Source organism: Lysobacter enzymogenes, from assembly GCF_900106525.1.
Classification (GTDB): Bacteria; Pseudomonadota; Gammaproteobacteria; order Xanthomonadales; family Xanthomonadaceae; genus Lysobacter; species Lysobacter enzymogenes.
In genome coordinates this window covers 572,128-685,085 of sequence record NZ_FNOG01000001.1, presented here as the reverse complement: position 1 = coordinate 685,085, position 112,958 = coordinate 572,128, and the positions used below count along the sequence as shown (strand labels likewise).

The 112,958-nt window shown below is 69.7% G+C and carries 101 protein-coding genes, 1 other RNA gene, 1 pseudogene and 1 riboswitch; of the genes and pseudogenes, 30 read left to right on the top strand and 73 right to left on the bottom strand.

Annotated elements, in window-relative coordinates:
* Positions 1–45: 45 nt before the first annotated feature.
* Together sucD and sucC are read right to left on the bottom strand one after the other, a co-directional pair.
* Positions 46–921 carry a succinate--CoA ligase subunit alpha gene (gene sucD / locus BLU84_RS02985; protein WP_074862720.1) on the bottom strand — a complete coding sequence of 292 codons (876 nt, stop codon included), beginning with the start codon at positions 919–921 and terminating at the stop codon, positions 46–48.
* 12 nt (positions 922–933) lie between these two features.
* Positions 934–2,100: an ADP-forming succinate--CoA ligase subunit beta gene (gene sucC / locus BLU84_RS02980; RefSeq protein ID WP_074862717.1), complete on the bottom strand. Its 1,167-nt coding sequence runs from the start codon at positions 2,098–2,100 to the stop codon at positions 934–936.
* A gap of 390 nt (positions 2,101–2,490) precedes the next feature.
* Here sucC and BLU84_RS02975 point away from each other — a divergent pair, with 390 nt between their 5' ends.
* The 7 genes from BLU84_RS02975 to BLU84_RS02945 all read left to right on the top strand — a co-directional run bounded on the left by BLU84_RS02975 (position 2,491) and on the right by BLU84_RS02945 (position 12,523).
* Positions 2,491–4,116 carry a sensor histidine kinase gene (locus BLU84_RS02975; protein WP_074862713.1) on the top strand — a complete coding sequence of 542 codons (1,626 nt, stop codon included), beginning with the start codon at positions 2,491–2,493 and terminating at the stop codon, positions 4,114–4,116.
* A 97-nt stretch (positions 4,117–4,213) separates the two neighbouring features.
* Positions 4,214–5,623 (top strand): sigma-54-dependent transcriptional regulator, encoded by a 1,410-nt coding sequence (locus BLU84_RS02970; protein ID WP_074862710.1) that lies wholly within the window; start codon positions 4,214–4,216, stop codon positions 5,621–5,623.
* 637 nt (positions 5,624–6,260) lie between these two features.
* A complete protein-coding gene (locus BLU84_RS02965) occupies positions 6,261–6,683 on the top strand; it encodes a pilin (protein ID WP_074862707.1) in 423 nt (140 codons plus the stop codon).
* 847 nt (positions 6,684–7,530) lie between these two features.
* Positions 7,531–7,950 carry a pilin gene (locus BLU84_RS27670; protein WP_074862704.1) on the top strand — a complete coding sequence of 140 codons (420 nt, stop codon included), beginning with the start codon at positions 7,531–7,533 and terminating at the stop codon, positions 7,948–7,950.
* Between the two features lie 177 nt (positions 7,951–8,127).
* On the top strand, positions 8,128–8,544 hold the full coding sequence (locus tag BLU84_RS02955) for a pilin (RefSeq protein ID WP_074862702.1): 417 nt from the start codon (positions 8,128–8,130) through the stop codon (positions 8,542–8,544).
* A 104-nt stretch (positions 8,545–8,648) separates the two neighbouring features.
* On the top strand, positions 8,649–10,559 hold the full coding sequence (locus BLU84_RS02950) for a hypothetical protein (protein WP_074862700.1): 1,911 nt from the start codon (positions 8,649–8,651) through the stop codon (positions 10,557–10,559).
* Complete coding sequence (locus BLU84_RS02945; protein ID WP_074862697.1) at positions 10,556–12,523, top strand: hypothetical protein; 1,968 nt, start codon at positions 10,556–10,558, stop codon at positions 12,521–12,523. Before BLU84_RS02950 ends, BLU84_RS02945 begins: the two co-directional genes overlap by 4 nt.
* A gap of 22 nt (positions 12,524–12,545) precedes the next feature.
* Here the strand turns inward: BLU84_RS02945 and BLU84_RS02940 are convergent, their stop codons facing one another.
* From BLU84_RS02940 to BLU84_RS02895, 10 genes are all read right to left on the bottom strand, one after another.
* A complete protein-coding gene (locus tag BLU84_RS02940) occupies positions 12,546–12,950 on the bottom strand; it encodes a GtrA family protein (RefSeq protein WP_074862694.1) in 405 nt (134 codons plus the stop codon).
* Positions 12,951–12,960: 10 nt separating this feature from the next.
* Positions 12,961–14,265: an NAD(P)/FAD-dependent oxidoreductase gene (locus BLU84_RS02935; RefSeq protein ID WP_074862692.1), complete on the bottom strand. Its 1,305-nt coding sequence runs from the start codon at positions 14,263–14,265 to the stop codon at positions 12,961–12,963.
* Between the two features lie 39 nt (positions 14,266–14,304).
* Positions 14,305–15,258 carry an NAD-dependent epimerase/dehydratase family protein gene (locus tag BLU84_RS02930; RefSeq protein WP_074862689.1) on the bottom strand — a complete coding sequence of 318 codons (954 nt, stop codon included), beginning with the start codon at positions 15,256–15,258 and terminating at the stop codon, positions 14,305–14,307.
* A 10-nt stretch (positions 15,259–15,268) separates the two neighbouring features.
* Positions 15,269–16,000: an SDR family oxidoreductase gene (locus BLU84_RS02925; RefSeq protein WP_074862687.1), complete on the bottom strand. Its 732-nt coding sequence runs from the start codon at positions 15,998–16,000 to the stop codon at positions 15,269–15,271.
* On the bottom strand, positions 15,997–17,334 hold the full coding sequence (locus BLU84_RS02920; RefSeq protein ID WP_074862686.1) for an FAD-binding oxidoreductase: 1,338 nt from the start codon (positions 17,332–17,334) through the stop codon (positions 15,997–15,999). Before BLU84_RS02920 ends, BLU84_RS02925 begins: the two co-directional genes overlap by 4 nt.
* Positions 17,331–18,773: a UbiA family prenyltransferase gene (locus BLU84_RS02915; RefSeq protein WP_074862682.1), complete on the bottom strand. Its 1,443-nt coding sequence runs from the start codon at positions 18,771–18,773 to the stop codon at positions 17,331–17,333. Before BLU84_RS02915 ends, BLU84_RS02920 begins: the two co-directional genes overlap by 4 nt.
* A 220-nt stretch (positions 18,774–18,993) precedes the next feature.
* Positions 18,994–20,166 (bottom strand): glycosyltransferase, encoded by a 1,173-nt coding sequence (locus tag BLU84_RS02910; RefSeq protein ID WP_074862678.1) that lies wholly within the window; start codon positions 20,164–20,166, stop codon positions 18,994–18,996.
* Positions 20,163–21,023: a hypothetical protein gene (locus BLU84_RS02905; RefSeq protein ID WP_074862675.1), complete on the bottom strand. Its 861-nt coding sequence runs from the start codon at positions 21,021–21,023 to the stop codon at positions 20,163–20,165. Before BLU84_RS02905 ends, BLU84_RS02910 begins: the two co-directional genes overlap by 4 nt.
* A complete protein-coding gene (locus BLU84_RS02900) occupies positions 21,013–21,714 on the bottom strand; it encodes a class I SAM-dependent methyltransferase (RefSeq protein WP_083382269.1) in 702 nt (233 codons plus the stop codon). Before BLU84_RS02900 ends, BLU84_RS02905 begins: the two co-directional genes overlap by 11 nt.
* Entirely contained in the window at positions 21,705–22,673 is a 969-nt protein-coding gene (locus BLU84_RS02895; protein ID WP_083382268.1) for a glycosyltransferase family 2 protein, read from the bottom strand. Before BLU84_RS02895 ends, BLU84_RS02900 begins: the two co-directional genes overlap by 10 nt.
* 134 nt (positions 22,674–22,807) lie before the next feature.
* Here BLU84_RS02895 and pilB point away from each other — a divergent pair, with 134 nt between their 5' ends.
* Genes pilB through coaE form a run of 4 tightly spaced genes read left to right on the top strand, consistent with a single transcriptional unit; the run spans position 22,808 to position 27,328 of the window.
* A complete protein-coding gene (pilB, locus tag BLU84_RS02890; RefSeq protein ID WP_074862669.1) occupies positions 22,808–24,535 on the top strand; it encodes a type IV-A pilus assembly ATPase PilB in 1,728 nt (575 codons plus the stop codon).
* Positions 24,536–24,538: 3 nt separating this feature from the next.
* The gene (locus BLU84_RS02885) at positions 24,539–25,807 is read left to right on the top strand and encodes a type II secretion system F family protein (RefSeq protein ID WP_074862666.1); all 1,269 of its coding nucleotides are present in this window, start codon (positions 24,539–24,541) and stop codon (positions 25,805–25,807) included.
* 19 nt (positions 25,808–25,826) lie between these two features.
* Positions 25,827–26,714, top strand: coding sequence for a prepilin peptidase (locus BLU84_RS02880; RefSeq protein WP_074862663.1), 888 nt, complete (start codon positions 25,827–25,829; stop codon positions 26,712–26,714).
* The gene (coaE, locus tag BLU84_RS02875; protein WP_074862660.1) at positions 26,714–27,328 is read left to right on the top strand and encodes a dephospho-CoA kinase; all 615 of its coding nucleotides are present in this window, start codon (positions 26,714–26,716) and stop codon (positions 27,326–27,328) included. Before BLU84_RS02880 ends, coaE begins: the two co-directional genes overlap by 1 nt.
* 179 nt (positions 27,329–27,507) lie before the next feature.
* On the opposite strand, the gene BLU84_RS02870 is transcribed toward coaE, so the two are convergent.
* From BLU84_RS02870 to BLU84_RS02860, 3 genes are all read right to left on the bottom strand, one after another.
* Positions 27,508–28,470 carry a Nudix family hydrolase gene (locus BLU84_RS02870; protein WP_074863302.1) on the bottom strand — a complete coding sequence of 321 codons (963 nt, stop codon included), beginning with the start codon at positions 28,468–28,470 and terminating at the stop codon, positions 27,508–27,510.
* Positions 28,471–28,558: 88 nt separating this feature from the next.
* Positions 28,559–31,282 carry a preprotein translocase subunit SecA gene (secA, locus tag BLU84_RS02865; protein ID WP_074862658.1) on the bottom strand — a complete coding sequence of 908 codons (2,724 nt, stop codon included), beginning with the start codon at positions 31,280–31,282 and terminating at the stop codon, positions 28,559–28,561.
* 370 nt (positions 31,283–31,652) lie between these two features.
* Entirely contained in the window at positions 31,653–32,564 is a 912-nt protein-coding gene (locus BLU84_RS02860) for a M23 family metallopeptidase (RefSeq protein WP_074862655.1), read from the bottom strand.
* On the opposite strand from BLU84_RS02860, the gene BLU84_RS02855 reads away from it, so the two are divergent.
* A complete protein-coding gene (locus BLU84_RS02855; RefSeq protein ID WP_074862652.1) occupies positions 32,563–33,024 on the top strand; it encodes a DciA family protein in 462 nt (153 codons plus the stop codon). The two genes, BLU84_RS02860 and BLU84_RS02855, sit on opposite strands and share 2 nt — an antisense overlap.
* A 323-nt stretch (positions 33,025–33,347) precedes the next feature.
* On the opposite strand, the gene lpxC is transcribed toward BLU84_RS02855, so the two are convergent.
* From lpxC to mraZ, 16 genes and pseudogenes are all read right to left on the bottom strand, one after another.
* Positions 33,348–34,259, bottom strand: a complete 912-nt coding sequence (gene lpxC, locus BLU84_RS02850; RefSeq protein WP_074862649.1) for a UDP-3-O-acyl-N-acetylglucosamine deacetylase — start codon at positions 34,257–34,259, stop codon at positions 33,348–33,350.
* A gap of 420 nt (positions 34,260–34,679) precedes the next feature.
* Entirely contained in the window at positions 34,680–35,906 is a 1,227-nt protein-coding gene (gene ftsZ / locus BLU84_RS02845; RefSeq protein ID WP_074862646.1) for a cell division protein FtsZ, read from the bottom strand.
* 199 nt (positions 35,907–36,105) lie between these two features.
* Positions 36,106–37,341, bottom strand: a complete 1,236-nt coding sequence (ftsA, locus tag BLU84_RS02840; RefSeq protein WP_074862643.1) for a cell division protein FtsA — start codon at positions 37,339–37,341, stop codon at positions 36,106–36,108.
* A gap of 8 nt (positions 37,342–37,349) precedes the next feature.
* Positions 37,350–38,081: pseudogene (locus tag BLU84_RS02835) on the bottom strand (cell division protein FtsQ/DivIB); the annotation flags it as partial.
* Positions 38,078–39,058 (bottom strand): D-alanine--D-alanine ligase, encoded by a 981-nt coding sequence (locus tag BLU84_RS02830; RefSeq protein WP_074862636.1) that lies wholly within the window; start codon positions 39,056–39,058, stop codon positions 38,078–38,080. The gene BLU84_RS02830 and the pseudogene BLU84_RS02835, both read right to left, overlap by 4 nt.
* A complete protein-coding gene (murC, locus tag BLU84_RS02825) occupies positions 39,055–40,488 on the bottom strand; it encodes a UDP-N-acetylmuramate--L-alanine ligase (protein WP_074863300.1) in 1,434 nt (477 codons plus the stop codon). The genes BLU84_RS02830 and murC overlap by 4 nt, the downstream gene beginning before the upstream one ends.
* 8 nt (positions 40,489–40,496) lie before the next feature.
* Positions 40,497–40,679, bottom strand: coding sequence for a hypothetical protein (locus tag BLU84_RS26085; RefSeq protein ID WP_139174576.1), 183 nt, complete (start codon positions 40,677–40,679; stop codon positions 40,497–40,499).
* Positions 40,676–41,755, bottom strand: coding sequence for an undecaprenyldiphospho-muramoylpentapeptide beta-N-acetylglucosaminyltransferase (gene murG / locus BLU84_RS02820; protein WP_074862633.1), 1,080 nt, complete (start codon positions 41,753–41,755; stop codon positions 40,676–40,678). Before murG ends, BLU84_RS26085 begins: the two co-directional genes overlap by 4 nt.
* Positions 41,752–43,041, bottom strand: a complete 1,290-nt coding sequence (gene ftsW / locus BLU84_RS02815) for a putative lipid II flippase FtsW (RefSeq protein WP_074862629.1) — start codon at positions 43,039–43,041, stop codon at positions 41,752–41,754. Before ftsW ends, murG begins: the two co-directional genes overlap by 4 nt.
* Positions 43,041–44,126, bottom strand: coding sequence for a phospho-N-acetylmuramoyl-pentapeptide-transferase (mraY, locus tag BLU84_RS02810; RefSeq protein ID WP_074862625.1), 1,086 nt, complete (start codon positions 44,124–44,126; stop codon positions 43,041–43,043). The genes ftsW and mraY overlap by 1 nt, the downstream gene beginning before the upstream one ends.
* Positions 44,116–45,501, bottom strand: a complete 1,386-nt coding sequence (locus tag BLU84_RS02805) for a UDP-N-acetylmuramoyl-tripeptide--D-alanyl-D-alanine ligase (RefSeq protein ID WP_074862622.1) — start codon at positions 45,499–45,501, stop codon at positions 44,116–44,118. Before BLU84_RS02805 ends, mraY begins: the two co-directional genes overlap by 11 nt.
* Positions 45,498–46,958, bottom strand: a complete 1,461-nt coding sequence (locus tag BLU84_RS02800; protein WP_170849083.1) for a UDP-N-acetylmuramoyl-L-alanyl-D-glutamate--2,6-diaminopimelate ligase — start codon at positions 46,956–46,958, stop codon at positions 45,498–45,500. Before BLU84_RS02800 ends, BLU84_RS02805 begins: the two co-directional genes overlap by 4 nt.
* 8 nt (positions 46,959–46,966) lie before the next feature.
* Complete coding sequence (locus tag BLU84_RS02795; RefSeq protein WP_074863298.1) at positions 46,967–48,907, bottom strand: peptidoglycan D,D-transpeptidase FtsI family protein; 1,941 nt, start codon at positions 48,905–48,907, stop codon at positions 46,967–46,969.
* Positions 48,908–48,999: 92 nt separating this feature from the next.
* Entirely contained in the window at positions 49,000–49,263 is a 264-nt protein-coding gene (gene ftsL, locus BLU84_RS02790; RefSeq protein WP_074862616.1) for a cell division protein FtsL, read from the bottom strand.
* A complete protein-coding gene (gene rsmH / locus BLU84_RS02785; protein WP_232518417.1) occupies positions 49,260–50,201 on the bottom strand; it encodes a 16S rRNA (cytosine(1402)-N(4))-methyltransferase RsmH in 942 nt (313 codons plus the stop codon). Before rsmH ends, ftsL begins: the two co-directional genes overlap by 4 nt.
* 11 nt (positions 50,202–50,212) lie before the next feature.
* A complete protein-coding gene (gene mraZ / locus BLU84_RS02780) occupies positions 50,213–50,659 on the bottom strand; it encodes a division/cell wall cluster transcriptional repressor MraZ (protein WP_074862608.1) in 447 nt (148 codons plus the stop codon).
* Between the two features lie 479 nt (positions 50,660–51,138).
* Between mraZ and BLU84_RS02775 the strand changes: the two genes are divergently transcribed.
* Complete coding sequence (locus tag BLU84_RS02775; RefSeq protein ID WP_074862605.1) at positions 51,139–51,723, top strand: ester cyclase; 585 nt, start codon at positions 51,139–51,141, stop codon at positions 51,721–51,723.
* Positions 51,724–52,012: 289 nt separating this feature from the next.
* Here BLU84_RS02775 and rnpB read toward each other — a convergent pair.
* An RNA gene (gene rnpB / locus BLU84_RS02770) (RNase P RNA component class A) lies at positions 52,013–52,374 on the bottom strand.
* Between the two features lie 74 nt (positions 52,375–52,448).
* Here rnpB and BLU84_RS02765 point away from each other — a divergent pair.
* Entirely contained in the window at positions 52,449–52,787 is a 339-nt protein-coding gene (locus BLU84_RS02765) for a hypothetical protein (protein ID WP_074862600.1), read from the top strand.
* A gap of 5 nt (positions 52,788–52,792) precedes the next feature.
* Here BLU84_RS02765 and rsmI read toward each other — a convergent pair whose 3' ends face one another.
* Positions 52,793–53,620 (bottom strand): 16S rRNA (cytidine(1402)-2'-O)-methyltransferase, encoded by an 828-nt coding sequence (gene rsmI, locus BLU84_RS02760; RefSeq protein WP_074862597.1) that lies wholly within the window; start codon positions 53,618–53,620, stop codon positions 52,793–52,795.
* Between the two features lie 264 nt (positions 53,621–53,884).
* On the opposite strand from rsmI, the gene BLU84_RS02755 reads away from it, so the two are divergent.
* From BLU84_RS02755 to BLU84_RS02740, 4 genes are read left to right on the top strand one after another with little or no spacing between them, the layout of a single operon-like run.
* Positions 53,885–55,225 carry a penicillin-binding protein activator gene (locus BLU84_RS02755; RefSeq protein WP_233431046.1) on the top strand — a complete coding sequence of 447 codons (1,341 nt, stop codon included), beginning with the start codon at positions 53,885–53,887 and terminating at the stop codon, positions 55,223–55,225.
* Positions 55,209–55,592, top strand: coding sequence for a YraN family protein (locus BLU84_RS02750; protein ID WP_074862594.1), 384 nt, complete (start codon positions 55,209–55,211; stop codon positions 55,590–55,592). The genes BLU84_RS02755 and BLU84_RS02750 overlap by 17 nt, the downstream gene beginning before the upstream one ends.
* A 58-nt stretch (positions 55,593–55,650) precedes the next feature.
* Positions 55,651–56,199 carry a metal-dependent hydrolase gene (locus tag BLU84_RS02745; RefSeq protein WP_074862592.1) on the top strand — a complete coding sequence of 183 codons (549 nt, stop codon included), beginning with the start codon at positions 55,651–55,653 and terminating at the stop codon, positions 56,197–56,199.
* Positions 56,196–57,584 (top strand): FAD-binding oxidoreductase, encoded by a 1,389-nt coding sequence (locus tag BLU84_RS02740; protein WP_074862589.1) that lies wholly within the window; start codon positions 56,196–56,198, stop codon positions 57,582–57,584. Before BLU84_RS02745 ends, BLU84_RS02740 begins: the two co-directional genes overlap by 4 nt.
* A gap of 22 nt (positions 57,585–57,606) precedes the next feature.
* Here the strand turns inward: BLU84_RS02740 and BLU84_RS02735 are convergent, their stop codons facing one another.
* The 7 genes from BLU84_RS02735 to BLU84_RS02705 all read right to left on the bottom strand — a co-directional run bounded on the left by BLU84_RS02735 (position 57,607) and on the right by BLU84_RS02705 (position 64,954).
* Positions 57,607–58,845 (bottom strand): hypothetical protein, encoded by a 1,239-nt coding sequence (locus BLU84_RS02735; RefSeq protein WP_139174574.1) that lies wholly within the window; start codon positions 58,843–58,845, stop codon positions 57,607–57,609.
* 292 nt (positions 58,846–59,137) lie between these two features.
* A complete protein-coding gene (locus tag BLU84_RS27015; RefSeq protein ID WP_074862583.1) occupies positions 59,138–60,373 on the bottom strand; it encodes a hypothetical protein in 1,236 nt (411 codons plus the stop codon).
* A 171-nt stretch (positions 60,374–60,544) separates the two neighbouring features.
* Positions 60,545–61,570 (bottom strand): thiamine-phosphate kinase, encoded by a 1,026-nt coding sequence (thiL, locus tag BLU84_RS02725; protein WP_074862580.1) that lies wholly within the window; start codon positions 61,568–61,570, stop codon positions 60,545–60,547.
* 123 nt (positions 61,571–61,693) lie between these two features.
* Entirely contained in the window at positions 61,694–62,164 is a 471-nt protein-coding gene (gene nusB, locus BLU84_RS02720) for a transcription antitermination factor NusB (protein WP_074862577.1), read from the bottom strand.
* Positions 62,161–62,628 (bottom strand): 6,7-dimethyl-8-ribityllumazine synthase, encoded by a 468-nt coding sequence (ribH, locus tag BLU84_RS02715; RefSeq protein ID WP_074862575.1) that lies wholly within the window; start codon positions 62,626–62,628, stop codon positions 62,161–62,163. The genes nusB and ribH overlap by 4 nt, the downstream gene beginning before the upstream one ends.
* Positions 62,629–63,185: 557 nt before the next feature.
* Positions 63,186–64,340: a 3,4-dihydroxy-2-butanone-4-phosphate synthase gene (gene ribB, locus BLU84_RS02710; protein WP_074862572.1), complete on the bottom strand. Its 1,155-nt coding sequence runs from the start codon at positions 64,338–64,340 to the stop codon at positions 63,186–63,188.
* Complete coding sequence (locus tag BLU84_RS02705) at positions 64,337–64,954, bottom strand: riboflavin synthase (protein WP_074862569.1); 618 nt, start codon at positions 64,952–64,954, stop codon at positions 64,337–64,339. Before BLU84_RS02705 ends, ribB begins: the two co-directional genes overlap by 4 nt.
* Before the next feature lie 187 nt (positions 64,955–65,141).
* Positions 65,142–65,327: riboswitch (FMN riboswitch) on the bottom strand.
* Positions 65,328–65,495: 168 nt separating this feature from the next.
* Between BLU84_RS02705 and BLU84_RS28175 the strand changes: the two genes are divergently transcribed.
* Positions 65,496–65,546: a DUF6053 domain-containing protein gene (locus BLU84_RS28175; RefSeq protein WP_354520321.1), complete on the top strand. Its 51-nt coding sequence runs from the start codon at positions 65,496–65,498 to the stop codon at positions 65,544–65,546.
* Here BLU84_RS28175 and BLU84_RS28170 read toward each other — a convergent pair.
* The 10 genes from BLU84_RS28170 to glyA all read right to left on the bottom strand — a co-directional run bounded on the left by BLU84_RS28170 (position 65,528) and on the right by glyA (position 73,736).
* Positions 65,528–65,578, bottom strand: coding sequence for a DUF6053 domain-containing protein (locus BLU84_RS28170; protein ID WP_354520322.1), 51 nt, complete (start codon positions 65,576–65,578; stop codon positions 65,528–65,530). The two genes, BLU84_RS28175 and BLU84_RS28170, sit on opposite strands and share 19 nt — an antisense overlap.
* 48 nt (positions 65,579–65,626) lie before the next feature.
* Positions 65,627–66,403, bottom strand: a complete 777-nt coding sequence (locus BLU84_RS02700) for a class I SAM-dependent methyltransferase (protein ID WP_074862566.1) — start codon at positions 66,401–66,403, stop codon at positions 65,627–65,629.
* A 191-nt stretch (positions 66,404–66,594) separates the two neighbouring features.
* Positions 66,595–67,038, bottom strand: coding sequence for a hypothetical protein (locus BLU84_RS02695; protein WP_074862563.1), 444 nt, complete (start codon positions 67,036–67,038; stop codon positions 66,595–66,597).
* Between the two features lie 16 nt (positions 67,039–67,054).
* Positions 67,055–68,158: a bifunctional diaminohydroxyphosphoribosylaminopyrimidine deaminase/5-amino-6-(5-phosphoribosylamino)uracil reductase RibD gene (gene ribD, locus BLU84_RS02690; protein WP_074862561.1), complete on the bottom strand. Its 1,104-nt coding sequence runs from the start codon at positions 68,156–68,158 to the stop codon at positions 67,055–67,057.
* Positions 68,159–68,168: 10 nt separating this feature from the next.
* Complete coding sequence (locus tag BLU84_RS02685) at positions 68,169–69,002, bottom strand: hypothetical protein (protein WP_074862558.1); 834 nt, start codon at positions 69,000–69,002, stop codon at positions 68,169–68,171.
* Positions 69,003–69,043: 41 nt separating this feature from the next.
* Positions 69,044–69,898, bottom strand: a complete 855-nt coding sequence (locus BLU84_RS02680; RefSeq protein WP_074862555.1) for a hypothetical protein — start codon at positions 69,896–69,898, stop codon at positions 69,044–69,046.
* A gap of 76 nt (positions 69,899–69,974) precedes the next feature.
* Positions 69,975–71,120 carry a hypothetical protein gene (locus BLU84_RS02675; protein ID WP_074862552.1) on the bottom strand — a complete coding sequence of 382 codons (1,146 nt, stop codon included), beginning with the start codon at positions 71,118–71,120 and terminating at the stop codon, positions 69,975–69,977.
* Between the two features lie 100 nt (positions 71,121–71,220).
* The gene (gene nrdR / locus BLU84_RS02670) at positions 71,221–71,739 is read right to left on the bottom strand and encodes a transcriptional regulator NrdR (RefSeq protein WP_074862551.1); all 519 of its coding nucleotides are present in this window, start codon (positions 71,737–71,739) and stop codon (positions 71,221–71,223) included.
* Between the two features lie 52 nt (positions 71,740–71,791).
* Positions 71,792–72,400 carry an energy transducer TonB family protein gene (locus BLU84_RS02665; RefSeq protein ID WP_074862548.1) on the bottom strand — a complete coding sequence of 203 codons (609 nt, stop codon included), beginning with the start codon at positions 72,398–72,400 and terminating at the stop codon, positions 71,792–71,794.
* Positions 72,401–72,446: 46 nt separating this feature from the next.
* Positions 72,447–73,736 (bottom strand): serine hydroxymethyltransferase, encoded by a 1,290-nt coding sequence (gene glyA, locus BLU84_RS02660; protein WP_074862546.1) that lies wholly within the window; start codon positions 73,734–73,736, stop codon positions 72,447–72,449.
* Between the two features lie 321 nt (positions 73,737–74,057).
* Here glyA and lpxO point away from each other — a divergent pair, with 321 nt between their 5' ends.
* Both lpxO and ettA read left to right on the top strand, forming a co-directional pair.
* Positions 74,058–74,960: a lipid A hydroxylase LpxO gene (gene lpxO / locus BLU84_RS02655; protein ID WP_074863295.1), complete on the top strand. Its 903-nt coding sequence runs from the start codon at positions 74,058–74,060 to the stop codon at positions 74,958–74,960.
* A 300-nt stretch (positions 74,961–75,260) separates the two neighbouring features.
* Positions 75,261–76,922 (top strand): energy-dependent translational throttle protein EttA, encoded by a 1,662-nt coding sequence (ettA, locus tag BLU84_RS02650; RefSeq protein WP_074862543.1) that lies wholly within the window; start codon positions 75,261–75,263, stop codon positions 76,920–76,922.
* Here the strand turns inward: ettA and BLU84_RS28165 are convergent.
* Entirely contained in the window at positions 76,906–77,136 is a 231-nt protein-coding gene (locus BLU84_RS28165; protein WP_425479318.1) for a DUF6053 domain-containing protein, read from the bottom strand. The genes ettA and BLU84_RS28165 overlap by 17 nt on opposite strands.
* Positions 77,137–77,238: 102 nt before the next feature.
* Between BLU84_RS28165 and map the strand changes: the two genes are divergently transcribed.
* From map to BLU84_RS02635, 3 genes are all read left to right on the top strand, one after another.
* On the top strand, positions 77,239–77,976 hold the full coding sequence (gene map / locus BLU84_RS02645) for a type I methionyl aminopeptidase (RefSeq protein ID WP_074862540.1): 738 nt from the start codon (positions 77,239–77,241) through the stop codon (positions 77,974–77,976).
* A 365-nt stretch (positions 77,977–78,341) separates the two neighbouring features.
* Positions 78,342–79,154, top strand: a complete 813-nt coding sequence (gene pyrF / locus BLU84_RS02640; RefSeq protein WP_074862538.1) for an orotidine-5'-phosphate decarboxylase — start codon at positions 78,342–78,344, stop codon at positions 79,152–79,154.
* Positions 79,155–79,167: 13 nt separating this feature from the next.
* Positions 79,168–79,422, top strand: coding sequence for a hypothetical protein (locus BLU84_RS02635; protein ID WP_074862536.1), 255 nt, complete (start codon positions 79,168–79,170; stop codon positions 79,420–79,422).
* Positions 79,423–79,463: 41 nt separating this feature from the next.
* On the opposite strand, the gene BLU84_RS02630 is transcribed toward BLU84_RS02635, so the two are convergent.
* Both BLU84_RS02630 and BLU84_RS02625 read right to left on the bottom strand, forming a co-directional pair.
* On the bottom strand, positions 79,464–80,342 hold the full coding sequence (locus BLU84_RS02630) for a DUF1444 domain-containing protein (protein ID WP_074862533.1): 879 nt from the start codon (positions 80,340–80,342) through the stop codon (positions 79,464–79,466).
* 85 nt (positions 80,343–80,427) lie between these two features.
* Positions 80,428–81,321, bottom strand: a complete 894-nt coding sequence (locus BLU84_RS02625) for a DUF1444 domain-containing protein (protein ID WP_074862530.1) — start codon at positions 81,319–81,321, stop codon at positions 80,428–80,430.
* A gap of 357 nt (positions 81,322–81,678) precedes the next feature.
* Between BLU84_RS02625 and BLU84_RS02620 the strand changes: the two genes are divergently transcribed.
* Positions 81,679–82,446, top strand: coding sequence for an MBL fold metallo-hydrolase (locus BLU84_RS02620; protein WP_233431045.1), 768 nt, complete (start codon positions 81,679–81,681; stop codon positions 82,444–82,446).
* A gap of 156 nt (positions 82,447–82,602) precedes the next feature.
* Here the strand turns inward: BLU84_RS02620 and BLU84_RS02615 are convergent, their stop codons facing one another.
* From BLU84_RS02615 to xerD, 18 genes are all read right to left on the bottom strand, one after another.
* On the bottom strand, positions 82,603–83,451 hold the full coding sequence (locus tag BLU84_RS02615; RefSeq protein WP_074862528.1) for a glycosyltransferase family 2 protein: 849 nt from the start codon (positions 83,449–83,451) through the stop codon (positions 82,603–82,605).
* A 28-nt stretch (positions 83,452–83,479) separates the two neighbouring features.
* Positions 83,480–84,319 (bottom strand): glycosyltransferase, encoded by an 840-nt coding sequence (locus BLU84_RS02610; protein WP_074862525.1) that lies wholly within the window; start codon positions 84,317–84,319, stop codon positions 83,480–83,482.
* Entirely contained in the window at positions 84,316–84,477 is a 162-nt protein-coding gene (locus BLU84_RS27445) for a hypothetical protein (protein WP_211664500.1), read from the bottom strand. The genes BLU84_RS02610 and BLU84_RS27445 overlap by 4 nt, the downstream gene beginning before the upstream one ends.
* Positions 84,478–84,862: 385 nt before the next feature.
* Entirely contained in the window at positions 84,863–87,112 is a 2,250-nt protein-coding gene (gspD, locus tag BLU84_RS02605; protein ID WP_074862521.1) for a type II secretion system secretin GspD, read from the bottom strand.
* A 23-nt stretch (positions 87,113–87,135) separates the two neighbouring features.
* Positions 87,136–87,930, bottom strand: coding sequence for a hypothetical protein (locus BLU84_RS02600; RefSeq protein WP_074862519.1), 795 nt, complete (start codon positions 87,928–87,930; stop codon positions 87,136–87,138).
* On the bottom strand, positions 87,920–88,621 hold the full coding sequence (gene gspM, locus BLU84_RS02595; RefSeq protein ID WP_233431044.1) for a type II secretion system protein GspM: 702 nt from the start codon (positions 88,619–88,621) through the stop codon (positions 87,920–87,922). Before gspM ends, BLU84_RS02600 begins: the two co-directional genes overlap by 11 nt.
* Positions 88,611–89,783: a PilN domain-containing protein gene (locus tag BLU84_RS02590; protein WP_083382264.1), complete on the bottom strand. Its 1,173-nt coding sequence runs from the start codon at positions 89,781–89,783 to the stop codon at positions 88,611–88,613. The genes gspM and BLU84_RS02590 overlap by 11 nt, the downstream gene beginning before the upstream one ends.
* The gene (locus BLU84_RS02585) at positions 89,780–90,628 is read right to left on the bottom strand and encodes a type II secretion system minor pseudopilin (RefSeq protein WP_074862517.1); all 849 of its coding nucleotides are present in this window, start codon (positions 90,626–90,628) and stop codon (positions 89,780–89,782) included. The genes BLU84_RS02590 and BLU84_RS02585 overlap by 4 nt, the downstream gene beginning before the upstream one ends.
* Before the next feature lie 167 nt (positions 90,629–90,795).
* Positions 90,796–91,461: a prepilin-type N-terminal cleavage/methylation domain-containing protein gene (locus tag BLU84_RS02580; protein ID WP_074862515.1), complete on the bottom strand. Its 666-nt coding sequence runs from the start codon at positions 91,459–91,461 to the stop codon at positions 90,796–90,798.
* Positions 91,458–91,910, bottom strand: coding sequence for a type II secretion system protein XpsI (gene xpsI, locus BLU84_RS02575; RefSeq protein WP_074862513.1), 453 nt, complete (start codon positions 91,908–91,910; stop codon positions 91,458–91,460). The genes BLU84_RS02580 and xpsI overlap by 4 nt, the downstream gene beginning before the upstream one ends.
* A complete protein-coding gene (gene xpsH, locus BLU84_RS02570) occupies positions 91,907–92,458 on the bottom strand; it encodes a type II secretion system protein XpsH (protein WP_083382263.1) in 552 nt (183 codons plus the stop codon). The genes xpsI and xpsH overlap by 4 nt, the downstream gene beginning before the upstream one ends.
* A gap of 12 nt (positions 92,459–92,470) precedes the next feature.
* Positions 92,471–92,908, bottom strand: a complete 438-nt coding sequence (gene gspG / locus BLU84_RS02565; RefSeq protein ID WP_074863289.1) for a type II secretion system major pseudopilin GspG — start codon at positions 92,906–92,908, stop codon at positions 92,471–92,473.
* 322 nt (positions 92,909–93,230) lie between these two features.
* A complete protein-coding gene (gene xpsF / locus BLU84_RS02560) occupies positions 93,231–94,448 on the bottom strand; it encodes a type II secretion system protein XpsF (RefSeq protein ID WP_074862509.1) in 1,218 nt (405 codons plus the stop codon).
* Between the two features lie 127 nt (positions 94,449–94,575).
* Positions 94,576–96,249: a type II secretion system ATPase GspE gene (gspE, locus tag BLU84_RS02555; RefSeq protein ID WP_074863287.1), complete on the bottom strand. Its 1,674-nt coding sequence runs from the start codon at positions 96,247–96,249 to the stop codon at positions 94,576–94,578.
* Positions 96,250–96,630: 381 nt separating this feature from the next.
* Positions 96,631–97,074: a hypothetical protein gene (locus tag BLU84_RS02550; RefSeq protein WP_074862506.1), complete on the bottom strand. Its 444-nt coding sequence runs from the start codon at positions 97,072–97,074 to the stop codon at positions 96,631–96,633.
* Positions 97,075–97,185: 111 nt separating this feature from the next.
* Positions 97,186–101,241: a phosphoribosylformylglycinamidine synthase gene (gene purL / locus BLU84_RS02545; RefSeq protein ID WP_074862503.1), complete on the bottom strand. Its 4,056-nt coding sequence runs from the start codon at positions 101,239–101,241 to the stop codon at positions 97,186–97,188.
* Between the two features lie 271 nt (positions 101,242–101,512).
* Complete coding sequence (locus BLU84_RS02540) at positions 101,513–102,388, bottom strand: DsbC family protein (RefSeq protein ID WP_074862500.1); 876 nt, start codon at positions 102,386–102,388, stop codon at positions 101,513–101,515.
* Positions 102,389–102,583: 195 nt separating this feature from the next.
* Positions 102,584–103,528: a site-specific tyrosine recombinase XerD gene (gene xerD, locus BLU84_RS02535; RefSeq protein ID WP_074862497.1), complete on the bottom strand. Its 945-nt coding sequence runs from the start codon at positions 103,526–103,528 to the stop codon at positions 102,584–102,586.
* Between the two features lie 145 nt (positions 103,529–103,673).
* Here xerD and BLU84_RS02530 point away from each other — a divergent pair, with 145 nt between their 5' ends.
* Positions 103,674–104,153: an RDD family protein gene (locus BLU84_RS02530; protein ID WP_074862494.1), complete on the top strand. Its 480-nt coding sequence runs from the start codon at positions 103,674–103,676 to the stop codon at positions 104,151–104,153.
* 184 nt (positions 104,154–104,337) lie between these two features.
* On the opposite strand, the gene lptG is transcribed toward BLU84_RS02530, so the two are convergent.
* Positions 104,338–105,438, bottom strand: coding sequence for an LPS export ABC transporter permease LptG (gene lptG / locus BLU84_RS02525; protein ID WP_074862491.1), 1,101 nt, complete (start codon positions 105,436–105,438; stop codon positions 104,338–104,340).
* On the bottom strand, positions 105,435–106,517 hold the full coding sequence (gene lptF, locus BLU84_RS02520) for an LPS export ABC transporter permease LptF (RefSeq protein ID WP_074862488.1): 1,083 nt from the start codon (positions 106,515–106,517) through the stop codon (positions 105,435–105,437). The genes lptG and lptF overlap by 4 nt, the downstream gene beginning before the upstream one ends.
* Before the next feature lie 288 nt (positions 106,518–106,805).
* Between lptF and BLU84_RS02515 the strand changes: the two genes are divergently transcribed.
* The 4 genes from BLU84_RS02515 (at position 106,806) to BLU84_RS02500 (ending at position 112,812) form a co-directional block, all read left to right on the top strand.
* Entirely contained in the window at positions 106,806–108,272 is a 1,467-nt protein-coding gene (locus BLU84_RS02515; RefSeq protein ID WP_074862483.1) for a leucyl aminopeptidase, read from the top strand.
* A 111-nt stretch (positions 108,273–108,383) separates the two neighbouring features.
* The gene (locus BLU84_RS02510; protein ID WP_074862480.1) at positions 108,384–108,809 is read left to right on the top strand and encodes a DNA polymerase III subunit chi; all 426 of its coding nucleotides are present in this window, start codon (positions 108,384–108,386) and stop codon (positions 108,807–108,809) included.
* Between the two features lie 123 nt (positions 108,810–108,932).
* Positions 108,933–111,698, top strand: coding sequence for a valine--tRNA ligase (locus BLU84_RS02505; protein ID WP_074862477.1), 2,766 nt, complete (start codon positions 108,933–108,935; stop codon positions 111,696–111,698).
* A 232-nt stretch (positions 111,699–111,930) separates the two neighbouring features.
* Positions 111,931–112,812 carry a DUF2785 domain-containing protein gene (locus BLU84_RS02500; protein ID WP_074862474.1) on the top strand — a complete coding sequence of 294 codons (882 nt, stop codon included), beginning with the start codon at positions 111,931–111,933 and terminating at the stop codon, positions 112,810–112,812.
* The last annotated feature ends 146 nt before the right edge of the window (positions 112,813–112,958 follow it).

Genomic DNA, 112,958 nt, shown 5'->3' with positions numbered 1-112,958 from the left:
GGCGGCTTTTCGCAGGCCCGGCCGGACGAACCCGGCCGCGCCGATTTACTTGGCCAGACGCTTGGCGATCGCCGCGCCCAGGTCGCCCGGCGACTTGACCGTGGTGACGCCGGCCTTTTCCATCGCCGCGAACTTGCCTTCGGCCGTGCCCGAACCGCCCGAGGCGATCGCGCCGGCGTGGCCCATGCGCTTGCCCTTCGGCGCCGAGGCGCCGGCGATGAAGCCAACCACCGGCTTGGTCACGTACTGAGCGATGAACTCGGCCGCTTCTTCCTCGGCCGAACCGCCGATCTCGCCGACCATGATGATGCCTTCGGTCTGCGGATCGTCCTGGAACCACTTCAGCGCGTCGATGAAGTTGGTGCCGTTGATCGGGTCGCCGCCGATGCCGATGCAGGTCGACTGGCCCAGGCCCACATCGGTGGTCTGCTTGACCGCTTCATAGGTCAGCGTGCCCGAACGCGAGACGATGCCGATCTTGCCCGGCTTGTGGATGTGGCCCGGCATGATGCCGATCTTGCACTCGCCCGGAGTGATGACGCCGGGGCAGTTCGGGCCGACCAGGACCACGTCCTCGTAGCCGTTGAGGGTGTTCTTCACCCGCAGCATGTCCAGCACCGGGATGCCCTCGGTGATGCACACGATGACCTTGATGCCGGCGTCGGCCGCTTCCAGGATCGCGTCGGCCGCGAACGGCGGCGGCACGTAGATGACCGAAGCGTCGGCGCCGGTCTCGTCGACGGCGTCGCGCACGGTGTTGAAGACCGGCAGGCCCAGGTGCTGGGTGCCGCCCTTGCCCGGGGTCACGCCGCCGACGACCTTGGTGCCGTACTCGAGCATCTGTTCGGCGTGGAAGGTGCCCTGCGAGCCGGTGAAGCCCTGCACGATCACTTTCGTGTTCTTGTTGATCAAAACGGACATGTCATTAGCCCCTTACTTGCCAGCGACGGCGGCAACCGCCTTCTTCGCGCCATCGTTGATGTTGTCGGCCGGGGTAATGGCCAGACCCGAATTCTTCAGCAGTTCCTTGCCGGCTTCCACGTTGGTGCCTTCCAGGCGCACGATCACCGGCACCTTGACGTCGACTTCCTTGACCGCGGCGATGATGCCCTCGGCGATCATGTCGCAGCGGACGATGCCGCCGAAGATGTTGACGAAGATCGCCTTGACCTTGTCCGAGCTCAGGATGAGCTTGAACGCCTCGGTCACGCGCTCCTTGGTGGCGCCGCCGCCGACGTCGAGGAAGTTGGCCGGCGAGCCGCCTTCGAGCTGGATGACGTCCATCGTCGCCATGGCCAGGCCGGCGCCGTTGACCATGCAGCCGATGTTGCCGTCCATGGTGACGTAGTTGAGGTCGTGCTGGCTGGCCTTGACCTCGGTCTCGTCTTCCTGGCGGATATCGCGCATGTCGGCGAGATCCTTGTGGCGGAAGGTCGCGTTGTCGTCGCTGTTGACCTTGCCGTCGAGCACGGCGAGGTCGCCGTTGGTGAGGATCGCCAGCGGGTTCAGTTCGACCAGCGCCAGGTCCTTCTCGTTGAACAGCTTGTACAGGCCCAGCATGATCTTGGTCAGCTGGCCGGCCTGCTTGGCGTTGAGGCCCAGGTCGAAGGCGAGCTCGCGGCACTGGTAGGCCTGCAGACCCTGCACGTAGTTGACGTGGATGGTCTTGATCGCTTCCGGGGTCTCCTCGGCGACCTTCTCGATCTCCACGCCGCCTTCGGCGGAGGCGATGAAGGTGACCGACTTGGTCGAGCGGTCGACCAGAACCGACAGGTACAGCTCCTTGGCGATGTCGGTGCCTTCGGAGATCAGCACCGTATCGATCGGCAGGGCGACGCCGGCCGACTGGTAGGTCTCCATCTTGGTGCCCAGCATGGCCTGGGCGTACTGCTTCACTTCGTCGAAGTTCTTGGCCAGCTTGACGCCGCCGGCCTTGCCGCGGCCGCCCGCGTGGATCTGGGCCTTGACCACCCACAGGTCGCCCGGGATGGCCTTGGCGGCCGCGACGGCCTCTTCGGGAGTGCGCGCAACGCGCCCGGCCGGCACTGCGATGCCGTAGTCGGCAAACAGCTGCTTTGCCTGATATTCGTGGAAATTCATGCGTCACCGAGGGGAGTGAAAGACGTCCCGCGCGGACGCACGGCCGGGGGCCGGAGCGGGCGCGAGGGGGCCGCATTGTCGCCGATCGCGGCGGGGCGAGCAAAACCCCAGGGGCTCGGGCCGACCGGCGGGGCCCGGTTTGCGGGGGTTCGGCGGCCCGGCGCGCGGCCCCGACAGCGGCGCAGCCGCGGCCGAATGCCGCCCGGGCCGTGCGGAACCGCCCCGGCCGCGGCCGCTGCGGCCAGATACGGCAAGACCGGCACGCTCCTGGCGCAACGCCTGGCCGCCGGCCGCGTCCGGCTTGGCACGTTCGGTCACCAAGTCGCCGCCCGTCCGCGCCGGCCAGCCGCCCTATACTGATCGATACTCCGCCCGCGCAGGGAAACCCGCTTGCCGTCAGGTCTCGCCCCCGTTACTCCGGCCGATGCCGACTCCGCGCTGCGCCGCGAACTGTATTTCTTCACCCTCTATCGCCTGCTCGAAGCGGCGCTGCTGGTGCTGTTCCTGTTCGGGCCGGTCGACAACCTGATCGCCGAGCCGCGCCACGACCTGTTCGCGCGTTCGCTGTCGCTGTCCTACCTGTTCATCGCCGGGCTGCTGTTCGTGTTCGGCCGCCGCGGCGACCTGCGCGCGCAGGTCTTCGCCGGCATCGCCTGCGACCTGTTCTTCGGCATCGCGTCCATCCACGCCCTGCCCGGCGCCGGCACCGGCATCGCCTTGATGCTGATGTTCAACGTCGGCGCGGCGGCGCTGCTGTTGCCTACCCGCTTCGGCATCGGTGCGGCGATCGTCGCCTGCCTGGGGCTGATCGGCGAATGGCTGTGGACCGAACTGGGCAACGAAGCGCTCGGCCGCACCATCGCCGAGCCGGTGATGTTCGCCCTGGGCTACCTGTCGATCGCGCTGCTGACCAACACGCTCGGCCGGCAGATGCGCGAGAGCCAGGAACTGGCCGAGCGCCGCGGCGCCGAGGCCGCCAACTACGCCGAGATCAACGAACTCATCATCCGCCGCATGCGTACCGGCGTGCTGCTGGTCGACGGCGAAGGCCGGCTGCGCCTGGCCAACGAGGCGGCGATGCTGCTGCTGGGCGACAACGGCGAGCACAACGGCAGCCAGCACGGCCATCGCGTGCTGGCGATCGCCTCGCCGGAGCTGTCGCGCCGGCTCGGCCGCTGGCGGGTCGAGGGCCGCCCGGACGAGAGCCCGCTGCGGCTGGCGCCCGACCTGCCGGAAGTGGTGCCGCGCTTCACCCGCCTGCTCGCCGGCAGCGACCAGACCCTGATCTTCCTCGACGACACCTCGCTGGTCTCGCGCCGCGCCGAATCGATCACCCTGGCCGCGCTGGGCCGCTTCTCGGCCAGCCTCGCCCACGAGATCCGCAACCCGCTGGCGGCGATCAACTACGCCGTGCAGCTGCTGGAGGAGTCGCGCGACATCGCCGTGTCCGACCGCCGCCTGCTCGAGATCATCCGCCAGCAGGGCTCGCGCATGAACGGCATCGTCGAGAACGTGCTCGGCATGGCCCGGCGCGAGCCGGCCAAGCCCGAGCACGTCGAGCTGATGAGCTTCGTGCGCCAGTTCGTCGAGGAATACCGCGCCAGCCACCCGATCGAACAGGACACCCTGCGCGCCACCGGCGCGCACGCGCAGGCGCCGGCGCTGGTCGATCCGCGCCAGTTGCACCAGGCGCTGACCGTGTTGGTGCACAACGCGCTGACCTACGGCCGCCAGCCCGGCGAGCCGGCGCGGGTCAGCGTGCACGTGTATTTCGACGAAGTCGGGCTGCCGGCGATCGACGTGCTCGACCGCGGCCCCGGTATTCCCGATTCGGTCGCCGAACGCCTGTTCCGGCCGTTCTTCACCACCTCCGCGCACGGCACCGGCCTGGGCCTGTACATCGCGCGCGAGCTGTGCCGCGCCAATCAGGCCTCGCTCGATTACGTCGCCGTGCCCGGCGGCGGCGGCTGTTTCCGCATCCGTCTGGCCGGCGCGAGCGCGCTGGCTTCGGTCTGAGCGGCAGTGTGACTGCGCGCACGGCAAGCAGAAAACGTGCCACTCGCGTCTTGGCCGCGACAGGTTTGTTAAGTTATCGTGGGCGGTGGAGGGCGCAATGGCTGAAACCCGTAGTGCATTGGTAGTAGACGACGAACGCGATATCCGCGAGTTGCTCGTCATGACGTTGGGCCGCATGGGCCTGCGTTGCGATACCGCGTCGGGCCTCAATGAGGCTCGCAGCCAGCTGCTGCGCAATCGTTACGATTTGTGCCTGACCGACATGCGCCTGCCCGACGGCTCGGGCATGGACCTGGTCGCCGAAATCAGCCAGAAGTATCCGAACACGCCGGTGGCGATGATCACCGCGTTCGGCAACGTCGAGGCCGCGGTGGAAGCGCTCAAGGCCGGCGCGTTCGACTTCGTCGCCAAACCCGTAGACCTGTCGGTGCTTCGCGATCTGGTCCGGCACGCGCTGGAACTGCACGAAACCCGGCGCAGCGCCAGCGAGGCGGTCGGCTCGCGCCTGTACGGCGAATCGCCGGCGATGATCAAGCTGCGCCAGACCATCGGCAAGGTCGCGCGCAGCCAGGCGCCGGTGTACATCGCCGGCGAATCGGGCGTGGGCAAGGAACTGGTCGCGCGCACCATCCATTCCGAAGGCGGGCGCGCCGACGGACCGTTCGTGCCGGTCAACTGCGGCGCGATCCCGGCCGAATTGATGGAAAGCGAGTTCTTCGGTCACAAGAAAGGCAGCTTCACCGGCGCCCATGCCGACAAGCCCGGCCTGTTCCAGGCCGCCGACGGCGGCACCTTGTTCCTCGACGAGGTCGCCGAACTGCCGCTGGCGATGCAGGTCAAGCTGCTGCGCGCGATCCAGGAAAAGTCGATCCGCCCGGTCGGCGCCCAGGCCGAGGTCACGGTCGACGTGCGCATCCTCTCGGCCACCCACAAGGATCTGGCCGCCCTGGTCGCCGAAGGCCGCTTCCGCCAGGACTTGTACTACCGCATCAACGTGATCGAGCTGCGCGTGCCGCCGCTGCGCGAGCGCCTGGACGACCTGCCCGGCCTGGCCGCGAAGATCCTCCACCGCCTCGCCGGCAACCAGGGCCGGCCGGTGCCGCGCCTGGGCGACGACGCGCTGGAGGCGCTGCGCGCCTACAACTTCCCCGGCAACGTGCGCGAACTGGAGAACATCCTCGAACGCGCCCTGGCCCTGGCCGAAGGCGAAACCCTCAGCGCCAGCGACCTGCGCCTGCCGCGCCTGGCCACCCAGACCGCTCCGGCCGCGACCGCCGCGCCCAGCGCCGGCCAGCCGCCGCAGCCGGCCGGCGCCGTCGACCCGCGCACGATCAGCCCGCGCGACACCGCCACCAGCGCGCTTCCTTCTTATATCGAAGAGATCGAGCGCGCCGCGATCCAGCAGGCGCTGCAGGAAAACCGCTACAACAAGACCCGCACCGCGGCGGCGCTGGGGATCACCTTCCGGGCGCTGCGCTACAAGCTCAAGAAGCTCGGGATCGATTGAGGGCGGGCGGTGGCGGCCGCAGGTCGCCACACTTCTTACTGAGTTGTTGCGAACACGAGACGCCGGGCCGCGAGGTCCGGCGTCTTCGTTTGCGGGCTCGGCCGGCGGGGCGGTCGCGGCGGATGGATCTTCCGAGGCCGTCGTCCGGGGGCTGGGCATTGGCGGACCCGTAACGCGGCGCGGCCTTCTGTCCGGGTTCAAGAATCCTCACCCCCTCGATCCGTCGCGCCTCGCGACCGCCACCACTCCACCGGCGCGCCCGAAGTCGACGCGCGAACATCTGCAGCGCTCGCGCTGGCATCGACACGAATCCTTCGCGATCGATCTTGTGCGAAGCCGACGACGGCATCGACGATCGCCGGTGCACGCGTGTTTTTCGAGTCATTCCATCAGTAAAAAAATTCATTCTTAGGCACATCTATCTCAAACCGAAATCCCGGCGATTCGTTGCGCCGGCAAGAGACATATCGAATACGCATTCACTACTACGTTCGTGGCGCAACGGTTCCACACTCCGTCGAATTGGCATGAGGTGTGCGTGGTACGAGTTGCACCAGCAATTCGCACGACCGTCGGAATCCCGCGGACGCTGCGCCTGCCGGCACGCAACGACCGACACTTCCTAAGGGAAACACCCATGAACAAGCAGCAAGGCTTCACCTTGATCGAACTGATGATCGTCATCGCGATCCTCGGCATCCTGATCGCCATCGCTCTGCCGGCCTATCAGGACTACACCGTGCGCACCAAGAACGCCGAGTGCCTGAACATCGCTGCTGCGGCCAAGCTGGCCGTGTCGGAAACGGCGCAAGATCGCGGCGGCCTGGACAAGGTCAACTCCAGCAACACCGGGTACGCTTTCAAAACCAGCAAGTACTGCAAGACTGTCGCCGTTGCCGCCCAAAACGGCGTCATCACCACGGAGGCTTCCGGCACCGGCGGCAATCCGATCGCCAAGTTCAGGCTGGAACCCACGTCCGATGACGGTCGCATCGATTGGAAGTGCACCGAAACCAACAGCGCCAAGAAGTCGCAGTTGCCGGCCGAATGCAGGGGCTGATCCGCGCGATCCCATCGCGGTTTCTTGAGTAGCGGATCCGGACGCCCATCGCGGCGCACCAGTCCGGATAAACAAAAACGCCGGCTCGCAAGAGCCGGCGTTTTTGTTTGGCGCGGAAGATCCACACGAGAACGTTCCACCGCCCCATAGCTTCCTATAAGCAGCAGCTTCTAACCCAGTCCGACCTAGGCCATCCTGCGCAAGCGGGCCGAGACAGCGTAGACCGGCCGCAACGCACCACACCCGCAGGACCGCCACGACATCCGGCACGAGCCGCCCGCGCCACGCCTGGCCGCCTGACTTACGACGCCCCCCATCCGCGGACCGCCAACTCAATCCGCTCCCCGCGGCCGCTACACAGCGATTAGTACGTATTGAATAGTCGGAGCCGAACGGATTGCGCCCGCTCGCATCGGCGTCGACCGCCTCGCTCGGTCACTCGCCCAATCGAACGCACACGACGCCCCAAGGTACCCGCTCAGCCACGTAGCCCGAAGCCCTGTTCAGCCGCCCGGTTTCGCCAAGTCCCTTCGCGACACGCGTCGCGAATGCGCACAGGTAGAAATTGCCGATAACGATCACGTTTCCGGGCCAGGGCCTCCCAACCTGACGCATTTGGTCACCGCCCGCACCTTCGGACTGACCCAAAGCGTCACCTCGCTCACCCCCTCCCACCCCCGTTGCGTGACTGCCCTAGCAGTTTCGTAGCGGGTGCCATCAGCGCCGCTACTTGGCACGGGTTGTGCGTAGTCCTTACGTGCACGAACAGTTGGCCAGGCACCTTCGATGGATCGAAAGCCGACACCTTCTGGCACGTGAAGCAACCAACACTCCTAGGGGATACACCATGAAGAAGCAGCAAGGCTTTACCCTGATCGAACTGATGATCGTCATCGCGATCCTCGGCATCCTGATCGCCATCGCTCTGCCGGCCTACCAGGACTACACCATCCGCACCAAGAACGCCGAGTGCCTGAACGTCGCCGCCGCCGCCAAGCTGTCGGTGTCGGAAACCGCTCAGGACCGTGGCGACCTGAGCAAGGTCACCACCACCAACACCGGCTACAGCTTCGTCGCCAGCAAGTACTGCAAGAGCGTTGCCGTCCAGGACGGCGGCGACATCCTGACCGTCGCGTCGGGCACCGGCGGCACCCCGGTCGCCGAGTTCAAGCTGCACCCGACCTTCAGCGCTGGCCGCATCGACTGGAAGTGCACCGAAACCAAGAACGCCAAGAAGTCGCAGCTGCCGGCCGAGTGCCGCGGCTAATAAGCTTCTCGCAACACGCTTAAGGCTCCAAAGAAACCCCGGTTCGCCGGGGTTTCTTCTAGGTGGACGCCCGAGCCCCGGGCAACCCGCCGCACCGGATCACCCCCCTGACGATCCCGATGTCCGCACGCTCCAGCATTAATCGAGAGTTGTAAGAGGCTCTACAGGGGTACCACCATGAAATCGCAATCGGGTTTCACCCTCATCGAGCTGATGATCGTCATCGCGATCCTCGGCTTGCTCATCGCAATCGCGCTGCCCGCCTACCAGGACTACTCCATCCGCAGCAAGAACGCGGAATGTCTCTACGTAGGCGCAGGCGCCAAGCTCGCCGTCGCCGAAGCGGCCCAGGACCTGGGCCAGCTCGCCCTGATCACCGTCACCTCGATTCCGTACAAGTTCAATGCGAGCAAGTACTGCGCTTCCGTGACGATAGAAGACCAGGGCGTCATCAAATTGGTGACCAAGGACACCGGCGGCGAAGCAGCTTCGATCCAGCTCAAGCCCACGGAAGGCAAGGGCCGGATCGAATGGCAATGCACCGAATTGAACGGAATTCCCAAGTCGCAACTGCCCGCCGAATGCAGGCTGTAGCGTCTACCCGGCAAATGAATGCTATAAACGACCCCGGCTTGTCCGGGGTTCGTTTTTTGGGGAGAACCGACCGACCGCAGCCGACCGTCATCGAACGCCAGACCATGTCCCAACTCAATTCGCGCCTGTTCTTCTACGCCTTCGCGCTACTCGCCATCGCGCTGTACTGGAGCGGACTGAAAGGGCCGTTCGTCTTCGACGATCCGCTCAACCTTGAACCGCTGGACCAATGGCTGAGCGGCCAGGCCAACGCACTGGAAATCGTCTTCGGCAACCAGTCGGGCATGCTCGGCCGTCCGGTATCCATGGCCAGCTTCTGGTTCAGCGCGGCCACCGGCGGGTTGCGGCCGTTTCCGTTCAAGTTCGGCAACCTGCTGCTGCACATCGCGTGCGCGGCACTGGCCTGGCAGGTGGCGCGGCGCATGCTCGCGCGCGACGAAAAGCTCGCACCGCATGCGGAAAAGATCGCCGTCGCCGTCGCCGCGCTGTGGCTGATCCACCCCATCAACGTCAGCACCGTGCTGTATGCGGTGCAGCGCATGGCGCAGCTCAGCGCCTTCTTCACCCTGGCCGCGCTGTGGGTGTATCTGTCCGCGCGCGTGCGCCTGGAAAACGGCGAAACCCGCGCGGCCGCGCTGCGGCTGTTCCTGTGGTTCCCGCTGATGCTGGCGCTGGGCGCCTTCAGCAAGGAGAACGCGGTGGTCGCGCCGGCGCTGTGCCTGGTGCTGGAGATCGCCTACTTCCGCAACCCGTCTTCGCGTCCGGCGCTGATCAAACTCTTCTACGCCGCGCTCCTGCTGCTGCCGGCGATCGCCGGTACGCTGCTGATCCTGCGCCACCCCGAACATTTCCTGGTCGGCTACGAAGCGCGCGACTTCACCCTGGTCGAGCGCCTGCTGAGCCAGTCGCGCGCGCTGATGCAGTACATCGCCCAGATCTTCTGGCCGCGCGGCGCCGTGATGGGCGTGTACACCGACGACTTCCCGATCTCGCACGGCCTGCTCTCGCCGGCCACCACGCTGGCGTCGCTGCTCGCGCTGGCCGCCATCAGCACGGCCGCCATCGCGTTCCGACGCAGGGCGCCGAGCTTCTTCGCCGGCTGGTTCTTCTACCTCGTCGCCCAGGGCGTGGAATCCACGGTGTTGCCGCTGGAGCTGTACTTCGAACACCGCAACTACCTGCCCAGCATCGGCCTGTTGGTGGCCGTGGCCGGGCTCAAGGATCTGTTGCCGGCGCGTTGGCGTTTCGACCGGCCCGCTTACCGCATCGCCCTGCCCGCAGCGTTCCTGATCGCGGCCGGCGGGTTTTCCTGGGTCACCTGGAATCAGGTGCAGATCTGGCGCAGCGAGGACAGCCTCACCCGCAACGCGATCGCGCAACATCCGCATTCGCAGCGCGCGATCATTTCAGCGGCGTCGCTGGCGATGAAGGGCGGCGATTTCGCCCAGGCGCGGGCATTGCTCAAGCGCTATACCGACGACCCGATCCTCAGCCACCGCGCCACCGGCTACATCAGCACCATCGCTGCCTCGTGCTGGGAAAACAAAAGCGGCGACCCGGCCGAACTCGACCGCGCGGCCGCCCACTTCGCCGCGCCGGTGCGGCTGCAGGATTCGCTGTCGTTCCGCTATCTGCTGGAGATGGTCGACCAAGGCACTTGCGGCACGCGCGTCGACAACGCCCGCATCGCCGCGGCCATCGACAAGATCCTGCAAATGGCGTCCCGGCAGGACGAAACTTCCAAGCCCAAGTGGCTGCTGCGGATCATCGCCGCCACCGCCTACACCCGCTCTGGCGACTGGATTCGTGCGCAGGAACATGCGCGGCTGGCCTGGAACCGCGCTGCGGATCCGGCGGTCGGCGGATTGCTCGCCCGCATCTACATCCACAACGGGCACAAGCAGGATGCGATCCGCACCCTGGCTGAAGTCGAGGCCCGAGTGCGCGGCTTCGAGCGGGTCGCCCAAGGCGAACTCGAAGAGATCCGCGGACTGATCGCCAAGATGCCCGAGTGAGCGCGACCGCCATGCACCGTGCCGAAAGCGGGGCCGACTCCGTCCAGCCGCGCAAGATCAGTTGGTCGGCGATCGCGCTGTTTGCCGCCACCGCGCTGGTGTTCCTGCTCGGGTTCCGCTTCGACCAACCGCCGGCGGGCTACGACATCGACCCGTCCTGGGCCACCGTGGTCGCCTGGGGCGCGCAGCACGGCGCGCAATGGGGCCGCGATCTGGTCTTCACCTACGGCCCCCTCGGCTGGTTGAGCCCGCAGTTCAGCTATCTGCCCGAGATGCTGCCGGCCGCGATCGCCGGCCAGGTGGCCTTGTCCGCGGCGTACGCGCTGCTGTTCTGGTTCGCGTGTTCATCCCTCGCGCTGTGGCCGCGGCTGATGGTGCTCGCGCTGGTGGCCTGGTTCGGCACGGCCTGGGCGGGCGATGTGCTGTGGCTCACGCTCCACCCCATCGCGCTGCTCGCGCTGTGGCAAGTGCGCGAACGCGGCGCCGGTTTGCGCACGGCGCTGGCGGTCGTGGCCGGCATCGCCTGCGCGGTGCCGTGGCTGGCGAAGTTCAGCCTGTTTCCCTTGTGGCTGCTGTGGCTGCTGTGCGCACCGCTGACGATGGCGCGGCACGGCCGCAGCGGATGGCTGGCGGCCGGCGCCAGCGTAGCCGCCTCGCTGTTGTTGTGGCGCGTGCTCGGCCAGGAGTTTTCCGGGCTCGGGCGACACATCCATACCGCGTTGCAGGTAGCGGTCGGCTACGCCGATGCGATGCAGCGGCCCGGCGCGGCGGGCACCGACCTCATCGGCTATGTAGCGCTCGCCGTCGTGGTGGCGGCGCTGGCCGCGGCGTTCGTGCGCGCGAATCTGCGCTGGAACGAACGCATCGGCCTGTTCGCACTGATCGCCGCCACCGCGGCGCTGGCGTTCAAGGCGGCGTTCACCCGGGTCGATCCGACCCACTTGCTGGTGTTCTTCCCCACCGCAGCGCTGATGGCGGTGCTGGCCGGCGCGCTGGCCGCGCCCGCCGCGATCCGCCGCGCCGGCGCCGTCGCCGCGCTGATCTGCGCGCTGAGCGCATTCGCGCTGCCGGCGTTGCGCGCCGATCAGAAACTGTTCCTCGCCATCGGCGCATCCAGCGCCGACGCCGCTGCGCAGCGCGCGCTGGATCTGATCCTGTTGCCCATGCGCGCCGACGAATGGGCGCAAGCCGCGGCCAGGACGCGCAACGAGGCGGCGATGCCGCAGACCCGCGCCGCAGTAGGCGCGGACAGCATCGACATCATGTCGGTCGGCCAGGGCGTGCTGTTCCTCAACCGGCTCGACTACCGCCCTCGCCCGGTGTTTCAAAGCTACTCCGCCTACAGCCCGGAACTGACCGCGCTCAACCGCGACTTCATCGCCTCCGCGCGCGGCCCCAAGTGGATGCTGCTGGACTTGCGCGCCATCGACGGCCGGCTTCCGACCAGCGAAGACCCGCAGGCGTTCCTGCAGGTGCTGCAAACCTACACCCCTGACTCGGGCGAACGCGGCCTGTTGCTGATGCGCCGCGACGCGCAAGCGCAGGCGCGATCGCGCCCGCTCGGCGAGGCTCAGGCGCGCCTGGGCGAATTCGTCGACGTGCCCTCCAGCCCCGGCCGCATGCTCGCCGTCGCCATCGAGGTTCGGCCCACCGCCTGGGCGCGCGCGGCCTCGGCGCTGCAGCGCGCGCCGCAGTTGTACATCGACCTGGAACTCGACGACGGCAGCCAACACAGCTTCCGCATCGTTCCCGGCGCCGCGCGCGCAGGTTTCCTGCTGTCGCCGCATATCGACAGCACCCAATCGCTGTGGAACTGGCTCAAGGCCGGCGAAAGCAGACGCGTGAGCAAACTGCGCCTGCGCGGTGCGCACTGGCTGGGCCAGCCCGGTTTCCAGGCCAATTACACGCTGCGCTACAGCGAACCGTTGCGCTCCGAACCGGCGCCGCACTCCGCAGCGCAGTAAACGCGGGCACTGCCGCGCGCGCTCAGCCGTCGCGCCCGGGCGCGAACGAAAGGTATTTATGCCCGAGGTAGCTGGTGACCACCGGCACCGCGATCCCGATCGCATGCGCGATCGTTTCCGCATGCGTCGCGATTCCCAGCCACGGCAACACGACGCGGGCGAACAACAGGCTGATCGCGATGGTCTGCAACACCGCCGCCGCGTTGACCGCGACGAACCAGCCGATCTGCCGGCGCAACGCGCCGGCCGAGGCCTCGAACACGAACGCGCGATTGAGCACGAACGCGGTCGCCATGCCCAGGCCATAGGCGATCGCGATCGCTACTACATAATCCAGCCACCGGCTCAGCAGCAGGCGCGAGCCGAAGTTGACCGCGGCGGCGAAACCGCCGGCGGCCACGAACAAGACGAAGCGCCTGGAAACCATGGCCGCGCGCTCAACCGGCCAGCGCGGCCGCGGCCAGCTTGCGCCCGACCGCCACGCTCTCGTTGATCGAGCGGTCCTCCGGGTAGTAGTAGGAGGTATCGGCCATGTAGAACCCCTGCACCGGCGTCTTCATCGGCGGCAGCATCTCCTGGAAGCCCGGCGGGCAGATGGTCTGGGCGAAGTCGTAACGGTGGCAATGCCGGGCCAGCACCCACTCCGGCCGGAACTGCGGATTGATCGCAGCCAGGTAGCCGATCACCTCGTCGATCAGGCTGTCGTTGCTCGACGCCCACTTGGGATGGGTCTTGGGCATGTAGAACGGCGCGTAGACGATGCTGATGCCGCCGGACTCGGGATTGAGGTTGGAGTATTCGATCAGCCCCGGAATCTCGATCGCGCGGTCGCTGATGTTGGTCCAGAAGTTGCCGCTCAACGGCTGGCGCAACTTGAGGATCACGCAGGCCACCGGGATGTTCTCGATCTTGCGCACGCGCTCGGCGAACTGCGCCGGCAGCGCCGGCACCATCGCCGGCACGTACTGGATCGGCACCGTCGACAGCACCGCATCGCAGTCGCGATCCACGCCGGCCACGCGCACGCCGGTCACTCGCCCGCCGTCGACGTTGACTTGATCGATGCCCTGGCGCAGATGGATCGCACCGCCCAGCGCCAGGATCCTGCGCTCCATCGCTTCCAGCAAAGTCTCCGAGCCGCCCTCGATATAGCCCAGGCTTTCGTTGAACAGATTGCGCCGCGACAGCGCGATGCGCTTGATCCGGGTGCCGATCCACGCCGCCGACAGGCCCTCGGTGTATTCGAAGAACTTGAGCTCGAAGGTGCGCCGCCACAACACCTCATAGCCGCGCTCGCCGAGCCAGCGGCGCAGCCACGAGGTGGCATTGACCCGGTCCAGCGCGCTCCAGTCGCTGACGTTCTTGGTCGCCATCACATGCAGCGCATAGCGGAACTTGCTGATCGGATCGAGCTTGGGAAAGGCCAGCAGCGCCCACGGCGTGCCCCAGTCGTACAGGGCGCCGTCGTAGTAATAGCCCATCCGGGTGTCGGTCCACTTCAAACGCTCGGACAGCCCCAGCGACGCCATCAGTTCGAACAGCGCGTGGTCGGTCTTGCACACGAAGTGGTAGTAGCGCTCGATCTCGAGGCCGTCGAAATCGAAGCTCGCCGACATGCCGCCGATGCGGTCGTCGCGCTCGTAGAGGTCGACCCGGTGCCCGCGCTCGAGCAGCTCCATCGCCGCCATCAGCCCCATCGGCCCGGCGCCCACGACCGCATAGCGTTTTTTTTCTTCGCTCATCGGAACTTCATCGTCCTGGAAACGGCCGCGGCCGAGCGCTCAACGCTCGAGCACGATCTTGGAATAGACGGGATCGCAATAACTCTCGCGCACGGCCTCCTCGAAGCCGTGCTGGGCCACGCCGAACACCGCCGCGGTATCGACGCCGCTGAAATCGTCGCCCGCCGACAGCGCCTTGAGCTGGTCGGCGGTGAACGGCGGCTTGCGGCTGAAGACGGCGTAGGTGCGCAGCAGGAACGCGAACAGGCCGATGGGAATGTGCACGATCCAGGTGCGCAAGCGCTTCACCCGCTTGATCGTGCGGATGATGTCGACATAGTCGATGCGGGTGTCGCCGACGATGTCGTAGACCGCGCCGTCGGGCTCGCGCTCGATGCACTTGACCACGCAACGGCAGAAATCGCGCTCGTACAACGGCTGGCGCATGAACTTGCCGTCGCCGGGAATCGGAAACACCGGCGTGCGCGCCATGAAGCGCGACAGCCAGCCCAGGTGTTTGGGGTCGAACCAGCCGAACATCAGGGTCGGGCGCAGCACGCAGTGGCGCAGGCCGCTGGCGACGACCATCGCCTCCTGGCGTTTCTTGGTTTCGGTGTAGTCGTCCGCGGCCACCGAGTTCACCACCGACGAGCTGATGTGCACCAGGTAAGGCACCGCATGGCGCTTGCAGGCATCGAGCACGATGCCGGTCGCATCGACGTTGTGGCGCACGAACGCGCCGGCGTGCTTGCCGGTGATCTGCGCATGCAGCTGCACCACACAGGCGGCGCCGCGCAGGCTGTCTTCCCAGCGCGCCCGCTCGCCCGGCTCGGCCAGGTCGGCATGGATCGTTTCCACTTCGGGATGCAGCGCCTTCAGCACCGCCAGATTGCGGGCGTGCTTGTCGATCGCCACCAGCCGCGCATAGCCCTGCGCCTTGAGCTCGACCACGAGGTTCTGGCCGACCAGGCCGGCGGCGCCGGTCAGTACGATCTTGGCGTTCTTGTCGTTCATCGCGATGCGGTTACAGCTTGAGACGGCGGAAGACGGGTTCGGGAATCGCCCGGATGATCTGCATGATCGCCCACCAGAATCCCGGCAGATAGGCCACGCCGCGGCGCCGGTCGATCGCGCGCACGATGCCGCGCGCCACCGCATCGGGCTTGGCCCACAGCGGGCCCTTGGCGAAGGCCTGGGTCATCGGCGTGTCGACGAAGCCGGGCTTGATCGTCAGCACGTTGACGCCTCCCGCGCCCAGGCGCTGGCGCAGGCCGCTGAAGAATGCGCTCACCGCGGCCTTGGCGCTGCCGTAGACATAGTTGCTGGCGCGCCCGCGATCGCCGGCGACCGAGGAGATCGCCGCCAGCGTCGCGCCGGCCGCCAGCCGCGGCGCGATCGCCGTGGCCAGGGCGATCGGCGACAAGCCATTGGTCGAAAACTCCGCCAACGTCAGCGCGGCCGATCCCTCGCAGGCCTTCTGGTCCGACAAGGTGCCGTGCGCGATCAACGCCAGATCCACGCCGCCGAGCCGGGCCCAGGCCGCGTCCAGCATGGCCGCGTGCTGCTCGAACGCATTGGCGTCCATCGCATGGACTTCGGCGCCGGCCGCGCCGCGCACCCGCAGATCGGCGGCGATCGCCGCCAGCCGCTCGCGGTCGCGCCCGACCAGAAACAGCGACGCCCCGCGCGCGGCGTAGATCCGCGCGACCGCCTCCGCGATCGCCGAACCGGCGCCGATGATCAACACTCGCGTCATACCTGCTCCATCGCCCGGCGCCAAAAGCCGGAGGAAAATCGGGGGTCGATATAGTCCTGGAATTCGCGCCAGCGCGGATAGCTCGCGCGGAACAGCGCAGCCGACATGCGCGCGTCCTTGGCCGGATACACCGCACCTCCGGCCTCGGCCACGATCGCGTCCAGGCGTTCGAGCAGGGCGAAGGTCTGCGCGCCGTCGTTGGGGAAGTCCAACGCCAACGTGGTGCCTTCGCGCGGAAACGACAGCATGCCCAGCGACGGCCTGGCGCCGAACTCCTTGAGCACCGCCAGGAACGAGCCGCGGCCGCTGCGCGAGATCTGCGCGAGCATCGCCGCCACGCCTTCGCGCGCCTGCGCCGGCGGCAGCACGCACTGATGCTGGAGGAAGCCGCGCGGCCCGTACATGCGGTTCCACTCGCCGATGCCGTCGAGCGGATAGAAATAGCTCTGGTAACCGACTCGGTCGTGCCGCCGCGGCGCGCGCTGGCGGTGGTAATAGAACCAGTTGAACGGCCGCAGGCTGAGCCGGTTCACCAGCGACACCGGCGGCACCAGCGGCATCGCCAGCCGCGGCGGCGGCGAGGCCGGGCGCGAAGATGCCGCCGACGCATCGGCGGCCTGCGCAACGCAGTGTTCGGCCCGGATGAAGTGGCCGCGGCCGAGCGCGGCGCCGCGCGCCAGGCAATCGATCCAGGCCACCGTGTACTCGTGGGTCTGCGCCGATTCGGCCGACACGGCGAAGAATTCGTCCAGCCCGCCGAAGCGGATCGACTCGGCCTGCATCCACGGCCCGGCCACGCGCCGCAATTGCAGTTCGGCCCAAGTCACCACCCCGGTCAGGCCGAGGCCGCCGACGGTGGCGGCGAACCATGCATCGCCCCGCGCGGCATCGCCCGGCGCGCACAGCCGCCTCGCGCCATCGCTGCGCAGCAACTCGAAGCAACGCAGGTGATGGCCGAAACTGCCCCAGCCGTGGTGGTTCTTGCCGTGCACGTCGTTGGCGATGGCGCCGCCGACGGTGACATGGCGGGTGCCCGGCGTCACCGGCAGGAACCAGCCCTGCGGTAATGCCAGGTCGATGATCTCGGCCAGGGTGACGCCGGCTTCGCAGCGCAATACGCCGCTGTCGGCGTCGAAGGCGATGAAGCGGTCCAGGCCGCGGGTCTGCAGCAAGGTGCCGCCCGGGTTGAGGCAGCTGTCGCCATAGCTGCGGCCGTTGCCGTAAGGCAGCAGCGCGCCTTCGCAAGCCGGCAGCGGCTTGGCCCGGTCGCGCAACGGCGCCAGCCGCTGGCTGACGCGCGGAAAGCGGCCCCAGGACTGCCCGGCCTCGCTCATCCGATCGCGCCCAGCACCAGCAGGCCGCTCAGGCCGATCACGACCTGGCTGGCGCGGTCGGTCGCGGCGAACACCACCGGATCGTCGTCCATGCGGCCGCGATGCGAGGTGATCCACAGATGGCTGACCCAATAGAGCAACAACGGGCAGATCAACCACAGCACCTGCGGCCGCGCGTACAGCGCCAGGCTCTCCGGGCTGTTGATGTACAGCGCGAACACCAGCACCGCGAGGTAACCCGCGGCGCTGCCCAGCGACTGGATCAGCGGCAGGTCGTCGACCGCGTAGCCGCGGCCGTTGGCCTGGCTGCGGCCGTTGCCCAGGACCAGCATGAGCTCGGTGTAGCGCTTGAGCATGGCCAGGCTGAGGAACAGGAACATCGAGAACGCCAGCAGCCAGAACGACAAGGTCGCGCCGATGGCGACCGCGCCGCCGATGATGCGCACGGTGTAGAGCCCGGCCAAGGCGATCACATCGACCATCACCACGCGCTTGAGCCGCAGCGAATAGGCCAGGGTCATCGCGTAGTAGCCGGCCAGCACGCAAGCGAACAGCGGCCCCACGACCAGACCCAGAGCCAAGCCGATCGCGGCCAGCAACGGTGCGGCGAACAAGCCGTGCAGCAGCGGCAACGTGCCCGATGCGAACGGCCGCAGGCGCTTGCGCGGATGCTGGCGGTCGGCGTCGAGGTCGAGCAGGTCGTTGAGCAGATACACGCCCGACGCGCTCAGGCTGAAAGCGGCGAAAGCCAGCAGCGCGGCGACGATGGCCTGGGCGTCGAGGAAACGGTGCGAAGCCAGCAACGGCAGGAACACCAGCAGGTTCTTCAGCCATTGGTGCAGGCGCAAGGCCTTGATCCACGCGCGCGCGCCGCCGCCGGCCGGTGGCAGTTCGCGCGCGACCTGCGCCGCGCGCGCTGCGCGCGCGCGCAGCCCCGCCGGCGCGTTGACCACCCAGGCCAGGCGCGCGCGCGACCACACCGGCAAATCGGCGCTGGCGTTGCCCATGTAGTCGAAGCCGCGTTCGCCGAAGCGCTCCACCAACCGGCGCGCCTTGCTTTCGCCGGACAGATTCACCCCGTCCGCGCTGGCCAGCACCAATTCGAACAAACCCAGATGCGCGGCCACTTGATCGGCGAACTTGGCGTCGCTGGCGGTGCACAGCACGCGCGGCCGCGCCCGGGTGTCGCGCAGCGCCTGGATCACCCGCTCGTCGTAAGGCAGGCGCGCGGCATCGAGTTCGACCCGCTCGGCGATCTCGCGCTTGAGCGCGGCCTTGCCGCGCAGCAGCCACAGCGGCAGCAGGAACAGCAGCCAGGGTTTGCGCCCGAGCAGGGCCAGCGCCGATTCGTACAGCAGATCGGACTTGAGCAGCGTGCCGTCGAGGTCGACGCACAAGGCGACGCCGTCGTCGAGCTCGTTTGGAGGCGTGGCTGGCATTTGGGCTCGAAGATCCTGCACTCGAAGATCCTGCATCGGTCGGGTCGTCGCAAGGCTCGTCGCGCGAGCCGCTCGCACATAGTCTCGATCGCGGCCGAAGCCGCGCCGTCGCCGGCTGCGCGGGCCGCGTCGCCGCGCGCCCCAACGTCCGCTCCAGGCCGTCCCCCTGGCCCGGTGCGCCGGCTATTTTCCCATGAAACCGCGCACGCCCCGGCGCCCGCTACGGCGCCAGCAGCCCGCGCCACAACGCCATCAGCCGGGCCGGCGCCAGATGCGCGTGGAAATACTCCCGCGCCTGCCGGCCCAGCGCGACGCGGCGCGCGGGGTCGTCGGCCAAGGCCGCCAGCGCGCGCGCCAGTTCGGCGCCGTCGGCCGACGCCACCGCGATCAGCGGCGGCGGCGGCGCGCCCTGCGGCAGCGACGACTTCGCCTGGCTGACCACCGCGCGCCCGGCGGCGAGGTACATGTACAGCTTGAACGGCAGCACCCGCGCCGCCTTGCCGTCGCCGCCGAACACGCCCAGGCAGATATCGGCGGCGGCGATTTCCTGCGCCAGCGCGCTGAGCGGCTGCCAGTCGCGCACCCAGTCGATCCGCGCGCCGTCGCCGCCGGCGGCGGCCTGTTCGGCGATGAACGCCTCCAGCGCCGGGCCGAGCTGGCCGTCGCCGACGAAGCGGAACGCGAACCGCCCGCGCTGTGCCGGATCGGCCGACAGCCGCCGCACCGCATCGACGATCGCCGGCACGCCGTGCAGCGGGATCAGGGTGCCGACGAACAAGACCCGCAGCGGGCCGTCGCCGCGCGCCGCGGCATCGTCGATCGCCAGGAACGCGTCGCTGTCGATCGCCAGCGGCAGCGAGCGCACTCGCTGCGGGTCCAGGCCGAAGTCGTCGATCATCGCCTGCCGGTTGGCTTCGGTGTCCACCAGCACCACCGCCGCCGCACGCAGCGCCCGCGCCTCGATCCGCCGGACCCGGCGCGAAGCGGCCGAATCGCCGCCGCGCGCGCGGTCGCGGAACATCGAATCCCAGATCGAGATGTAGGCATCGACGATGCAGCGCGGGCGCAGCCGCGCCGGCAGCCAGGACGCCAGCCACATGAAGAACAGGCTCGGATACGGCACGTACACCGGCACCGCGCGGCCGCGCGCGGCGAGCAGCACGCGCAGCAGGCTGAGCAGATTGCCCAGTCCCAGGCGCGCCAACGTCCACAGCTGCCGCAGCGGCGACAGCCCGCGCAGCTTCCACAGATGCAGCTGCGGCGGCAGCGGCTTGCCCAGGTCGCGCAGTCGCGCGACATCGTGCGCTTGCAACTGCAGCAAGGTCTGTTCGGCATTGGGATAGCCCGAACCCGAGGCGCGCAATCCAGCGACGATCAGGGTCGGCGCGCTCATGCCCCGCCCTGCTGCGCGCGGCGCATCAAGATCCGTCCGGCCAGCGTTCCGGCGCACTCGCTGGCCAGGATCAGCGCCCGCGCCGCGACCGTTCCGGCCAGCACCGCGCTCGCCGCGGCCGCGCCGGACATCGAGGCGACCACCGATTCGCGCACGCCCAACCCGCCCGGCGCCAGGATCGCCAACACCCCGGCGACGGTGCCGGCGAACAAGGCCTGCACGAACTTCAGCGCATCGGCCGGCGCGACCAGCACCAGATAGGCGCCTGCATACGGCGCCATCGCCAAGGCATAGCCCGCCAGCGACGCTGCCAGCGGCGCGGCCCGCACCGGCGTGCGCGCGCGCAGCGCCCACAGCGCCGCGGCCAGCGCCAGCGCGGCCGCCACCGCCGCCGCGACCCACAACCCCAGGCCGAAACCGCGGTCGAGCGCATACGCCGCCGCCGCGATGCCCGCGCAAAGCGCCAGCGAGAAGCCCTGTTCGAGCACGCCGACGATCACGCTCGTGCGCGCAGGCACGCCGAAGCGCGCCAGCGACAGGCCGCGCCCCAAGACGTGCCCGACCCCGATCGGCACGTACTTCGCCAACAACGTCGCCAGCCACACTCCGGCCAGTAACCCGCCGCGCGCCGGCGCGGCGAAGGCCCGGTTGGCGAGCGCGAACGCGCCGGCGTTGATCGCCAGAGAGGCCGCGAACAGTACGAAGGCCAGCGCCAAGCGTTCCGGCGCGATCGCCTGCAGCGCCTGCCAGAACTGCGGCCCCTGCACGCCCAGGTAGCGCGCCGCGAACAGCAGCGCCGCTACGGCCAGGGCGTATCCGAGGCCCAGCCGCCAGGCCTTGCGCGCATCAACCGCCATGACCGCGGTCGGCCCGCACCCAGCGGTGCAGGTACTGGAAGGTCACGAAGCCGCGGAACGGCCAGAAATCCAGCAATTTGGCCGGCACCAGGCTCCAGGCCTTGGATTCGATCAGGCGCACGTTGCGGCGTTCGGCGCGCGCGCTGAGCCCGGCCTGCGCGCCCAATCGCAGGATGTCGCGGCGGGCGAAGAAGCGCAGGTGGGTGCGGTCGTGGATGCCGCGTTCGCGCGCCGGCCAGGTGCCGAGCAATCCGAGCGCAATGAAAGTGGAAAGATGACGAACGTTGGGCAGGCTGGTGATCACGCAACCGCCTTCGGCCAGACGCCCGACCAGGGCCTGCAGCACCGGCAGCGGCTCGGCCACGTGCTCGAGCACGTCGGCGCAGACGATCGCGTCGAACGGCGCTTGCGCGGCCAGCGCGCGTATCGTCTCGGGATCGTCGATGCGGCCTTGCAGCACTTCGTCCAGCTGGCCGCGCGCGTGCTCGGCCAATTCCGGCGACGGCTCCACGCCGACCACGCGCACTTGCGGACAGCGCTCGCGGATCAGCGCAGCGCTCATGCCGGCACCGCAGCCTACGTCCAGCACCCGCCTGGTTTCGGGCGGGAGCAAGCGCACCACGTCCGGACGCGCGCCCGAATAGCCACGGAAGCGGGCACGCAGCCCGCCGCGACCATCGGCTACTGCCATTCGCCGCTCCCGAGAGCGTCGCTCCTGAGGGCATCGTTCTTGAGAGGTGCGGCCTTGAGAGGATCGCTCCCGGCCGGCTCGTCCTCGCTGGGACCGGACGCCGCGTCGCGCCCGTGCAGATAGGTCAGACCGGTGATCTGCTCCGACACCAGACCGATCAGGAACACGATCACCGCCGCGCTCAGCATCAGCGCGCTCATGTTGGTGAAGCGGCCCTGGGTGGCGAAAGTCCAGGCGTAGTGGCCCAGGCCCAGCAGGGCGAAGGTCACCGCGGTCGGCGCGAACAGCTTCAACGGCGAATACAGCGTGGCGATCTTGAAGATGATCAGCAAGAAGCGCACGCCGTCGCGCAGCGGACGGATGTGGCTCTGCGTGCCGACCCGCTTGGCCACGTCGATGGGCACGTAGGTCACCGGGTAGGCGCTGCGGAAGAACGCCATCGTGCTGGTGGTCGGATAGCTGAAACCGTTCGGCAACAAATGCAGGAACTCGCGGAACTTGCCCGCGCGCACCGCGCGGAAGCCCGAGGTCAGGTCCTGGACCTTGTGTCCGGTCATCCAGCTGGCCAGCCGGTTGTACAGCGCGTTGGCGGCGCCGCGGCCGACGCTGGCCTGGCCGCTGGCGTTGCGCGCGCCCACGGCCATGTCGTAGCCGCGGTCGAGCTCGGCCAGCAACAGTTGGATATGGGCCGGGTCGTGCTGGCCGTCGGCGTCCATGAACACGATCACCTCGCCGCGCGCGGCGCGCGCGCCGCGCTTGATCGCCGCGCCGTTGCCCATCGAATACGGCGAGCGCAGCACCTTGGCGCCGAGCCCGGCAGCGACTTGGGTGGTGTCGTCGGTCGAACCGTCGTCCACCACGATGATTTCCGCGTCCGGCAGCGCCGCACGCAGCGCCGGCAAGGTACGGCGTAGCCCCTCCGACTCGTTCTTGGCCGGCAAAACGATAGAAATAGACATGCCACCTCCCCGTGGCGGAGGATACCTTGTCCCGGTTGGACCCGACATGGGCCGACCGCAGAATAGCGACGCCGTTCCGCTCGCCACGACCTGAGATTGCGGTAAAGTCAGGGTGGGGAAAACTGAGGGCTGAGATGTCCACCGCTACTGCCAACCTGGTGGGAATCACCGGCATTGCCCGGCGTTTGGTCATGGATGGCGCCCTGGACGAGGTCAAGGCCCGCGAAGCCATGGCCGCGGCCAGCGCCGAGCGCAAGCCGCTGGCCTCATACCTGGCTGAGAACCGCCTGGCCACCTCGGCCCAGCTCGCCGCCGCCAACTCCATCGAGTTCGGCGTGCCGCTGTTCGACGCCTCCGCGATGGATCCGGCCCAGTCGGCCTCGCGCCTGATCAGCGAAGAACTGGTCCGCAAGCACAACGCCCTGCCCCTGTTCAAACGCGGCAACAAGTTGTTCATCGGCCTGGCCGACCCGACCAACAGCCGCGCGCTCGACGAGATCAAGTTCCAGACCAACCTGGTGATCGAGGCGATCCTGGTCGACGAAGACCTGATCAAGTCCACGCTCGACCGCTGGATGGACACCAACGACACCCTGGGCGACGCCACCGGCGACGGCGAGGGCCTGGACACCCTGGAAGTCGGCAAGGACGACGAGGGCCTGTCCGCCGGCGGCGACAGCGGCATCGACGCCAAGGGCGACGACACCCCGGTGGTGAAGTTCGTCAACAAGGTGCTGGTCGACGCGATCCGCCGCGGCGCCTCGGACATCCACTTCGAGCCCTACGAAACCGAATACCGCGTGCGCCTGCGCATCGACGGCCTGCTCAAGCAGGTCGCCAAGGTGCCCAACAAGCTGCACTCGCGCATCGCCGCGCGCCTGAAGGTCATGGCGCAGCTGGACATCGCCGAGAAGCGCGTGCCGCAGGACGGCCGCATCAAGCTCAACCTGTCCAAGACCAAGCAGATCGACTTCCGCATGAGCACCTTGCCGACCCTGTTCGGCGAGAAGATCGTGCTGCGTATCCTCGACGGCTCGGCCGCGCGGCTGGGCATCGAGAAGCTCGGCTACGAGGACGATCAGCGCGATTTGTTCGTCAACGCGGTGGTCAAGCCCTACGGCATGGTCCTGGTGACCGGCCCGACCGGCTCGGGCAAGACCGTGTCGCTGTACACCGCGCTCAACATCCTCAACGACGATCAGCGCAACATCTCCACGGTCGAAGACCCGGTCGAAATCCGCGTGCCGGGCATCAACCAGGTGCAGATGAACGTCAAGCGCGGCATGACGTTCGCCGCCGCGCTGCGCAGCTTCCTGCGCCAGGATCCGGACGTGATCATGGTCGGCGAAATCCGCGACCTGGAGACCGCCGAAATCGCCATCAAGGCCGCGCAGACCGGCCACATGGTGCTGTCCACGCTGCACACCAACGACGCCCCGCAGACCATCGCGCGCCTCATGAACATGGGCGTGGCGCCGTACAACATCACCTCCTCGGTGACCTTGGTGATCGCCCAGCGCCTGGCCCGACGCCTGCACGACTGCAAGCGCGAGGTTCATCTGCCCGAGCACGCGCTGCTGGCCGAAGGTTTCACCCCCGAAGAAGTCGCCGCCGGCATCACCCTGTTCGAACCGGTCGGCTGCCCCGACTGCACCGAGGGGTATAAGGGCCGTACCGGCATCTACCAGGTCATGCCGATGACCGAAGAAATCCAGGCGATCGTGCTCGAAGGCGGCAACGCGATGCAGATCGCCGCCGCCGCCACGCGGTCGGGCGTGCGCGATCTGCGCCGCTCGGCCCTGGTCAAGGCGCTCAACGGCGTCACCAGCCTGGCCGAAATCAACCGCGTAACCAAGGACTAACCCATGTCCGCGACCCGATCCGCCACTCGCGCCGCCACCAAGACCGCCCCCCCGGTCCGTCGCGAAAATCCCCTGGAAATGTTCGTCTGGCAGGGCACCGACAAGCGCGGCATCAAGATGAAGGGCGAGCAGGCGGCCAAGAACGCCCACCTGCTGCGCGCCGAGCTGCGCCGCCAGGGCATCACGCCCAATGTGGTGAAGCCCAAGGGCAAGCCGCTGTTCGGCGCCTCCGGCAAGCGCATCACCCCCGGCGACATCGCCATCTTCAGCCGCCAGATCGCCACGATGATGAAGTCGGGCGTGCCGATCGTGACCTCGCTGGAGATCATCGGCGAGGGCCACAAGAACCCGCGCATGAGGAAGCTGCTCAACGCCATCCGCGCGGACCTGGAAAGCGGTCTGTCGCTGTACGAGGCAATGAGCAAGCACCCGGTCCAGTTCGACGAGCTCTACCGCAACCTGGTCAAGGCCGGCGAATCGGCCGGTGTGCTGGAAACCGTGCTCGACACGGTCGCGACCTACAAGGAAAACATCGAAACCTTGAAGGGCAAGATCAAGAAGGCGCTGTTCTACCCGGCCACGGTGGTCGCGGTGGCGATCCTGGTCAGCGCGATCCTGCTGATCTTCGTGGTGCCGCAGTTCCAGGCCACGTTCAAGAGCTTCGGCGCCGACCTGCCGGCGTTCACGCTGATGGTCATCGGCATGAGCGACTTCATGATCCAGTGGTGGTGGGCGATACTGCTGATGCTGGTCGGCGCGGTGGTGGCCTTCATCATGGCCAAGAACCGATCCCCGGCCTTCGCCCATTTCCTCGACCGGGCGATGCTGAAGATCCCGGTGGTCGGGCAGATTCTGCACAACGCCGCGGTCGCGCGCTTCGCCCGCACCCTGGCGGTGACCTTCCGCGCCGGCGTGCCGCTGGTGGAAGCGCTGGACACCGTCGCCGGCGCCACCGGCAACGTGGTCTACGAAAAAGCGGTCTATCGCATCCGCGACGACGTCTCGGTCGGCTACCAGGTCAACATGGCGATGAAGCAGGTCAACCTGTTCCCGCACATGGTGATCCAGATGACCGCGATCGGCGAAGAGGCCGGCGCGCTCGACACCATGCTGGTCAAGGTCGCCGAGTTCTACGAGCAGGAGGTCAACAACGCCGTCGACGCGCTGTCGAGCCTGCTGGAACCGCTGATCATGATCATCCTGGGCGTCATCGTCGGCGGCATGGTGGTGGCGATGTACCTGCCGATCTTCAAGCTGGCAGCGACGATCTGATCGGCGATATCCTCACCGCATGGCATTCCTAGATCAGAACCCCGGCCTCGGGTACCCGCTCGCGGCCGGTTTCGGGCTGCTGCTCGGCAGTTTCTACAACGTGGTCATCCTGCGCCTGCCCAAGCGGCTGGAGTGGGAGTGGAAGAAGGATTCGCGCGAGGCCCTGGAGCTGCCGGAGGTCTACGACCCGCCGCCGCCCGGCATCGTGGTCGAGCGTTCGCACTGCCCGCACTGCAAGCACCAGCTTGCCTGGTTCGAGAACATTCCGCTGTTCAGCTACCTCGCGCTGCGCGGGCGCTGCCGTTACTGCAAGACCCCGATCTCGATGCAGTACCCGGCGGTCGAGCTGCTGACGATGCTGCTGATCCTCGCCTGCGTCGCCCGCTTCGGCTTCGGCTGGCAGGGCTTCGGGGCGATGGTGTTCACCAGCTTCCTGATCATCCTGTCGGGCATCGACCTGCGCACGCAGTACCTGCCCGACAAGCTCACCCTGCCCTTGATGTGGCTGGGCATCATCGCCGCCAGCGACAACCTGTATTTCCCGGTCAAGCCGGCCGTGCTCGGCGCGATCGCCGGCTACGGCAGCCTGTGGCTGTTGAACTGGATCTACCGGCAGTACCAGGTAGTGGTCAAACGGGTCAAAGACCCGCGCGACGGCATGGGCGGCGGCGACTTCAAGCTGCTCGCCGCGATCGGCGCCTGGGTCGGGCTCAAGGGCGTGCTGCCGGTCATCCTGATGTCGTCCCTGGTCGGCGCGGTGATCGGCTCGATCTGGCTCGCGATCAAGGGCCGCGACATGGGCATCCCGATTCCGTTCGGGCCCTATCTGGCCATCGCCGGCTGGATCGTGTTCTTCTGGGGCGAAAGCCTGCTGCAGGCCTACCTGTCCTACTCCGGACTGGGCTGATGGCCGGCTTCTGCGTCGGCGTCACCGGCGGCGTGGCTTCGGGCAAGAGCGAAGCGACCCGGCGCTTCGAAGCGCTGGGCATCGTCGTCGCCGATGCCGATCTGGCCGCGCGCGCCGCGGTGGCGCCCGGCAGCGACGGCTTGGCCGAAGTCGCCGCGACGTTCGGCCCGCAAATACTCGCCGCCGACGGCGGCCTGGACCGAGCGGCGATGCGCCGCCTGGTGTTCGCCGACGCGGCCGCGCGCAAGCGGCTGGAAGCCATCGTCCACCCGCGCGTGCGGGCGATGCTGCAGGCGCAATGCGCGCAGGCGCCGGGCGCCTACGCGATCGCCGCGATCCCGCTGCTGGCCGAGGGCGGCCGCGAGGCCTATCCCTGGCTGGACCGGGTGCTGGTGGTCGATGTCCCCACCGAGGTGCAACAGACGCGGGTGATGCAACGCGACCGCATCGACGCCGAACTGGCCGCGCGCATGATCGCCGCCCAGGCCACGCGCGAGGCGCGGCTGGCGGTGGCGGACGACATCGTGGTCAACGACGGGCCGCTCGAAGCGCTGCAGGCGCAGGTGGAAGCCCTGGATCGGCGCTATCGGGCGATGGCTGCGGCAGCGGGTTGAGCGCGCAGCGGCTGGCACAAAGGCGTCGGGCCTGAAGGCCCTCCCACAACAGCGAAGACCCTCCTACAGCCGCCGCTCGCCCGCCATCGCATCGTTGCGGGCGGGCGTTGGCTTTTGTGGGAGGGCCTTCAGGCCCGATGCTTTTCGATCAGGCGAGGCCCAAGCCCCCGCCCCTCCAATCACGCCGGCCACAGGCTCCGGATCGCCGCCACGCCTTGGGCGCCATGCCGGCGCGCATCGGCCAGATCCTGCGCGCCGAGCCCGCCGATGGCGTAGATCGGCAGCGACACCGATTCGCGCAGCGCCGCGAACGCTTCCCAGCCGATCCCCAGCACGCTGGGATGGCTCGGCGTAGGCTTGATCGAACCGACCACGGCGAAATCGCAGCCCAGGGCCTGCGCCGCCTGCAGCTCGCGGGCGTCGTGGCAGGACGCCGCCAGCGGCAGTTCCGCCGGCAGCGGGCGCTCGCTCAGCCCGCGCAGTTGCGCCGCGCGCAGGTGCGCGCCCACGCCCAGCTCGCGCGCCAGGTTCAGATCGGCGTTGATCAGCAGCTCGGCCTTGGCCGCCCGGCCACGCTTGGCCGCGGCGGCGGCTAGCCGGTGCCAGCGCGCGGGATCGGCCGCGCTCAGGGCCGGCGCGCGCAATTGCACGCGCTTGACGCCCGCGGCTAAAGCGGCGGCCAGCGCGGCCAGCCAGGCTTCGTCGTCGTCGCCGGGCTCGGGCGTCACCAGATACCGGTCGGGTTGCTCCAGCGCCGCCACCACCGGCCGGTCGGCCGGCGGCATCGCGTAGCTGGCCAGCTTATGCGGTGGCACCCAGGCCAGGGCCTGCCCCTCGCGCCCGCGCGCGCTGCCGCGCCAGGCGCGCACTTCGCGCACGTCCAGCACCAGGCGTTTGTCGGGATAGATCTGCGGCACCCGGATCAGCTCGGCGCCGATCTCGCTGTCGATGCCCAGCTCTTCGTGCAGTTCGCGGCTCAGCGCCGCCTCGGGCGTTTCGCCCGGCTCGCGCTTGCCGCCGGGGAATTCCCACAGGCCGGCCAGGTCGCGCCCTTCGGTGCGCCGGGTCAGCAGCACCCGGCCGCGGGCGTCGCGGATGACGCCGGCGACGACCTCGACCACGCGCGAACGTGGTCGCGGCACCTCCGCGTCGGCCGAAGCGCCGGCGTCCGCATCCCCGGGCCCGGCGCCGTCGCGGCGTCCTTCGCCCGCGCTGCGGCCGCCGGGCTGCTCAGCCCAACTGCCCATGGCAATGCTTGTACTTCTTGCCGCTGCCGCAGGGGCAGGGATCGTTGCGGCCGACATTGGCGAAGGCGTCTTCCGACAGCTGCACCTGCTCGGCTTCCTCGTCGGCGCCGAAACCGCCGGCGCTGGCGTGCTGGAACTGCATCTGGCGCAGCTGAGCCTCGGCCTGGGCGCGTTCCTGCTGCTCCAGCGCGGCGATCTCTTCCTCGCTCTGGATGCGCACGCGCGCCAGGATCGTCACCACCTCGCGCTTGACCTTGTCGAGCATCTCCGAGAACAGCTCGAAGGCTTCCTTCTTGTATTCCTGCTTGGGCTGCTTCTGCGCGTAACCGCGCAGGTGGATGCCCTGGCGCAGGTAATCCATGCGCGCCAGATGCTCCTTCCAGTTCTGGTCGAGCACGTTGAGCATGATGTGCTTTTCCAGCATGCGCATGGTTTCCGGACCGAGCTGCTGCTCGCGCGCGGCGAAGTGCGCGTCCACCGCCTCCTGCACCTGGCGCCCGATCGCCTCGGCGTCGAGCTCCTCGGCCTTGGCCGCGGTCTCCACCAGCGGCACCTGCACGCCGAAGTCGGAGGCCAGCGCGGTCTGCAGGCCCGGCAGATCCCACTGCTCGTCGATCGAATCGGCCGGCACGTGGCGCTGCACCGTCTCGGCGACCACGTCGCCGCGGATGCCGTCGACGTTCTCCTGCACGCTCTCGGCTTCCAGCAGCTCGTCGCGCTGGCCGTAGATGACCTTGCGCTGGTCGTTGTTGACGTCGTCGAAGTCGAGCAGGTTCTTGCGGATGTCGAAGTTGTGGGCCTCGACCTTGCGCTGCGCGTTGGCGATCTGCTTGGTCACCAGCGGGCTTTCGATGATGTCGTCTTCCTTCAGGCCCATGCGCGCCATCACCTTCTGCACCCAGTCGGCGGCGAAGATACGCATCAGGTTGTCTTCCAGCGACAGATAGAAGCGCGAGGAACCCGGGTCGCCCTGGCGGCCGGCGCGGCCGCGCAACTGGTTGTCGATGCGGCGCGATTCGTGGCGTTCGGTGCCGATGATGTGCAGGCCGCCGGAGGCCTTGACCGCGTCGTGGCGCTGCTGCCACTCGCCCTTCAGGCGCTTGTGGGTGACCTCGTCGACCGGCTCGCCGTTGTTCTGCGCGGCCAGGTCGGCCAGTTCGGATTCCAGCGAGCCGCCGAGCACGATGTCGGTGCCGCGGCCGGCCATGTTGGTGGCGATGGTGATCGCGCCCGGCCGGCCGGCCTGGGCGATGATGTTGGCCTCGCGCTCGTGCTGCTTGGCGTTGAGCACCTCATGGTGCACGCCGGCGGCCGTGAGCTGCTGGCTCAGCATTTCCGACACTTCGATCGAAGTCGTGCCGACCAGCACCGGCTGGCCGCGCTCGTGCGCGGCCTGGATCTCGGCCAGCACCGCGCGGTATTTGCCGTTGCGGTTGAGGAAGACCTGGTCGGAATGGTCCTTGCGCTGGGCCGGACGGTTGGTCGGGATCACGATCACTTCCAGGCCGTAGATGCTCTGGAATTCGTAGGCCTCGGTGTCCGCCGTACCGGTCATGCCGGCCAGCTTCTTGTACATGCGGAACAGGTTCTGGAAGGTGATGCTCGCCAGCGTCTGGTTCTCGCGCTGGACCGGCACGCCTTCCTTCGCTTCCACCGCCTGGTGCAGGCCGTCGGACCAGCGTCGGCCGGTCAGGGTGCGGCCGGTGAATTCGTCGACGATCACCACCTCGCCGTCGCGCACGATGTAATCGACGTCGCGCTGGTAGATCGCGTGCGCGCGCAGCGCCGCGTTGAGGTGGTGCACGACCGAGATGTTCTGGCCCGCGTACAGCGATTCTTCGTCGCCGATGATGCCGGCCTTGCGCAGCAGCGCTTCGGCGTGTTCCTGGCCGGCTTCGGACAGGTGCACCTGCTTGCCCTTCTCGTCGACCCAGTAATCGCCGTCGCCGTCTTCCTTCTCCTGGCGGGTCAGCGTGGGGACGATGCGGTTGACCTTGATGTACAGCTCCGGCGACTCGTCGGCCGGGCCGGAGATGATCAGCGGGGTGCGCGCTTCGTCGATCAGGATCGAGTCGACTTCGTCGACGATGGCGTAGTGCAGGCCGCGCTGGAAGCGGTCGTCCTTCGACAGCGCCATGTTGTCGCGCAGGTAGTCGAAGCCGAATTCGTTGTTGGTGCCGTAGGTGATGTCGCTGGCGTAGGCGGCGTGCTTGTCGGCATGGTTCATGCCCGGATACACCACGCCCACGCTCAGGCCGAGCCAGTTGTAGAGCTTGCCCATCCAGGCCGAGTCGCGCCGGGCCAGGTAGTCGTTGACGGTGACCACGTGGGTGCCCTTGCCTTCCAGGGCGTTGAGGTAGACCGGCAGCGTGCCGACCAGGGTCTTGCCTTCGCCGGTGCGCATCTCGGCGATCTTGCCCAGGTGCAGGACCATGCCGCCGATCATCTGCACGTCGTAATGGCGCATGCCCAGCACGCGCTTGGACGCTTCGCGGCAGACCGCGAACGCTTCGGGCAACAGCTTGTCGAGCGATTCGCCGTCGGCGATGCGCTTCTGGAACTCCGGCGTCTTGGCCTGCAGCTGGGCGTCGGAGAGTTTTTCCATCTCCGCTTCTAGCGCATTGATCTTGACGACAGATCGTTGCAGTTGGCGCAGCAGGCGATCGTTGCGGCTGCCGAAAACGCGGGTAAGCAAGCTGTTGAGCATGACGGGTCCGTGTAAAGCGAACGGGGTTGCACAGGCGGGACGTGTTAAGAGCGCGTTGCCGCCGGCAAGTTCCCCAGGAATCCAGCAGACCGCCCGATCGCCGCGTCCGCGCCCCTGTTCGGGGCCCTGAAACGCGATCGGGGGCGCCATGCGCCCCCGATTCGGATCGAGCCTGGTCTTTGGCCACACGCATTCTAGCGTGGGGGGCGACCTGAACGGTATCAAGGGGGAAAAGCGACGGGGGAATGTGGGACTTTGCCCAATTCCACAGTTCGCGGGTCGGTCCCGACGGCGAGTTGCACACCCGGCCGGCCGCAGGAGCGGCCGGCGTTCAGCGGACCGCGAGCCAGTGGCTCGCGAGCGGTCCGCTTCACCCCCTCAGCGGCGACTGCTGGTTGAGGAACTTGACCGGATTGACCACCCGGCCGTTCTCCCACACCTCGAAATGCACGTGGGCGCCGGTGGAGCGGCCGCTGGAACCGGCCTTGGCCACTTCCTGGCCGGCGCGGACCAGCTCGCCGACCTTCATCAGCAGGCGCGAGTTGTGCGCGTAGCGGGTCACGTAGCCGTTGCCGTGGTCGATCTCGATGACGTTGCCATAGCCCGAGCGCACGCCCGAGTAGCTGACCACGCCGTCGGCCACCGCCAGCACCGGGTCGCCGATGTCGGCTTCGAAATCGATGCCCTTGTGGAACGCGGCGCCGCCGTTGAACGGGTCGGCGCGGCCGCCGAAGCCGGAGGTGATGTAGCTGTTGGCGATCGGGGCGCGCGAGGGCACCGCGTTCATGTCGATCTGGCGGTTGAACAGCAGCGACTCCAGCACCGTCAGCTGCTCGCCGGAGGCCTTGAACTGCTGCTTGAGCTGGTCCATGCCGGCGTTGAGCTCGGGCTTGGACATGTCGCGCACCGGGCCGGCGCCGCCGACGCCGACCGGCTTGTTGAAGTCGAATTCGCCGTCCTGGAGCTGGCCGATGCGGGTCAGGCGCTCGCCCAGGGCGTTGAGGCGGTTGGCCTCGGCCTGCAGCTCGCCCATGCGCGCGGCCAGGGCGTTGATCTCGCGCTGCGCGTCGCGGCGGGTGACGGCGATCTGGTCGTGCTGCTGGGCCAGTTCGGCGCGTAGCATGCGGTTGTCGGCGATGCCGGCGCCGGCGCCGACGCAAACGCCGGTGCCCAGCAGCAGCGCGATCGCCAGTGCGGGGCGGCGGGAGCCGGCCCGGCCGCACTGCTGGAAGAAGTTCCCCAGCCGTTCGCGCGTGTGCTCAACGATGGATTGATAGGTCATGAGTCCGATGTCTGATTCCAAGCCCAAAAGGCCGCAGTCGCGCCGCCCTTCCACTCCACGCATCGCTCTGGATGCGTTGATGGAGGACAGCGCCGCCAACCCGATCAAGCGAGCCCTATGGCTCGAAGATCTGGACCTTCGGTTACGCCCCTACCTGCCGCCTTCGCTCGCCGCGCATGCGCGGCTGGCCAACTTCGAACGCGGCAGGCTCGTGTATGTCGTCGATGCTCCGGTGTGGCGCGCCAAATTACGGCTGGCCGCACCCGAAATGCTCGACGCAGCCCGGTCCGTCGGACTGAAAGCGGCCGAACTCGTCGTCAAGACGACGATCCCGCAGCCGGCGGCAGCACCGGTGCGACAGGCCAAACCCCTGTCGGCCGCAACGCAGCAAGCGCTGCGGGCCGCGCTGGATTCGCTGCGCGACCCCGATGAAACCAAGGGCCGCGGCGACGCCAACTGACTGCTCGGGCGGTTCGCGCGGGGGGCGTTCCGATAGGGGCCGAGAGCCGGGTCGGGGCATCCTACTGGCCCAACTCCCGGGGTTTGTTAAACGATCGGAAGCATTCCGGAAAAGTTCCGTTAGAAAATCGTTAACCCGTCACGTGACATTCACGAGTGTGATCTGGTTAACGTTCCTGACTTTTCTGGGCCGGCATCACGGGCCGGCAGAGACGCGCGTTCAGCTTGGAACGCGGACTGGACACGCGGTGTAGTCGCGGGGTATCGCGACGGGGCGGCGGGAGGCCCGCTCGCCGCAGGCGCCGGCGTGACGCCGGCGCGGCCTCAGGCGAACGCCGCCTCGCCGCCGTAGGCGACCGGGCCGTCCGCGGTCTGGTCGTAGCTGACCAGCTCCCAGGCCGAGCGCTCGGCCAGCAGCGCGCGCACCAGCTTGTTGTTGAGCGCGTGGCCGGACTTGTAGCCCTCGTAGGCGCCGATGATGGCGTGGCCGGCCAGGTACAGGTCGCCGACCGCGTCGAGAATCTTGTGGCGGACGAACTCGTCGACGTAGCGCAGGCCGTCGTCGTTGAGCACGCGGAACTCGTCGAGCACGATCGCGTTGTCCATCGAGCCGCCCAGGCCGAGGTTGCGCTCGCGCATGTATTCCAGGTCGCGCATGAAGCCGAAGGTGCGGGCGCGGCTGACTTCGCGGATGTAGTTCTCGGTCGAGAACTCCACCTGCGCGCGCGACTGCGAGGCCGGGATCGCCGGATGGTCGAAGACCACGGTGAAGCCCAGGCGGAACCCGTCGAACGGCTCGAACCGGGCGATCTTGTCGCCGTCGCGCACTTCCACCGGGTGCTTGATGCGGATGAAACGCTTGGGCGCGTCCTGCTCGGCGATGCCGGCGGACTGCAGCAGGAACACGAACGGACCGGCCGAGCCGTCCATGATCGGCACTTCCGGCGCGGACAGCTCAACATAGCAATTGTCGATGCCCAGCCCGGCCATCGCCGAGAGCAGGTGCTCCACCGTCATGACCTTGCCGGCGCCGTAGGTCAGGCCGGTGCACAGCGTGGTCTCGGTGACCAGGTCGGCGCGCGCGGGCATCTCCACCACCGGGTCGAGATCGGTGCGGCGGAACACGATGCCGGTGTCGACCGGGGCCGGGCGCAGGGTCAGGAAGACCTTTTCGCCGCTGTGCAGACCCACGCCGGTGGCGCGGATGACGGTCTTGAGGGTGCGCTGGCGCGACATGGGAATGTAGGGCTTTCCGCGAAAACGATGGAGTTCTTGTGACGATCCGACCGCCTGGCCGCTGTGGCTCGCAGGGGCGGAATAGCTAATTGGGGTCGCTACGAAACCGCGCAAGAGTAGCACGCGGGTTCCTGAACCTGAACGCAAGAGACACACTGTCCCGCCGTTGTCAACAGCGCGGCGCAAACTGACCGGTCGGCCCGCAACCGGGCCGACCGGCCCAAAAGCCCCGGCGCCTGAGCGCCGGGGCAAGGTGCCCTGGGGACCGGGGACGAGTCCGGTCCGGGGTAGTGCTGCCCTTGGCGGGCGGTACCGCTGCAACCGGCCTGGCGGGCGACGAGTACCGGCAACGAACCGCGGCGCGGACGGTTTACCGCCGTCCGCTCCGAAGTCGCGCCGCGCGCCCTGCCCGCGCGGCCGTCAGTCCGCCTGGCGGCGCAGGAACGCCGGGATGTCCAGGTAGCTGTTGTCGCTGCCGAAGTCCGCCACCGCCGGGCCGGTCGGCTCCTGGCGGGCGCTGCCGCGCAGGTTGCCGCCGAAGCTCGGCATGGGCGCGTGGCCGACGTCGTCCATCGCCGAGAACTCGGGCTGGCCGGTGGTCGCGTTGCGCACCAGCTGGATCGGCGCGCGCTGCGCTTCGCGCTCGTAGCCGGCGCCGTGACCGCGCACCGACTGCTTGGCGACCACGCGGTTGAGGCCGGTGGCGACCACGGTGACCTTGACCTCGTCCTGCATGTCCGGGTCGAGCACGGTGCCGATGACCACGGTCGCGTCTTCGGAAGCGAAGTTCTCGATGGTGCGGCCGACCTCGTCGAACTCGGCCATGGTGAAGTCCGGGCCGGCGGTGATGTTGACCAGGATGCCGTTGGCGCCGGCCAGGTTGACGTCGTCGAGCAGCGGGTTCTGGATCGCAGACTCGGCCGCGGCCTGGGCGCGATCGTCGCCGCGCGCGGCTCCGGTGCCCATCATCGCCAGGCCCATCTCGCTCATCACCGTGCGCACGTCGGCGAAGTCGACGTTGATCAGGCCCGGGCGCACGATCAGATCGGCGATGCCCTGCACGGCGCCGAGCAGCACGTCGTTGGCGGCGCGGAAGGCCTGGATCATCGTGGCGTTGCGGCCGAGCACGGTGATCAGCTTCTCGTTGGGGATGGTGATCAGCGAGTCGCAGTGGTGCGAGAGTTCCTCGATGCCCTTGAGCGCCACCTGCATGCGGCGGCGGCCCTCGAACGGGAACGGCTTGGTGACCACGGCGACGGTCAGGATGCCCATCTCCTTGGCCAGCTGCGCCACCACGGGCGCGGCGCCCGTGCCGGTGCCGCCGCCCATGCCGGCGGTGATGAACACCATGTCGGCGCCGGTCAGCGCGTCCATGATGCGCTCGCGGTCTTCCAGCGCGGCCTGGCGGCCGACTTCCGGATTCGCGCCCGCGCCCAGGCCCTTGGTGACGTTGCTGCCGAGCTGCAGCTGCAGCTTGGCGCCGCAGTTCTTGATCGCCTGCGCGTCGGTGTTGGCGGTGATGAACTCCACCCCGTCGACGTTGCCGCTGACCATGTGCGCCACGGCGTTGCCGCCGCCGCCGCCCACGCCGACGACCTTGATCACCGCGTTCGGGGCCATTTTTTCAACCAATTCGAAATGTGCCATGTCCTCGTCCTCTTTGAGCCGGGATTTTGGGATTGGGGATGCGGCATTCGCAAAGCGCGATCCGACCCTCCATCACCTTCTCGGCGTTTATGGTTTTTATGTTTGAACAACTAAACGACGTACTGCTTCGTTACGACTTCCGTGTTTGCCCTGTTCCGCTTTTGCGCTTGCCTCTAAACCAATCGCGAGCCGCGGCCGCTCAAAACTCGCCGCGATACCAATTCTTCAACTTGCTCAGGAAGCTGCCGGCGCGGCCGGTGGAGATCACCGGGCGGCGCGGGTTCTCGATCTGGCTGCCCATCAGCAGCAGGCCCACGCCGGTGGCGTGGACCGGGTTGCCGACCACCTCGCCCAGGCCGGTGACGTGCTGGGGAATGCCCACGCGCACCGGCATCTGCAGCATTTCCTCGGCCAGCTCGACCACGCCTTCCATCTTCGCCGCGCCGCCGGTCAGGACCATGCCGGCGCGCACGTGGTGCTCGAAACCCGAGCGGCGCAGTTCGGCCTGGATCATTTCGAAGATTTCCTCGTAGCGCGCCTGCACCGCCTGCGCCAGCGAGTGGCGCGGCATGCGCCGCGGCGGCCGGTCGCCGACGCTGGGCACCTGGATGGATTCCTCGGCGGTGGCCATCTGCGCCAGCGCGCAGGCGTAGCGGACCTTGATCTGCTCGGCCTCCGGGGTCGGCGTGCGCAGCATGTGGGCGATGTCTTCGGTGACCTTGTCGCCGGCGATCGGCAGGCTGGCGCTGTGGGCGATGGCGCCCTGCACGAACACCGAGATGTCGGTGGTGCCGGCGCCGATGTCGACCAGGATCACGCCGAGCTCGCGCTCATCGCTGGTCAGCACCGCGTTGCTGGAAGCCAGCACGCCCAGGATCAGATCGTCCACCTGCAGGCCGCAGCGCTGCACACACTTGCTGATGTTGGCCGCGGCCGACTGCGCGCACACCACCAGGTGCGCGTGCACCTCCAGGCGCACGCCGGTCATGCCGACCGGGTTGCGGATGCCTTCCTGCGAATCGTCGAGCACGTAGTCGCGCGGGATCGCATGCAGGATCTTCTGGTCGGCCGGGATCGCCACCGCCTTGGCCGCTTCCAGCACCCGATCGAGGTCGCCGTAGGTGACCTCGCCGTCGCGGATCGGGGCGATGCCCTGCGAGTTGCGGCACTGGATGTGGTTGCCGGAGATCGAGGCGTAGACCGAGCGGATCTCGCAGCCGGCCATCAGCTCGGCCTCTTCGATCGCGCGCTGGATCGACTGCACGGTGGATTCGATGTCGACCACCACGCCGCGCTTGAGCCCGCGCGATTCGTGCGAACCGATGCCGATGACTTCGATCGGATTTCCGGGCGAATACTCGCCCACCAGCGCCACCACCTTGGAGGTGCCGATGTCGAGGCCAACGATGAGCGACTTGTCGCCTTTGCGGTTCATGACTGTCCTTGCTGCTTCGGTGCGGCCGCCGGCGCCTGTTGCGCGGGCGCCCACGTCAGCGAAAAACCATTGGTGTAGCGAAGATCGGCGCGCTCGAGCACCTGCGCTTTCTGCGCGGTGAGCTGCGGCAGCATGTGCACGAAGCGGCTCAGGCGCGAACGCTGCTCGGTGCGGCCGATGACGATGCGCGCGCCGTTGCTCAGGCCCATCGTCCAGCTGCCGCGCTGGTCGACTTCCAGATCGCGCACTTCCAGCCCGACCGGCGCGAACAGCTCGCGCGACTCGTTGTACAGCGCCACCACGTCGGCGACCCGGCCGTCGGGCCCGCCGAACTGCGGCAGCTTGTCCGGCACCTGCAGATCCTTGCCGACCGGGAACAGGCGGCCCTGCTCGGACAACAAACGATCCTGGCCCCAGCGCGCGAACGGCTTGTGCTCGATCACCGTCACCTCGAGCACGTCCGGCCAGCGCTTGCGCACCTCGGCGCGCTCGACCCACGGCAGCTTCGACACCGCGTCCTGCGCCTTGGGCAGGTCGACCGCGAAGAAGCCGCGCTGGGCGTAGGGCAACAGGGTCTTGCGCAGCGCCGCCGCGTCGACCCGCTCGAACTCGCCGGTCACGCGCAGGCGCTTGAGCGGCCACTGGTTCGCGCCGATCCAGCCGTTCAACACGGCCACGACCGGCAGCGCCACCAGAGCCAGCGCCAGCACCCATCCGACAAGTCGCAGCAGGGCGTTCACGTCGCGCCACCTCCCGCGATCACGGTGGCTTCGAGCACGCGCCAGCACAGCTCGTCGTACTCGATGCCGATCTGGCGCGCGGCCTTGGGCACCAGCGAATGGCTGGTCATGCCCGGCGCGGTGTTGACTTCGATCAGGTAGAAGCGGCCGTCGCGGTCGCGCATGAAGTCGACCCGGCCCCAGCCCTTGCAGCCGGCGGCGACGAAGGCTTGCATCGCCAGGCGGCGGATCTCGTCTTCGGCGGCGCCGTCCAGGCCCGGACACAGGTACTGGGTGTCTTCGGCGATGTACTTGGCATGATAGTCGTACCACTCGCCCTTGGGCACGATCCGGATCGACGGCAGCGCGGTGTAGCCGTCGCCGTCGATCAGCACCGCGACGGTGAGCTCGTCGCCGACGATCATCTGCTCCATCAGCATCTCGCCCGGATAGCGCGCGGCCAGGGCCACGGCCTCGTCGATGTCGGCGTCCTTCAACACTCGCGACACGCCGACGCTGGAGCCTTCGCACGAGGGCTTGATGATGACCGGCAGGCCGATCTCGCCCGCCGCGGCGTGCACGTCGTCGCCCTTGGCGATGCGCTTGAAACGCGGGGTCGGCAGGCCGGCGCCGATCCACACCTGCTTGGTGCGGATCTTGTCCATCGCCAGCGCCGAGCCGAGCACATCCGAACCGGTGTAGGGGACGCCGAGCGCTTCCAGCACGCCCTGCAGCACGCCGTCTTCGCCGCCGCCCTTGTTGCCGTGCAGGATGTTGAACACGCGGTCGACGCCGCCGGCGCGGATGCGTTCGATCAACGCCGGGATGCCGTCGACCGCGAACGCGTCCACGCCGCGCGAGCGCAGCGCGTCGAGCACGCCGCGGCCGGAATCCAGCGACACTTCGCGCTCGGCGCTGGTGCCGCCCATGAGCACGGCGACGCGGCCGAACACGGCCGGGTCGGTGACGCGCAGCGGGGCGAACTTGACGACACTCACTTCGACTCTCCTTGGAAACCGGTAGTGGCCAACTGCTGCGCCGCCGCGCCGATGTCGCCGGCGCCCATCAGCAACAACAAGTCGCCGTCGTTCAACACGTCCGGCAGCACGCCGGCCAGATCGGCGGCGCCGCCGACCACGACCGGGTCGATGCGGCCGCGCGCGCGGATCGCGCGCGCCAGCGATTTCGCATCGGCGCCGGCGATCGGCGCTTCGCCGGCCGGATAGACCTCGGTCAGCACCAGCGCGTCCACCGACGACAGCACCGCAGCGAAGTCGTCGAACAGGTCGCGGGTACGGCTGTAGCGGTGCGGCTGGAACGCCACCACCAGACGCTTGTCCGGCCAACCGCCGCGGGCGGCGGCGAACACCGCTTCCAGCTCTTTCGGGTGATGGCCGTAGTCGTCGACCAACTGCACGGTCGCGCCCTTCTCGGTCTTGATCTGCGCCAGCAGGTTGAAGCGGCGGCCGATGCCGGCGAACTTCTCCAGCGCGCGCGCGATCGCGTCGCTGGCCACGCCGAGCTGCCAGGCCACCGAGGCGGCGGCCAGCGCATTGAGCACGTTGTGCCGGCCCGGCAGGGCCAGAGTCACCGCGGTGCGGCTGGCGTCGGGCAGGCACAGGGTGAAGCGCATCGCGCCGCCATGCTGGGTGACATCCTCGGCGCGCACGTCGGCTTCGTCGCTGAAGCCGTAAGTCATCACGTGGCGCGGAGTTTCCGCGGCCAGCCGGGCGACATTGGCGTCGTCGATGCACAGCACCGCCAGGCCATAGAACGGCAGCCGGTGCAGGAATTCCTCGAACGCGGCCTGGACCTTGGCGAAATCGCCGCCGTAGTTCTCCAGGTGATCGGCGTCGATGTTGGTGACGATGGCGATCTGCGGGTTCAAGCGCAGGAAGCTGCCGTCGCTCTCGTCGGCCTCGGCCACCAGCCACTGGCCGCCGCCGAGGCCGGCGTTGGCGCCGGCGGCGAGCAGCTTGCCGCCGATCACGAAGGTCGGGTCGATGCCGCCTTCGGCCAGCACGCTGGCGGTCAGCGAGGTGGTGGTGGTCTTGCCGTGGGTGCCGGCCACGGCGATGCCGCGGCGGAAGCGCATCAGCTCGGCCAGCATTTCCGCGCGCGGCACCACCGGAATGCGCTGGGCGCGCGCTTCCATCAGCTCGGGGTTGTCGCGCTTGATCGCGCTGGACACCACCACGCAGTCGGCGCCGAGCACGTTGGCCGCGGCGTGGCCGCGGTGCACGGTCGCGCCCATCGACGCCAGGCGCCGGGTCACCGCGTTGTCGGCCATGTCCGAACCCGACACCTGGTAGCCCAGGGTGCACATGACTTCGGCGATGCCGCTCATGCCGGTGCCGCCGATGCCGACGAAGTGCACGCGCGGGAACGCCTTGGCCAGGTCGCCGGTGTGTTGCAGACGGCGGCGCAGGGCGGTGCTCATGGCGTGATGTCCGAAGTTGGAAGGTTGGAACGCATGCTTGGGGAATAGGTTTGCAAACGGGTCATGTCGCGCGCGCCTGAAGGGGCGCGCAGAGTAATCAGGCCGGGTGAAGCGGCGGCGAAGACGCGCGCCTGGATGACGCAAATCCGCTCGCTGGGTTGGCGCTGGGTACGCGTCATCGCGCCGCCTCCAGCACCGCATCGGCGACGCGCTCGGCCGCGTCGGGCTTGGCGATCGCGCGCGCGGCTTCGGCCATCTGCAGCAGCACGCCGCGCTCGGCCAGGATTTCGATGGTCGCCGACAGGCGCGCACCGAGGTCGTCGCCGGCCTGCGGCAGCAACTGCGCCGCGCCGCGGTCGACCAGGTAGCGCGCGTTCTTGGTCTGGTGGTCGTCCACCGCTTGCGGGAACGGCACCAGCACGCTGCCGACGCCGGCCGCGCACAGCTCGGCCAGGGTCAACGCGCCGGCGCGGCAAACGACCAGGTCGGCCCAGGCGTAGGCGGCCGCCATGTCGGCGATGAAGGGCTCCAGCGACGCGGCGACGCCGGCCTTGGCATAAGCCTCCTGCGCATCGGCCAGCAATTTCTCGCCGCACTGATGGCGCACCTCGCACGGCACCCGCCCGCGCAGGCCGGCGACGGCTTCGGGCACTGCGCGGTTCAAGGCGCGCGCGCCCTGGCTGCCGCCCAGCACCAGCAGCTTGAGCGGGCCGCTGCGGTCGGCGAAGCGCTGCGCCGGCGGCGGGATCGCGGCGATTTCCGCACGCACCGGATTGCCGACCACCTCGTCGTTCGGGCCGAAGGTGTCGGGGAAACCGGTGAGGACGCGGCGGGCGAAGCGCGACAGCACGCGGTTGGTCAGGCCCGGCGCGCGGTTTTGTTCGTGCACGATCAGCGGCAGCCCGGCCAGGCGCGCGGCCAGGCCGCCGGGGCCGGCGGCGTAACCGCCGAAGCTGACCACCGCGCGCGGCTGGCGCTGGCGCAGCACGCGGCCGGCCGCGCGCACCGAGGCGGCGATGCGGAACGGCGCGCGCAGCAGCGTAGCCACGCCCTTGCCGCGCACGCCGCTGATGGCGAGAGTGTCGATCTCGATGCCGTGCTGCGGCACCAGCCGGGTTTCCATGCCGCCGTCGGCGCCCAGCCACGACACCGGCACGCCGCGCGCGCGCAGCGCCTTGGCCACGGCCAGGCCCGGGAAGATATGGCCGCCGGTGCCGCCGGCGAGGATCAGCACGGGACGCTCGTTCGCGCTCATGCGGTCCTCCCCAGCGACGGCTCGACCCGGTCGCGCAAACGGCTGGTGCCGCGCGCAGCGCCTGCGGCCGCCGCGGCCGGCGCCGGGCTCGCCGCTGCCGGCGCGCCGCCGGCCGCTTCGCCGCGCAGGCGCGCGACCTGGCGCTGGGCGCGGTCGAGCTCGTAGGACACGCGCAACAGCACGCCGAGCGCGGCGCAGCTCATCAGCACGCTGGAGCCGCCGGAAGAAATCATCGGCAAGGTCAGGCCCTTGGTCGGCAGCAGGCCCAGGTTCACGCCGATGGAGACGAAGCTCTGCAGGCTCATCCACAAGGCGATGCCGAAGGCGACATAACCGGAGAAATGGCGGCGCATCTCCACGCACTTGAGCCCGATCCACAGCGCGCGGCCGGACAGCAGCGCGTACAGGCCCACCACGCCGCACACGCCGACGAAGCCAAATTCCTCGGCGATCACCGCCATGATGAAGTCGGTATGCGCCTCGGGCAGGTACGACAGCTTCTGCACCGACGCGCCCAGGCCCACGCCGGTCCACTCGCCGCGGCCGACCGCCATCAACGCGTTGGTCAGCTGGTAGCCGGTGCCGAACGGATCGCGCCAGGGGTCCATGAACGAGGTCAGGCGGATCACCCGGTAAGGCTCGGCGATCGCGATCACCGCCAGGATCGGCAGGCCGATCAGCACCGGGCCGAACATGCGCGGCATGTTGACCCCGCCCAGCACCAGCATGCCGGCGGTGATCGCCAGCAGCAGCGAGGACGAGCCGAAGTCCGGCTGCATCAGCAGCAATCCGACCAGCACGATGGCCACGCCGATCGGCTTGAGCATCGCGCCCCAGGTGGCCGAAATGTCCTCGCTGAAACGCTTGAGGTAGCTGGCCAGCCAGATGATGTAGAGCAGCTTGACCGCTTCCACCGCCTGGAAGCCGATCACGCCCAGGTTGATCCAGCGCCGCGCGCCGTTGACCTGGCGGCTGACCCCGGGCACGAACACCGCCAGCAGCAGCACCACGCACACCAGCAGCAGCCACTGGTTGTGCTGCTCGATGGTCTTGAGTTCGGTGCGCATCAGCCACAACGCCAGGCCCAGGCCGACGGCCAGGAACATCAGGTGGCGGGTCAGGAAATAGAACGGCCCCACGTCGTGGGTGTTGGCCACGCCCAGCGAGGCCGAGCCGACCATCACCACGCCCACGCACGCCAGCGCCACGGACGCGGCGAGCAGCCACGGGTCGTAACGACCGTGGATCGCTTCCAGGCGGGTCGCTTGGCGGGCGGCGTTTTCCATCAGCGGACCTTGAGCGTGGCCAGGCCGATCAGCACCAGCACCACCGAGATGATCCAGAAGCGCACGATCACGCGCGGCTCGGGCCAGCCCTTGAGTTCGAAGTGGTGATGGATCGGCGCCATGCGGAACACGCGCTTGCCGGTGAGCTTGAACGAGGCGACCTGGATCATCACCGACAGCGTCTCGATGACGAAGATGCCGCCCATGATCACCAGCACCAGTTCCTGGCGCACGATGATGGCGATGGTGCCGAGCACCGCGCCCAGCGCCAGCGCGCCGATGTCGCCCATGAACACCATCGCCGGGTAAGTGTTGAACCACAAAAAGCCCAGCCCCGCGCCGGCGATGGCGGCGCAGATGATCACCAGTTCGCCGGCGCCCGGCACCTGCGGGATCTGCAGGTACTTGGAGAACTCGGCATGGCCGGAGGCGTAGGCGAAGATGCCCAGCGCGCAGGCCACCAGCACGGTCGGCATGATCGCCAGGCCATCCAGGCCGTCGGTGAGGTTGACCGCGTTGGAGAAGCCGACGATCCACAGGTAGGCGATGGCGACGAAGCCCACGCCGGCCAGCGGCAGCGCCACCGACTTGAACAGCGGCACGTAGAAGGTCGTCGCCGCCGGCACGTCGGCGTACAGCCACAGGTACAGGCCGGCGGCGAGGCCGAAGATCGACTGCAGCAGGTACTTCCAGCGCGACTTCAGGCCGTTGGGGTCGCGGCGCACGATCTTGATCCAGTCGTCGTACCAACCGATCGCGCCGAACGCCAGCATCACCAGCAGGACGATCCACACATACTTGTTGCGCAGGTCGCCCCACAGCAGCACCGAAGCGATCACCGTGATCAGGATCAGCGCGCCGCCCATGGTCGGGGTGCCGGCCTTGGAGAAGTGCGACTGCGGGCCGTCCTTGCGGATCGGCTGGCCGCCCTTGAGCTGGCCGAGGCGGCGGATCACCGCCGGGCCCCACCACAGCGACAGCGCCAGCGCGGTCAGCGCGCTGAGGATGCCGCGGAAGGTCAGATAGCCGAACAGATTGAACACGCTTTGCAGCTGTTCAAGCCAACGAGTCAATTCAAGCAACATGCGTCGTGCCCTCCCCCGGCCGGTGTGCCGACAACAACGCCGTCACGATCTTGTCCATCGCACTGCTGTGCGAACCTTTCACCAACACCCGCACGCCCGCGGCGAGTTCCGCGCTCAACGCCGCGGCCAGCTCGCCGTGGCTGGCGAACACCTGCGCGCCGTCGCCGAACGCGGCCGCGGCCGCGGCCGGCAGCTCGCCCAGCGCGTACAGCCGGCGCAGGCCGGCGGCCTTGGCGCGGCGGCCGATCTCGGCGTGCATGGCGATTTCTTCATTGCCGATCTCGCGCATCGCGCCGAGCACCAGCCAGTTTTCGCCGCCCATTTCCGCCAGCGTGTCGATGGCCGCGGCGGTCGAACCGGGATTGGCGTTGTAGCTGTCGTCGATCAGCACCGCGCCGTTGTCCAGGCGATGGGTGATCAGGCGGCCGTCGACCGGCTGCGCGGCGTTGAGGCCGTCGGCGATGTGCTGCAGCGACACGCCCGCGCCCAGCGCCAGCGACGCGGCGGCCAGGGCGTTGCGCACGTTGTGGCGGCCAACCATCTTCAGCGCGATCTCCACTCGTCCCAACGGAGTAACGAGGGCGAACGTAGAACCTTCAGGTCCGACGCGAACGTTCGAAGCCGTCACCTCGGCGCTGGCATCCAGCCCGAAGCGGATCAACCGCCGCCCGGCCGCGCGCTGCTCGAAGCACGGCGCGAACGCATCGTCGGCGTTGATCGCCGCCGCGCCGCTTTCCGGCAGCGCGTCGTAGATCGCCGCCTTGGTGTCGGCGATGCCGAGCAGGCTGCCCATGCGCTCCAGGTGCGCCGGGGCGATGTTGTTGACCAGCGACACCTGCGGCCGGGCCACGCGCACCAGATAAGCGATGTCGCCCGGCTTGCCCGCGCCCATTTCATAAATCGAGAAGCGCGCGTCTTCCGGCGCGTCGAGCACCGCCAGCGGCAGGCCGATCTCGTTGTTGCGGTTGCCCGGGGTCGCGTAGGTGTTGCCTGCGCGCTCCAGGATCGCCGTGGTCAGCGCCTTGACGCTGGTCTTGCCGTTGCTGCCGGTGATCGCCACCACGGTGTTGCCGGCGCGCTGCGCCTGCACGCCGGCGGCGAGGTCGGCCAGCGCCTGCTGGGTGTCGGCGACGATCACCTGGGCGATCGGCGCGTCGATTTCGCGCGCCACCAGCGCCGCGGCGACCGCGGTGTGGGCCAGCCCGGCGACGTGGTCGTGGCCGTCGAACCGCTCGCCCTTGAGCGCGACGAACAACGCCGCGCCCTGCGCCGGCAGCGCGCGGGTGTCGGTGCACACGACGTCCACTTCGGCATCGGCGCCATGCAGGCGGCCGCCGGTCAGGCGCGCGATCTCGCTCAGGCTCAAGCGCTTCACGGGCGAGCCTCCAGCGCGGCGCGCGCGATCAGGGTGTCGTCGAAGGGATGCCGCACGCCGTGGATTTCCTGATAAGGCTCGTGGCCCTTGCCGGCCACCAGCACGATGTCGTCGGGGCCGGCTTCGGCGACGGCGCGCTCGATCGCGGCGCGGCGGTCGCGCAGCACCACCGCGCGCTGCGGATCGCGGAAGCCTTCGATGATGTCGGCGACGATGGCGTCGCCGTCTTCGCCGCGCGGATTGTCGTCGGTGACGATGGCCAGGTCGGCGCCGTGCTCGGCGATCGCCGCCATCTGCGGGCGCTTGCCGCGGTCGCGCTCGCCGCCGCAGCCGAACACGCAGATCAGCCGCGCCTGCGCGTGCGCGCGCAGCGAGGCCAGCGCCTGTTCCAGCGCGTCGGGGGTGTGGGCGTAGTCGATCACCACCAGCGGCAGGCGGCCGTCGCCGCCGAGGCGGTTCATGCGGCCGTGGATGGGTTCGAGCTGGGACACGATCCGCGCGATCGTCGCCGGTTCCTGCTCCAGCGCGTACAGCGCGCCGGCCACCGCCAGCAGGTTGTCGACGTTGAAGCGGCCGAGCAGGCGCGAGGCCACCGGATGCGCCTTGCCGGCGACGACCAGGTCGAAACCGATGCCGCGGCTGTCGAAGCTCAGCTTGTCCGCGCGCAGGGTCGCGCCGGCCTGGCCGCGCGAGCTCAGGCCGATGCCGCGCACGCGCTTGGGCAGCTGCGCGATCAGCTCGCGGCCGAACTCGTCGTCGAGGTTGATCGCCGCCGCCTTCAGCCCCGGCCACGCGAACAGCCGCGCCTTGGCCGCGCCGTAGCTGGCCATGTCGCCGTGGTAGTCCAGGTGGTCGCGGGTGAGGTTGGTGAACACGCCGACGTCGAAATGCACGCCGGCCACGCGGCCCTGGTCGAGCGCGTGCGAGGACACTTCCATCGCCACCGCGGCCGCGCCGGCGTCGCGCATGCCGGCCAGCAGCTCGTGCAGCGGCAGCACCAGCGGCGTGGTGAAGCCGTTGGGCACCACCTGGCCGTACAAGCCGGCGCCGAGCGTGCCGATGGTCCCGCACGACACGCCGAGCAGATGCCAGGCCTGGGCGATCAGCTGCACGGTCGAAGTCTTGCCGTTGGTGCCGGTGACGCCGACCACGGTCATCGCTGCGCTGGGACGGCCGTGGAAGGCATCGCCCATCTCGCCCAGGCGCGAACGCAGCCCCGGCACGGCGATGGCGTCGGCCGGCGCCGGCAAGTCGTCCGGCGCCGGCGGTTCGAACAGGATCGCCGCCGCGCCGGACGCGCGCGCCTGCTCGACGAACTTGAGCCCGTGCGCGCCGAAGCCGGCGATGGCGACGAAGGCATCGCCCGGACGCACCGCGCGGCTGTCCATCACCAGGCCACCGATGCGCAGATCGCCGGGGATACCGGCGATGTCGGGCAACAGCTCGGCCAGCGCCATCGAGCGGCTCATCGCGCGCCTCCGTGGGCGGAGGCCTGCGCCACCGCGGCCGGCGATCCGGCGGCGATCGGCGCTGCATTCAAAGGTCGCGCCGCGGGCTTGGGCGCTGCCGCCGCCGCGCGCGTCGCCGCGGGCACGACCGGGCCGGCGGGCTTGCCGCCGCTTTGCTTCTGCCGCTTGGCCTCGGCCGCGGCCTGCACCGCCAGCCAGGTTTCGATGTCGTCCGGCGCCACGTCCATCAGGCGCAGCGCGCCGTCCATGACGTTGCGGAACACCGGGCCGGACACCGAACCGCCGTAGTAACCCTTCTTGGTCGGATCGGGTTCGCTGACCACCACCACCATCGAGAAGCGCGGCTTCTCCACCGGCACCACGCCGGCGAACAGCGACACGTACTTCTTGGAGTAGCCGCCGGTGGCGCTGAACTTGCGCGTGGTGCCGGTCTTGCCGGCGACGTGATAGCCCAGGATCGCCGCCTGCTTGGCGGTGCCGCCGGGCTCGGTCACGGTCTGCATCATGCGCATGACCTCGCCGGCCACGACCGGCTCGAGCACCTGCTTGCCCTCGTTGCGCTGGCCCTTGACGAAGGTCGGCGCGATCAGCTTGCCGCCGTTGGCCATCGCCGCGTACACCATCGCGATCTGCAACGGCGTGGCCGACAGGCCGTAGCCGTAGGACATGGTCGCCTTGGTCGTGCCGCTCCAGCGCTGCGGCGGCGCCAGCAGGCCCGAGGACTCGCCCGGGAAACCGCTGCCGGGCTTGCTGCCGTAGCCGAAGTTGTGGACGAAGCCGTAGTAGTAATCGTTGGGCAGCGGCAGGGCGAGCTTGGCCGCGCCGACGTTCGAGCTCTTGGTGATGACGCCGGTTACGGTCAGCACGCCGTTGTTGTGGGTGTCGGTGATGCGGTAGCGGCCGTTGGGCATCCAGCCCGGGGTGGTGTTGACCAACGTCTGCGGAGTCACCGTGCCCTTGCTCAGCGCGGCGGCGACGGTGACCGGCTTCATCGTCGACCCCGGCTCGACCACGTCGGTGACGGCGCGGTTGCGGTGGGTGTCGCGGCTGGTGCCGCCCGGCAGGTTCGGGTTGTAGGTCGGCAGGTTGGCCATCGCCAGCACTTCGCCGGTTTCGATGTCCAGCACCACCGCCGAGGCGCTGGACGCGCCGGTGTCGTTGAGCGCGCGGCGCAGCTCGCGGTAGGTCAGGTACTGGATGCGGCGGTCCAGGGTCAGGGTGATGTCCTTGCCCGGCTCGGCGCTGCGCACCAGATCGACGTTCTCGACGATGTTGCCGGCGCCGTCGCGGATTACCCGCTTGGTGCCCGGCTTGCCGCGCAGTTCGTGGTCGAACGCGAGCTCCAGGCCTTCCTGGCCGCGGTCGTCGATGTTGGTGTAGCCCAGCACGTGGGCCATCGCTTCGCCCTGCGGGTAGAAGCGGCGGAACTCGCGCTGCGAGAACACGCCCGGCACCTTCAGCGCCAGGATCCGGCGCGCCTCGTCGGGGTTGATCCGGCGCTTGAGGTACATGAACTCCTTGCCCGCGCGCTGCGCCAGCTTGCGCGCCAGCTCGTCCTGGGCCACGCCCAGCGCCTTGGCCAGCTCCGGCAGGCGCTCGGTGTTCTTGGCCAGTTCCTTCGGGTTCGCCCACACCGACTCGACCGGCGTGGACACCGCCAGCGGCTCGCCGTTGCGGTCGGTGATCATGCCGCGCGAGGTCGGGATCGGGATTTCGCGCAGCGAGCGCGCATCGCCCTGCTGGCGATAGAAATCGTTGCTGATGACCTGCAGGTCCAGCGCGCGGCCGACCAGCGCCACCGCGCACAGGCCGAGCGCGCCGCCGACCAGCATCAGCCGGTTGCGCAGGTTGAATTGCAGGTTGCGGCCGCGCGGCTTGTTGTTGCGGCTGCGCTCCTCGCGCAGGCGGGCGAAGCCGTCGCCGAGGTTCTCGACCATGCGGTCCACAGCGCCGCGGCCGCCGCGCTCGCCGAGCACGCGCTCCAGCGGGCCGCTGCGGCCGTTGTTGCCGTTGCGGTTCTTGCGCACGTTCATGGACGGATCACCACGGTTTCGCCGCCCTCGGGAAACTTCATCCCGATGCGCTCGCGCGCCACCTGGTCGATGCGGTTGCTCTCCGCCCAGGTCGCCTGCTCCAGCTGCAACCGGCCGAATTCGATGTTGAGCTCGTCGCGCTGGCGCTGCAGCTTGTTGAGCTGCACGAACAACTGCCGGTGCTCGTGGCGGGCGAACACCACCAGCAGCGCCGAGACGACGTTGGCCACGATCAGCAGGACCAGCAGCAGGCGCATCATGCCGACGCCTCCAGCTTCTGCGCCACGCGCAGCACCGCGCTGCGCGCGCGCGGGTTGCCGGCGAGCTCGTCCTCGTCGGCCTTCTGCGCGCCGTCGATAGCCAGCAGGGTCGGAGTGAACGCGATCTCGACCGGCAGCCGGCGGTTGCTCGGCGGCGCCTTGGAATGGCGGACGATGAACTGCTTGACGATGCGGTCTTCCAGCGAATGGAAGCTGATCACCGCCAGCCGGCCGCCCGGCTTGAGCCGCGCCATCGCGGCGTCGAGCCCGGTTTCCAGGTCGGCCAGTTCGCGGTTGATGAAGATGCGGATGGCCTGGAAGCTGCGCGTGGCCGGGTGGATCTTCTGGTCGCCGCGCGGCACCGCCTGGGCGATCAGCTCGGCCAGCTCGGCGGTGCGCGCCAGCGGCGCGGCGGCGCGGCGGGCCAGGATCGCGCGCGCGATGCGCCGGCTCTGGCGCTCTTCGCCATAAGTCCACAGCACGTCGGCGATGTCCTTCTCGGCGGCGGTGTTGAGCCACTGCGCCGCGCTGACGCCGCTGTCGGGGTCCATGCGCATGTCCAGCGGGCCGTCCTTGCCGAAGCTGAAACCGCGCTCGGCCACGTCCAACTGCGGCGAGGACACGCCCAGGTCGAACAGCACGCCGTCGAGGCCGGCGGCGGTGGCGTCCCACTGGGCGAGTTCGGCGAAGCTGCCGCGATAGATGGACACGCGCGGATCGGCGCCGAACTCGCGTTCGGCCACGGCGATCGCCTCGGGGTCCTTGTCCATCACCAGCAAGCGTCCTCCGGCCTGCAATTGCGAAAGCACGCCGCGGGCATGCCCGCCGCGGCCGAACGTACCGTCCAGATAGGCTCCGTTCCCGTGCACCCGCAGGCCGTCGAGCACCTGTCGGTACATCACGGGAAGGTGGCCGGACCGCGCGTGCATGCGTTCCATGCCACCGTCCGTCATAGCTGCAGGTCGAGCAGCTCGTCGCTCAGATCGTCGTCGCTGATGGTCTGACGGATCTGCGCGTGATGCGCCTGCTCGCTCCAAAGTTCGAATTTGTCGCCCATGCCCAGCAGCACCGCTTTCTTTTCGATGCCGACCGCGGCGCGGTGGCTGGGCGGCACGGTGATGCGGCCGTTGCCGTCGAGTTCGACGAACGCAGCGGCGCCGACCAGCTTGAGCTGCATGGTGCGGTTGACCGCCTTGGCCTTGGGCAGCTTGTTGACCTGCTCGCGCACGCGCTCCCAGATCGACAGCGGATACAGATAGAGGGAGCCGGACTCGAACGGGTTGTAGGTGATGACCAGGCGGTTGTCGCATTCGCGCGCGACGAGCTCGCGGTAGGCGGTGGGCACCGCCAGCCGGCCCTTGTCGTCGATCGTGATGGCGGTTTCGCCCTGGAACATTGCGCACCTTGTGGGCTCCCGTCTCTACCGGACGGGTCGCCTCGTTCATTCGACCCTACCGGGACGACTGGCCTCCGAAAACCACAAAAACCCTGGTTTTCCCTCGGATGCCCACATTATCAGGGCGCAACGGGTTGTCAACAACTTTCCGGACTGAATTTCGCTAGGCGCATCAATGGCTTGCGACGAACTTGAGAGTCTTATTCAAGACTTATCCACTAAGCGTTGTTTCGTCTCAGGTTTTGAGACTCATAGCGTCACAAAGTGACCCTTGCGCGAGCGACGTCACATTTTCTTCACCAAGCTGAGTTTCGGTGGATTTGCGCGAATCGCCGCTAAGCATCGGAATGCAAAGGATGATTGCCGCTGGCTATCGGCCTGGACGCGCTGCGTCCAATTCGGCGGCGTAGGGTGCGCTAGACATTCATTTGACGTGCCGGGCTCTAGCGTGGCGGCGACTTGTCCCGGAGTTATCCACAATGCACGCCCCGCCCCCGTTCCGCACCGCCCTGCCCCTGGCCCTGCTGCTCGCCGCAGCCCTCGCCGGATGCGCGCGCCAGGAGTCCTCCCCGCCGCCGCTGACCGCGGCCCGCGCCGACGCCGCCGTGCTCAAGCGCCTGCAGGCCGAGCAGACCCAGCAAGACCGCAACCTGCAGACCTTCGACGAGCTCGACTTCGTCCACTACAGCGGCCAGCAGTGGGACCACTTCCACCGCAGCCACGCCCCGAACATCCTGGTCCACTACCCCGACGGCAGCACCACGACCGGCCTGGAGGCGCACCTGGAGCGGCTCAAACCGCAGTTCGTGTTCGCGCCCGACACCCGGATCAAGGTGCACCCGGTGAAAGTCGCGCAGGGCAACCTCACCGCGGTGACCGGAATCATGGAAGGCACCTTCACCCAGCCCATGCCGCTGCCCGACGGCACCACGCTGGCGCCGACCAACCAGCCGTTCAAGCTCGACATGGCCACCTTCGGGCGCTGGGAAAACGGGGTGATGGTCGAGGAGTGGTTGTACTGGGACAACCAGGCTTTCATGAAGCAGATCGGCGCGGCGAAGTAGCCCGCACGCCCTCACCCCAACCCGCACCCCGGCCCGAACGCAGAGCGTTCGGGCGTTCGGTGCTGCGCGAGCCGATGGCTCGCAAGCGCAGCCCCTCACCCCGCAAGCGGGAGAGGGGCTCTAGAGCGGAAGAATTGAGGGCTTCACCCAAACGCACCCACCCCACGAGCAGCCCCCTTTAGTAAAGGGGGCGCCCCGACAGGGGCGGGGTTTTGGAGATAGAGGAGCCGGGGCCCAAAGTTTGCTCCGCAAACTTTGGGGGCTTTTTTTGGCGAACCGCCAAAAAAAGCCGCGAAGTGGGCCTGTAAGCCGGGTTCTGTCGTGGACAGTCATTCCTCTAGGCGCAGCGTCGCCGCTACGCTCAAGCAACCTACCCGGAGGCGACGCGGGCCGCGTCATGACCTCCCTATTTGGTTTTGCTCCCGGTGGGGTTTGCCGTGCCGGTCCGTTGCCGGACTCGCGGTGCGCTCTTACCGCACCGTTTCACCCTTACCACGCATTCCCGAAGGAACCGTTCGGCGGTCTGCTCTCTGTTGCACTTTCCGTCGGCTCGCGCCGCCCAGGCGTTACCTGGCACCGTGCCCTGTGGAGCCCGGACTTTCCTCGGCGCCGGATCTTGCGATCCGACGACGCGACTGCCTGGCCCACTTCGCGGCGCGCATTGTCGCACGAGCGCGCCGGCGCCGCAGCGCTAAAGTGAACGCACCCAGCGCCGCGAGCCCGCTATGAACGACCCCATCGATCCCGAGGACCAGTTCCCGCTGTATCCGCGCGGCATGCAGCGCCGGCACGGCCTGCTCGACGCGCACGACCTCGCCGATTACCTGCCCGACTGGAGCGAAACCGAACTGCGCGCCGGCTTCTGGCCCGGGCTCGAAGCCATCGGCGGCTCGGGCGAATTCGTGCTCGAGCAGAACCTGGGCCTGGACGGCGGCGAAACCGTATTGCGCGTGCACGGCCTGGCGCTGTTGCTCAGCGACGACATCTGGAACTTCCAGGTGTTGGCCGCGCCGGAACTGCTGCGGCCGCTGGCCGAGGCGATGCGCGCGCTGCGCAAACCCTGAGCGGCTTACTCACCGCCGCCGTACAAGGCCTTGCGCGGCGCCCCGCTGAGCTCGGCGGCGAGCTTGGCCGCGGTCGACGGCGGCAGGTGTTCGCTGAGCTTGGCGTACAGGCGCTTGCCTTCGATCACCTTGGCGTCGGCGTCTTCGCCGGCGCCTTCCACGATCAGCACGAACTCGCCCTTGCGCTGGTTGGGATCGGCCTTGACCTGCGCCGCCAGCGCGTCGAGCGCGCCGTCGAGCACGGTCTCGAACAATTTGGTCAGCTCGCGCGCCAGCACCGCGCCGCGCGCGCCGCCGAACGCGGCAGCCATATCGTCGAGGGTTTCCTCGATCCGGTGCGCCGATTCGTAGAACAACAACGTGCGCGGCTCGGCCGCGAGCCGGACCAGGCGCTCGCGGCGGGCGCTGGCCTTGGCCGGCAGGAAGCCTTCGAAAGCGAAACGGTCCGACGCCACGCCGGCCACGCTGAGCGCAGCGATCGCCGCGCACGCGCCGGGCACCGGCGAGACCTTGATTCCGGCCGCGCGCGCGGCGCGGACCAAGCGATAGCCCGGATCGCTGACCAACGGCGTGCCCGCATCCGACACCAACGCCAGCGAATCGCCGCTCTGCAACCGCGCCACCAACTGCGCCGCCTGCTGCTCCTCGTTGTGCTGGTGCAGCGCCAGCAGCGGCCGCTCCAGGCCGAAGTGGGACAGCAACTGGCGGGTGTGGCGGGTGTCTTCGGCGCAGATCGCCGCGACCGTGCGCAGGGTCTCCAGCGCGCGCGGCGTGAGGTCGCCGAGGTTGCCGATCGGGGTGGCGACGATGTGCAAGGTGCCGGGGGTTTGCATCGGGAGCGGGATCTCGGGAAGCGGGGCGGGCCGCGGGAGCGGACGGCGGAAAGCGGGCCGGGGCGCAGCCTGAGCGGGGCCGGACCGAGCCCCGGACGGGCCCGGCCGCGGGCGCGGGCTGAACGCGGGCAGCCGCGGCGGCGCGTTCGCGTCGCCCGGGCCGGGTAGAATCCTACCCGGTCCCACAGGAACGCCGCCCGCGGCGCACGCAAGCCGATGAATCGAAGCAAGAACCGGCCCGCTTTTACATGGATGTTCTGCGCCTTGGCCGCCACGGCGCTATTGGGCGGCTGCGCCAGCGTCGAGACCCGCCCGGTCGCGACCGTCGCCGCCTCCAATCCCATCGTCGCCCAGGCCCAGCACCTGGCGAAGAACCACGCCGCGCTCAGCGGCGCCGAACGCAGCGAGAACGAGCAGCAGATCGAACGCCTGCTCGCCCAGCTCGACGACGCCACCCTCAGCCGCGAAGCCAGCGCCCTGATCGAGGGCGACCCGCTGTACAACTTCGCCGGCCGCGCGCTGATGAAGCGCGGGCTGCCGCTGCCGCGCCCGTTCGACCGCACCTCCGACTGGAGCTTCCACGCCGCCCAGCGCCCGCCGGCCGAGGCCGACGGTTACCGCCCGCCGATGAAGCTGGCGGTGCTGCTGCCGAGCACCGGCCCGGCCGCGGTCGCCGCCGCCTCGGTGCGCGACGGCCTGCTCGCCGCCTACTACGGCGAAAGCCGGCGCCGCCCGGAAGTGCATTTCTACGACACCGCCGGCACTCCCGCCGGCGCCCTGTCGGCCTACGACAAGGCCGCCGCCGAGGGCAACGACTTCGTGATCGGCCCGCTCGGCCGCGACGAGGTCAGCGCGCTGTTCGGCAAGGGCGCGCTGCCGGTGCCGGTGCTGGCGCTCAACCGCGGCAACACCACCCCGCCCAGCGGCAACGTCAGCTTCTCGCTGACGCCCGAGGACGAAGGCACCGCCGCCGCCGACTACCTGGCCGAGCGCAAGGCCAAGCGCGTGCTGGCGATCGCCGGCGACGACGACAGCCAGCGCCGCGCGGTGGCCGCGCTGAAGCAACGCCTGGCCGCGCGCGGCGCGGTGGTCACCGACACCGTCGGCGAAGGCACCGCGGACCTGGGCCCGTTCGTGGCCAAGGAAGGCGGCGTCGATGCGGTCTTCCTCGCGGTCAAGGGCAGCGTCGGCCGCACCCTGGTGCCGAAGCTGGCGCTGGTCGGCCTGGCCGACAAGCCGCGCGCGGCGACTTCGCAGTTGCTGCTGGGCACCGGCAAGCCGGAGCAGGACCGCGTGCTCGACGGCATCGCCTTCCCGTCCGAGTCCTGGATCAGCGGCGGCATCCGCGGCCTGCCGCCGGCAGTGGGCACCGCCCAGCAGCTGCCGACCGCGCGCGGCCCGGCCGCGCGCCTGTTCGCCTTCGGCTACGACGCCTGGCAGCTCAGCGCCTACCTCGAACGCCTGGCCGGCCGCTCCGACGCGTACGTCGCCGGCGCCACCGGCGTGCTGCGCATCGACGGCTTCGGCAACGTGCTGCGCACGCCGGCGTGGTCGACCTTCAGCAGCGGCGTCGCGGTGCCGCTGGCGGATGCCTCGCGCCGCTGACCGCGGCAAGCGCGAACGCGGCGCCGCGGTCGAAGCCGCGGCGCGCGAACACTTGAGCGAGCAGGGCCTGCGCGAGTTCGCCAGCAACGCCGGCTTCCGCGTCGGCGAACTCGACCTGGTCATGCTCGACGGCGACACCTTGGTGTTCGTCGAAGTGCGCTACCGCCGCGACGACCGCTTCGGCGGCGGCGCGGCCTCGGTGGACGCGCGCAAGCGGCGCAAGCTGGTGCTGGCCGCGCAGGCGTTCCTGCAACGGCATCCGGCGCATGCCGAACGCGCCTGCCGCTTCGATGTGGTCGAAGCCGACGGCGACCCGGCGCGGCCGCAGTTGCGCTGGCTGCGCGATGCGTTCCGCGCCGACGACTGAGCGCCTGCGACTACGCTCCCCCGACTTTCCCGCCGCGCCCGCTCCCGGACCCGCCCGCATGCCGACCGTGATGACCCACGCCGTAGTCCCGCTGGCCCTGGGCCTGGCGCTGGGACGCCAACGCATTTCCCCGCGCCTGCTCGCCGCCGGCGCGCTCGCGGCGATGCTGCCCGACGCCGACGTGGTCGCGTTCAAGCTCGGCATCGCCTACGCCGACGATTTCGGCCACCGCGGCGCCAGCCATTCCTTCGCCTTCGCCGCCGCCTTGGCCGCGCTCGGCGCGCTCGCGGCGCCGTGGCTGCGCGCGCCGCGCTGGCGCGCGGCGTGGTGGCTGTTCCTGTGCGCGGCCTCGCACCCGCTGCTCGACGCGCTCACCGACGGCGGCCTCGGCGTGGCGCTGTATTGGCCGTGGTCGGACGCGCGCATCTTCGCGCCGTGGCGGCCGATCGAAGTCTCGCCGATCGGCGCGCGCTTCTTCAGCCTGCGCGGCCTGGAGGTGCTGTGGTCGGAAGCGCGCTGGGTGGTGCTGCCGGCGTTGTCGCTCGGCATTGCCGGCGCGTTGCTGCGCAAACTGACGCGCACGCCCGCACCCGGGCCGGCGCGATGAGCGCGCCGCTGCCGCCGTCGCTGCACGCCGAACTGACGCAACTGCTCGGCGACGCGTGGCTGACCGATCCGGGCGAGCGTTTGGCCTATGCCTACGACAACTCGCGCCGCCTCGCCCTGCCCGATGCCGTCGCCCTGCCGCGCACGCGCGAGCAGGTGCAGGCGCTGGTACGCGCGTGCCGACGCGAGCGCGTGCCGCTGGTCGCGCGCGGCCGCGGCACCAACACCACCGGCGCCTCGGTGCCGGTCGCCGGCGGCGTGGTGGTTTCGTTCGAGCGCATGAACCGCATCCTCGACATCCGTCCCGGCGACCGCTGCGCGGTGGTCGAGCCCGGCGTGCTCAACGGCGACCTGCAGACCGCGCTCAAGCCGCACGGCCTGTTCTGGCCGCCGGATCCGACCAGCGCCGCCTACAGCAGCATCGGCGGCAACCTCGCCTGCAACGCCGGCGGCCCGCGCGCGGTGAAATACGGCGCCAGCCGCGACAACGTGCTGGCGCTGACCGCGGTCACCGGCGCGGGCGAGTTGATCGTGTGCGGCACCGCCACGACCAAAGGCTCCACCGGCTACGACCTGCACCGCCTGTTGGTCGGCAGCGAAGGCACGCTGGCATTGATCGTCGAAGCCAGCCTGCGCCTGACCCCGTCGGCGCCGGCGCGCGCCGCGTTGCGCGCGGTCTATCGCGACGTGTCCTCGGCCGCGCAGGCGGTGGCGCGGCTGATGGCGCAGCCGGTGACGCCGTCGATGCTGGAATTCATGGACGGCCAATGCGTGCGCCTGGCCCGCGATGTCGGCGGCGCCGATCTGCCGCACGAGGCCGGCGCCTTGCTGATGATCGAAGCCGACGGCGACGCCCACACCCTGGCGCACGCGCTCGACGCGCTCAAGCGCGCCGCCGCCGGCGAGGGCTTGCTCTCGCTCGACGACGCCGCCGACGAAGCCGCGCGGGAAAAACTCTGGGCCGCGCGCAAGGCGCTGTCGCCGTCGTTGCGCACCTTGGCGCCAGGCAAGATCAACGAAGACGTGGTGGTGCCGGTCTCGCGCATTCCCGAACTGGTCGACGGCGTGCAATCGCTGGCGCGCGAGTTCGACCTGCCGATCGTCTGCTTCGGCCACGCCGGCAACGGCAATCTGCACGTCAACCTGCTCTACGACCCGGCCGACGCCGCGCAGAGCGAACGCGCGCACACGGCGATGGGGCGCGTGTTCGAACTGGCGCTGGCGCTGGGCGGCACGCTCTCGGGCGAACACGGCATCGGCCTGGCCAAGCGCGACTTCATGCCGCATGCGGTCGGCGCGCAGACGCTGGCGGTGATGCGCCAGATCAAGGGCGCGTTCGATCCGGACGGCATCTTGAATCCGGGCAAGTTGCTGCCGGACGAATGAATCGCGCGCGGCGCGGCGCGCCTCAGCGTTGCCCGGGCAGCAACTCGATGCCGGGAATGGAACGGAAGTAGCGCGCGACCTCGCCCGCGCCGGCCTGCGCGCTGCCGGCGTGCCCGGCCGAACCATAGCGGCCGTAGTTTCCGGAATTGCCCGAATTGCCGCTGCCGCCGGAGCCGCCGCTGCCCGAACCGCCGGAACCGCCCCGGCCCGGCGAGCCCGCCGCGCCGCCTTCGCCGGGCAAGCCGCCGTCGACATCGAACAGCAACTGGCGCGCCAGCTCCGGGTAACGCGCGTCGTAGATCAGCTCGATCCGGCCGCCGTTGCCGCCGACACCGCCCTCGCCGCCGGAACCGCCGTGGCCGCCATCGCCGCCGCTGCCGCCCTGGCCGTTGTCGCGATCATCGTCGCGGCTCGCGCTGCCACTGCCGCCGCTGCCGCCTTCGCCACCGGCGCCGCCGCTGCCGCCGCGACCGCCCTGACCGCCGCGCGCGACCAGCGCCAGCGGCCGGTCGGCCGGCGCGAGCACGAAATCGTTGATGTCGCCGCGCACGCGCACGGCCAGCAGTTTCGGATAGCGCAGGGTGCGCACATAGGTGGCATAGACCTGCACCTGCGGCCCGTCGTAACCGTTGCCGCCGGGGCCGCCGTCCTCGCCCGCTGCGCCCTCGCCTCCTCGCTGGCCGTTGCCGCCGCTGCCGCCGCTGCCGCCGGACGCGCCGCTCGAACCGTCCGTGCCGGCGCGGCCCGGCGCGCCAGGAATGCCGGCGCTGACGATGCAGCTGTAATCCGCGTCGTAGTGCCGGCGATCGCTCAATCCCGCGCTGGGATGCAGCAGTTGGGTGACGATGGTGAAACCGCTGTCGACCGTGGCCAGGATGTCGGGATTGGGCTCGAACCGACCCCATTCGTCGAACCGGCCCTGATCGCTGGAAAACGCGAAATTGGCGAAATCCAGCTTGCCGTTGCGGCGCATGCCCGGGACGCCGCGCCAGGTGTCGTAGGTCGCCGGCGCCGTTTGACCCGGCAGTTGCGCCGACACCGCCACATGCATTTGCAGCGGCTGGCGCGGGCAGATCACCCGCGCGCCGGTGCCGATCTCGACTTCCATCGCATCGACCCGGGCCTGCTGCAACGCCACGGTATTGACGCCGGCGATCGTGCGCACCGCGCTGCAGCCGCTCAACGCGAGCGCTGCGACGACTAACGCGAGCGGCGCCAGCGAGCGACGCACGATGGAAAACGCGGAGCTTGTGCGATGCATGAAATCCATTTCGGCCAGCGCGTGGGGCGGTCGAAAGGCAGGCTCGCATTGCCGCCGTTAAAACCGTCTTAAACCCCGCGTCCGATGCGGCGAGGCCGTCGCCATCGTGTGGCCGCGCGTTGTGCGAGAGCGATGCCGCACGAAACCGCCGCGCGGCCGAGGCCGCCCGATGCGCGCCGATCTCGGCGCAGCTTCGTTGCATCTTTCCGTTCGAACGCTGCAGCGACGCGAGCATCGCGCGCGCTGCATCGACCCGCGAAAGCAGCCGCGTGCATCACAGCCACCTTCGCCGCTACAACGGCTTCACCCCCGGCAAGCCGCGAAACCGCGCAGCCACATCGCCGGCTTGCATCTGGGCGAACCCGGCGCGCCCGCCGGGACCGCTCGGGCCGCTGCTGCCGTAGTTGCCCGAGCGTCCGTCGCGTCCCGAGCCCAGGCCGCCGTGGCCGCCATCGCCGCCGCTGCCGCTGGAACCGCCGCTGCCGCCGTCGCCGCCGAGCCCGCCGGACACGTCCATGCGCAACAGGCCGGCCAGCTCCGGAAAGCGGCGGTCGTAGATCAGTTCGATCTGGCCGCCGTCGCCGCCAAGGCCGCCGGGCGCGCCGTAGCCGCCATCGCCACCGTCGCCGCCATCGCCGCCGTAACCGGCGCCGTCCCTGTTCTTGTCTTTGTTGCCGTCGTCGCCACGGCCGCCGTCGCCGCCGCGGCCGCCACCACCGCCATCGCCACCGGCGCCGCCGCGGCCGCCGCTGGCGACGACCACGAACGCGCGTTCGGCCGGAGCGAGCACGAAGTCCTGGAAGTCGCCTTCCACCCGCACCGCCAGCAGTTTCGGATAGCGCGCGGTGGCGACGAAGGTGGCGTAAGCGCGTAAGCGCGGGCCCTCGAAACCGTTGCCGCCCGGCTCGCCGTCGCCGCCGTTGCCGCCGTAAGCGCCGCGGCCGCCGTGATTGCCGTCATAGCCCCTGCCGCCGCTGTCGCCGTAACCGCCGTCGCGACCGGCGGCGCCGGGGCCGCCCGGCGCGCCGATGCTGTCGATGCAGTCGTAGCGCGCGGGGTAATGCAAGGTGCGGGCGAGCTGCGTGCTGGGATGCAGCAAGCTCGCGCCGATCGCGAAACCACCGTCGAGCGTGGCCAGCACGTCCGGATCGGGCGTGAACCAGCCCAGCTCGTCGAACCGGCCCTGTTCGCTGTTGAAGGCGAAGTTGCGGAAATCCAGCATGCCGTTGCGGCGGGTGCCGTTGCTGCCGCGCCAGGTTTCGTACAGCAGCGGCGCCGGTTGCCGCGGCAGCTGCGCGCCGACCACGACGTGCATCTGCACGCGCTCGCGCGGGCAGATGGCGGTGGCGCCGTCGGCCAGATCGACCTGCATCGAATCGACTTTCGCCTGTTCGAGATGGACGGTGTTGATGCCGGCGATGCTGCGCACCGCGCCGCAACCGGGCAAGGTCAGCGCCAGGGCCGCGGCGGCCGCCAGCGCGAGGCCGCGCCGACGCGATACGAGGGAAGTCGGCGCGATCCGGCGCATGCGGGCTGTCCGTGGAGAGAGGCGTTCAGGCTTGCATCGGCGCGATGAAAGCGATCTGAACTTTTTCGCCGCAACGTCCCAACTGATGGCACGGTCGGACGCGGGAAACCGGTTTCGGCTATTTGCGCAAGGACGCGGGAAGAAAACGCCGCGCGACGAAGGCGCGCGAACTCAGGCGAAGTGCTGGTAGCCGCGCCGCGGCGGCGTCCACGCCGCGCCGTCGGCCAGGCGCACGCGCACGCCGGGTTCGGCCTGGATCCGGCCGATCACCTTGGCCGGCGTGCCCGAGGCCGCCAGCGAACGCGCGATCGGGTCGCGCTGGTTCGGCGAGGCGGTGAAGCACAGCTCGTAGTCGTCGCCGCCGCCGAGCTGCAGCGCGCGGCGGGCGTCGTCGGCGCAGGCCGCGGCCAGCGCGCGCGAGGCCGGCAGCGCGGCCGCCTCGATAACGGCGCCGACGCCGGAGGCGACGCACAGATGGCCCAGGTCGGCCAGCAAACCGTCGGACACGTCGATGCCGGCGCGCGCCAGCCCGCGCAACGCGCGCCCGGCGGCGACGCGCGGCTGCGGCCGGCGCAGGCGCTCGTGCAGGCGCGCGCTGGCGACGGCGGGATCAGCGTCGGCGCCGTCGATGCGGCGCACGGCGAATTCGCGATAACCGTCGATGCCGTCGAGCGCGAGCGCGGCGCCGGCGTCGCCGAGCGTGCCGGTCACCCAGAGGTCGTCGTCCACCCGCGCCGCGTCGCGGCGCAGCGCCCAACCGGGTTCGACGAAGCCGAGCACGGTCACGCACACCGACAACGGCCCGCGCGTGGTGTCGCCGCCGACCAGGGCCACCCGATGGCGCGCGGCCAGTTCCAGGAAGCCGTCGGCGAAGCCTTCGACGAAGGTCGCGCGCGCGGCGGCCTCGCCCGCGGGCAGCGACAGCGACAAGGTGCACCAGGCCGGCTCGGCGCCCATCGCGGCGAGGTCGGACAGGTTCGCCGCCAGCGCTTTCCAGCCGATGTCGGCGGCCCGCGCGTCGGCGGCGAAATGCACGCCGCTGTTGAGCGTGTCGGTGGCCGCGACCAGTTGCCGGCCCGGCGGCGGCGCCAGCAGCGCGGCGTCGTCGCCGATGCCGAGCACGACATCGCCGCGCTCGTCCGCGAGCGCGGCGGCGCGCGCGCGGATCACGGCGATGAGGTCGAATTCGGCGGTCACGGCTTGCAGCGAATCAAGAGGAACGAGCGGAGAGGAACGCGTCGCGGCGAGGCTCGCAGGTCCGAGCGGACGGCGCCAATGCGGCGCTCTGCTCGTTCTTGGTTGCTGCGCACGCGTCGCGCCTCAGCGCTTGCCCTTGGCCGCAGCCGCGGCCTCGGCCGCGCGCCACTGCGCGGCGGCGCGGTCGAGCACGCCGTTGACGTAGGTGTGGCCGTGCTCGGCGCCGAAGCGCTTGACCGATTCGATGGCCTCGTTGATGACCACGCGATACGGCACGTCCAGACGGTGGCGCAGTTCGTAGGCGGCGATGCGCAGCGCGGCGCGCTCGATCGCGTCGACCTGCTCGATCTCGCGGTCGAGGAACGGGGTCAGCGCCGGGTCGAGGTCGTCGGCCTGGTGGCGGGCGACGCCGCGCACCAGGTCTTCGAAATACACCAGGTCGGCCACTTCGTGCGCCTGTTCGTGGGCGAACTGGGCGATGATCTCGTCGGCCTTGGTGCCGGTCATCTGCCAGGCGTAGATCGCCTGCAGGGCGCGGCGGCGGGCGCGCGAACGCGCGACGGGGTCGATGCCATCGGGACGGCGGCGATTCATGGCAGTTGCTCCAGCAGGTGACTCATTTCCAATGCGGCCAGCGCCGCTTCCTCGCCCTTGTTGCCGTGGCTGCCGCCGGCGCGGTTTTCCGCGTCCTCGTGGCGTTCCACCGCGAGCACGCCGTTGGCGATCGGCAGGCCGAAGTCGAGCGAGACCTGCATCAGGCCGTCGGAACAGCCGTCGGCGACCTGCTCGTAGTGGCGGGTGTCGCCGCGCACGACGCAGCCCAGCGCCACTACCGCGGCGTGCTTGCCGGCGACGGCGAGGCGGCGCGCGAGCACCGGCAGTTCCCAGGCGCCGGGGACGCGGATCACGTCGATGGCGTCCTCGGCGATGCCGTGGTCGGCGAAGGTCTTGCGCGCGCCGGCCACCAGGGTATCGGTGATGCGCGGGTTCCAGCGGCTGGCGATGATGGCGTAGCGCGCGCCCGGCGGGCTGCGCAGGTCGCCTTCGTAATGGGGCATGGCGGGGGTCGCTGTGCTGGGGCGAAAGGGGGTTAGTTTACCGGTTGGGGGGCGGTGGCGGGCTGCGGGGCGATGGGGGCGGTGTGCGCGGGTGTTTTGGGCTGTCATTCCCGCGAAAGCGGGAATCCAGCGCCAGGACCACGCCCCGAGACCGCCGCGCGCAGACCCGACCGCGTCGCCTCCCTCCCAACCGTCATTCCCGCGAAAGCGGGAATCCAGAGCCGGGACGACGCGACCCGGAGGCCCGCGCTTTGGGCGCGGGCGCCGGAAGGCGATCTGGAGCGATGGCGCTGAAGGCTCTGGATCCTCGCTTTCGCGGGGATGACAGCTGGTGGCTTGATCCGAACCACTCCAGTCGTCCGCCGTTTCCTCCCCCCGTCATTCCCGCGAAAGCGGGAATCCAGAGCCGGGACGACGCGACCGGGAGCCCGCGCTATGGACGCGGGCGCCGGAAGGCGATCTGGAGCGATGGCGCTGAAGGCTCTGGATCCCCGCCTTCGCGGGGATGCGGTAGGAAAGGACGCAGCGACTGGCGGCCTCGGCCTTTACCTCAGCCCTCAACCCAACGTCGCGATATCCACGTACTCCACCACCTCCAGCCCGAACCCCGCCAGGCCGATCTGCTTGCGCGGGGTGCCGAGCACGCGCAGCTTGCCCAGGCCCAGGTCGGCCAGGATCTGGCCGCCGGCGCCGTTGCGGCGCCATTCGGCCAGGGCGTGGCCGCGGGTCGGCGGCGGCGCGGCGGCGTCGTGGACGTCGGTGTCGGTGTGCGGCTCGTGCGCGCCGGGTTGCTCGCGCACCCGCGCCAGCAGCGCGTCGGGGTCGGCGTGGTCGGACAGCAGCACCAGCGCGCCGCGGCCCTCGCGCGCGATCGCGGCGAGCACGTCGCCGACCGCCGGGCCGAAGTCGGGCCGGCGCCAGTGCAGCGCGTCGGCCAGCGGGTTCTGCATGTGCACGCGCACCAGGGTCGGCTGCGCTGCGTCGGGCTCGCCGCGCTGCAAGGCGAAGTGGACCGCGCGGGTCAGGCGGTCGCGATAGCTCAGCAATTGGAACGGGCCGTGCTCGGTCTCGATCTGGCGCGAATCCACGCGCTCGACCGTGTGCTCGGTGGCGAGGCGATAACGGATCAGCTCCTCGATCGAACCGATCTTCAAGCCGTGCTCGGCGGCGAATTTCTCCAGTTCCGGCCGCCGCGCCATGCTGCCGTCGGGGTTGAGCACTTCGACCAGCACGCCGGCCGGCTCCAGGCCCGCCAGCATCGCCAGATCGCTGGCCGCCTCGGTGTGGCCGGCGCGGCTGAGCACGCCGCCGGGCTGCGACATCAGCGGGAAGATGTGGCCGGGCTGGGCCAGATCCGACGGCTTGGCGTCCGGCCGCACCGCGGTGCGCACGGTGTGGGCGCGGTCGTAGGCGGAAATGCCGGTGGTGACGCCTTCGGCCGCCTCGATGCTGACGGTGAAGTTGGTGTGGTGCGGCGAGGTGTTGTCGCGCACCATCGGGCCGAGGCCGAGCTGCAGGCAGCGCTCGCGCATCAGCGACAGGCACACCAGGCCGCGGGCGTGGGTGACCATGAAGTTGATGTCGGCCGGGCGCACCAGTTCGGCGGCCATGATCAGGTCGCCTTCGTTCTCGCGGTCTTCGTCGTCGACGATCACGACCATGCGGCCGGCGCGGATTTCTTCCAGCAATTCGGGAACCGTGGCGAAGCTCATGCCGAAGCCTCCGCAGCGGCGGGCCGCTCGCCGAGCAGGCGCTCGACGTAACGCGCGACCAGATCGATCTCCAGATTCACCGGCGCGCCGACTGCGGCGTCGCAGAACGCGGTGTTGGCGACGGTGTGCGGGATCAGCGCGACTTCGAAACCTTCGCTGTCGACTTCGTTGACGGTCAAGCTGACGCCGTCGACGCAGATCGAGCCCTTCTTGGCGATATAGCGCAGCAGCGGCGCCGGCGCGCGGAAGCGCCAGCGTTGCGCGCGCGCGTCCTCGCGCACCGATTCGACCGCGCCGACGCCGTCGACGTGGCCGCTGACCAGATGCCCGCCGAGCCGGTCGCTGGGCCGCATCGCGCGCTCCAGGTTGACCTTGGCCCCGGCCTGCAGCGCGCCGAGCGTGGTCAGCGCCAGGGTTTCGGTGGACGCGTCGGCGTCGTACCAGTCCGCGCCGAACTCGATCACGGTCAGGCACACGCCGTTGACGGCGATGCTTTCGCCGAGCTTGGGCTGGGAGAAATCCAGGCTGCCGGTGGCGATGCGCAGGCGCACGTCGCCGCCGATGGGCTGGGTGGAGACCAGGCGGCCGACGCCTTCGATGATGCCGGTGAACATCAGCGCGCCTCCTGGCGGAGGGCCGATGCGCGGCCGCTATGCAGCGTGTAGCGATGGAGAGTGGTCATGAAACGTTTCCCGCAAGTGGTGAGCGAAAAACGCCTCAAGGCTTCGAGGACGACGCACGACGCGCGGCGCAAGGCCGCGGGAGGACTACTCGCCCGTCCTCGCGGACGGGCTCGCGCGCAGCCGTCTTCTTTCATCCGGACTGTGACCGTCGGCTCCGGCATTGGACCGGATCTGCTGACCCCGCGCGGCGCGGGTTTCTGGCCGGGACATTCCCGCCGGAAAACCGAACCGCCCGGGCGCTCGCGGGCTCGCGCGCTGGGCGCCTACCGCCGGTGGGGAATTGCGCCCCGCCCTGAAGACGTTACTGGTGGTGCCGGCCGCAGCCGGCGGGCGCAGTTTAGCACCCGGGGGACGGGCGGCCGGTTGTCCGAAGCCGCCGGGTGCGGGCGGACGCTGCGTTGCGTGGGCGGGATGGCGGGCGGCCGCGGGGCTCCGACCTGAGGGCCCCGAGCTCTTGGGGGGCTGATTTTTTGTGGGAGGGCCTTCAGGCCCGATGCTTTTGTTTCAGATAGCCGCGATCTGAGAGAAAGGCATCGGGCCTGAAGGCCCTCCCACAAGAGCCTTGGCCCTTAGGCCCTTGAGCGACGGGCCTGCGCCGCCGGCTTACAGCGGCTTGCGGCGCAAATGCAGAATTAGCGGCCAACGCAGCTCGCGCTCGCCATCCGGCGGCCCCCAGGCGCGAGTCAGCGCGGCGCGGTGGGCGTAGACCGGGTCCTCGCCGGTGGCGACCTTGCAGCGCTCGCTCGCCGACAGCGAATTCAGATAGCCCAGAAAACGCGACAAGCCCCAGCGCACGCTGAGCCACAACGCCGGCGCCGGCAGCGCTTCGAACGGCCAGTCGTAGCCGGCGTAGCCGTCGCGCACTTCGAAGTTCTCGCGCTGCCAATAGCCGTCGATGTCGGCGCGAAACGCCGACACCGCTGCGTCCATGCCGTCGGGAATGGCGAAATCGCCGTAGCTCCACGCCGCCAGCACGCCGCCGGGCGCGAGCGCGCGCGCGCACTCGGCGAAGAAGCGTTCGCGCTCGAACCAATGCAATGCCTGGGCCACGGCGACCAGGCCGACGCTGCCGTCGTCGAGGTCGCAACGCTCGCCCGGCGCCACGCTCAGACGCACCCGGCCCTCGCCGCGCAGCGAGTCCGCGTGCGCCCAGTGGCGTTCGAGCTGCTGCGCGCTCGGGTCGCAGGCGTGCACGCGCGCCCAGCGCGCGGCCAGCCCGCGCGTGGCCTGGCCGCTGCCGCAGCCGGGTTCCCACACCTCGGCCTGCGCCGGCACATGCGCGGCGATGGCGTCGAACAAGGCGTCGGGGTATTCGGGGCGCGCTGTCGCGTAGCTGTCGGCGATGGCGGAGAAGTGGTCTTTGAAGGCGTTGCCTGGCATGGGCGGCTCTGCGGTGCGCGCGCGTGGGGCGCGTTTGTGCGCGATGGGGCGAGGATACCTGGGCGGTCGTGGGTGTGCGGGGCGCTGGGGTTTGCTGTGGGGGCGGCGCTGGCGCAGTGGCGGGTGGGCGCGCGGTCGCGACTTGCGTCGCTCCTACAGGGGGTATTCGGGGATTCGGGCGATCTGAGGCGTCAGCGCCAGTTGCGGTTGTGCACGAAGGCGTGGGGGTCGCCGCTGCGGTCTTCGGCTACGCCCCAGCGGCAGCCGGGTTCGATGCCCTCAAAGGCGCCGAGCTTGCGCTGCAGCCAGCGTCGGTGCGCGGTGGCGCCGGCGCCGCGCAGTACGCAGAACGCGCTGACCCAGACGCCGCGTTCGAAACGCAGTTGCAGCCCGATCCGGCGGCCGCGTTCGCCGGGCGCGTCGTCGCGCAGATCCGCTTCGGCGAATCGGCAAGGCACGCTGAGGCCTTCGACCTGGAGTTGCTGCAACGGGCCGACCCGGAACGCAGGCGGCAAGGCGTCGATGGCGAGGTCCGGCGCGATCCGCGTCGCGCCCAGTCGCAAGCCGCCGTCGGCGCGATCGAACCCGATCGCCGCGAGCGTCGGCTCGCCCCGCGCGTCCGCGTCGGCGCTCATCGGCGCAGCGCGGCGCTCAGGCCGTCGCCGCGCGCGGCCGCAGCAGCACGCGGGTGTCTTCGCCGAGCCGGCGCACGTCGATCACATCGAGCTGGAACTTGCGGCTCATCGCCTCGATGCCGAGGCCGTCGAACAGCGGCCGCGCGGTTTCGCCCAACAACACCGGCGCCACATACAGCAGCACTTCGTCGACCAGGCCCTCGCGCAGGAACGCGCCGGCCAAAGTCGCGCCGGCTTCGAGCTGGATTTCGTTGATGCCGCGCTCGGCCAGCAGCCGCAGCACGGCTTCCAGGTCGATGCGGCCCTCGCGCACCGGCACCGCGGCGAGCTGCGCGTCCAGGCCGCGCGGCGGCTTGGCGTCGGGCGCGTGCAGGTACAAGGTGGGCGCGTCGCCCTCGCGCACGCGGCCGCGCGCGACGGTGGCCAGGCCCGGGTCGAGCACCACCCGCAGCGGCGCCATGAACGGCGTCGCGTCGCCCAGGCGTACGGTCAGCGAGGGATCGTCGGCCAGCACTGTGCCGGCGCCGGTGACGATGGCGCCGGCGCGCGCGCGCCAATGCTGCACGTCCTGGCGCGAAGCCTCGCCGCTGATCCACTTGGATTCGCCGCTGGCCAGCGCGCTGCGACCGTCCAGGCTCGCCGCCAGCTTGACCCGCAGCCACGGCCGGCCGCGCTCGATGCGCGAGAGGAAACCGCGATTGAGCGCGCGCGCCTGCGCTTCCATCAAGCCGCTGCTCACCGCGATGCCCGCGGCCTGCAGCTTGGCGAAACCGGCGCCGTCGACCTGCGGGAACGGATCGCGCATCGCCGCGACCACGCGCGCCACGCCGGCTTCGATCAAAGCCTCGCTGCACGGCCCGGTGCGGCCGGTGTGCGCGCAAGGTTCGAGCGTGACGTAGGCGGTGGCGCCGCGCGCGCGTTCGCCGGCGCCGCGCAGCGCGTGCACCTCCGCGTGCGGCTCGCCGGCGCGCTCGTGCCAGCCTTCGCCGACGACTTCATCGCCGTGCGCGATCACGCAGCCGACCATCGGGTTGGGACGGGTGGTGTAGGCGCCCTTCTCGGCCAGGCGCAGGGCGCGGGCCATGTGGGCGTGGTCGGTGGCGGTGAATTCAGAAGTCATGGCGTTCGGCTCAGGGCGCGCGTTTGAAGCGGGTCGCATCGGGAAAATCGGAGGTCAGGCTGCCGTCGGCGCGGCGGCTGAGCGTGATGAAGCCGCCCTGCACCGCACCCAGCGCGCGTGCGTCGAATTCGATCAGGTACAACCGCTTGGTCGGATCGTTCACCGTCAGCCAACGCGGCTGGTCGGGTTGTTCGGGAAAGCGCACGCCTATCGCGGTCACCACGGCGCGCGCGGGCAAGGACGCGAATTCGAACTGCCCGTCTTCGCCGCGCGTCGGCGCCTGTTCGATCACCGTGCCGTCGGCCAGGCGCAGCATCGCCTTGGCATCGCCGACCGCCAGGCCGACGCGCGGTTCGTACACGCTGACCCGTACCGTCTCGCCGGCGCGGCGCGGCTGGTTCGCCCACTGCCGGCCGAGCGGCAACAGCCCGGCGTCCACGGCCTGTTCGAGGGTGTCGATGCCGTCCGTGCGCACCGCCTTCAGATCGGCCTGGGTGAGCGGTTCCGGCAATGCGCGCTTGATGCCTTCGCCGTCGATCGCCGCGCCCTCGACCAGGACCACGATGTCGTCGCTGCGCTGCCAACAACCGCTGAAATCCGCCCCCTGCACCGGCACGCCGAGCAGGCGGAAACTGCCGTCCTTGTTCAGTTGCAGGCTCTTGGCGGAGCTCGCCGCGGAGTCCGCTGCGGCCGATACGTAGCGGCCGGACAACGCGGCATCGGCCGGCTCGCAGGCGAATGCCGTCGGCGCGGCGCACAGCGATGCGCAGGCCATCAGGCCGGCGAACGCACCGCCCAGGCGCGAGGCCGGACGGCGGCCGCGCACAACGAAATCTGCGCTCATGGAATCTGCACTCATCAAATCCGCACTCCCGAAGTCCGCGCTCATGGCACACGCACGAAAGGTTCGCCGCGATCCGGCAGCGCCGGGCTCAGGCTGCCGTCGGCGTTCACTATCAACGTCATCGTGCCGCCGAACAGCGAGGCGGTGGCGCGCGCGTCGAATTCGATCATGTACAGCAACTTGGTGCGGTCCTCGACGCTGACCCAGCGCGGGCGGTCGGGCTGGTTGGGAAAGCGGATGCCGATCGCCTGCACCGCAGCGTCGGCGGGCAAGGATGCGAACAGATATTCGCCGCCGCTCGGACCCGGGCGGTTATCGATGACCTGCTCCTCGTCCGGCACCGCGGCGCCCTCGACGATGCGGCCGTCGCGCAAGCGCAACGAAACTTTGGCATCGCCCGGCGGAGCGCCGCTGGTCGGCTCGTACAGTTTGACCCGCACCGGCTCGCCGGCCTTGCGGTCCTGGTGCGCCCACACTCGCCCCGCTGCCAGCAAGCCGGCGTCCACCGCCTGCTGAATGGTCTGCACGCCCTCGCGGCGCACCTGGTTCAGATCGGCCTGCGTCCACGCCACCGGCATCGAGCGCTTGACCCCGTCGCCGCCGTCGGCCGCGCCCAACACCAGCACCACGGTATCACCGCTGCGCCGCCAACAACCGGCGATTTCCGGGTACGGCAGCGGCGGCAGGTCGTACCAACGAAAGCGCCCGTCGGCGCGCATCTGCAAGGTCGAGAGCTGTTTCTCGGACGGCGCGGCGAAGTTCGTCACCGCAGTCGTGTACTTGGCCGCCAGCGCCTGGTCGCCAGGCGGCGCGCAGGCCGCAGCGGCCGCGGTCGCCAGCGCCGATGCCGGCAGGCAACTGGCCAGAACCAGCGCGCGCGCAGCGCCGCGGCGCATGCGCACCGATCTTCCAGCGCCGGCCCGAGCGGCCGATCCATCGTTCATCGCGGTCTCCTTACCCCAATCCAGGCGTTCAATGCCGAACATAGCGTCCGCGCAGCTGCGGCGATACCAAGGCGCCGTCGTCCTGGTGCAGGATCATTTGTTCGAACGGCGCCGGCAGCGCTGCCGCGCTGTCCAGGCGGATCGCAAAAATACGGCCGCGAGCTTCGTCCAGCGCCACGGTTTCGCTCGGGCGGTCGGGTGCTTGCAGGATCGCGCGCTCCAGCCGCACGCCCGCGCGCCGCACCGCCAGCGCCCAGCCGCCGGGGCTGGTCTGGGTGCGCTCGCTGCGTCCGTCGGAATAAACGAATTCCACGCCGATGCCCTCGGCGCGGGCGCCGCGCTGCGGATCGCCGACGACGACGGCGTAGCCGCCGAAGGGGTCGGCCTTGGCCGCCGGATCCAGGCAGCGTTCGCGGCCCAGGCGCGGATCGGGCAACGCCGGCATGCTGCGGCCGGCGGCGGCGTGCAGCGCGGCAACCTGTTCCCGCTGTTGCAGATAGCTGCGCACCGCGCGATCGGCCGCGGCCTGGCCATCCGGGTCTGCGCCGGCGGCCGCCGCCTGCGCGGCCGCCGCCGCGGCCTCCAGGTTGCCCTGCGGCGGCTGTCCCCACGGCGTCGGTTTGGCCGCCGCGGCCGCGGTTTCCAGCGCCAGCCGCGATCGTTCGAGCGCCGCCAGCGCCGGCGCCAGCGACGCTGCGGCGGCGTTGCGGTGCGCCGGGTCGGCAGCGGGCGACGCTGCGGTGAATTCGATCTGAGCCAAGCCGAGCCGATAGGTCTTGAGGTAGGCGCAGGCCTCCTCGCTCAACGTCTCCTTGCGCTCCGAAGCGAATTCGTCCAGACGTTTTTGCGCGCCCGCATTCCAGGGCGCGACCTCATCGAGCGAGAACAGCGGCTTGGCCTGCGTCGGCGCCTGCGCGGTCAACAGGATCTGGTCCGCGCCCACGTTCCAGCGCCCCGTCGCGGACTGGACGATCGGGCCATAGCGCAGGCTCCATTCGAAACGCCCGTCGGGCTTGAGCAGCAGTTCCGATTCGCCCTCGGACGCGCCTTGCAGCGTGTAGCGCCCCGCCAGCGGCGCGCGCTGCCGGTCCTCGATCGGATCGGCGGCCTGCGCCGATACCGGCAGCGACGCCAACAGCAGGCTCAACAGCGCGGATCGGTATGCATCGGACATGCGCGAACTCCCTTCGGCGCGTGAATTCGGTGATTCCCGCCGGCGCCAGCGCTCCTGGCCTGCGTCCGGCCTGCCGCGGGCGCGCGCCCACAGCGAAAACTCAGCGTTTTTTCCGGTCCGGACGCGGGTCGTCCTCGCCCAGCAACGGCAACTGTCCATCGCCGGGCGCATCGCGCTCGAGCCGGTCGAGCTCCTCGCGGAAATCGGCCACGTCCTCGAACGAGCGGTACACCGAGGCGAAACGCACGTAGCCGACGTGGTCGAGCTTGCGCAGCTCGGCCATGACGAATTCGCCGACCCGGCGCGAGGCCAGCTCGCGCTCGGCGGTCATGCGCAGTTGGTGCACGACCGCGCGCACCGCCGCTTCGATCTGTTCTTCCGCCACCGGCCGCTTCTGCAGCGCGCGGTCGAAGCCGGCGCGCAGCTTGCGCGCGTCGAACGCCTCGCGGCGGCCGTCGCCCTTGATGATGACCGGCAGCTTCAATTCGATCGTCTCGATCGTGCTGAAGCGCTCGCCGCAGGCCTCGCACACGCGCCGGCGGCGGATGGTGGCGCCGTCGTCGGACACGCGCGAGTCGATCACGCGGGTGTCGTGGTGCTGGCAGAACGGGCAATGCATCAATCCACCGTGAGTCGGGACGAGAGTTGCGAATCGTAGCGTCCGCAACCGGTCATTTGTGCCGCCGGAATCCGTATTTCGGCCCGTCCGGATAAAACCGCATGGACACATTGCCATAATCCGCGACCGGCCGGCCATCGCGCAGCGCGGGCTTGAACGCGACTTTCCTGGCGAATGCGAGCGCGGGCGCGTCGAACACGGTGTCGTTGCTGCAGATCACGATGGCGTCGCGGGTACGCCCCTTGGCGTCGATGATGACCTTCACCACGACCTCGCCGATCTTTTCGCCGGCCGCGGCGGGATACGCCGCGTCGGGACGATTGTCGGGCTCCGGCGCGCGGCTCCCGGGTTGCGCATACCAGTCCGGCGCCCCGTAGCGGTCGTGGTCGGACAACCACGCGACACGATTTCTGGCGTGGAAATCCGAAATCTCGCGCCAACTGGCCCGGTACTTGCCTCCCTGCATGCCCATCTGGCAGGCCGGGATGTAGTAGGTCTCGGTCATGCCGATGTCCTGGCTGAAGTCCGGCCGGTTCGACGGCGACGGCGGCGACGGCGGGGCGACCACGATCGCTTCCTTCGCCTCCGCCGGCGTCAGCGTCCTGTACTCGATGACCGGCGCGGCGGAAGCTCCGCCCGGCGGAGCTTCGGCGGCTTGCACGCTTACGCATGCAAGCCAACCGAGCGCCGCCGATCGGAGCAGCGGTTTAGCCATACACCGGGAACTGCGCGCACTGCTTGGTCACGTTCTCGCGCACGCCGGCGATGACCTTCTCGTCCTTCGGGTTGTCCAGCACATCGCAGATCCACTCGGCCAGGGCCACGCAGTCGGCTTCCTTGTAGCCGCGGGTGGTGACGGCCGGGGTGCCGATGCGCAGGCCCGAGGTCACGAACGGCTTCTGCGGGTCGTTGGGCACCGCATTCTTGTTGACCGTGATGTGGGCGCGGCCGAGCGCGGCTTCCGCGTCCTTGCCGGTGATGCCCTTGCCGATCATGTCGACCAGCATCAGGTGGTTTTCGGTGCCGCCGGAGACGATCTTGTAGCCGCGCGCGATGATGGTCTTGGCCATGGCCTGGGCGTTCTTGACCACCTGCGCCTGGTAGTCCTTGAACTCCGGCTGCAGCGCTTCCTTGAACGCCACCGCCTTGGCCGCGATCACGTGCATCAGCGGGCCGCCCTGGATGCCCGGGAAGACGATGCTCTGCAGCTTCTTCTGCATGTCGTCGAAACCCACCGCGCCCTCGCCCTCGCCGACCGCGCCGTCCCAGCGCTTGGCCACGATGATGCCGCCGCGCGGGCCGCGCAGGGTCTTGTGGGTGGTCGAGGTGACCACGTGCGCGTGCGGCACCGGGCTCGGGTAGACGCCGGCGGCGATCAGGCCGGCGACGTGGGCCATGTCGACGAACAGATACGCGCCGATCTTGTCGGCGATGGCGCGGAAGCGCGCCCAGTCGACCACCTGCGAATAAGCGCTGAAGCCGGCCACGACCATCTTCGGCTTGTGCTCCAGGGCCAGGCGCTCGACTTCGTCGTAATCGATCAGGCCCTGGTCGTTGACGCCGTACTGCACGGCGTTGAACAGCTTGCCCGAGGCGTTGACCTTGGCGCCGTGGGTGAGGTGGCCGCCGTGGGCCAGGCTCATGCCCAGGATGGTGTCGCCGGGATTGAGCAGGGCGAAGTACACCGCCTGGTTGGCCTGCGAGCCCGAATGCGGCTGCACGTTGGCGTAGTCGGCGCCGTAGAGTTCCTTGACCCGGTCGATCGCCAGCTGCTCGGCGATGTCGACGTACTCGCAACCGCCGTAATAGCGCTTGCCCGGGTAGCCCTCGGCGTATTTGTTGGTCAGCACGCTGCCCTGGGCTTCCAGCACGCGCGGGCTGGCGTAGTTCTCCGAGGCGATCAGCTCGACATGGTCTTCCTGGCGGCGGGCCTCGTCGGCGATGGCCTGGGCGAGTTCGTCGTCGAATCCGGCAATACGGGTGGTGCTGGGGAACATTCGCGGCCTCGGGGAGAAGTTGAGCGGACGGGAGGGGGAGGACTCGCGCCAGGCCGTCCACGGGCCCGGACAGCGTGCGGACGGCCCGCCCGGGCTTGAAATCTCGGACCGGGCGGCCCATCTCCGCAGCGCGGCCCGAGTGCCTGAACCGGCCCGGGCGGCTTGACGTAAGACTTGAAATGTTAGCCTAGGGGCGTATGGCGGCCAACCGCCAAAGCGCGGCTCGCGCCGGCCCTGCCCGGGGCGGACAATGGCCCCGCCCTCCCCACCTCCCGGCCCGCCGCCGCCCGGCCGGCCCGTTCGTCCTTGGATGCCCCGACCGTGAAATGGGTCTTCGTTTTCCTGTTCCTGGCCGCCGCCGTCTACGTGCATTTCCGCGGCCGGGTGCGCCATCGCCTGGGCCGGCAGCTGCTGGACCACTCCACGTTCATGGCCCCCATCAACGTGCTGATGTACGCCTGCTCGCGGGTGCCGACCACGCCGTTCCTGACCCCGGAGCAGCATTTCCCGGAACTTGCGCCGCTGCGCGCGCGCTGGCAGGAAGTGCGGGCCGAGGCCCTGCACCTGCGCGAGATGCAGCAGATCAAGGCCGCCGACCAATACAACGACGTCGGCTTCAACTCGTTCTTCCGCCGCGGCTGGAAGCGCTTCTACCTGAAGTGGTACGACGAGGCCCATCCCTCGGCGGCCGAGCTGTGCCCGGTCACCACCCAGTTGCTGCGCGAGGTGCCCAGCGTCAAGGCGGCGATGTTCACCGAATTGCCGCCGGGCAGCGAGCTGCGCCCGCACCGCGACCCTTACGCGGGCTCCTTGCGCCTGCATCTGGGCCTGGAAACGCCCAACGACGACGCCTGCTTCATCGACGTGGACGGCCAGCGCTACAGCTGGCGCGACGGCGAATGGACCATGTTCGACGAGACCTACATCCACTGGGCGCAGAACGGTTCGCAGCACAACCGCATCATCCTGTTCTGCGACATCGAGCGGCCGATGCGCTTCGCCTGGGCGCGCGGGCTCAACCGCTTCATCGCCAAGCGCCTGATCGCCGCCGGCGCCTCGCCCAACAGCGAAGGCGACAAGACCGGCGCGATCAACAAGATCTTCAAGTACTTCTACGCGCTGCGGCTCAAGTCCAAGGCGCTGAAGGAACGCAGCAAGGGCACGTACTACTTCTTCAAGTACGCCGCCGTGGCGGCGGTGATCGCGCTGATCGTCTGGCTGTAAGGCCCCGCCGGGGAGCCGGCTGTTGTGGGAGGGCCTTCAGGCCCGATGCTTTTGTCTCAGGTCTCGGCGATCTGAGCGAAAGGCCTCGGGCCTGAAGGCCTTCCCACAACAGCGGCTCCCTCCCGCCCGGCGCTGCGGGGGTCGTTCGCCCGGATTCATCCCCGAATTCGCCTCCTGCGCCCACCCGTCCGCTGGAACCCGCCCCCCGGCTGCGGGATAATCGGCTGTTCGCAACGCCCCCCGCCCTGCCCCGCGGCCCCTTCCGGGCCCGGCCAGGCGCGCCTCTGCTTCGGAGTCCGCATGCAATACATCTACACCATGAACGGCGTCAGCAAGACCGTGCCGCCGAAGCGTCAGATCATCAAGGACATCTCGCTGTCGTTCTTCCCCGGCGCCAAGATCGGCCTGCTCGGCCTGAACGGCGCGGGCAAGTCGACCGTGCTCAAGATCATGGCCGGCGTCGATACCGACTTCACCGGCGAGGCGCGCCCGGCCAGCGGCATCAAGGTCGGCTACCTGCCGCAGGAACCGCAGATCGATCCGGAAAAGACTGTGCGCGAAGCGGTCGAGGAAGGCGTGGGCGAAGTGCTCAACGCCCAGGCCGCGCTCGACGCGATCTACGCCGCCTACGCCGAGGACGGCGCCGACTTCGACGCGCTGGCCAAGGAACAAGAGCGCCTGGAGGCGATCCTCGCCGCCGGCGACGCCCACACCCTGGAAAACCAGCTCGAAGTCGCCGCGGACGCGCTGCGCCTGCCGCCGTGGGAGGCCAAGGTCGGCAACCTGTCCGGCGGCGAGAAGCGCCGCGTCGCGCTGTGCCGCCTGCTGCTGCAAAAGCCCGACATGCTGCTGCTCGACGAACCGACCAACCACCTCGACGCCGAGTCGGTGGAATGGCTGGAACAGTTCCTGGCCCGCTACACCGGCACCGTGGTCGCGGTCACCCACGATCGCTACTTCCTCGACAACGCCGCCGAGTGGATCCTCGAACTCGACCGCGGCCGCGGCATTCCGTGGAAGGGCAACTACACCGATTGGCTGGTGCAGAAGGACGAGCGCCTGAAGCAGGAAGACAATCAGGAAAAGGCCCGCCAGAAGGCGATCCAGAAAGAACTCGAATGGGCCCGCCAGAACGCCAAGGGCGGCCGTTCCAAGGGCAAGGCGCGTCTGGCCCGGATCGAAGAGCTGCAGGCGGTGGATTACCAGCGCCGCCAGGAGACCAACGAAATCTTCATCCCGCCGGGCGAGCGCCTGGGCAACAAGGTGATGGAGTTCAAGAACGTCTCCAAGAAATTCGGCGAGCGCCTGCTGATCGACAACCTGAGCTTCGTCGTGCCGCCCGGCGCGATCGTCGGCATCATCGGCCCCAACGGCGCCGGCAAGTCGACCCTGTTCCGGATGATCATCGGCCAGGAAACCCCGGATTCGGGCGAGATCGACATGGGCCCGACCGTCAAGCTGGCCTACGTGGACCAGAGCCGCGACAAGCTGGAAGGCAACCACAACGTCTTCCACGAAGTCTCCGGCGGCCTGGACATCCTCAACATCAACGGCATCGAGATCCAGTCGCGCGCCTACATCGGCCGCTTCAACTTCAAGGGCCAGGACCAGCAGAAGATGGTCGGCAGCCTGTCCGGCGGCGAACGCGGCCGCCTGCACCTGGCCAAGACCCTGCTGCAGGGCGGCAACGTGCTGCTGCTCGACGAACCGTCCAACGACCTGGACGTGGAAACCCTGCGCGCGCTGGAAGACGCCCTGCTCGAGTTCCCGGGCAACACCTTCGTGATCTCGCACGACCGCTGGTTCCTCGACCGCATCGCCACCCACATCCTCGCCTTCGAAGGCGACTCGCACGTGGAGTTCTTCCAGGGCAACTACCGCGAGTACGAAGAAGACAAGCGGCGCCGTCTGGGCGAGGAAGGCGCCAAGCCGCATCGTCTGCGTTTCAAGGCGCTGAAGTGATTCCAGGCTGCGCCCGCCTCGCGCGGGCGCAGCCGGACCGCGGTTCCGCCACGGCAGGATGCATGCGACGGGACCGGCGACGGTCCCGTCGTCGTGTACGCAACCGGGATGTTCGTGGGCGCGGTTTGCTTGTGGGAGGGGCTTCAGTCCCGAGGCTTTCGTTCCAGGTCGCCGCGAACTGAGACGACAGCGTCGGGACTAAAGTCCCTCCCACAAGCGGACCCCTGCGGTAGGCCAGCTTCTCCCGCAAGACCGTAGTTTCGCTATCCACCGGCAGCGGCGTTACCCTGCCCCCGTCCGCCCCCGAGGATTCGCCATGACCCTGATGCACGCATTCGAACTCGAAGGCCTGCGCCGCGCCGGCGCCCTGGTGTCTTCGATCCTGACCACGATGCGCGAGGCGGCGGTGCCCGGCGCGGTCTCGCGCGAGCTCGACGCGATCGGCGCGGCGATGCTGCGCGAAGCCGGCGCGCGCTCGGCGCCGCAGCTGACCTACGATTTCCCCGGCGCGACCTGCATCAGCATCAACGAGGTCGCCGCCCACGGCATTCCCGACGGCACCGTGCTGCGCGAAGGCGACCTGGTCAACATCGATGTGTCGGCCGAGCTCGACGGCTATTTCGCCGACACCGGCGGCAGCTTCGTGGTCGGCGCGCCCAACCCGACCCAGCGCAAGCTGCTCGACGCGACGCTGCAGGCGCGCGACGCCGCCATCGCCCAGTTGCGCGCCGGCAACCTCATCAACAGCATCGGCCGCACCGTCGAAAGCGTGGCCGCGCGCCACGGCCTGCGGGTGATCCGCAATCTCGGCAGCCACGGCGTCGGCCGCGCCCTGCACGAGGCGCCCGGCAACATTCCCGGCTATTACGACCCGCGCGACACCCGCCGCCTGCACGAGGGCATGGTGATCACCATCGAACCATTCCTGGCCACCCACTGCACCCACACCGACGAGGGCGCGGACGGCTGGGCGATGATCTGCCGACGCGGCTTCGCGGCGCAGTTCGAGCATACGGTGGTGGTGACCTCGGGCGAGCCGATCGTGGTGACGTAACCAAGCCACGAAGCTCCGCCGCAGCGCTTACGAAATTGCAAAACCTCCATGGCGTCATTCCGGCGAAAGCCGGAATCCAACCGAAGCTACGCAGCCCAGCCGCTGCACTCCGAAGCTACAAACCTCCACGCCGTCATTCCGGCGAAAGCCGGAATCCAACCGAAGCTGCGTAGCCCCGCCGCCGCACTCCGAAGCTACAAACCTCCACGCCGTCATTCCGGCGAAAGCCGGAATCCATTTTGCTCTTGCTCTCCCGCGCGCCAAAAAACCAAGAGCAAAATCAAAATGGATTCCGGCTTTCGCCGGAATGACGGGGTGGGGATAGCACCTACCAACCTCATCACCGCACCACGAAGGAATTCCCCATGAGCTTCATGCAGGCATTGCGCCGCCGCTGGCAACAGGCCGACACCCTGGTCTGCGTGGGCCTGGACCCCGAGCCGGCCCGCTTCCCGGCCAGGTTCGCCGCCGACGCCGACGCCGTGTTCGCCTTCAACCGCGACATCGTCGACGCCACCGCCGAGTTCGCCTGCGCGTTCAAGCCGCAGATCGCCCACTTCGCCGCGCTGGGCGCCGAAGACGCGCTGACCCGGCTGATCGCCCACATCCACGCGCGCTATCCCGAGGTGCCGGTGATCCTGGACAGCAAGCGCGGCGACATCGGCAGCACCGCCCAGCACTACGTCAGCGAAGCCTTCGACCGCTACCGCGCCGACGCGGTGACGGTGAACCCGTACATGGGCCGCGACTCCGCCCAGCCCTTCCTCGACCGCGCCGAGCGCGGCGTGGTGGTGCTGTGCCGCACCTCCAATCCGGGCGCCGGCGACCTGCAGGATCTCGATGTCGGCGGCCGCCCGCTGTATCAGCGCGTGGCCGAGAAAGTCGCGAACGAATGGAACGGCCACGGCAACTGCGCGCTGGTGGTCGGCGCGACCTGGCCGGAACAGTTGCGCGAAGTGCGCGCCATCGTCGGCGAGCTGCCGCTGCTGGTGCCCGGCGTCGGCGCCCAGGGCGGCGATGCGCAGGCGGTGGTCAGCAACGCCAAGAGCGCCGACGGCACCGGCCTGATGATCAACAGCTCGCGCGCGATCCTGTACGCCTCCAGCGGCGACGATTACGCCGAAGCCGCGGCCGCCGCGGCGCGCGCGCTGCGCGACGACATCAACCGCTACCGCTGAGGCCGCGGCGCCGATGGCGGCGAAACTGCACGAATTGGACCTCGCGCAACTAGAGACCGCGGTAGCCGCGCTGCACCGACGCGGCCGGATCGAGTTCCTGCACCGCGGGATGATGCCCGAAGCGGATGTGTTCCTGTGCCGCAGCGGCGGCCGCCGCTTCAACGTCAAGTTCGATCTCGCCTACGGCGCGCAGGTCGACGCCGTGGACGCGTTCTCGCGGCAGGAATTGGCTGAGCTCGAACAAGCCTTGAGCGAAGCGGCGGCTTAACCGCCGCAGCGGCCCGCAGGCCGCTTCGGCGCGTACGGCCTTCAGCCTTCGAACGCGCGCAGGCCGCCGTCGCGCCAAACGAACAGGCCGGACGACAAGCCATACGGCGAGCTGCGCGCGATCTCCTGCGCGATCTCGCGCAGCGCGGCCACGCTCTCGCCGTCCTCGCTGCCGCACACCATCAGCTCGTCGCGCGCGGCGATGGCGAACACCGGCTCGCCGCGCAGCTCGATGCGATCGCGCCAACGCTCGAACAGCAGCGCCATGCCCGCGTCGTAGTTGCGGTCCAGCCGCGCGGCGTAACGGCCGCCGCCGCCCTTGAGCTCCAACTGCGGCAGCGAGCGGGCCAGATTCTCCAGCGCGTGCGCGCGCAACGCGTCGCCGCGCAACTCGCGCTGTTCGGCTTCGTGCGGCGAAAGAAAACTCATCGAAGCCGGCGTGTCGAGCACGTAGGTGACGATCAGATCGCCCGCCAGCGGCTCGACCACGAACGGCGCGGCGTCCATGTCCGGCTGCGAGGCGCGCAGCTGATTCATCGCGGTGTCGTGCCAGTCGCGGGTCTTGATGACCGGCAGCACCACGCCCGCTTCGTCGTCTTCGTCCTCGGCCGACAACCGGCGCTGCATCTCGCGCACCGAGGCCATCTGGTCGGCGAGCACCGCCTCGAGCGCCTGCGGCTCGCTCAGATAACGCTGGTAAGCATTGCCCAGTTGCAGCCCGGCCTGGATTTCGCCGGGCAGCGACACATCGATGCGCGCCTCGTTCTGCGCGCCGGGGACGATGCGGATGTGCGCGTCGGGAAAGGCGTCGCGCAGTTCGCCGGCGAAGCGCTGGGCGAAGGCCGGCAAGTCGAGGAGGGCGGGAGTTGCCGCGGAGGGCGTGGCCGGTTTGCGGCCGAACAGCTTGCTCAGAAAAGACACGACCGGTTCCTTGTGGTCATTGCGGTGGGCCGACTATACCGCCGTATCGCAGCGCGTCATCGCCGCGCCGCGGCGCCCGCCCGGTTCAGCCTTCGAACGCGTGCAGGGCGCCGTCGCGCTGCACGAACAACTGCGCAGACAAACCGTAGGCCGAATCGCGCGCGATCTCCTGCGCCACCGTGCGCAGCGCGCGCAACGCCGGGCGGTCGTCGCTGCCGCACAGCAACAGCTCGTCGCGCGCGGCGATCGCGAACACCGCCTCGCCGCGCACCGGCGCGCGCTCGCGCCAGTGCTCGAACAACAGCGCCATGCTGGCGTCGTAGTTGCGGTCCAGGCGCGCGGCGTACAAGCCGTCTTCGCCCTGCACTTCCAGCTCCGGCAGGAACCGGCGCAGGTTGCGCAGCGCGCAGGCGCGCAAGGCTTCGCGGTCGAGGCCGCGGCGTTCGGCTTCGGCCGGCGACAGGTAGTCCATCGACTCGGGCCGGTCCTCGGCATAGGTCAGCACCAGGTCGCCGGCCAGCGGTTCGATTACGAACGCGCTGCGCGCGCCGCCGCCGATCGAGCGCGCCTGCTGCAACGCCAGCTCGTGCCAGGCGCGGGTCTTGAGCACCGGCAGGATCGCGTCGTCGCGCGCGGCTTCGGCGCCGCGCTCGTAGCGGCGGCGCGCTTCGCGCGCGGCCGCGACCTGTTCGGCCAGCACGTGCTCCAGCGCCGCCGGCGCGGCGAGATAGCGTCGGTAGCCGTCGCCGACGAACTGGGCGTCGGCGAATCCGTCGGCCAGCGACCAATCGATGCGGGTGTCGGCCAGGTGCGCGCCGAAGCTCAGCCGCACCCGCGCCTGCGGCCAGGCCGCGCGCAAGGCCTGGGCGTGGCGCTCGGCAAAGGTGTGCAGGTCGAGCGGGTCGGCCGGCAACGAGGCGGCCTGCGCCGGTTCGGAGCCGCGGCCGCCGAACAGCCGGTTCAACAAGGTCAACGACATCGCCGTCCCTCCGTGGCCGGGCCCCCTGCCCGCGCCGGCCGACTATACGAACGCCGCCGTGAGGGCGCGCCTCACGCCGCAACGCACGCGGCGAGCGCGGTGGCGATCACGCTGGCGGTCGTCACCGGTGCGGCCTTCGCCGGCTAGGCTAGGCGGTATGAACGCCGACTCCGCCGACTCCACCGCTCCCGCCTCGCCCTCCCGCCGCCGCGCGCTCGCCGCCGGGCTGGCCGCGCTCGGCGCGGCCGCCCTGCCCGGCTTCGCCGCCGCGGACCCGGCCGCGCGCACCCGCATCGTCCTGCTCGGCACCGCCGGCGGGCCACGCCCAAGGCGCTGCGCGCCGCGCCGGCCAGCGCGGTGGTGGTCGGCGACGCGGTCTACGTGGTCGATTGCGGCAACGGCGTGGCGCGCCAACTCGCGCTGGCAGGTCTGCGCCTGGGCGCGCTGCGCGGCGTGTTCGTCACCCATCACCATTCCGACCACAACGCCGACTACGGCAATCTGCTGCTGCTCGCCTGGGCCGCCGACCTGCGCTCGCCGGTCGGCACCTGGGGCCCGCCGCCGCTCAAGCGCATGACCCGGCAGTTCCTGCGCATGAACGATGTCGACATCCGCACCCGCATCGCCGACGAGGGCCGCGCCGATCCGGCCACGCTGATCCGCGCGCACGAGCTGCGCGCCGGCGGCGAGGTGATGCGCGACGAGCGCGTGCGGGTGCGCGCGGCCGTGGTCGAGCATCCGCCGCTGCGGCCGGCGTTCGCCTACCGCTTCGACAGCGCCGACCGCTCGGTGGTGTTTTCCGGCGACACCCGGCCGAGCGCGGCGCTGATCGAACTGGCGCGCGGCGCCGATGTGCTGGTGCACGAGGTGATGTATCTACCGGCGCTGGAGAAGCTGATCGCGAGCGAGCCGCAAGCCGCGCGGCTGCGCCAGCACCTGCTCGACAGCCACACCACCGCCGAGCAGGTCGGGCGGGTGGCGAGCGAGGCCGGAGTGAAGACGCTGGTGCTCAACCACTTCGTGCCCGGCGGCGATGCGGCGCTGACCGACGCGGTCTGGCGCGCCGCGGTGGCGCCGCATTTCAAGGGCGAGTTGGTGATCGGGCGGGATTTGCTGGAGGTTTGAGCGCGGCGGTTGGGTGGCGCGCTTGGATGCGGTTTGCGCGGCATGAGGAAAGATGGCGGTCGCGGCTCGCGCCGCTCCTACAGGAAGCCCATGTAGGAGCGGCGCGAGCCGCGACCGCGAAGTCTCAAGATCGCCGCGCCACCGCCTGCCACCGACTCACCGCAACGCCGCCCGCAACGCCGCGATCGGAAACCGCAGCCAGATCGCCGCGAACACCCCCGCGCGCACCAGCGCGCCGCGCCGCGGCGCTTCGAACTTGCGGAAATAGCGCCACAGCCCGCGGTGCTTGTTCCATTCGACGAAGAACGGCCGCGAGCGGCTCGACACGCCGCGCACGTGGACCACGCGGATGCCGTTGGCCACCGCGACCACGCCGCCGGCTTCGCGCACGCGCCGGCACAGGTCGAGGTCTTCGGCGTGCAGGCGATAGCCTTCGTCGAAACCGCCGATGCGCGCGAACAGTTCGCGCGGCATCAGCATCAAGGCGCCGGAGGTGGCCTGCACTTCCTGCAGAGGCTGACTGTCGATCGGCGCCACCGCCATCTTCGGCGCCGCCCACGGGCGCAAGATGCCGGCCAGCATCGCGCCGAAGTCCGGGTCGCGCCGGCGCACCGCGACGTCGCGCTCGCCTTGTTCGTTGACCAGGTCGGCGCTGAGCAGGCAATCGCCGAGCGCCGCGCCGAGCGCGTGCAGGCGCCGCAGCGTGTCGGGTTCGACCATGCAGTCGGGATTGACGAAGGCCAGCCAGTCGTCGTCGTCCGGCGCCGGCTCCAGATCGGCCGCGCCCTGGTTGCAGCCGACCGAGAAGCCGGGGTTGTCGGGGTTGGCGATGAAGCGCAGGCGCGGGTCGAGCGAGGCCTGGCGCTGGACGATGTCGAGGGTGCCGTCGTCGGACTGGTTGTCGACCACGCGGATCGCGCCGACGCCGTCGCAGGCGCGCAGGCGCTCCAGGCATTCGTCGATGGTCGCGGCGCTGCGGTAGCTGACCACCACGGCTTTGAACATGCCCTTGGGAGCCGCCTGCGCGGCGGGGTCAGAGGAAGAGATCACGTTGCATGTCCGGTGGGCCGACCTGGGTCAGGCGGTCGGCGAGTCGTTGGCGCAGGTCGCGCAGCGGATCCTGCATGAGGAAATGGGCCAGGCGCGCGTGCCAGTCGGGCCAGCGCGCGGCCAGCGCGTCCATGTCGCCGTCGTGCGGCCGGCCCTCGCCGGCGCGCGCGACGAACGCGGTATCGCACAGCACGTTGCGCCAGCCCAGCCCGGACAGGCGCAGCGACAGGTCGGTCAATGCGGCGTACCACGAGCCGTAGCTTTCCGCGTCGAGGCCGCCGGCGCGGCGGCGCGCGGCGCCGCGCAGCAGCACGGCGTGGCCGATCGCGGCCGGCAGTTCCGGGTGCGCGGCCGGCATCTGCGCCAGGGCGCGCGCCAGCCGCTCGGCGTCGCCGACGTCGGGAATCGGGTCGATCTCGCCGATGCGCGGCCACGACGCGGCCTCGCCGGCGTTGCACCACGGCGTGGCCGAGGCGATCGCGCCGTCGGCGGCGAAGCTGGCCTGCAGGCGGCTGAGCCAGCCCGGCGCCGGCACCGCGTCGGCGGCGAGCACGGCGACGTCGGCGTCGCCGCAGGCCTTGAGGATTTCGTCCAGGTGCACGACCTCGCCGACCGAGCGCTGGCGCCGGCTGTAGTCGGCGCGCAGGCGGGTGCTTTGCAACCAGCGCTCGACGATGGCGTAGCCGCGCGGGCCGGACTGGGCGTCGTCGGCCAGCCACACCCGCGCGCCGGGCGGGGTGCAGGCGTCGAGTGCGGCCAGGCAAGCGTCGAGGGCGTCGTCGTCGACGCCGACCGGGACGACCACGATCGGCAGGTCGCTCATCGCCGCGGCTCCGCGTACGCGCCGCCGCTGACATCGTCGGCGCGGCGTTCGCCGGCCGATCCGCGGCTGCCGTCGCCGTGCGCCGCGACGCCGACGGCGCGGGCCGCGGGAGCGGCGGCGCGGCGGTGCGTCGGCGGGGGCATGCGGTGTTCGGCCATCGGGGCGTCGGTGCGGGACGGCCCATAGTGTGCGGGATCGCGGCCGCTAGCGGGTGATGGCGGCGTCAGCGGCGGCCGCCGCGCCGCCGCCGGCCTCTCCCCGTAGGAGCGGCGCAAGCCGCGACCGCGCCAATGCGGCGACGGCGCAAGCCGCGCGATAGCGACGTTCGCGTCGGCGTCGCAGCCCTATCGCGGCCACGAGCTGCGGTCGCGGCTTACGCCGCGGCTACTCGCGGCATCGCAGTCGCATCGCGGCGTGGAGTTGCGCGGTCGCGGCTTGCGCCGCTCCTACAAAAAGCCCAAGAAGCCGCCGGCATCGCGCAAAAGAACGGGGCCGGCAAGCCGGCCCCGTGCAGTCGTGCGTGCCGCCTCGCGGCGGCGCGGCTTACTTCTTTTTCTTCGGGTTCAGCGGTTCCATCGCGCGGAAGCGGCGGCTGTACTCGTCGGTCAGGTCGCGCGACTCCTGCGGATTGCGCACCAGGGTCGGGGTCAGCAGGATGATGGTTTCGCGCCGCTCGGTCGACGTGCCCTGGTTGCCGAACAAGCCGCCCAGGATCGGAATCCGGCTCAGTCCTGGCAGGCCCTTGGAGTTGCGGTCGGTCTTGTCGTTGATCAGGCCCGCCAGCAGCACCGTCTCGCCGCTCTGCACCGCCGCCTCGGTCTTGAGCTTCTTGGTGTCGATGGTGACGTTGTTGCTGGTGCCCACGCGCGCGCCGGCCGAGCTGACTTCCTGCACGATGTCGAGGAACACCATGCCGTCGCGGCTCACCCGCGGCCGCACCTTGAGGATCACGCCGGTGTCGAGGTACTGCACCTGGCTGTAGGTGTTGTTGTTGCCGATGCCGGTGTTCACCGACACCGACTCGATCGGGATGCGGGTGCCGACGTTGAGCGTGGCCTCGGCGTTGTTGCGCACGAACACCGACGGCGTCTGCAGGATGTGCACGTCGGTGACCTCGTCGAGCGCGCTGATCACCGCCGCGGCGTCGTTCTTGATCAGCGACCAGACCAGGCCGTTGCCGCCCTTGCCGCCGACGCTGGCGCCGATGGTGCTCCACTTGGAAGGCACCGCCGGATTGGTGGCTCGGTTGAGATTGGGGAATCCGTTGTCGGTCGCGGCCTGCTCCAGGAACCACTGCACGCCGTACTTCATGCCGCTGGTGAGGGTGACCTCGGCCACCTGCGCCTCGATGTGCACCTGCATCGGCATCACGTCGAGCTTGTCGATCACGTTGCGGATCGACTTCCACGCCTGCGGCGTGGAGCGCACCAGGATCGAGTTGGTCTCCTCGACCGCGGCCACGCCGACCTTGGCGCCGTCGACTTCCAGCGTCACCGAGCCGTTGCCGGCCTGGCGCTGGCCGAGCGAGGCGCCGCCGCCGAGGCCGCTGCCGCTGCCGCCGCCGGACGAACCCAGGCCGCTGTCGCTGCTGCTCTTGCCTATATCGGCGGTGGACGTGCCGCTGCCGTTGTCGCGCACTTCGGTCGATTCCAGCCCCGGCATCAGCGAGGGCGAGCCTTCGCCGCCACCGCCGCCGCTGCGCCCGCCGCCGAACACTTCCGACAGCCGGTCGGCCAGATCCTTGGCCTTGATGTACTTGAGCTCCTGCGTGTACAGCTGCACGCCGTCGCCGGCGCTGTCGATGCGTTCGAGCCAGTCCTTGATGTCGTCCAGGTACTCGGCCTGCGGGGTGATCACCATCACCGCGTTGGCGCCCTCGATCGGCATGAAGCGGAACATGCCCGACACCGGCGACTTGCTCTGTTCGCCGAACACTTTCTCCAGGTCGGCCACGACCTTGCTGGCCTTGCCCGACTGCAGCGGGAACACGCCCACCGACATGCCCGACAGCCAGTCGACGTCGAACACCTCGATCGTGCGCAGGTAGTGCTCGAGCTCGGAGCGGGTGCCGCCGACGGTGATGACGTTGCGCGCGTTGTCGACGTTGACGATCGCGTTGGGGCGCGCGTAAGGCTTGAGGATCTTCTCCATCTCGGTGGCCGAGACGTACCTCAGCGGCACCGTGCGCACTTCGAAGCCGCGCGCGGTCTCGGCGCTGCCGGTGCGCGCGGAGACGTTGCCGGGCAGGGCCTGGTCGGCCGGCACGATGTTGTAGCGGCCGCCGCTGTAGATCAGCCGCGCGTTGTTCCAGCTCAGCACCATCTCGAGCAGGTTCATCGCCTCCGAGGCGTTGACCTGCTTGGGCGTGGACAAGGTGACCGTGCCCTGCACGCCGGGCGCGATCACGTAGTTCTGCCCGAGCATCTCGCCGAGGATCGCCTTGACCACCGCGTGCAGCGACTCGCCCTCGAAGTTGAACGAGGCGGTGCCGGTGGTGCCGGGCAGGCCCGGCGGCGGCTTGGACGCGGCGCTGCGGTTGATGACCTGGCCGGTGCCGCGGCGGATCTGCGCCGTGGGCCCGTCTTCCTCGGTCTTGGTCGGCAGCGGCTCTTGCTCGACGCCGTTGTGCACCATGCGCACGCCGGCCTTCTCCTCGCTCGCGCCCTTCATCGCCCGCGGGTCGCCGTCGCGCTTGAGCTTCGGAGAAATCACGCTGGCGCACGAGGCCAACTGGGTGGCGATGATCGCCGCGGCCAGGGCGTGGGTGGCGAATTGCTGAGTTCGTTGCTTCATGCGTTCCACTCTGCGTGCCAGTCTCAAGGCGAGTTGGCCGGGGGTTGGGCGGCTTGCTGCTGCCGCAATTGCGCGCGTCGCGCTTCGATGCGCTTACGGATGGCTTCCATCTGGGCTTGTTCGGTCAGCGGTGCGGCGGTGGCGTCGGCGCCCTGCGGCGCGGGCGTGGGTTGCGGCGGCGGCGGCGGCGGCACGTTCGCCTGTTGCGGCTGCGGCACCGGCCGGTTCGGCGCGGGCATCGGCACCGGCATCGGCCGTCCGCCCGGTTGCGGCTGCGGTTGCGGCCCGGCGACCGCGGTCGGCGGCTGCCCGCCCTGGCCGTTGAACACGCGCAGGTCCAGTTCGCGCCGGCCCTCGGGGCCTTCGAACACCGCGCGGCGCGGCTCCAGCGAGCTCAGGCGCCAGGACGGATGCGACTCGGGCACCTCGCCGAGCTTGACCGGCACCGATTCGCTGCCGTCGGCCGGCTGCAGGATCGCCATCGACAGCTGCGGGGTGATCAGCACGCTGGTCAGCAGGTAATCGAACGCGGCCTGCTGGTTCTCGCCTTCGCCCTTGCCCTGCATGAAGAACGGCTTGGGCCGGCGGTCGTCGACGAACAACGGGCGCGCGGCGATCTCGCCGTACTGGCTCAGCGGGCCGAGCGCGTCGGGCGGGCTCTTGCGCGCCTGCGGCAGCGGCTTGACCAGGGTCGGGTCGGGCGGCAGGGCGTCGACGTGACGGCCCATGCCGGCCAGCGCCAGCACCCAGGTCAGCAGCGCCCAGCCGGCCGCGGTGGCCAGCAACCAGGTCCGCGGGCTGGCATCGTCAAGGCGCATCGGCACCTCCGCCGGCGTTGGCATTGGCGTTGCCGCCGCGCGCGTTGGCCGCGGCCGGCGCGGCGGGGTTGGGGCGCAGGTAGCCGTACAGGTCGAAGCTCACGTCCAGGCCGCCGTCGTTGGCCGGGCCGGCGCTGCCGGGCACGAAATAGCCGCGTGTGGACAGCAGGTTGAGGTTGCCGACGAACAAGCGCGGCGATCCGCTTTCCAGCGAATGCAGCACCGCCGCGGTTTCCGGCGCGCCGCAGCGCAGGCGCACCTGCACCACCACGCGCGCATAGCGGTCGCCGCGGCGCGGTTCGGCCAGCGGCGAGCGGTTGACGATGCCGCAGCTGCGGTTGCCCGGACTGGCTTGCAGCACCACGGTTTCCAGGCGCTGGACCAGGCCGGCGGTGGCCAGCTCGGCGGTGGCCTCGGACAGGAAGCCGGGACGGCTGGACTGCTGCTCGCGCACGCGCTGCAGCAGGTTGCGCACCTGCGGCGCCTGCTGCAGTTCCATGCGCTGGCGCAGTTCGCGTTCCTGCAGGCCGCGCAGGCTGTCGTCGGCCTCCAGCATCGGCACCGTCCACCACGGGTGGATCAGCACCGCGTAGGCGATACCGAGCGCGGCGACCAGCAGGCCCAGGGCCAGCCAGCGTTCGCGGTCGGCGCCGAGCTGGCGCAGGCGGTTGCCGGTCACGTTAAGGGCCACGCGCGCCCTCCGCGTTCTGCGCCTTGGGCGCGCCGATCTCGGCGGTCAGGGTGAAGCGGTCGCGGCCGGTGGCCGGATCGGGCTGGACCGCGCCGGTCAGCGCCGGCGAGCGCCACAGCGGCGTGCCCTGCAGCTTGCCGATCAGCGAGGAGGCCTCGCGGCTCAGGCCGATCATCAGCAGGCTCTCGTCTTCGATCGCCAGCTTTTCCAGGTACGTGGTGTCGGGCATGCGCCGGCTCAGTTCGTCGATGATCTGCACGGTGCTCGGGCGCGCGGCGCGGGTGCGGTCGAGGAAGGCCTGGCCTTCGATCAGGTCGACCAGCTCCTGGCGCTGGGTCGCGGCCTGGCGTGCGGCGTTGGCGTTGCGGGCGATGGTCTGCTGCAGGTCCTTGATCGCGGCGCGGCGGTTGTCGAGCACCTGCCACATCGCCGCGGCCAGGGCCAGCAGCGCGACCGCGGCCAGGGCCAGGTTCCAGTAGCGGAACGGGTCGCTGCGGGTGCGCCGCTGCGCCGGCGGCAGCAGGTTGACGCCGAGCGGGACGCCGTCGGCGCCGGCCACTTCGATGCCGGCCAGGGTCGCGGCCAGCGGGCCGATCGCCTGCAGTTGCGGATCCAGCGACTGGCGCGGCACCGCGACCAGTTCGGCGTCGATCTGGCCGTCGCCGTCGCGGCGCGCGAGCACGCGCGCGTCGAAGGCGACCGCGTCGGCGGTGAACGGGGTCTGGCGGTCGATCTCGAAGCCGACCACGTCGCGCAGGCGATCGGCGGCGGCGGCCGGCAGGGCCAGGCGGCGGCGCAGGCTCGCCGCCGGCGGCAGCAGCAGCCAGCGCGGCAGCTCGGCCACGCGCGGCGGCAGCAGCGGCGCCAGCGGGTCGGCGGGTTCGGCCTTGGTCTCGTCGTTCCAGCTCGACAGGTCCGGCAGCACGGCCAGTTCCTGCACCTGCTCGGCCTGTTGCAGGCGCAGGCGGACCTGGCCGCCGTCGACCTGCAGCAGCAGCCGGCCGCGGTCCACGCCCAGGGCCTGGCGCGTGCGCAGCGGCAGCCACGAGGCCAGCGTGCGGCCCCACCAAGAGAAAAAGCCGCCCGCGCCCGGCGCCAGGCGCGCGCTCAGACTGCGCAACCGGTTGGCGGCCAACCGGCCTTCGGCTACTTGCGAGTTCATCGTGTTGAAGCTCCCTCCTCCCAACGCAGCGGGGTATAAGGCATTCCCGGCACCGCTCCCCCTCCCGCTCGCACGACCACCCGCAACACCGATTCGCGGCCATCCGTCAGCCGTGCACGGCTCTCGATACTATAGGTGCCGCTGCGTTCGCCGACGAGACCGCCGCCGACGCCGTCCGCTCCGGCACCTTGCAATTGTGACCCCGGCTGGTTTCTTTCTCGTTGACGTACCAAGTCGGCGCCGTTCAACCCCATAGCATCGAGCACTTCCTTGGCGGCGAAGGCCTGCTCGGGGCGAGTGCGTCCGCTGTAAACCGTGACCAGGGGCTCGATCCGCGCATACAGCTCGGGGGTGAAGCCCAGCACCTGTTCGAGTTCGGCGACGCTTTCGAATTCCGCATCCTTGGCACCGTAAGGGCGCCCGGCCGAGGAGTAATCGGCGTCTTCGGCGCCGCCGGCCGGCTGGCTCAGCGTGTCGGCGTCGCGCCAGTCGATGATCGCGCCGGCCAGTCTCGCCGCTTCGGATTGTTCGAGTTTTCCGGCGCTCTGCAGCAGCCCGGTCAGCAATTGCATGTCGGCCTGGTTGAGGTCGACCTTGCCGTTCTCGTCGACGATCTTGATCTCCAGCTGCGCCTCGCCGTAGCGCCAGCGGTTCGGGCGCCCGTCGGGCAGCCACTGCAGTTTCTGGTCGCTGCTGCCGACCCGGGTCAGCGCGTACTCGACCCCGGCGCGCGCGGCGTTCTGCGCGACCAGCCCGCGCACCTGCACCCGACCTTGCAGGTTTTCGGTGCGCGCGCTGAGGGCGAAGGCGCCGATCAGCGCGGTCAGCAGGGCGATCAACCACATCACCAACAGAAGCGCCGCACCGCGGGTTCTTGAAGGTCCGACAAAAGCACCATCGCGATGTCCGAGCCGCCGTACCGCCCCACCCGCCCCGCGAACACGAACGGTCCGCGCCAGCGCTCCAGCAGCGCCCGCGAACCTGACTCCCGATTCCCCCAGACCAGTCCCCATCACAGCTCCGGCACGAATCCGCCACCGCTGGCGGTCGCCAACGGCAACGACACCACCAGCGGCGGCCACGCCCGCCCATCGCGGTCGGTCAGGGTGACTTCCACCAGCATCGGCAGTTGTTCCGGCTGCTGCCAGCGTTCCTGCCACTCGCCGAGCTGGCCACGCTGCGGGTCCATGCTGCGATAACGAAAGCGCGCCGACTTCAGGCCATCCACCAGCACCTCCGGCGGCCGCGGCCGCTCGTCCTTGATCGTCTCGCCGGCCAGCACCATCGACAGCTGCAACACGATCCGGGTCTGGTCGCCGTCGGCTTCGATGGCGAAATCGTGCAGGTACGGGCCGCCCTGGCCCAGGTAGTCGGGCAGGTCGGCGACGAAGCGCAGGCGGTCGGGCTCGCCGACGAAGCGCTGCGGCACCGCGGTGCTGGGATCGAACGCGAACGGCACCGGCCGGGTCGCGGCGATGCGCCGGCGCAGGAAGTTCTCGACCGCGCGCTCGCGTTCGCTGCGCTGGGCCAACACTTCGCCGCGGGTGGCGGTCTTGGTCGCCGCCGACAATGTGGCGAACGCCAGCGCCAGCCCGGCCACCAGCAACACCATCGCCAGCAGCACTTCGATCAGGGTGAAGCCGCGCGAGGCGCGCGGCGGCGCGACGCGGCGGCTCACAACTGCATCTCGTTGCCGGCGTTGCTGCTGCGCAGGCTGCGCAACAGCAAGCGGCGGCTGGCGCCGCCCTCGCCCCACTCCACCGCCAGCTGCACTTCGAACAGGCGCATGGCGTTGGGGTCGATCGGTTGGTTGGACGGCGGCAGTTGGGTGTCGCGCCACTGCGCGATGCCGAGCGTCCAGCGGTAGCGGCCGTTCTCGAACTCGCCGCTGCGCTGGCCCGGCGAGATCGGCTGGCCGACCCCGACCTGGTCCATCAGCGATTGCGCGTACAGCGCGGCGCGGCCGGCGTCGGCCGACCAGCGCACCTGCTTGGCCGCGCCGGACAGCGAGCCCAGCAGCAAGGTCAGCGCCGCCGCCAGCAGGGCGAAGGCGACGATCACTTCGAGCAAGGTGTAGCCGCGCTGGTTGGCGCGGCGCGGCGGCGGACGCACAGCGCGCGCGCTCATCGCGGCGCCTCGCCGCGCTTGAGTTTGACTTCGCCGGTGAGCCAGGCGACGTCGACGTTCCACGCCGCCTGCTTGGCGTGCAGCTTGACCCGGCCGCCGGTGGAGGCGCCGTCGGGGAAGAACACGATCGCGCCCTCGCCGCGGCGCGGCTGCACTTCGCGCGCGCCGGTGAAGACGATGCCGACCGACTTGGGAATATCGCCGCTGCGCCCGTTCGGCGCGCGCCAGGTGTGCGCGCTGGGGTCGATGGTGAACTTCTGCGAACGGCCGCTGGCGATGGCCTGGCTGCGGGTGTAGCGCAGTTGCGCGGCGACCTGCTTGGACGCGGTGCGCAACTGCATGCCGGCGATGCCGCCGTTGAGCGCGGCCACGGTGAGCACGCCGATGGCGCCGATCAGCGCGATCACCAGCAGCATTTCCAGCAAGGACAGGCCGCGCTGGCGCAGCGCGCCGCGCGGCGCCGTGCGGCGCGCGGACGCGCCGACCGCATTCGCGGCCGGTCCCCGACGCCCTCCGCGGGCGGAGGGACTGTGCCGCGCGGCGAGCATCTATCGCGGCGCTCAGTTGTTCTTGATGTCGCCGTCGACGCTGCTACCGCCCGGCTTGCCGTCCTTGCCGTAGCTGACCAGGTCGTACGGACCGCTCTCGCCCGGCTGGCGGTATTCGATCGGGTGGCCCCACGGATCCTTCAGCTCGGCTTCCTTGGCGTACGGGCCGAGCCAGCCGCTGGCGTCCGCCGGCTGCTTGACCAGTTCGTCGAGCGTGCCGGGCAGGCGGCCGGTATCCATCTGGAACGAATCGACCTTGCCCGAGAGCGTCTGGATCTGGCCCTTGGCGAGGTTGTAGTCGCCGCGGTCCTTGCCGCCGAGCACGCGGTTGCCGACGAAGGCCAGCACCGCGCCGATCAGCACGATCACGATGATGATCTCGATCAGGCTCATGCCCTGCTGCTGGCGGGCCGGGGACGGGGAGCGGGTCATGGAGCGGAGGTTGCGCATCGTCGTCGTCATCCGTTGTTGGCGGCAGTGGCGCACTGCCTGGGTTGCAGTCGCATGGAAAGGGAAAGACCGCGGCGCCGGAACGGCCGCCCGCGGCGGGCGGCGCGTCCAGCTTCGCGTGTGAACGTCTCGCGAACGCGGACCGGGTCGCAAGGATTCTGTTCCGCGCCGATTTGCAAAGTTCGCCGCGTCCGGCCATCGGTACAGGCTGCGTTCAAGCCGCGCGCATGAACAGGCGCGCAGACGTGATGCAGCGCGGCAAATCCGCGTTCGCGGGCCGGCGCAAGCTCGGGCAAGGCGGACGACGCGCGGGCGGCCATGCTCAGCCGATCTGGTTGGTGAGGTCGTACAGCGGCAGCAGCACCGCCATCACCACCGTGCCGACGATGCCGGCCAGGACCACCGTCACCACCGGCACCAGCGCGGCGAGCATGCGGTCCAGGGCCATGCCGGTGTCCTGCTCGAAGGTCTCGGCGGTCTTCATCAGCATCGCGTCGAGCGCGCCGGACTCCTCGCCGACCTGGATCATCTGCACCGCCAGGCGCGGGAAGCGCTTGCCCTTGGCCAGCGCGGTCGAGAGCGCCACGCCGTTCTTGACCTCTTCGGCGGCCGCATCGACGTCGGCGGCGAGCACGCGGTTGTTGAGCACGTTGCGGCCGATGCCGATCGCGGTCATCAGCGGCACGCCGTTGCGCACCAGGGTGCCGAGGGTGCGCGCCAGCCGCGCGGTCTCGATCTTGCCGATCAGCGGGCCGACGAACTTGCGCTTGAGCAGCCAGTCGTCGAGCGCCTCGCGGAATGCCGGATCGCGGCGCTTGCGGTCGAACCACAGCCCGGCCAGCGCCGGCACCGCGATCAGCACGATCCACCACTCGCGCACGAAGGTGCCGGCCCACAGCACCATCTGGGTGAAGAACGGCAGCTGCGCGTCGAGGCTTTCGTACATCGCGCCGAACTGCGGCACCACGTAGCCGAGCAGGAACAACAGGCTGCCGCCGACCATCAGCAGCAGGATCGCCGGATAGATCAGCGCGTTGATGACCCGGCCCTGCAACTGGCGGGTGCGTTCGAGGTAATCGTCGAGCCGCGCCAGGGTTTCGTGCAGGTTGCCGCCGGCCTCGCCGGCGCGGACCATGTTGATGTACAGGCGCGAGAACGTGCCGTGCTGGCGCTCCAGCGCCACCGACAGCGAGGTGCCGCCGCGCACCGCGTCGCGGATGTCGGCGACCGTGCTCTTGGCCGCTTCGTCCTCGGGCAGGTCGAGCAGGATGGTCAGCGCGCGGTCGAGCGGCTGGCCGGCGCCCAGCAGGGTCGACAGCTGCTGGGTGAACTGGACCAGGCGCGCGCCGGTGAACGGCTTGGGCTTGAACAGCCCGCGCCAGCTCGAACCCGCGCCCGCCTCCGAGGCCAGCTTGGCCTCCACCGGCAGATGCCCCTGTTCCTGCAGGCGCTGCACGACCTCGGCGCCGCTGGCGGCTTCCATCTGGCCGTCGAGCAGCTCGCCGCGGGCGTTGAGGGCTTTGTAGTGGAAGAGGGGCATGAGATGTGGGCGCGGGGATCAGGGAATGGGCGACAGGAAATGGATGCAGCGCAGGCCAAGGTAGTTCCGCAAGAACGCGACGCGCTCGCCCTGGCCTGTTCCGCGTTGCCCGTTGTTCCGCTGCGCCTTACGCATCCTCGGTCACCCGCAGCACTTCCTCGATCGTGGTCAGCCCGGCCATCGCCTTGACGATGCCGTCCTCGTACATGGTGCGCATGCTCGCGGTCTCGCGCGCGATCTGTTCGATCTCGCCCATGCCGGCATGACGCATCACCGCGCGGCGCAGTTCGTCGTTCATGACCAGGAATTCCATGATCGTGGTGCGCCCGTGATAACCGCTGGGCGCGGCCGCCGACGGACGCGGACGGTACAGATAGATCTCGCCTTCGGGCTGATAGCGGCGCAGGCTGAACTTCTCGATTTCCTCCGGCGAGGCGGGGTATTTCTCCGCGTGGGTCGGTTCCAATCGACGCACCAGGCGCTGGGCCAGGATGCCGTTGATGGTCGAGGTCAGCAGATAGTCTTCCACGCCCATGTCGAGCAGACGGGTGATGCCGCCGGCGGCGTTGTTGGTGTGCAGCGTGCTGAGCACCAAGTGACCGGTCAGCGCCGACTGGATCGCGATCTTGCACGTCTCCAGGTCGCGCATTTCGCCGATCATGATGATGTCCGGGTCCTGGCGCACGATCGAACGCAGGGCGTGGGCGAAATCCAGGCCGATCTGCGGCTTGGCCTGGATCTGGTTGATGCCCTCGATCTGGTATTCGACCGGGTCCTCGACGGTGATGATCTTGACGTCGCTGGTGTTGAGCTTGCTCAGCGCGGTGTACAGCGTGGTGGTCTTGCCCGAGCCGGTCGGGCCGGTCACCAGCATGATCCCGTGCGGCTGGTCGAGCACCTTCTGGAACTGCGGCAGGAACTCGTCGGTGAAGCCGAGCTTGTAGAAGTCGAACACTACCGTTTCGCGGTCGAGCAGTCGCATCACCACCGACTCGCCGTGCGCGGTCGGTACCGTGCTCACGCGCAGGTCGAGCTCCTTGCCCTGCACCCGCAGCATGATGCGGCCGTCCTGCGGCAGGCGGCGCTCGGCGATGTTGAGCTTGGCCATGATCTTGATGCGGCTGATCACCGCGGCGGTGAGGTTGGCCGGCGGGCTCTCGCCCTCGGCCAGCACGCCGTCGATGCGGTAGCGCACCTTGAGCCGGTTTTCGAACGGTTCGATATGGATGTCGGAAGCGCGCAGCTCGACCGCGCGCTGGATCACCAGGTTCACCAGCCGGATCACCGGCGCTTCCGAGGCCAGGTCGCGCAGGTGCTCGACGTCGTCGAGGTCGCCGCTGCCCTCGCCTTCGGCGGTCTCCACGATCGCGCCCATCGCGCTGCGGCCCTGGCCGAACCAGCGCTCGACCAGGTCGCCGACCTCGGCGCGCAGCGCCACCGCCGGGCGGATCTGGCGGCCGCCGCTGGCCAGGCGCAGCGCGTCGAGCTGGTAGGCGTCCTGCGGATCGGCCATCAGCACATCGACGTGGCTATCGCTCTCGGCCACCGGGCACAGCGCGAACTGCTTCATGAACTTCGGGGTCAGGCTGACGCCCTCGGGCGGCAGCTCCGGCGCGTCCTTGACGCTGACCAGGGGCAGCCCCAGCACCGCCGCGACGGTTTCGGCGTGGTCGCGCTCGGACACCAGCCCGAGCCGGGCCAGCAGCGCCAACAGGCTGCCACCGGTTTCCTCCTGCAGGCGCCGGGCGCGGATCAGGTCCGTGTCCTTGAGCCGGCCCTTGGCCAGCAGGGCGTCGACGATGCGCGCATCGACGGCGGCCTGGCCGTCGTCGGCGGTGCCCGCCTCGGGGCCGGCGTGCGCATCGGTACTGTGGGCTACGGCATTCACATCGCGCTCCTGCGTATCACATTCTCGCGAGCCCGCGAGTGGTCCCTGACTTTAGCAGTTTCGATCGCGGTCTTTGCCAGTGCCGGCGAGAGCGCGAAAAGACCGGCGCAACCGCGTCCGGACAAACAGAAAAGTTAATCCATCCGCGTTTCAGCAGGCGAGAACGAAAATGACCGCGGCGGATTTAAAGCCCTGGTCACATTTCTTTCGGCCGTCGCTACGGGTGACGGCTTGCCGGCCATGAGCGGTTGTGGCTGCCTCGGCAGTCGCACCGAGGCGACGCCGGCCGTCGGCTCATCGCGCGGCCGGGGGACTGACGACGTCGCGCCAGTCGCGCAGGTCGGATATCCGGCCGCTGGACAGGGCTTCGCCGATGCGTCTGCGCATGGCTTCGTCGGTGTCCATGCGGATCGCGGAATCGACGACCCCGCCCGTCGTCAGGCATACGAACGCGGGCGAACGGGCCTGCTCGGCGCAGCGGCGCAGCAGCGCGTCCATCGCGACCGCGGTCACTCGGTCGGCGAAACGCCATCGCGATAGCCCGCGCACGGGCGAACCGTCGCCTCGGGCGATAGCCGGCGCATCGGCGATGCGGGCGAATTCGTCGGATTCGATGGGAACCACCGAAAACAGCCGGCGATCGTCCCAACGGCTCCAGGCCACGATCTCGAAGTAACAGCAATCGGCGCCGAAGGCCGCTTGTGCGAATCCCTTCAACGGACCGTCGTAATAATCCAAAACGATCACGGCCGCTCCCGCCGCTTCGCATCCGGCGAACCTTAGCAAAAACGAACGGGCGCCCTCGCGGACGCCCGTTCGTTCGTCGTTGCCGGGTCGGCGGCCGCCGCGTCAGCCCACCCAGACCCGCGCGTTGCGGAACATCCGCAGCCACGGCGAATCCCCCGCCCAGTCCTTCGGCGCCCAGCTGAAGTTGGCTGCGCGCAGGGTGCGTTCGGGGTGCGGCATCATGATCGTGGCGCGGCCGTCGCGGCTGCTCAGGCCGGCGATGCCGTCGGGCGAGCCGTTGGGGTTGAGCGGGTAGCGCTCGGCCACGCGGCCTTCGCCGTCGATGTAGCGCAGCGCGATGTCGGCCGCGCTCTGGTCGAGGTTGTCGGCGAAGCTGGCGCGGCCTTCGCCGTGGGCGATCGCGACCGGGAGGCGCGAGCCGGCCATGCCGCGCAGGAACAGCGACGGCGATTCGACCACTTCCAGCAGCCCCAGGCGTGCTTCGAACTGTTCGCTGCGGTTGCGCAGGAACACCGGCCAGTGCTCGGCGCCGGGGATGATCGGCTTGAGCTGGGCCAGCATCTGGCAGCCGTTGCACACGCCCAGCGAGAAGCTGTCCTCGCGCGCGAAGAACGCGGCGAAGGCTTCGCGCAGCGCGCTACGTTCCAGGATGCTGGTGGCCCAGCCGCGGCCCGCGCCGAGCACGTCGCCGTAGCTGAAGCCGCCGCAGGCGGCGAAGCCCTTGAACTCGGCGAGGTCGAAGCGGCCCGAGATCAGGTCGCTCATGTGCACGTCGAAGGCTTCGAAGCCGGCCTGGTCGAACGCGGCGGCCATTTCGATCTGGCCGTTGACGCCCTGCTCGCGCAGGATCGCCACCTTCGGCCGCGCGCCGGTGTTGACGAACGGCGCGGCGATGTCTTCGTTCGGGTCGAAGCCGAGCTTGGGCTTGAGCCCGGGCGCGGCGAAGTCGCGCGCGAGCGCGCGCTCCTCGTCGGCGCAATCGGGGTTGTCGCGCAGCTTCTGCAGCGCGTGGCTGGTCGACCACCACGCGTCGAACAGCTCGTCCCAGCGCCATTCGACGATGATCTTGCCCTCGTCGCGCACCCGCACCGACGGCGCCGTGGTCGGCTTGGCGATGCGCTGGGCGCAGTCGATCAAGCCGTGGCGCGCGACCAGGTCGGCGAACACCGCGCGGTCTTCGTCGTGGATCTGCACGATCGCGCCCAGTTCTTCGTTGAACAAGGTGCGGAACGGATCCTCGCCCCAGCCGTCGAGGCTGATGTCCAGGCCCAGGCGCGAGCAGAACGCCATTTCCGCCAGCGCGGCGAAGGCGCCGCCGTCGCTGCGGTCGTGATAGGCCAGCAGCAGGCCGGCTTCGCGCGCGTCGCGGATCAGTTCGAAGAAATCGCGCAGGCGCTGCGGGCTGTCGAGGTCGGGCACGCCGGCGCCGTAGCGCGCGCCGTCGGCGGGGGTGCCGGCGAACGCCGGCAGACCGTTTTCGGCGCCGGCCTGCGGATGCACCTGCGCCAGCACCGAACCGCCCAGGCGCTGCTTGCCGGCGCCCAGGCCGATCAGCCACAACTCGGTGTCGGCTTCGCGCGACAGCAGCGGGGTGAGTTGCTGGCGCACGTCGACCACCGGCGCGAACGCGCTGACGATCAGCGACACCGGCGACACCGACTTGCTCGCGCTGTCGCCCGAGCCCCACTGCGCCTGCATCGACAAGGAATCCTTGCCGACCGGGATGCTGAGTTCGAGTTCCGGACACAGCTCCATGCCCACGGCCTTGACCGCGTCGAACAGCAACGCGTCTTCGCCGGGGTGCGAGGCCGCAGCCATCCAGTTCGCCGACAGCTTGATCCGGTTGAGCGATTCCACCGGCGCCGCGCACAGGTTGGTGATCGCCTCGCCCACCGCCATGCGCGCGGCCGCGGCCGCGTCGAGCAGGGCCAGCGGGGTGCGTTCGCCGATCGCCATCGCTTCGCCGACATAGCCGTCGAAGCCGCTGAAGGTGATCGCGCAATCGGCCACCGGCAGCTGCCACGGGCCGACCATCTGGTCGCGCGCGACCAGGCCGCCGACGGTGCGGTCGCCGATGGTGATGAGGAAATTCTTCGCCGCCACGGTCGGATGGGCGAGCACGCGCAGGCCGGCTTCGCGCAAGTCCAGGCCGCTCCAGTCCAGCTCCGGCCACGGCGCTTGCGCGGGGTGGCGGGTGTCGCGGTGCATCTTCGGCGGCTTGCCGAACAGCACGTCCATCGGCAGGTCGATGGGGTGAGCGGTGGCGCTTGCGGACCACTGGTCCGCGCCACCGCGAACGCCCGCAGGCTCTGCCTGCGGGCCGGTGGCGCCAGCCGCTTCGTCGCTGGGCGAAGCAGCGCGGCCGTAAACCGATTCGACGGTGGCGCCATAACCGACGACCAGGCGCTCCTCGGCGGTGGCATAGCCGACCACCGCGAACGGGCAGCGCTCGCGTTCGCAGATCGCGGCGAAGTCGGCCACGCGGTCGGCCGGCAGGCCGAGCACGTAGCGTTCCTGCGATTCGTTGCACCACAGCTGCATCGGCGACAGCGAGGGATCGTCGCTGGGCACGCGCGCCAGATCGATCACGCCGCCGAGGCTGGAGTCGTGCAGCAGTTCGGGAATCGCGTTGGACAGGCCGCCGGCGCCGACGTCGTGGGCGCTGTCGATCGGGTTGGCCGCGCCGAGCGCGACGCAGCGATCGATCACTTCCTGGCAGCGCCGCTCCATTTCCGGGTTGTCGCGCTGCACGCTGGCGAAGTCGAGCGATTCGTCGCTGTCGCCGGACGCGACCGAACTGGCGGCGCCGCCGCCCAGGCCGATCAGCATCGCCGGGCCGCCGAGCACGATCACCGCATGCCCGGGCTTGAGGCCGAGCTTGGCCACCTGCACGCGGTCGATCGCGCCCAGGCCGCCGGCGAGCATGATCGGCTTGTCGTAGGCGCGGACGATCGCGCCTTGATCGAGCTCGAAGCTGCGGAAATAGCCGTTGAGGTTGGGCCGGCCGAACTCGTTGTTGAACGCCGCCGCGCCGATCGGGCCGTCGAGCATGATCTCCAGCGCCGGGGCCATGCGCGGGTTGAGCGCGCGTTCGCCTTCCCACGGCTGCGGCAGGGTCGGAATGCGCAGGTGCGAGACGCTGAAACCGCACAGGCCGGCCTTGGGCCGGCCGCCGCGGCCGGTCGCGCCTTCGTCGCGGATTTCGCCGCCGTTGCCGGTGCTCGCGCCGGGGAACGGCGCGATCGCGGTCGGGTGGTTGTGGGTTTCGACCTTGATGCAGAACGCCGAATCGACCTGCGCCTCGGCGGCGTAGGCCTGGCTGCCCGGCTGCGGGCGGAACCGGCGCGCGGGATAGCCTTCCACCACCGCGGCGTTGTCGCTGTACGCCGAGAGCGTGTTCTCCGGCGTCTGCGCGTGGGTGTGCTTGATCATCTTGAACAGCGACTGCGGCTGGTCGCGGCCGTCGAGCGTCCAGGAGGCGTTGAAGATCTTGTGCCGGCAGTGCTCGGAGTTGGCCTGGGCGAACATCATCAGTTCGACGTCGGCGGGCGCGCGGCCGAGCGCAGCGTAGCGCTCGCGCAGGTAGGCGATCTCGTCCTCGGCCAGGGCCAGGCCGAGGCGGGCGTTGGCCGCTTCCAGCTCGTCCAGGGCGATGCGCTCGAGTTCGCCGCGCGCCGGCACCGCGAACAACGCGGCCGCGTCGTCGCGGGTGTCGAGCAGCGACTGGGTCATCGGGTCGTGCAGGACCTTGGCCAGCGCGCCCTGGGTCGGGGCGTCGTCGGGCCAGCCGCTGAGGTCGTAGCGCAGGCCGCGCTCGACCCGCTTGACCGGCTGGCCGGCGCCGCGCAGCAGCTCGGTGGCCTTGCTGGCCCACGGCGACAGCGTGCCCAGGCGCGGTGTCGCATAACGCGACACCGCCCCGCTCTCACGCGGCGCTTCGCTGGCTTCGGCCTGCAGGATGCGGCGCAGGGTGGCGTCGTCGGGCGTGCGGCCGGGCTCGGGCTCGACCCAGTACACGGGCCAGGCATCGAGCAGGCGGACGGCGGGATGGAGGGCGGACAGGCGGGCTTGCAGCCGCTCGCGGCGGAACGAAGACAGGGCCGAGGGGCCCTCGAGGACGATCATGTCCGAAGAACCGTGCAACGCAGGGCCCGTCATTGTACCCGAAGGGCCGGCGCGGCTCGGGGCCCAATGCTGCCGGTGGTCGCGGCCGCCCCCTGTAGGAGCGGCGCGAGCCGCGACCGCGCCGCCACGCCGGCCGGCGGACGGCTCGGTTCTGGCGCGACGCGGGCCCATCGGGACTGGCGCGGAAGCCGAAAGGGCGCGGTCGCGGCTTGCGCCGCTCCTACAGGGGGCCCATGCGGTTCACCCGCCCGAAAACGCCGAAAGGCCCGCGGGGCGGGCCTTTCGGGGGACGGACGGGGCGGGTTTAGAGGCCGCCGACCGGGGTCGCGACCGCCGCGGTCGGCTTGGCCGCGGTCTTGGACTCGGCCGCCAGCTTGTCCAGCGCCTCGCGCAGCTGCGCCGGCGGGACGTAGCCGCCGAGCTGGACGCCGTCGGCGTTGAGGATCATCGGGGTGCCGGTCAGGCCGGCGCGCTGGCCGATTTCGTATTGCTGCTCGACCGTGTTCTTGCACTGCTTGGACGAGACGTTGCCGTGGTCGGACTTGGCGTCGGTCAGGGCCTTGCGGCGGTCGGCCGCGCACCACACCGAGACCATCTTCTTGTAGTCCTCGCTGCCGATGCCCATGCGCGGGAAGGCCAGGTACTCCACCGCGATGCCCTGGCGGTTGTACTCGGCGATCTCGCTGTGCAGCTTGCGGCAGTAGCCGCATTCCACGTCGGTGAACACGGTGACGGTGTGCTTGGGATTGGCCGGGGCGAACACGATGCGCTCGCTGGCCGGGATGGTCTTGAGCAGGTCGCGGCGCATGCCGGCCAGGGTATCTTCCATCAGGTTGCGCTTGGCCTGGGTGTCGAACAGGGCGCCGCCGGAGCCGGGCAGGAACAGGTAGCGGCCGTCGTCGCTGACGTACACCACCTGGCCCTGGACCAGGGCTTCGCGGAAGCCCGGCATCGGCGCGGCGCCGACCTTGTCGATGTTGACCTTGGGATTGAGCGTGCGCACCGCCTCGACCGCGCGCGCATCGGCGCTGCCTGCGGCGACCTTGGGAGCGGTGCCGGCGGCGGCCTCGGCGGCCGGCTTGACCGGATCGGCCTTGGCGGCCGCGGCGGCGCCCGGCGGCGTCTGGGCACAGGCGGACAGGCTGATGGCGCCGAGCACGGCGAAGAGGATGCGCTTCATCTGCAAAGAATCCTTGGCGGGAGCGAATGGGCGTTGGACCGCCCGGGGGACAATAGGTTCGGCCGATTGTGGCACGGGCGGGGTTTGCAGTTCGTGTTCCGCGACCCGGGTCACGCCGGCGCGGGGCCGGCGGCGGACGCCGGTCGCGGATTGCCGATCGCCGTCGCGGACCGCAGTCCGGGCCGCCGGGCCGCCCTAGCCGCGCGGATGGTGCTTGGCGTGCAGGCGCTTGAGCTGCTCGCGCGCGACCAGGGTGTAGATCTGGGTGGTCGACAGCGAGCTGTGGCCGAGCAGCAGCTGCAGCGCGCGCAGGTCGGCGCCGCGGTTGAGCAGGTGGGTGGCGAAGCTGTGGCGCAGGCCGTGCGGGCTGATCCGCGCCGGATCGATGCCGGCCACGGCGGCGTAGCGCTTGACCAGGTGCCAGAACGCCTGCCGGCTCGGCGCCTCGCCGCTGGCCTCGATGAACAACGGCGCCAGCGCGCGCTTGCCGGCCAGCTTCGGCCGGGCCTGGGCCAGATAGCGCTCGAGCCAGTGCTGCGCTTCCTCGCCCAGCGGCACCAGCCGCTCCTTGCTGCCCTTGCCCATCACCCGCAGCACGCCCTGGCGCAGGTTGATCGCGGTCGCCGGTAGGTGCACCAGTTCGCTCACGCGCAGGCCGCAGGCGTACATCAGTTCGAGCATGGCGCGGTCGCGCAGCCCCAGCGGCGTGTCGGCGTCGGGCGCGGCCAGCAGCGCGTCGATCTGGCTTTCGGCCAGCGCCTTGGGCAACGAGCGCGGCAGCTTCGGCGGCGCCAGCAGCGCGGTCGGGTCGTCGCGGCGCAGGCCGCGGCGCAGGCGGAAGGCGTAGAACGCGCGCAATGCCGACAGCAGGCGCGCGTTGCTGCGCGGCGAATAACCCTCGCGGGTGCGCCAGGCCAGATAGTCGAACAAGGCCGCGCGGTCCGCGCCGGCCAGGCCGCGGCCGTCGCGCCAGCGCGCCAGCCCTTCCAGGTCGCGGCGGTAGCTGTGCAGCGTTTGCTGGGCCAGGCCGCTTTCGGCCCAGATCGCGTCGAGAAACGCTGCGATCGCATCGGCGTCGGCCGTTTCCAGCGGCGGCAAGGCCATGGCCAGGGTGCGGCGGTCGGCGGGGGTTGCGGTCATGGTGGGAGCTTAGAACAACAGGACATAGCGGATAACAGGAGGTAGCGAATAGGAGTTAGGAGATAGCAAGAGCAGGACGCCGGCGTCTGTTGCTCTTGCTATCTCCTAACTCCTATTCGCTATCTCCTGCCTTTATCCTGCCGCGATGACCGAACCCGCCATCGCCGCACCGCCCGACCGCCCCACCGCCCTGATCGGCTGGCGCCTGCTCTCGCTGCTGTACGACTTCCTGCCGGTGCTGGCGCTGTGGATGCTGATCGGCGCGGTCATGGTGGTGTCGTTCACCCTCGCCGGGCACGACACCCATGAAAACATCCGCCCGCTGACCGCGTGGTGGTTCGTCGAATGGGCGCTGTGCTGGCTGGTCGCCGGCGGCTACGCCACGCTGAGCTGGCGCCGCGGCGGGCAGACCCTGGGCATGCGGCCGTGGCGCTTGTACGTGGTCGGCGCCGACGGCGGCGTACCGGACGGCAAGACGCTGTGGCTGCGCTACGCCGTCGGCACCTTATCGCTGCTGCTCGGCGGCCTGGGCTTCTGGTGGGCGTGGTTCGACCGCGACCGGCTGACCTGGCACGACCGCGCCAGCGGCACGCGCACCGTGCGCAAGCCCAAGCTCAAACCTTGACCGAACCGCAGCCAGCGCTCCCGGCCGCCCCCTGTAGGAGCGGCGCAAGCCGCGACCGCGAAACCTCAGCGGCGGCGCAAGCCGCGATATCCGTCGTTGCGCGGGAACCGGAGTCGCGCCGGCCGGCGAAGCGGCGCGGTCGCGGCTCGCGCCGCTCCTACAGGCAGCTGCCTGCAGAAAGCGGCTAGCCCGACCGTCGTCGGAACAAGAACGCCGACACCGACAGCATCACCACCGTCGGCATCAGATAGGCCAGGCGGAAGTCGAAGCGGAACACCTTGGCCAGTTCGACGAACTGGTTCTGCAGCAGCCAGAACATCAGCGCGAACACGATGCCGATGAACAAGCGCTTGCTCATGCCGCCGCTGCGCAGGCTGCCGAACGCGAACGGCACCGCGGCCAGGCACAGCGCCAGCACGTTGAGCGGATAGAACCAGCGCCCCCAGTAGTGGGCTTCGAATTCGGCCGCGTCGAGCTGGTTGCGCTGGCGGTCTTCGATCGCCTTGTGCAGGGCCGCGGCGCTGAGATAGCGCGGCCGGTTGGTGCCGCTCATCAGCGCCGAGCTGTCGAGCTTGGACTGCCAGCGCTCTTCGGCGACGTGCTTCTTCTCGGCCGATTTCTCGTGGAAGGTGGTGCGGGTGACGTCGCGCAGCAGCCAGCCGCCGGGGCGGTGCTCGGCGACGCCGGCCACCGCGATCGAGGCCAGCCGGCCGTCGGCGCCGAACTGGTAGAGGTTGACGTTGCGCAGCTCCAGCCAGCGGTCGGCGCCCTGGCTGCGCTCCTGGCCCTGGCTGGCGGCGAGGATCACATCGCCCTCGCGCGCCCACAGGCCGGAGTACTCGGCCACCACCTGGTTGTTGGACTTGGCCGCGGTCTTGAGGCCTTCGGCGCGGCGCTGGGCCTCCGGCGCCAGGGTCTCGCCGTTGATCACCATCGCCAGGGTCAGCAGGGTCAGCGCGCCGGCCACCGCCAGGCTGAGCCGGCGCCGCGACAGGCCGACCGCGCGCAGCACGGTCAGCTCCGAGGTCGAGGCCAACTGGCCCAGCGCCATCAGCGAACCCACCACCGAGGCGTAGGGGAACAGCGCGTAGGCGCGGCGCGGCACGGTCAGGGCCATGTAGGCCAGCGCCTGCATGATCCCGTAGCGGCCCTTGCCGATGTCGCCGAACTCGCCGACGAAGCTGAGCATGAAATCCAGGCCCAGCAGCACCGACCAGGTCAGCAGCACGGTGCTCAGCACCACCCGGCCGACGTAGATGTCGTGGATCTTCGGGAACGGCTTCATGCCGCCGCCCTCCGCCGGCCCAGGCTGCCGTCGCGCAAATACATCCACAGCGCCACCGCCAGCAGCGGCACGCTCAGCCACCACAGGCCGAGCAGGCTCGGAATCTTGCCGTCCTCGAGCCAGCCGGTGCCCATCATCATGAAGTTGAAACCGATCAGGTAGGCCAGGAAGCCGATCAGCATGCTGCCGTAGCGGGCCTGGCGCGGGGTGCTGCGCGCCAGCGGGATCGCCAGCAGGGCGAAGGCCAGCGCCAGCAGCGGCGGGGTCAGGCGGTAGTTGAGCTGGGCCCAGGCTTCCGGGCGCGGATCGCCGACCAGTTGCAGGGTGGTCAGCATTTCCGGCGATTTCGGATCGTAGCGATCCTCGTTGGCCGGCAGCAGCACGTCGTTGCGCTTGTAGCGCATCAGCCGGTAGTTGAGGTCGCCGTTGGCCGGGCCTTCGACCTCGAAGCCGTCGTCCAGGGTCAGGTAGCGCTCGCCGCTGGCGTCGACGGTCAAGCGCCCGGTCTTGGAGGTGGTGATGTCGCGCCGGTCGGGCTTGTTGCGGTAGATGAAGACCCGATCGAAGCTCTTGCCGTCGTTGGACATGCCGCCGACGTAGATCACCCCGCCACCGTTGGGCAGGCCGGTGAAGGCGCCCGGCTCCAGGCCCGCCACCACCAGGCTGCGGTTGGCCTCGTTGATCATTTCGCGCGAGGAGCGGTCGGCCCAGGGGCCCAGCCACAGCGAGCAGGCGCCGACCACCAGCACGATCGGCCCGGCCACCAGCAGCAGCGGCTTGAGCAGCCGGCGCGGGCCGACGCCGACCGAGGCGATCACCGGCATCTCCGAATCGCGGTACAGCCGGCCCATGCCCAGCATCAGGCCCAGCATCAGCGCCAGCGGCAGGATCAGCGGCAGCCACTTGATAAGGACCAGGCCCAGCTGGATCAGCATCAGCCCGGCCGGCACCTTGCCCTTGGCGATGTCTTCGAGCACATCGGTGAACGCGCCGCCGACGCAGACGATCAGCAACACCACCAGGGTGGCGAAGATCGCCTGGGCGAATTCGCCGGTCAGGTATCGGTCAAGCTTCTGCATGAGGCGTGAGGGCGCGCTTCGGAATGGGCTTCGGCATCGGGCGGGCTTGCTTTAAACTCGGGAGTTCGTTCGACGGCGGGCCTGCCCTCGTCGCCCGGAGGCCGGTCGGATCCGGCTCCGGAATACTCAGGCGGGCCTGGCCCCGGTCGCGATTCCTTCCGCACTCCGCGTCGCCGGCCTTCCGCCGGTTCCGCGTTCCGCCCGCAGGGCATGCGTTCTCAGGATCGGCCCCGGCACAGCCGGACGATTGTACGTACTCACCTACCTATCTGCTCGGGAATCTGTTGGATGACCCTCGAATTCGACCTGAACCGCGACGCTGCGGCCGCCGCCCAAACCGATTGCGTCGTGGTAGGCGCCTTCGCCGACAAGACCCTGACCGCTGCTGCGCGAACGCTGGATGAAGCCAGCGGCGGCCGCCTGACCGTGCTGCTGGAGCGCGGCGACATCAGCGGCAAGACCGGCAAGACCGCGCTGCTGCACGACGTGCGCGGCGTGGCTTCGCCGCGCGTGCTGGTGGTGGGCCTGGGCGAGCCGGGCAAGTTCGGCGTGGCCCAGTACCTCAAGGCGGTGGGCGATGCGGCCCGCGCGCTCAAGGCCGGCCCGGTCGCGCACGCGCTGCTGACCCTCAGCGAAGAGCCCGTGGCCGGCCGCGACGCCGCCTGGGCGATCCGCCAGGCCGCCATCGCCGCCGACCACGCCTGCTACCGCTACACCGCCACGCTCGGCAAGAAGAAGGACGAGCCCGGCCTGCGCAAGCTCTCGATCAGCGGCTCCGACGCCGCCGCGCTGGCCCAGGGCCAGGCCATCGCCGCCGGCGTGCAGTTCGCGCGCGAGCTCGGCAACCTGCCGCCGAACGTCTGCAACCCGGCCTACCTGGCCCAGCAGGCGACCGAATTCGCAGGCCGCTTCGCCAACACCGAGTGCGACGTGCTCGACCGCGCGCAGATGCAGGAACTGGGCATGGGCTCGCTGCTCGCGGTGGCGCGCGGCTCGGCCAATCCGCCCAAGCTGATCGTGCTGAAGTACAACAACGGCGGCGACGCCAAGCCCTATGTGCTGGTCGGCAAGGGCATCACCTTCGACACCGGCGGCATCAACCTCAAGGTCCAGGGCGGCATCGAGGAGATGAAGTTCGACATGTGCGGCGCGGCCTCGGTGCTGGGCGCGTTCGTGTCGGCGGTCGGCATGCAGTTGCCGATCAACCTGGTGGTGATCGTGCCGGCGGTGGAGAACATGCCCGACGCCGACGCCTACCGCCCGTCCGACGTGCTCACCAGCATGTCCGGCAAGACCATCGAAGTCGGCAACACCGACGCCGAGGGCCGCCTGATCCTGTGCGACGCGCTGACCTATGCGCAGCGTTTCGAGCCGCAGGCCCTGCTCGACGTGGCCACCCTCACCGGCGCCTGCGTGGTCGCCCTGGGCAAGTTCGCCAGCGGCCTGATGAGCAAGGACGACGACCTCGCCGCCGAGCTGCTCGGCGCCGGCGAGCAGGTGTTCGACCGCGCCTGGCGCCTGCCGCTGTGGGACGAATACCAGACCCAGCTCGAATCGACCTTCGCCGACGTCTACAACATCGGCGGCCGCTGGGCCGGCGCGATCACCGCCGGCTGCTTCCTGGCCCGCTTCACCGAAGGCCAGCGCTGGGCGCATCTGGACATCGCCGGCGTCTCCAACGAAGAAGGCAAGCGCGGCCTGGCCACCGGCCGACCGGTCGGCCTGCTGTCGCAGTGGCTGCTCGAGCGCGGTTGATGCGATCGCGCTAGGGACTAAAGGGAAACCGGGGGCGCGGGCAATGGCGGTCGCATTCCTCACCCCGCTCCCCGTTCCCCTTATTCCCCCTCACTTCCGGTTCCCAACGTCATGGCCCGCGCCGACTTCTATCTCATCCAATCGCCGCGCTTCAAAGAAGAACCGCTGCGGTTGGTCTGCGAGCTGGCGCGCAAGGCCCACGCCGCCAATCTGCCGACCCTGATCCTGGCGCGCAGCGCCGAGCAGGCCGAGCAGCTCGACGACCTGCTCTGGGACATGGGCGAGGACGCCTACATCCCGCACCAGATCGCCGGCCTGGATGAGGACGAGGACGAGGCCGAAGTGCTGATCGCCGCGCCCGACAGCGATACCGCGCTGCGTCCGTTGGTGATCAACCTGCGCGACGCGGCGGTGGCCGACGGCTTCGAGCGCGTGCTGGAAGTGGTGCCCGCCGACGACAGCGCGCGCGGCCCGCTGCGCGAGCGCTGGAAGCAGTATCAGGCGCGCGGCCTGCAGCTCAACAAGCACGATATGTAACGCCGGGACCGGGCGCTCGGGAACAGGCGACCGGCGGGGCCGGTTTCGCTGCGCCCGCATCGCCCCCATGTTCCGGCAGACGCACCACCCGTTTTCCTATTCCTCAATTCCGATCCCCGACCTATGTCCCTCGACTCCAGCTACGATCCCAAACAGTTCGAAGCCCGCCTGTACGAACAGTGGGAAAGCAGCGGCGTATTCAAGCCGCGCGGCGAGGGCCCGGCCTACACCATCCTGCTGCCGCCGCCGAACGTCACCGGCACCCTGCACATGGGCCACGCGTTCCAGCACACCCTGCAGGACGCGCTGATCCGCTATCACCGCATGCTCGGCTGCGACGCGCTGTGGCAGATGGGCACCGACCACGCCGGCATCGCCACCGAGATGGTGGTGGCGCGCAACCTCGGCCAGGAAGGCCTGACCCGCGACGGCCTGGGCCGCGAGGGCTTCATCGAGAAGGTGTGGGAGTGGAAGCAGCATTCCGGCGGCGTGATCGAGCGGCAGATGCGCCGCCTGGGCGCGTCGGGCGACTGGTCGCGCTCGGTGTTCACGATGGATCCGATCGCCTCCACCGCGGTGGTCGAGGCCTTCGTGCGCATGCACGAGCAAGGCCTGATCTACCGCGGCCAGCGCCTGGTCAACTGGGATCCGGTGCTGAAGACCGCGATCTCGGACCTGGAAGTCGTCAACGAGGAAGAGAACGGCTTCCTGTGGTCGATCAGCTACCCGCTCGCCGACGGCAGCGCCACGCTCGTAGTCGCCACCACGCGCCCGGAAACCATGCTCGGCGACACCGCGGTGATGGTCCATCCGGACGATGAGCGCTATCAGCACCTGATCGGCAAGACCGTCAAGCTGCCGCTGAGCGAGCGCGAAATTCCGGTCATCGCCGACGCCTACGTCGACCGCGAGTTCGGCACCGGCGTGGTCAAGGTCACCCCGGCGCACGACTTCAACGACTACGCGGTGGGCCAGCGCCACGAGCTGCCGCTGATCAACATCTTCACCCCCGAGGCGAAGGTCAACGACAACGCGCCGGCCAAGTACGTCGGCCTGGACCGGTTCGAAGCGCGCAAGGCCGTGCTCGCCGATCTGGAAGCGCTGGGCCTGTTGGTCGAAACCAAGGACCACAAGCTGCAGGTGCCGCGCGGCGACCGCACCAACCAGGTGATCGAGCCGTACCTGACCGACCAGTGGTTCGTGAAGATGGACGGCCTGGCCGCGCGCGGCCTGGCACTGGTCGAGCAGGGCGAGGTGCGCTTCGTTCCGGGCAACTGGATCAACACCTATCGCCACTGGATGGAGAACATCCAGGATTGGTGCATCAGCCGCCAGCTGTGGTGGGGCCACCGCATTCCGGCGTGGTACGACGAGGCCGGCAAAGCCTACGTGGGCCGCGACGAAGCCGACGCGCGCGCGCGCGCTGGGCTCGGCGCCGACGTCGCGCTGCGCCAGGACAACGACGTGCTGGAGACTTGGTTCTCCTCCGGCCTGTGGCCGTTCAGCACCATGGGCTGGCCGAACGAAGCGGCGATGGGCGCACGCGGCTATGAGCGCTACCTGCCGAGCAGCGTGTTGGTCACCGGCTTCGACATCATCTTCTTCTGGGTCGCCCGCATGATCATGCTGACCGACCACTTCACCGGCGAGGTGCCGTTCAAGGACGTCTACATCCACGGCCTGGTGCGCGACAAGGACGGGCAGAAGATGTCCAAGTCCAAGGGCAACGTGCTCGACCCGCTGGACCTGATCGACGGCATCACCCTGGACGAACTGGTCGCCAAGCGCACCTCGGGCCTGATGCAGCCGAAGATGGCCGAGAAGATCGAGAAGGCCACGCGCAAGGAATTCCCCGAAGGCATCCCGGCCTTCGGCGCCGACGCGCTGCGCTTCACCATCGCCGCGCTGGCCACCCACGGCCGCGACATCAAGTTCGACCTCGGCCGCGCCGAGGGCTACAAGAACTTCTGCAACAAGCTGTGGAACGCCACCCGCTTCGTGCTGATGAACACCGACGGCGCCAGCTTCAGCGGCGCGCCGCAGCCCAAGACCGACGCCGAGCGCTGGATCCTCGCGCGCCTGGACAAGACCGCGACCGAAGCCGCCGAGCACTTCACCGCTTACCGCTTCGACCTGCTGACCCAGTGCCTGTACGAATTCGCCTGGAACGCCTACTGCGACTGGTTCGTCGAACTGGCCAAGCCGGCGCTGCAGGGCGAGGACCGCGCCGCCGCCGACAGCACCCGCCACACCCTGCTGTACGTGCTCGAGCGCCTGCTGTCGCTGCTGCATCCGCTGATTCCGTTCGTGACCGACGAGCTGTGGCAGCAGATCGCGCCGAAGCTGGGCATCGCCGAAACCACGGTGATGCTGCGGCCGTATCCGCGCGCCGGCGAAGCGCAGGGCGATTTCGCCCAGGCCGAAGGCGACGTGGAATGGCTCAAGGCGATGGTCTCGGCGCTGCGCAAGGTGCGCAGCGAGCTCAACGTCAAGCCGTCGGACCAGGTCTCGCTGCTGCTGGCCAAGGGCGACGGCTCCGACCGCGAACGCGCCGCGCGCTTCGACGCCTCGCTCAAGTTCCTGACCAAGCTCGACCGGATCGAATTCGTCGAGGACGCCGCCTCGGCGCCGCCGGCCGCGCCGGCGGTGGTCGGCGAGCTGACCTTGCTGGTGCCGCTGCCGGCGGACAAGCTCGACGCCGAACGCGTGCGCCTGGACAAGGCGATCAAGAACGTCGACAGCGAGATCGCCAAGGCCCGCGCCAAGCTGTCCAGCGACACCTTCGTGCAGAACGCGCCGGCGGCGGTGGTCGAGCAGGAGCGCAAGCGTCTGGTCGATTGGACCGGGATGCTGGACGAGCTCAAGAGCCAGCGCGCGAAGCTGGATTGAGCGCTGGTTGGTGCGGGTGCGAGCCGGACTGAGCCTTGCTTGGTCCGGGCTCAAGCCGGACTGAGTACGCGTTGGCCTGAGCGCAAGCGGGTCTGAGCGCAAGCCGGCTTGAGCCAAAGCCGGCCTGGGTGCGAAAGGGCCGCTTGCGTCGCCAGGCGCGACCCAGGCGGCTCTTGCGGCATACGAAAACGGCGGCCTAGTCTGGGCCGCCGTTTTTCGTTGGGGACTTCCGATGCGCCGTGCCCTGCCGCTGAGCCTGTGCCTGCTGGCGACGCCGCTGTTCGCCGCACCCTGCCCGCCCGCCGGCTACGACGCCGCGGCGCTGCGCGAACTCAAAGCGCAGCGGTTCGCCCTGCCCGACACCGCCGCCAAGCCCGCGCTGGCGCAGGCGCTGCTCGCCTGCCTGTCCGATCCCGATCCGGAACTGCGCGACGGCATCGCCTTCGAAGCGCTGAGCCAGTGGCTGCGTGCCGGCGACTTCGACCCGACGACGCTGCGCAGCCTGCGCGAGTCGCTGTACGCCACGCTCGACCGCGCCGACGCCGACGGCTTCGCCCGGCCGTTCGCCGCGCTGGCCTTGTCCGAAATCGCGCGCACCGACCGCATCGCGCCGTGGATGCGCGGCGACGAGCGCGCGGCGATGGTCGAGCGCGCCGCGGCGTACCTGGAATCGGTGCGCGACTACCGCGGCTACGACCCGCGCGACGGCTGGCGCCACGGCGTCGCCCACGGCGCCGACTGGCTGTTGCAGCTGAGCCTGAATCCGGCGCTGGAGCCGGCGCAGCAGCAGCGCCTCATCGCCGCGATCGCGACCCAGGCGGTGCCCGCCTCCGGCCACGCCTACGTGTTCGGCGAACCCGAACGGTTGGCGCGGCCGCTGTTGGCCGCCGCCGCGCATGCGCAGTGGCCGGCCGAGCGTTGGCAGGCCTGGGTCACCGCGCTCGCCGCCAAGGTCGGCGCGCTGGACCGCAGCGATTACGCCGGCTGGCTGGGCCGCCGCCACGATCTGCGCGCGTTCTTGCTGCAGGTGCATTGGCTGGCCGGGCGCAGCGAGGACGCGCAGATCCGCGCGCTGGGGGCCGCGGTCGAGGAGGCGTTGAAGCGCCTGGATTGAATCGCGGAGTTTGGCGCGGCGGCGGCGAAGCCGAACATCCAGAGGCTTCAGGATCATGCCGCGATAAAGCCCTGGATGTTCGGCTTCGCCGAAGTAAAGCAGAGCCCGCCTTCGCGGGAATGACGATAGGTAGGTTTCGCCGCGTC

Excerpts from the sequence above, each read along its gene's own strand:
- mraY (WP_074862625.1), bottom strand. The coding sequence starts at position 44,126 with ATGTTGCTTGAATTGACTCGTTGGCTTGAACAGCTGCAAAGCGTGTTC.
- gspD (WP_074862521.1), bottom strand. The coding sequence starts at position 87,112 with ATGAAGCAACGAACTCAGCAATTCGCCACCCACGCCCTGGCCGCGGCG.
- xpsH (WP_083382263.1), bottom strand. The coding sequence starts at position 92,458 with ATGCTCGCCGCGCGGCACAGTCCCTCCGCCCGCGGAGGGCGTCGGGGA.
- BLU84_RS02515 (WP_074862483.1), top strand. The coding sequence starts at position 106,806 with ATGACCCTCGAATTCGACCTGAACCGCGACGCTGCGGCCGCCGCCCAA.
- BLU84_RS02705 (WP_074862569.1), bottom strand. The coding sequence starts at position 64,954 with ATGTTCACCGGCATCATCGAAGGCGTCGGCCGCCTGGTCTCCACCCAG.
- nrdR (WP_074862551.1), bottom strand. The coding sequence starts at position 71,739 with ATGCATTGCCCGTTCTGCCAGCACCACGACACCCGCGTGATCGACTCG.
- ribB (WP_074862572.1), bottom strand. The coding sequence starts at position 64,340 with ATGAGCTTCGCCACGGTTCCCGAATTGCTGGAAGAAATCCGCGCCGGC.
- BLU84_RS02955 (WP_074862702.1), top strand. The coding sequence starts at position 8,128 with ATGAAATCGCAATCGGGTTTCACCCTCATCGAGCTGATGATCGTCATC.
- BLU84_RS02505 (WP_074862477.1), top strand. The coding sequence starts at position 108,933 with ATGTCCCTCGACTCCAGCTACGATCCCAAACAGTTCGAAGCCCGCCTG.
- BLU84_RS02925 (WP_074862687.1), bottom strand. The coding sequence starts at position 16,000 with ATGACGCGAGTGTTGATCATCGGCGCCGGTTCGGCGATCGCGGAGGCG.
- BLU84_RS02740 (WP_074862589.1), top strand. The coding sequence starts at position 56,196 with ATGAGCGCGCCGCTGCCGCCGTCGCTGCACGCCGAACTGACGCAACTG.
- BLU84_RS02855 (WP_074862652.1), top strand. The coding sequence starts at position 32,563 with ATGAGTCCGATGTCTGATTCCAAGCCCAAAAGGCCGCAGTCGCGCCGC.
- BLU84_RS02970 (WP_074862710.1), top strand. The coding sequence starts at position 4,214 with ATGGCTGAAACCCGTAGTGCATTGGTAGTAGACGACGAACGCGATATC.
- BLU84_RS02765 (WP_074862600.1), top strand. The coding sequence starts at position 52,449 with ATGAACGACCCCATCGATCCCGAGGACCAGTTCCCGCTGTATCCGCGC.
- lpxC (WP_074862649.1), bottom strand. The coding sequence starts at position 34,259 with ATGTCGCGCCAGCGCACCCTCAAGACCGTCATCCGCGCCACCGGCGTG.
- BLU84_RS02915 (WP_074862682.1), bottom strand. The coding sequence starts at position 18,773 with ATGCCAGCCACGCCTCCAAACGAGCTCGACGACGGCGTCGCCTTGTGC.
- nusB (WP_074862577.1), bottom strand. The coding sequence starts at position 62,164 with ATGAATCGCCGCCGTCCCGATGGCATCGACCCCGTCGCGCGTTCGCGC.
- BLU84_RS02920 (WP_074862686.1), bottom strand. The coding sequence starts at position 17,334 with ATGAGCGAGGCCGGGCAGTCCTGGGGCCGCTTTCCGCGCGTCAGCCAG.
- xpsF (WP_074862509.1), bottom strand. The coding sequence starts at position 94,448 with ATGCCCCTCTTCCACTACAAAGCCCTCAACGCCCGCGGCGAGCTGCTC.
- xerD (WP_074862497.1), bottom strand. The coding sequence starts at position 103,528 with ATGACCGCAACCCCCGCCGACCGCCGCACCCTGGCCATGGCCTTGCCG.
- ettA (WP_074862543.1), top strand. The coding sequence starts at position 75,261 with ATGCAATACATCTACACCATGAACGGCGTCAGCAAGACCGTGCCGCCG.
- map (WP_074862540.1), top strand. The coding sequence starts at position 77,239 with ATGACCCTGATGCACGCATTCGAACTCGAAGGCCTGCGCCGCGCCGGC.
- ribD (WP_074862561.1), bottom strand. The coding sequence starts at position 68,158 with ATGACTTCTGAATTCACCGCCACCGACCACGCCCACATGGCCCGCGCC.
- BLU84_RS02625 (WP_074862530.1), bottom strand. The coding sequence starts at position 81,321 with ATGTCGTTGACCTTGTTGAACCGGCTGTTCGGCGGCCGCGGCTCCGAA.
- BLU84_RS02965 (WP_074862707.1), top strand. The coding sequence starts at position 6,261 with ATGAACAAGCAGCAAGGCTTCACCTTGATCGAACTGATGATCGTCATC.
- lptF (WP_074862488.1), bottom strand. The coding sequence starts at position 106,517 with ATGCAGAAGCTTGACCGATACCTGACCGGCGAATTCGCCCAGGCGATC.
- BLU84_RS02940 (WP_074862694.1), bottom strand. The coding sequence starts at position 12,950 with ATGGTTTCCAGGCGCTTCGTCTTGTTCGTGGCCGCCGGCGGTTTCGCC.
- BLU84_RS02590 (WP_083382264.1), bottom strand. The coding sequence starts at position 89,783 with ATGAACTCGCAAGTAGCCGAAGGCCGGTTGGCCGCCAACCGGTTGCGC.
- ftsW (WP_074862629.1), bottom strand. The coding sequence starts at position 43,041 with ATGGAAAACGCCGCCCGCCAAGCGACCCGCCTGGAAGCGATCCACGGT.
- BLU84_RS02685 (WP_074862558.1), bottom strand. The coding sequence starts at position 69,002 with ATGAGCGCAGATTTCGTTGTGCGCGGCCGCCGTCCGGCCTCGCGCCTG.
- ribH (WP_074862575.1), bottom strand. The coding sequence starts at position 62,628 with ATGCCCCATTACGAAGGCGACCTGCGCAGCCCGCCGGGCGCGCGCTAC.
- rsmH (WP_232518417.1), bottom strand. The coding sequence starts at position 50,201 with ATGGAACGCATGCACGCGCGGTCCGGCCACCTTCCCGTGATGTACCGA.
- mraZ (WP_074862608.1), bottom strand. The coding sequence starts at position 50,659 with ATGTTCCAGGGCGAAACCGCCATCACGATCGACGACAAGGGCCGGCTG.
- secA (WP_074862658.1), bottom strand. The coding sequence starts at position 31,282 with ATGCTCAACAGCTTGCTTACCCGCGTTTTCGGCAGCCGCAACGATCGC.
- BLU84_RS02700 (WP_074862566.1), bottom strand. The coding sequence starts at position 66,403 with ATGCCAGGCAACGCCTTCAAAGACCACTTCTCCGCCATCGCCGACAGC.
- purL (WP_074862503.1), bottom strand. The coding sequence starts at position 101,241 with ATGACGGGCCCTGCGTTGCACGGTTCTTCGGACATGATCGTCCTCGAG.
- BLU84_RS02860 (WP_074862655.1), bottom strand. The coding sequence starts at position 32,564 with ATGACCTATCAATCCATCGTTGAGCACACGCGCGAACGGCTGGGGAAC.
- BLU84_RS02885 (WP_074862666.1), top strand. The coding sequence starts at position 24,539 with ATGTCCGCGACCCGATCCGCCACTCGCGCCGCCACCAAGACCGCCCCC.
- glyA (WP_074862546.1), bottom strand. The coding sequence starts at position 73,736 with ATGTTCCCCAGCACCACCCGTATTGCCGGATTCGACGACGAACTCGCC.
- BLU84_RS02615 (WP_074862528.1), bottom strand. The coding sequence starts at position 83,451 with ATGTTCAAAGCCGTGGTGGTCAGCTACCGCAGCGCCGCGACCATCGAC.
- BLU84_RS02905 (WP_074862675.1), bottom strand. The coding sequence starts at position 21,023 with ATGGCGGTTGATGCGCGCAAGGCCTGGCGGCTGGGCCTCGGATACGCC.
- ftsZ (WP_074862646.1), bottom strand. The coding sequence starts at position 35,906 with ATGGCACATTTCGAATTGGTTGAAAAAATGGCCCCGAACGCGGTGATC.
- BLU84_RS02775 (WP_074862605.1), top strand. The coding sequence starts at position 51,139 with ATGCACGCCCCGCCCCCGTTCCGCACCGCCCTGCCCCTGGCCCTGCTG.
- BLU84_RS27445 (WP_211664500.1), bottom strand. The coding sequence starts at position 84,477 with ATGGCCGAACACCGCATGCCCCCGCCGACGCACCGCCGCGCCGCCGCT.
- BLU84_RS02635 (WP_074862536.1), top strand. The coding sequence starts at position 79,168 with ATGGCGGCGAAACTGCACGAATTGGACCTCGCGCAACTAGAGACCGCG.
- coaE (WP_074862660.1), top strand. The coding sequence starts at position 26,714 with ATGGCCGGCTTCTGCGTCGGCGTCACCGGCGGCGTGGCTTCGGGCAAG.
- pilB (WP_074862669.1), top strand. The coding sequence starts at position 22,808 with ATGTCCACCGCTACTGCCAACCTGGTGGGAATCACCGGCATTGCCCGG.
- BLU84_RS02745 (WP_074862592.1), top strand. The coding sequence starts at position 55,651 with ATGCCGACCGTGATGACCCACGCCGTAGTCCCGCTGGCCCTGGGCCTG.
- ftsA (WP_074862643.1), bottom strand. The coding sequence starts at position 37,341 with ATGAACCGCAAAGGCGACAAGTCGCTCATCGTTGGCCTCGACATCGGC.
- BLU84_RS02880 (WP_074862663.1), top strand. The coding sequence starts at position 25,827 with ATGGCATTCCTAGATCAGAACCCCGGCCTCGGGTACCCGCTCGCGGCC.
- BLU84_RS02910 (WP_074862678.1), bottom strand. The coding sequence starts at position 20,166 with ATGAGCGCGCCGACCCTGATCGTCGCTGGATTGCGCGCCTCGGGTTCG.
- BLU84_RS02585 (WP_074862517.1), bottom strand. The coding sequence starts at position 90,628 with ATGTGGTTGATCGCCCTGCTGACCGCGCTGATCGGCGCCTTCGCCCTC.
- lptG (WP_074862491.1), bottom strand. The coding sequence starts at position 105,438 with ATGAAGCCGTTCCCGAAGATCCACGACATCTACGTCGGCCGGGTGGTG.
- BLU84_RS02800 (WP_170849083.1), bottom strand. The coding sequence starts at position 46,958 with ATGGCGCTGGCCGAGCTGTTGCCCGACATCGCCGGTATCCCCGGCGAT.
- rsmI (WP_074862597.1), bottom strand. The coding sequence starts at position 53,620 with ATGCAAACCCCCGGCACCTTGCACATCGTCGCCACCCCGATCGGCAAC.
- murG (WP_074862633.1), bottom strand. The coding sequence starts at position 41,755 with ATGAGCGCGAACGAGCGTCCCGTGCTGATCCTCGCCGGCGGCACCGGC.
- BLU84_RS27670 (WP_074862704.1), top strand. The coding sequence starts at position 7,531 with ATGAAGAAGCAGCAAGGCTTTACCCTGATCGAACTGATGATCGTCATC.
- BLU84_RS02695 (WP_074862563.1), bottom strand. The coding sequence starts at position 67,038 with ATGAGCGCCGACGCGGACGCGCGGGGCGAGCCGACGCTCGCGGCGATC.
- pyrF (WP_074862538.1), top strand. The coding sequence starts at position 78,342 with ATGAGCTTCATGCAGGCATTGCGCCGCCGCTGGCAACAGGCCGACACC.
- BLU84_RS27015 (WP_074862583.1), bottom strand. The coding sequence starts at position 60,373 with ATGCGCCGGATCGCGCCGACTTCCCTCGTATCGCGTCGGCGCGGCCTC.
- gspG (WP_074863289.1), bottom strand. The coding sequence starts at position 92,908 with ATGCGCAACCTCCGCTCCATGACCCGCTCCCCGTCCCCGGCCCGCCAG.
- BLU84_RS02530 (WP_074862494.1), top strand. The coding sequence starts at position 103,674 with ATGACCGAACCCGCCATCGCCGCACCGCCCGACCGCCCCACCGCCCTG.
- BLU84_RS02540 (WP_074862500.1), bottom strand. The coding sequence starts at position 102,388 with ATGAAGCGCATCCTCTTCGCCGTGCTCGGCGCCATCAGCCTGTCCGCC.
- BLU84_RS26085 (WP_139174576.1), bottom strand. The coding sequence starts at position 40,679 with ATGACGCGTACCCAGCGCCAACCCAGCGAGCGGATTTGCGTCATCCAG.
- BLU84_RS02510 (WP_074862480.1), top strand. The coding sequence starts at position 108,384 with ATGGCCCGCGCCGACTTCTATCTCATCCAATCGCCGCGCTTCAAAGAA.
- xpsI (WP_074862513.1), bottom strand. The coding sequence starts at position 91,910 with ATGAGCGCGCGCGCTGTGCGTCCGCCGCCGCGCCGCGCCAACCAGCGC.
- BLU84_RS02900 (WP_083382269.1), bottom strand. The coding sequence starts at position 21,714 with ATGGCAGTAGCCGATGGTCGCGGCGGGCTGCGTGCCCGCTTCCGTGGC.
- BLU84_RS02950 (WP_074862700.1), top strand. The coding sequence starts at position 8,649 with ATGTCCCAACTCAATTCGCGCCTGTTCTTCTACGCCTTCGCGCTACTC.
- BLU84_RS02935 (WP_074862692.1), bottom strand. The coding sequence starts at position 14,265 with ATGAGCGAAGAAAAAAAACGCTATGCGGTCGTGGGCGCCGGGCCGATG.
- sucC (WP_074862717.1), bottom strand. The coding sequence starts at position 2,100 with ATGAATTTCCACGAATATCAGGCAAAGCAGCTGTTTGCCGACTACGGC.
- BLU84_RS02795 (WP_074863298.1), bottom strand. The coding sequence starts at position 48,907 with ATGGTCGAGAACCTCGGCGACGGCTTCGCCCGCCTGCGCGAGGAGCGC.
- BLU84_RS02610 (WP_074862525.1), bottom strand. The coding sequence starts at position 84,319 with ATGAGCGACCTGCCGATCGTGGTCGTCCCGGTCGGCGTCGACGACGAC.
- ftsL (WP_074862616.1), bottom strand. The coding sequence starts at position 49,263 with ATGATGCGCCTGCTGCTGGTCCTGCTGATCGTGGCCAACGTCGTCTCG.
- BLU84_RS02930 (WP_074862689.1), bottom strand. The coding sequence starts at position 15,258 with ATGAACGACAAGAACGCCAAGATCGTACTGACCGGCGCCGCCGGCCTG.
- sucD (WP_074862720.1), bottom strand. The coding sequence starts at position 921 with ATGTCCGTTTTGATCAACAAGAACACGAAAGTGATCGTGCAGGGCTTC.
- BLU84_RS02675 (WP_074862552.1), bottom strand. The coding sequence starts at position 71,120 with ATGTCCGATGCATACCGATCCGCGCTGTTGAGCCTGCTGTTGGCGTCG.
- BLU84_RS02680 (WP_074862555.1), bottom strand. The coding sequence starts at position 69,898 with ATGCGCCGCGGCGCTGCGCGCGCGCTGGTTCTGGCCAGTTGCCTGCCG.
- BLU84_RS02735 (WP_139174574.1), bottom strand. The coding sequence starts at position 58,845 with ATGCATCGCACAAGCTCCGCGTTTTCCATCGTGCGTCGCTCGCTGGCG.
- BLU84_RS02895 (WP_083382268.1), bottom strand. The coding sequence starts at position 22,673 with ATGTCTATTTCTATCGTTTTGCCGGCCAAGAACGAGTCGGAGGGGCTA.
- BLU84_RS02750 (WP_074862594.1), top strand. The coding sequence starts at position 55,209 with ATGCCTCGCGCCGCTGACCGCGGCAAGCGCGAACGCGGCGCCGCGGTC.
- BLU84_RS02600 (WP_074862519.1), bottom strand. The coding sequence starts at position 87,930 with ATGCGCCTTGACGATGCCAGCCCGCGGACCTGGTTGCTGGCCACCGCG.
- BLU84_RS02500 (WP_074862474.1), top strand. The coding sequence starts at position 111,931 with ATGCGCCGTGCCCTGCCGCTGAGCCTGTGCCTGCTGGCGACGCCGCTG.